The sequence below is a fragment of the Thermotoga caldifontis AZM44c09 genome (assembly GCF_000828655.1).
GTDB classification, from domain to species: domain Bacteria; phylum Thermotogota; class Thermotogae; order Thermotogales; family DSM-5069; genus Pseudothermotoga_A; species Pseudothermotoga_A caldifontis.
The window spans coordinates 1,211,104-1,326,446 of sequence record NZ_AP014509.1; the positions used below are offsets into that span (position 1 = coordinate 1,211,104).

General features: G+C 50.9%; 111 protein-coding genes and 1 riboswitch (2 of these 112 only partly in view). Of the genes, 58 read left to right on the plus strand and 53 right to left on the minus strand.

The genetic code is table 11. The features are described from left to right. The 4 genes in view from TSP01S_RS06070 to TSP01S_RS06085 are tightly spaced (at most 13 nt apart) and all read right to left on the minus strand, a layout consistent with a single transcriptional unit that may run on beyond the window. On the minus strand, positions 1-950 hold the 5' portion of the coding sequence (locus tag TSP01S_RS06070; RefSeq protein ID WP_041077240.1) for a glycosyltransferase. The gene continues 283 nt to the left of window position 1, outside the view; the window shows 950 of its 1,233 coding nt (coding positions 1-950); the start codon lies at positions 948-950; the stop codon falls past the left edge of the window. Between the two features lie 13 nt (positions 951-963). Then, complete coding sequence (locus tag TSP01S_RS06075) at positions 964-1,788, minus strand: carbohydrate ABC transporter permease (protein WP_041077241.1); 825 nt, start codon at positions 1,786-1,788, stop codon at positions 964-966. Then, complete coding sequence (locus TSP01S_RS06080; RefSeq protein ID WP_041077242.1) at positions 1,785-2,663, minus strand: carbohydrate ABC transporter permease; 879 nt, start codon at positions 2,661-2,663, stop codon at positions 1,785-1,787. Before TSP01S_RS06080 ends, TSP01S_RS06075 begins: the two co-directional genes overlap by 4 nt. 4 nt (positions 2,664-2,667) lie before the next feature. After that, positions 2,668-3,840 carry an ABC transporter substrate-binding protein gene (locus TSP01S_RS06085; protein WP_041077243.1) on the minus strand — a complete coding sequence of 391 codons (1,173 nt, stop codon included), beginning with the start codon at positions 3,838-3,840 and terminating at the stop codon, positions 2,668-2,670. A gap of 292 nt (positions 3,841-4,132) precedes the next feature. On the opposite strand from TSP01S_RS06085, the gene TSP01S_RS06090 reads away from it, so the two are divergent. Next, positions 4,133-5,377 carry a hypothetical protein gene (locus TSP01S_RS06090; protein ID WP_041077244.1) on the plus strand — a complete coding sequence of 415 codons (1,245 nt, stop codon included), beginning with the start codon at positions 4,133-4,135 and terminating at the stop codon, positions 5,375-5,377. 29 nt (positions 5,378-5,406) lie between these two features. Here the strand turns inward: TSP01S_RS06090 and TSP01S_RS06095 are convergent, their stop codons facing one another. The 7 genes from TSP01S_RS06095 to TSP01S_RS06125 form a co-directional block, all read right to left on the minus strand. Next, positions 5,407-5,844, minus strand: a complete 438-nt coding sequence (locus TSP01S_RS06095; protein ID WP_041077245.1) for an OsmC family protein — start codon at positions 5,842-5,844, stop codon at positions 5,407-5,409. A 206-nt stretch (positions 5,845-6,050) separates the two neighbouring features. Further along, a complete protein-coding gene (locus TSP01S_RS06100; RefSeq protein ID WP_041077246.1) occupies positions 6,051-6,983 on the minus strand; it encodes a hypothetical protein in 933 nt (310 codons plus the stop codon). A gap of 82 nt (positions 6,984-7,065) precedes the next feature. Then, positions 7,066-9,000, minus strand: a complete 1,935-nt coding sequence (locus tag TSP01S_RS06105) for a TRAP transporter permease (RefSeq protein WP_041077247.1) — start codon at positions 8,998-9,000, stop codon at positions 7,066-7,068. Next, entirely contained in the window at positions 8,997-9,461 is a 465-nt protein-coding gene (locus tag TSP01S_RS10085) for a DUF1850 domain-containing protein (protein ID WP_082021660.1), read from the minus strand. Before TSP01S_RS10085 ends, TSP01S_RS06105 begins: the two co-directional genes overlap by 4 nt. Before the next feature lie 3 nt (positions 9,462-9,464). Further along, a complete protein-coding gene (locus TSP01S_RS06115; protein ID WP_041077248.1) occupies positions 9,465-10,391 on the minus strand; it encodes a TAXI family TRAP transporter solute-binding subunit in 927 nt (308 codons plus the stop codon). A 302-nt stretch (positions 10,392-10,693) separates the two neighbouring features. Beyond that, positions 10,694-10,972, minus strand: coding sequence for a hypothetical protein (locus TSP01S_RS06120; protein WP_041078527.1), 279 nt, complete (start codon positions 10,970-10,972; stop codon positions 10,694-10,696). A gap of 38 nt (positions 10,973-11,010) precedes the next feature. Beyond that, positions 11,011-11,844, minus strand: coding sequence for a DegV family protein (locus TSP01S_RS06125; RefSeq protein WP_041077249.1), 834 nt, complete (start codon positions 11,842-11,844; stop codon positions 11,011-11,013). Between the two features lie 334 nt (positions 11,845-12,178). Between TSP01S_RS06125 and TSP01S_RS06130 the strand changes: the two genes are divergently transcribed. The 5 genes from TSP01S_RS06130 to TSP01S_RS06150 all read left to right on the plus strand — a co-directional run bounded on the left by TSP01S_RS06130 (position 12,179) and on the right by TSP01S_RS06150 (position 17,337). Next, the gene (locus tag TSP01S_RS06130) at positions 12,179-13,348 is read left to right on the plus strand and encodes an ROK family transcriptional regulator (RefSeq protein WP_041077250.1); all 1,170 of its coding nucleotides are present in this window, start codon (positions 12,179-12,181) and stop codon (positions 13,346-13,348) included. 31 nt (positions 13,349-13,379) lie between these two features. Further along, positions 13,380-14,609, plus strand: coding sequence for an ABC transporter substrate-binding protein (locus tag TSP01S_RS06135; protein WP_041077251.1), 1,230 nt, complete (start codon positions 13,380-13,382; stop codon positions 14,607-14,609). A gap of 54 nt (positions 14,610-14,663) precedes the next feature. Beyond that, positions 14,664-15,551 carry a carbohydrate ABC transporter permease gene (locus TSP01S_RS06140; protein WP_041077252.1) on the plus strand — a complete coding sequence of 296 codons (888 nt, stop codon included), beginning with the start codon at positions 14,664-14,666 and terminating at the stop codon, positions 15,549-15,551. Further along, positions 15,548-16,390, plus strand: a complete 843-nt coding sequence (locus tag TSP01S_RS06145; RefSeq protein WP_041077253.1) for a carbohydrate ABC transporter permease — start codon at positions 15,548-15,550, stop codon at positions 16,388-16,390. The genes TSP01S_RS06140 and TSP01S_RS06145 overlap by 4 nt, the downstream gene beginning before the upstream one ends. Before the next feature lie 173 nt (positions 16,391-16,563). Further along, positions 16,564-17,337, plus strand: coding sequence for an SDR family oxidoreductase (locus TSP01S_RS06150; protein WP_041077254.1), 774 nt, complete (start codon positions 16,564-16,566; stop codon positions 17,335-17,337). On the opposite strand, the gene ispD is transcribed toward TSP01S_RS06150, so the two are convergent. After that, on the minus strand, positions 17,329-18,030 hold the full coding sequence (gene ispD / locus TSP01S_RS06155; RefSeq protein ID WP_041077255.1) for a 2-C-methyl-D-erythritol 4-phosphate cytidylyltransferase: 702 nt from the start codon (positions 18,028-18,030) through the stop codon (positions 17,329-17,331). The genes TSP01S_RS06150 and ispD overlap by 9 nt on opposite strands. A gap of 101 nt (positions 18,031-18,131) precedes the next feature. Here ispD and TSP01S_RS06160 point away from each other — a divergent pair, with 101 nt between their 5' ends. Next, complete coding sequence (locus TSP01S_RS06160; RefSeq protein ID WP_041077256.1) at positions 18,132-19,076, plus strand: inorganic phosphate transporter; 945 nt, start codon at positions 18,132-18,134, stop codon at positions 19,074-19,076. Here the strand turns inward: TSP01S_RS06160 and TSP01S_RS06165 are convergent. The 3 genes from TSP01S_RS06165 to TSP01S_RS06175 are packed head-to-tail and all read right to left on the minus strand — an operon-like array spanning position 19,071 to position 22,996. Further along, positions 19,071-19,817 carry a pseudouridine synthase gene (locus TSP01S_RS06165; RefSeq protein WP_070098358.1) on the minus strand — a complete coding sequence of 249 codons (747 nt, stop codon included), beginning with the start codon at positions 19,815-19,817 and terminating at the stop codon, positions 19,071-19,073. The two genes, TSP01S_RS06160 and TSP01S_RS06165, sit on opposite strands and share 6 nt — an antisense overlap. Next, entirely contained in the window at positions 19,804-21,603 is a 1,800-nt protein-coding gene (locus tag TSP01S_RS06170; protein ID WP_052463524.1) for an LTA synthase family protein, read from the minus strand. Before TSP01S_RS06170 ends, TSP01S_RS06165 begins: the two co-directional genes overlap by 14 nt. A gap of 28 nt (positions 21,604-21,631) precedes the next feature. Further along, positions 21,632-22,996 (minus strand): MATE family efflux transporter, encoded by a 1,365-nt coding sequence (locus TSP01S_RS06175; RefSeq protein ID WP_041078533.1) that lies wholly within the window; start codon positions 22,994-22,996, stop codon positions 21,632-21,634. A gap of 146 nt (positions 22,997-23,142) precedes the next feature. On the opposite strand from TSP01S_RS06175, the gene TSP01S_RS10335 reads away from it, so the two are divergent. Genes TSP01S_RS10335 through TSP01S_RS06190 form a run of 3 tightly spaced genes read left to right on the plus strand, consistent with a single transcriptional unit; the run spans position 23,143 to position 24,931 of the window. Beyond that, on the plus strand, positions 23,143-24,108 hold the full coding sequence (locus TSP01S_RS10335) for a cytochrome b5-like heme/steroid binding domain-containing protein (RefSeq protein WP_070098359.1): 966 nt from the start codon (positions 23,143-23,145) through the stop codon (positions 24,106-24,108). Next, positions 24,105-24,467 (plus strand): hypothetical protein, encoded by a 363-nt coding sequence (locus TSP01S_RS06185; RefSeq protein WP_041077257.1) that lies wholly within the window; start codon positions 24,105-24,107, stop codon positions 24,465-24,467. The genes TSP01S_RS10335 and TSP01S_RS06185 overlap by 4 nt, the downstream gene beginning before the upstream one ends. A gap of 11 nt (positions 24,468-24,478) precedes the next feature. Further along, positions 24,479-24,931, plus strand: a complete 453-nt coding sequence (locus tag TSP01S_RS06190) for a peroxiredoxin (RefSeq protein WP_171816807.1) — start codon at positions 24,479-24,481, stop codon at positions 24,929-24,931. Between the two features lie 57 nt (positions 24,932-24,988). Here TSP01S_RS06190 and phoU read toward each other — a convergent pair whose 3' ends face one another. From phoU to TSP01S_RS06215, 5 genes are read right to left on the minus strand one after another with little or no spacing between them, the layout of a single operon-like run. Further along, positions 24,989-25,672 (minus strand): phosphate signaling complex protein PhoU, encoded by a 684-nt coding sequence (gene phoU, locus TSP01S_RS06195; protein ID WP_041077258.1) that lies wholly within the window; start codon positions 25,670-25,672, stop codon positions 24,989-24,991. Positions 25,673-25,684: 12 nt separating this feature from the next. Further along, the gene (gene pstB / locus TSP01S_RS06200; protein WP_041077259.1) at positions 25,685-26,440 is read right to left on the minus strand and encodes a phosphate ABC transporter ATP-binding protein PstB; all 756 of its coding nucleotides are present in this window, start codon (positions 26,438-26,440) and stop codon (positions 25,685-25,687) included. After that, positions 26,433-27,236 (minus strand): PstA family ABC transporter permease, encoded by an 804-nt coding sequence (locus TSP01S_RS06205; protein WP_052463525.1) that lies wholly within the window; start codon positions 27,234-27,236, stop codon positions 26,433-26,435. Before TSP01S_RS06205 ends, pstB begins: the two co-directional genes overlap by 8 nt. 5 nt (positions 27,237-27,241) lie before the next feature. Then, the gene (locus TSP01S_RS06210; protein ID WP_052463526.1) at positions 27,242-28,114 is read right to left on the minus strand and encodes a PstC family ABC transporter permease; all 873 of its coding nucleotides are present in this window, start codon (positions 28,112-28,114) and stop codon (positions 27,242-27,244) included. Continuing rightward, entirely contained in the window at positions 28,111-28,947 is an 837-nt protein-coding gene (locus tag TSP01S_RS06215) for a phosphate ABC transporter substrate-binding protein PstS family protein (protein ID WP_041077261.1), read from the minus strand. Before TSP01S_RS06215 ends, TSP01S_RS06210 begins: the two co-directional genes overlap by 4 nt. A gap of 123 nt (positions 28,948-29,070) precedes the next feature. On the opposite strand from TSP01S_RS06215, the gene TSP01S_RS06220 reads away from it, so the two are divergent. The 4 genes from TSP01S_RS06220 (at position 29,071) to TSP01S_RS06235 (ending at position 31,898) form a co-directional block, all read left to right on the plus strand. Beyond that, positions 29,071-29,721: a response regulator transcription factor gene (locus TSP01S_RS06220; RefSeq protein ID WP_041077262.1), complete on the plus strand. Its 651-nt coding sequence runs from the start codon at positions 29,071-29,073 to the stop codon at positions 29,719-29,721. Then, entirely contained in the window at positions 29,699-30,478 is a 780-nt protein-coding gene (locus tag TSP01S_RS06225; protein WP_052463527.1) for a sensor histidine kinase, read from the plus strand. The genes TSP01S_RS06220 and TSP01S_RS06225 overlap by 23 nt, the downstream gene beginning before the upstream one ends. A 297-nt stretch (positions 30,479-30,775) precedes the next feature. Next, positions 30,776-30,976 carry a hypothetical protein gene (locus TSP01S_RS06230; protein WP_041077263.1) on the plus strand — a complete coding sequence of 67 codons (201 nt, stop codon included), beginning with the start codon at positions 30,776-30,778 and terminating at the stop codon, positions 30,974-30,976. 559 nt (positions 30,977-31,535) lie between these two features. Continuing rightward, positions 31,536-31,898 (plus strand): GNAT family N-acetyltransferase, encoded by a 363-nt coding sequence (locus TSP01S_RS06235; RefSeq protein ID WP_171816808.1) that lies wholly within the window; start codon positions 31,536-31,538, stop codon positions 31,896-31,898. A gap of 1,866 nt (positions 31,899-33,764) precedes the next feature. On the opposite strand, the gene TSP01S_RS10090 is transcribed toward TSP01S_RS06235, so the two are convergent. Further along, positions 33,765-34,289 (minus strand): GNAT family N-acetyltransferase, encoded by a 525-nt coding sequence (locus TSP01S_RS10090; RefSeq protein ID WP_144380643.1) that lies wholly within the window; start codon positions 34,287-34,289, stop codon positions 33,765-33,767. A 110-nt stretch (positions 34,290-34,399) separates the two neighbouring features. Between TSP01S_RS10090 and TSP01S_RS06245 the strand changes: the two genes are divergently transcribed. The 6 genes from TSP01S_RS06245 (at position 34,400) to TSP01S_RS06270 (ending at position 40,677) form a co-directional block, all read left to right on the plus strand. Then, positions 34,400-34,963, plus strand: coding sequence for a YkgJ family cysteine cluster protein (locus tag TSP01S_RS06245; RefSeq protein ID WP_070098360.1), 564 nt, complete (start codon positions 34,400-34,402; stop codon positions 34,961-34,963). 84 nt (positions 34,964-35,047) lie between these two features. Beyond that, positions 35,048-36,412, plus strand: coding sequence for an MATE family efflux transporter (locus tag TSP01S_RS06250; protein WP_041077264.1), 1,365 nt, complete (start codon positions 35,048-35,050; stop codon positions 36,410-36,412). Positions 36,413-36,457: 45 nt separating this feature from the next. Next, positions 36,458-37,108, plus strand: a complete 651-nt coding sequence (locus TSP01S_RS06255; protein ID WP_041077265.1) for a DUF6062 family protein — start codon at positions 36,458-36,460, stop codon at positions 37,106-37,108. Then, positions 37,105-38,046, plus strand: coding sequence for an AAA family ATPase (locus tag TSP01S_RS06260; protein WP_041077266.1), 942 nt, complete (start codon positions 37,105-37,107; stop codon positions 38,044-38,046). Before TSP01S_RS06255 ends, TSP01S_RS06260 begins: the two co-directional genes overlap by 4 nt. Continuing rightward, complete coding sequence (locus TSP01S_RS06265) at positions 38,043-39,323, plus strand: DUF58 domain-containing protein (protein ID WP_041077267.1); 1,281 nt, start codon at positions 38,043-38,045, stop codon at positions 39,321-39,323. The genes TSP01S_RS06260 and TSP01S_RS06265 overlap by 4 nt, the downstream gene beginning before the upstream one ends. After that, the gene (locus TSP01S_RS06270) at positions 39,301-40,677 is read left to right on the plus strand and encodes a DUF4129 domain-containing protein (RefSeq protein WP_041077268.1); all 1,377 of its coding nucleotides are present in this window, start codon (positions 39,301-39,303) and stop codon (positions 40,675-40,677) included. The genes TSP01S_RS06265 and TSP01S_RS06270 overlap by 23 nt, the downstream gene beginning before the upstream one ends. On the opposite strand, the gene TSP01S_RS06275 is transcribed toward TSP01S_RS06270, so the two are convergent. The 5 genes from TSP01S_RS06275 to TSP01S_RS06295 are packed head-to-tail and all read right to left on the minus strand — an operon-like array spanning position 40,672 to position 45,876. Continuing rightward, positions 40,672-41,661 (minus strand): Gfo/Idh/MocA family protein, encoded by a 990-nt coding sequence (locus tag TSP01S_RS06275; RefSeq protein ID WP_041077269.1) that lies wholly within the window; start codon positions 41,659-41,661, stop codon positions 40,672-40,674. The two genes, TSP01S_RS06270 and TSP01S_RS06275, sit on opposite strands and share 6 nt — an antisense overlap. After that, positions 41,651-42,859, minus strand: coding sequence for a Gfo/Idh/MocA family protein (locus tag TSP01S_RS06280; protein WP_041077270.1), 1,209 nt, complete (start codon positions 42,857-42,859; stop codon positions 41,651-41,653). The genes TSP01S_RS06275 and TSP01S_RS06280 overlap by 11 nt, the downstream gene beginning before the upstream one ends. Positions 42,860-42,861: 2 nt before the next feature. After that, complete coding sequence (locus tag TSP01S_RS06285) at positions 42,862-43,674, minus strand: carbohydrate ABC transporter permease (protein ID WP_041077271.1); 813 nt, start codon at positions 43,672-43,674, stop codon at positions 42,862-42,864. A gap of 16 nt (positions 43,675-43,690) precedes the next feature. Continuing rightward, on the minus strand, positions 43,691-44,542 hold the full coding sequence (locus tag TSP01S_RS06290) for a carbohydrate ABC transporter permease (protein ID WP_041077272.1): 852 nt from the start codon (positions 44,540-44,542) through the stop codon (positions 43,691-43,693). A gap of 59 nt (positions 44,543-44,601) precedes the next feature. After that, positions 44,602-45,876, minus strand: coding sequence for an ABC transporter substrate-binding protein (locus TSP01S_RS06295; protein ID WP_041077273.1), 1,275 nt, complete (start codon positions 45,874-45,876; stop codon positions 44,602-44,604). 195 nt (positions 45,877-46,071) lie between these two features. On the opposite strand from TSP01S_RS06295, the gene TSP01S_RS06300 reads away from it, so the two are divergent. Together TSP01S_RS06300 and TSP01S_RS06305 are read left to right on the plus strand one after the other, a co-directional pair. Continuing rightward, a complete protein-coding gene (locus tag TSP01S_RS06300; RefSeq protein WP_041077274.1) occupies positions 46,072-46,830 on the plus strand; it encodes an alpha/beta hydrolase in 759 nt (252 codons plus the stop codon). A 12-nt stretch (positions 46,831-46,842) separates the two neighbouring features. Then, a complete protein-coding gene (locus TSP01S_RS06305; protein ID WP_070098361.1) occupies positions 46,843-48,000 on the plus strand; it encodes an EamA family transporter in 1,158 nt (385 codons plus the stop codon). 6 nt (positions 48,001-48,006) lie between these two features. Here TSP01S_RS06305 and TSP01S_RS06310 read toward each other — a convergent pair whose 3' ends face one another. The 4 genes from TSP01S_RS06310 to TSP01S_RS10095 all read right to left on the minus strand — a co-directional run bounded on the left by TSP01S_RS06310 (position 48,007) and on the right by TSP01S_RS10095 (position 51,792). Further along, positions 48,007-48,375, minus strand: a complete 369-nt coding sequence (locus tag TSP01S_RS06310) for a hypothetical protein (RefSeq protein ID WP_041077275.1) — start codon at positions 48,373-48,375, stop codon at positions 48,007-48,009. Positions 48,376-48,481: 106 nt separating this feature from the next. After that, positions 48,482-50,017 carry a glutathione ABC transporter substrate-binding protein gene (locus TSP01S_RS06315; protein WP_052463531.1) on the minus strand — a complete coding sequence of 512 codons (1,536 nt, stop codon included), beginning with the start codon at positions 50,015-50,017 and terminating at the stop codon, positions 48,482-48,484. A 106-nt stretch (positions 50,018-50,123) separates the two neighbouring features. Continuing rightward, a complete protein-coding gene (gene folP, locus TSP01S_RS06320) occupies positions 50,124-51,311 on the minus strand; it encodes a dihydropteroate synthase (protein WP_082021664.1) in 1,188 nt (395 codons plus the stop codon). Continuing rightward, positions 51,274-51,792, minus strand: coding sequence for an NUDIX hydrolase (locus TSP01S_RS10095; protein ID WP_231848626.1), 519 nt, complete (start codon positions 51,790-51,792; stop codon positions 51,274-51,276). The genes folP and TSP01S_RS10095 overlap by 38 nt, the downstream gene beginning before the upstream one ends. A 144-nt stretch (positions 51,793-51,936) precedes the next feature. Between TSP01S_RS10095 and TSP01S_RS06330 the strand changes: the two genes are divergently transcribed. The 9 genes from TSP01S_RS06330 (at position 51,937) to TSP01S_RS06370 (ending at position 61,057) form a co-directional block, all read left to right on the plus strand. Then, on the plus strand, positions 51,937-53,019 hold the full coding sequence (locus TSP01S_RS06330; RefSeq protein WP_041077276.1) for an NAD/NADP-dependent octopine/nopaline dehydrogenase family protein: 1,083 nt from the start codon (positions 51,937-51,939) through the stop codon (positions 53,017-53,019). After that, positions 53,016-54,671 carry a cobalamin-dependent protein gene (locus tag TSP01S_RS06335; RefSeq protein ID WP_041077277.1) on the plus strand — a complete coding sequence of 552 codons (1,656 nt, stop codon included), beginning with the start codon at positions 53,016-53,018 and terminating at the stop codon, positions 54,669-54,671. Before TSP01S_RS06330 ends, TSP01S_RS06335 begins: the two co-directional genes overlap by 4 nt. Next, positions 54,649-55,563, plus strand: coding sequence for a D-alanine--D-alanine ligase family protein (locus TSP01S_RS06340; protein ID WP_041077278.1), 915 nt, complete (start codon positions 54,649-54,651; stop codon positions 55,561-55,563). Before TSP01S_RS06335 ends, TSP01S_RS06340 begins: the two co-directional genes overlap by 23 nt. Positions 55,564-55,789: 226 nt before the next feature. Then, complete coding sequence (locus TSP01S_RS06345) at positions 55,790-56,470, plus strand: ribonuclease HII (protein ID WP_041077279.1); 681 nt, start codon at positions 55,790-55,792, stop codon at positions 56,468-56,470. Positions 56,471-56,542: 72 nt separating this feature from the next. Further along, positions 56,543-57,862 carry a type I glutamate--ammonia ligase gene (gene glnA, locus TSP01S_RS06350; RefSeq protein ID WP_041077280.1) on the plus strand — a complete coding sequence of 440 codons (1,320 nt, stop codon included), beginning with the start codon at positions 56,543-56,545 and terminating at the stop codon, positions 57,860-57,862. A 31-nt stretch (positions 57,863-57,893) separates the two neighbouring features. Next, positions 57,894-58,505, plus strand: coding sequence for a response regulator (locus TSP01S_RS06355; protein WP_041077281.1), 612 nt, complete (start codon positions 57,894-57,896; stop codon positions 58,503-58,505). Then, complete coding sequence (locus TSP01S_RS06360) at positions 58,492-58,917, plus strand: potassium channel family protein (protein ID WP_041077282.1); 426 nt, start codon at positions 58,492-58,494, stop codon at positions 58,915-58,917. Before TSP01S_RS06355 ends, TSP01S_RS06360 begins: the two co-directional genes overlap by 14 nt. Then, entirely contained in the window at positions 58,914-59,573 is a 660-nt protein-coding gene (locus TSP01S_RS06365) for an NAD-binding protein (RefSeq protein WP_041077283.1), read from the plus strand. Before TSP01S_RS06360 ends, TSP01S_RS06365 begins: the two co-directional genes overlap by 4 nt. A gap of 2 nt (positions 59,574-59,575) precedes the next feature. Then, positions 59,576-61,057 carry a TrkH family potassium uptake protein gene (locus tag TSP01S_RS06370; RefSeq protein ID WP_041077284.1) on the plus strand — a complete coding sequence of 494 codons (1,482 nt, stop codon included), beginning with the start codon at positions 59,576-59,578 and terminating at the stop codon, positions 61,055-61,057. On the opposite strand, the gene TSP01S_RS06375 is transcribed toward TSP01S_RS06370, so the two are convergent. Together TSP01S_RS06375 and TSP01S_RS06380 are read right to left on the minus strand one after the other, a co-directional pair. Beyond that, the gene (locus tag TSP01S_RS06375) at positions 61,037-62,971 is read right to left on the minus strand and encodes an outer membrane protein assembly factor BamB family protein (protein WP_041077285.1); all 1,935 of its coding nucleotides are present in this window, start codon (positions 62,969-62,971) and stop codon (positions 61,037-61,039) included. The two genes, TSP01S_RS06370 and TSP01S_RS06375, sit on opposite strands and share 21 nt — an antisense overlap. An 18-nt stretch (positions 62,972-62,989) precedes the next feature. After that, positions 62,990-64,141 carry an MFS transporter gene (locus tag TSP01S_RS06380; protein WP_082021665.1) on the minus strand — a complete coding sequence of 384 codons (1,152 nt, stop codon included), beginning with the start codon at positions 64,139-64,141 and terminating at the stop codon, positions 62,990-62,992. 142 nt (positions 64,142-64,283) lie between these two features. Here TSP01S_RS06380 and TSP01S_RS06385 point away from each other — a divergent pair, with 142 nt between their 5' ends. From TSP01S_RS06385 to TSP01S_RS06430, 10 genes are all read left to right on the plus strand, one after another. Further along, positions 64,284-65,357 carry a GntR family transcriptional regulator gene (locus TSP01S_RS06385; RefSeq protein ID WP_082021666.1) on the plus strand — a complete coding sequence of 358 codons (1,074 nt, stop codon included), beginning with the start codon at positions 64,284-64,286 and terminating at the stop codon, positions 65,355-65,357. Positions 65,358-65,642: 285 nt separating this feature from the next. Beyond that, positions 65,643-65,951 carry an ATP-binding cassette domain-containing protein gene (locus TSP01S_RS10305; protein WP_041078554.1) on the plus strand — a complete coding sequence of 103 codons (309 nt, stop codon included), beginning with the start codon at positions 65,643-65,645 and terminating at the stop codon, positions 65,949-65,951. A 102-nt stretch (positions 65,952-66,053) separates the two neighbouring features. Next, positions 66,054-67,922 (plus strand): glycoside hydrolase family 127 protein, encoded by a 1,869-nt coding sequence (locus TSP01S_RS06395; protein ID WP_041077287.1) that lies wholly within the window; start codon positions 66,054-66,056, stop codon positions 67,920-67,922. Positions 67,923-68,199: 277 nt separating this feature from the next. After that, the gene (locus tag TSP01S_RS06400) at positions 68,200-69,513 is read left to right on the plus strand and encodes an ABC transporter substrate-binding protein (protein ID WP_041077288.1); all 1,314 of its coding nucleotides are present in this window, start codon (positions 68,200-68,202) and stop codon (positions 69,511-69,513) included. Positions 69,514-69,550: 37 nt separating this feature from the next. Beyond that, positions 69,551-70,438 (plus strand): carbohydrate ABC transporter permease, encoded by an 888-nt coding sequence (locus tag TSP01S_RS06405; protein WP_041077289.1) that lies wholly within the window; start codon positions 69,551-69,553, stop codon positions 70,436-70,438. Next, complete coding sequence (locus TSP01S_RS06410; protein ID WP_041077290.1) at positions 70,435-71,286, plus strand: carbohydrate ABC transporter permease; 852 nt, start codon at positions 70,435-70,437, stop codon at positions 71,284-71,286. The genes TSP01S_RS06405 and TSP01S_RS06410 overlap by 4 nt, the downstream gene beginning before the upstream one ends. 25 nt (positions 71,287-71,311) lie before the next feature. Beyond that, positions 71,312-72,763 (plus strand): alpha-N-arabinofuranosidase, encoded by a 1,452-nt coding sequence (locus TSP01S_RS06415; protein ID WP_041078556.1) that lies wholly within the window; start codon positions 71,312-71,314, stop codon positions 72,761-72,763. Between the two features lie 17 nt (positions 72,764-72,780). After that, positions 72,781-73,419, plus strand: coding sequence for an L-ribulose-5-phosphate 4-epimerase (locus tag TSP01S_RS06420; protein ID WP_041077291.1), 639 nt, complete (start codon positions 72,781-72,783; stop codon positions 73,417-73,419). A gap of 43 nt (positions 73,420-73,462) precedes the next feature. Next, a complete protein-coding gene (locus TSP01S_RS06425; RefSeq protein WP_041077292.1) occupies positions 73,463-74,896 on the plus strand; it encodes an L-fucose/L-arabinose isomerase family protein in 1,434 nt (477 codons plus the stop codon). 3 nt (positions 74,897-74,899) lie between these two features. Beyond that, positions 74,900-76,420, plus strand: coding sequence for an FGGY-family carbohydrate kinase (locus TSP01S_RS06430; RefSeq protein ID WP_041077293.1), 1,521 nt, complete (start codon positions 74,900-74,902; stop codon positions 76,418-76,420). Positions 76,421-76,450: 30 nt separating this feature from the next. On the opposite strand, the gene TSP01S_RS06435 is transcribed toward TSP01S_RS06430, so the two are convergent. Continuing rightward, a complete protein-coding gene (locus TSP01S_RS06435; RefSeq protein ID WP_041077294.1) occupies positions 76,451-77,107 on the minus strand; it encodes an endonuclease III domain-containing protein in 657 nt (218 codons plus the stop codon). A 51-nt stretch (positions 77,108-77,158) separates the two neighbouring features. On the opposite strand from TSP01S_RS06435, the gene TSP01S_RS06440 reads away from it, so the two are divergent. The 6 genes from TSP01S_RS06440 to TSP01S_RS06465 all read left to right on the plus strand — a co-directional run bounded on the left by TSP01S_RS06440 (position 77,159) and on the right by TSP01S_RS06465 (position 85,590). Then, complete coding sequence (locus TSP01S_RS06440; protein WP_041077295.1) at positions 77,159-78,046, plus strand: DUF4438 domain-containing protein; 888 nt, start codon at positions 77,159-77,161, stop codon at positions 78,044-78,046. Positions 78,047-78,201: 155 nt separating this feature from the next. Beyond that, positions 78,202-80,325 (plus strand): glycogen debranching protein GlgX, encoded by a 2,124-nt coding sequence (gene glgX / locus TSP01S_RS06445; protein ID WP_041077296.1) that lies wholly within the window; start codon positions 78,202-78,204, stop codon positions 80,323-80,325. A 25-nt stretch (positions 80,326-80,350) separates the two neighbouring features. Further along, complete coding sequence (locus tag TSP01S_RS06450) at positions 80,351-81,493, plus strand: 5-(carboxyamino)imidazole ribonucleotide synthase (protein ID WP_041077297.1); 1,143 nt, start codon at positions 80,351-80,353, stop codon at positions 81,491-81,493. Next, on the plus strand, positions 81,481-81,999 hold the full coding sequence (gene purE / locus TSP01S_RS06455; RefSeq protein WP_041077298.1) for a 5-(carboxyamino)imidazole ribonucleotide mutase: 519 nt from the start codon (positions 81,481-81,483) through the stop codon (positions 81,997-81,999). Before TSP01S_RS06450 ends, purE begins: the two co-directional genes overlap by 13 nt. A gap of 41 nt (positions 82,000-82,040) precedes the next feature. Continuing rightward, positions 82,041-83,804, plus strand: a complete 1,764-nt coding sequence (locus TSP01S_RS06460; protein WP_041077299.1) for a hypothetical protein — start codon at positions 82,041-82,043, stop codon at positions 83,802-83,804. Between the two features lie 88 nt (positions 83,805-83,892). Beyond that, positions 83,893-85,590 (plus strand): YgiQ family radical SAM protein, encoded by a 1,698-nt coding sequence (locus tag TSP01S_RS06465; protein ID WP_041077300.1) that lies wholly within the window; start codon positions 83,893-83,895, stop codon positions 85,588-85,590. Position 85,591: 1 nt separating this feature from the next. Here TSP01S_RS06465 and TSP01S_RS06470 read toward each other — a convergent pair whose 3' ends face one another. Continuing rightward, entirely contained in the window at positions 85,592-87,286 is a 1,695-nt protein-coding gene (locus TSP01S_RS06470; RefSeq protein WP_041077301.1) for an NAD+ synthase, read from the minus strand. Positions 87,287-87,375: 89 nt separating this feature from the next. On the opposite strand from TSP01S_RS06470, the gene TSP01S_RS06475 reads away from it, so the two are divergent. From TSP01S_RS06475 to TSP01S_RS06495, 5 genes are read left to right on the plus strand one after another with little or no spacing between them, the layout of a single operon-like run. Further along, on the plus strand, positions 87,376-88,059 hold the full coding sequence (locus tag TSP01S_RS06475; protein ID WP_041077302.1) for a metal-dependent hydrolase: 684 nt from the start codon (positions 87,376-87,378) through the stop codon (positions 88,057-88,059). Positions 88,060-88,070: 11 nt separating this feature from the next. After that, complete coding sequence (locus TSP01S_RS06480) at positions 88,071-88,826, plus strand: protease complex subunit PrcB family protein (RefSeq protein ID WP_144380644.1); 756 nt, start codon at positions 88,071-88,073, stop codon at positions 88,824-88,826. Between the two features lie 60 nt (positions 88,827-88,886). After that, on the plus strand, positions 88,887-89,864 hold the full coding sequence (locus tag TSP01S_RS06485) for a hypothetical protein (RefSeq protein ID WP_171816809.1): 978 nt from the start codon (positions 88,887-88,889) through the stop codon (positions 89,862-89,864). Next, positions 89,864-90,823, plus strand: coding sequence for a galactose-1-phosphate uridylyltransferase (gene galT, locus TSP01S_RS06490; protein WP_041077305.1), 960 nt, complete (start codon positions 89,864-89,866; stop codon positions 90,821-90,823). The genes TSP01S_RS06485 and galT overlap by 1 nt, the downstream gene beginning before the upstream one ends. A gap of 2 nt (positions 90,824-90,825) precedes the next feature. After that, positions 90,826-91,911, plus strand: a complete 1,086-nt coding sequence (locus TSP01S_RS06495; protein ID WP_052463637.1) for a galactokinase — start codon at positions 90,826-90,828, stop codon at positions 91,909-91,911. On the opposite strand, the gene TSP01S_RS06500 is transcribed toward TSP01S_RS06495, so the two are convergent. The 6 genes from TSP01S_RS06500 to TSP01S_RS06525 are packed head-to-tail and all read right to left on the minus strand — an operon-like array spanning position 91,880 to position 98,177. Continuing rightward, positions 91,880-92,806, minus strand: coding sequence for an ABC transporter permease (locus tag TSP01S_RS06500; RefSeq protein WP_041077306.1), 927 nt, complete (start codon positions 92,804-92,806; stop codon positions 91,880-91,882). The genes TSP01S_RS06495 and TSP01S_RS06500 overlap by 32 nt on opposite strands. Next, positions 92,799-93,848, minus strand: a complete 1,050-nt coding sequence (locus tag TSP01S_RS06505; RefSeq protein ID WP_041077307.1) for an ABC transporter permease — start codon at positions 93,846-93,848, stop codon at positions 92,799-92,801. Before TSP01S_RS06505 ends, TSP01S_RS06500 begins: the two co-directional genes overlap by 8 nt. Beyond that, positions 93,845-95,392: an ABC transporter ATP-binding protein gene (locus tag TSP01S_RS06510; protein WP_041077308.1), complete on the minus strand. Its 1,548-nt coding sequence runs from the start codon at positions 95,390-95,392 to the stop codon at positions 93,845-93,847. The genes TSP01S_RS06505 and TSP01S_RS06510 overlap by 4 nt, the downstream gene beginning before the upstream one ends. Before the next feature lie 45 nt (positions 95,393-95,437). Then, complete coding sequence (locus TSP01S_RS06515; RefSeq protein WP_041077309.1) at positions 95,438-96,502, minus strand: BMP family lipoprotein; 1,065 nt, start codon at positions 96,500-96,502, stop codon at positions 95,438-95,440. Then, positions 96,502-97,248, minus strand: coding sequence for a nucleoside phosphorylase (locus TSP01S_RS06520; protein WP_041078560.1), 747 nt, complete (start codon positions 97,246-97,248; stop codon positions 96,502-96,504). Before TSP01S_RS06520 ends, TSP01S_RS06515 begins: the two co-directional genes overlap by 1 nt. Before the next feature lie 2 nt (positions 97,249-97,250). After that, complete coding sequence (locus TSP01S_RS06525) at positions 97,251-98,177, minus strand: nucleoside hydrolase (protein ID WP_041077310.1); 927 nt, start codon at positions 98,175-98,177, stop codon at positions 97,251-97,253. Between the two features lie 104 nt (positions 98,178-98,281). Between TSP01S_RS06525 and TSP01S_RS06530 the strand changes: the two genes are divergently transcribed. Beyond that, on the plus strand, positions 98,282-99,985 hold the full coding sequence (locus TSP01S_RS06530; protein ID WP_041077311.1) for a M3 family oligoendopeptidase: 1,704 nt from the start codon (positions 98,282-98,284) through the stop codon (positions 99,983-99,985). Here the strand turns inward: TSP01S_RS06530 and TSP01S_RS06535 are convergent. Beyond that, positions 99,937-100,632: a YjjG family noncanonical pyrimidine nucleotidase gene (locus tag TSP01S_RS06535; RefSeq protein WP_041077312.1), complete on the minus strand. Its 696-nt coding sequence runs from the start codon at positions 100,630-100,632 to the stop codon at positions 99,937-99,939. The two genes, TSP01S_RS06530 and TSP01S_RS06535, sit on opposite strands and share 49 nt — an antisense overlap. Further along, entirely contained in the window at positions 100,629-101,537 is a 909-nt protein-coding gene (gene rbsK / locus TSP01S_RS06540; RefSeq protein WP_041078562.1) for a ribokinase, read from the minus strand. The genes TSP01S_RS06535 and rbsK overlap by 4 nt, the downstream gene beginning before the upstream one ends. A gap of 87 nt (positions 101,538-101,624) precedes the next feature. Here rbsK and TSP01S_RS06545 point away from each other — a divergent pair, with 87 nt between their 5' ends. Next, complete coding sequence (locus TSP01S_RS06545) at positions 101,625-102,329, plus strand: SPL family radical SAM protein (protein ID WP_231848529.1); 705 nt, start codon at positions 101,625-101,627, stop codon at positions 102,327-102,329. Further along, positions 102,326-102,466: a hypothetical protein gene (locus tag TSP01S_RS10310; protein ID WP_171816810.1), complete on the plus strand. Its 141-nt coding sequence runs from the start codon at positions 102,326-102,328 to the stop codon at positions 102,464-102,466. The genes TSP01S_RS06545 and TSP01S_RS10310 overlap by 4 nt, the downstream gene beginning before the upstream one ends. On the opposite strand, the gene purD is transcribed toward TSP01S_RS10310, so the two are convergent. From purD to purC, 9 genes are read right to left on the minus strand one after another with little or no spacing between them, the layout of a single operon-like run. Next, complete coding sequence (gene purD / locus TSP01S_RS06550; RefSeq protein WP_041077314.1) at positions 102,463-103,701, minus strand: phosphoribosylamine--glycine ligase; 1,239 nt, start codon at positions 103,699-103,701, stop codon at positions 102,463-102,465. The two genes, TSP01S_RS10310 and purD, sit on opposite strands and share 4 nt — an antisense overlap. 10 nt (positions 103,702-103,711) lie before the next feature. Continuing rightward, positions 103,712-105,223 (minus strand): bifunctional phosphoribosylaminoimidazolecarboxamide formyltransferase/IMP cyclohydrolase, encoded by a 1,512-nt coding sequence (purH, locus tag TSP01S_RS06555; protein WP_041077315.1) that lies wholly within the window; start codon positions 105,221-105,223, stop codon positions 103,712-103,714. Beyond that, complete coding sequence (gene purN / locus TSP01S_RS06560; protein ID WP_082021668.1) at positions 105,216-105,854, minus strand: phosphoribosylglycinamide formyltransferase; 639 nt, start codon at positions 105,852-105,854, stop codon at positions 105,216-105,218. The genes purH and purN overlap by 8 nt, the downstream gene beginning before the upstream one ends. Next, positions 105,851-106,861 carry a phosphoribosylformylglycinamidine cyclo-ligase gene (purM, locus tag TSP01S_RS06565; RefSeq protein WP_041077316.1) on the minus strand — a complete coding sequence of 337 codons (1,011 nt, stop codon included), beginning with the start codon at positions 106,859-106,861 and terminating at the stop codon, positions 105,851-105,853. Before purM ends, purN begins: the two co-directional genes overlap by 4 nt. Positions 106,862-106,866: 5 nt before the next feature. Continuing rightward, a complete protein-coding gene (purF, locus tag TSP01S_RS06570) occupies positions 106,867-108,252 on the minus strand; it encodes an amidophosphoribosyltransferase (RefSeq protein ID WP_041077317.1) in 1,386 nt (461 codons plus the stop codon). Next, positions 108,249-110,429: a phosphoribosylformylglycinamidine synthase subunit PurL gene (purL, locus tag TSP01S_RS06575; RefSeq protein WP_041077318.1), complete on the minus strand. Its 2,181-nt coding sequence runs from the start codon at positions 110,427-110,429 to the stop codon at positions 108,249-108,251. Before purL ends, purF begins: the two co-directional genes overlap by 4 nt. Further along, positions 110,416-111,120 (minus strand): phosphoribosylformylglycinamidine synthase I, encoded by a 705-nt coding sequence (gene purQ, locus TSP01S_RS06580; protein WP_041077319.1) that lies wholly within the window; start codon positions 111,118-111,120, stop codon positions 110,416-110,418. Before purQ ends, purL begins: the two co-directional genes overlap by 14 nt. Further along, positions 111,117-111,371 (minus strand): phosphoribosylformylglycinamidine synthase subunit PurS, encoded by a 255-nt coding sequence (gene purS, locus TSP01S_RS06585; RefSeq protein ID WP_041078566.1) that lies wholly within the window; start codon positions 111,369-111,371, stop codon positions 111,117-111,119. Before purS ends, purQ begins: the two co-directional genes overlap by 4 nt. 5 nt (positions 111,372-111,376) lie before the next feature. Continuing rightward, positions 111,377-112,081 carry a phosphoribosylaminoimidazolesuccinocarboxamide synthase gene (gene purC, locus TSP01S_RS06590; RefSeq protein WP_041077320.1) on the minus strand — a complete coding sequence of 235 codons (705 nt, stop codon included), beginning with the start codon at positions 112,079-112,081 and terminating at the stop codon, positions 111,377-111,379. A gap of 119 nt (positions 112,082-112,200) precedes the next feature. Further along, positions 112,201-112,303, minus strand: a riboswitch (purine riboswitch). Positions 112,304-112,501: 198 nt separating this feature from the next. Here purC and TSP01S_RS06595 point away from each other — a divergent pair. Next, positions 112,502-113,056, plus strand: a complete 555-nt coding sequence (locus tag TSP01S_RS06595) for a biotin transporter BioY (protein ID WP_052463534.1) — start codon at positions 112,502-112,504, stop codon at positions 113,054-113,056. A 15-nt stretch (positions 113,057-113,071) separates the two neighbouring features. On the opposite strand, the gene rd is transcribed toward TSP01S_RS06595, so the two are convergent. After that, positions 113,072-113,236 (minus strand): rubredoxin, encoded by a 165-nt coding sequence (gene rd, locus TSP01S_RS06600; protein ID WP_041077322.1) that lies wholly within the window; start codon positions 113,234-113,236, stop codon positions 113,072-113,074. Between the two features lie 318 nt (positions 113,237-113,554). Between rd and TSP01S_RS06605 the strand changes: the two genes are divergently transcribed. Together TSP01S_RS06605 and TSP01S_RS06610 are read left to right on the plus strand one after the other, a co-directional pair. Next, a complete protein-coding gene (locus TSP01S_RS06605) occupies positions 113,555-114,742 on the plus strand; it encodes an alkaline phosphatase family protein (protein ID WP_041078568.1) in 1,188 nt (395 codons plus the stop codon). 49 nt (positions 114,743-114,791) lie between these two features. Next, positions 114,792-115,196, plus strand: a complete 405-nt coding sequence (locus tag TSP01S_RS06610; RefSeq protein WP_231848530.1) for a ribonuclease H-like YkuK family protein — start codon at positions 114,792-114,794, stop codon at positions 115,194-115,196. A 1-nt stretch (position 115,197) separates the two neighbouring features. Here the strand turns inward: TSP01S_RS06610 and TSP01S_RS06615 are convergent, their stop codons facing one another. Continuing rightward, positions 115,198-115,343, minus strand: partial view of a threonine ammonia-lyase gene (locus TSP01S_RS06615; RefSeq protein WP_041077324.1) — the 3' end only. Its footprint extends 823 nt past the window's final position; the window shows 146 of its 969 coding nt (coding positions 824-969); the start codon falls outside the window, past its right edge; its stop codon occupies positions 115,198-115,200.

Sequence of the window (115,343 nt, forward strand, 5' to 3'; positions counted from 1 at the left end):
GCGGTGTGAAGGGCCACCGTGCTGGCGCGCTGTATCACGTTCACTTCCTTGCTTCCAACACCTCTCAGGTTGGTGCAGAACTTTATATCCTCGTCCATCCCCGCGTACCGCAAGACCTTTTCGAAAAATATCCAGCCCTCCGGATCGTCCAGCGCCATGGCGGAGACGATCGCGAGCTGGATCGATCCAAGCTCCCGCTTGATGATCCTGTAGACGTCGATTGCGGAGAAGAGGTCTTTCCAAGGATCGAACCTGGCGACTACAGTTACCAAAGGTTTCTCCATATCGATACCGAGTTTCTTTAAAGTCTCCGCGATGAAGCTCGGTTCCAGTTCGACGTTCTTCTCGCTCAACGGATCGATGCTGGGTGGGAACGCCGTACATTTCCCTCTCAAGCCTTTGTCCTTCGGAAAGTATTCTTCCAGATGGAAGATCATCCTGTCGTAGTTCGAAACGTACTGAGAAAATCTGCTCCAAACGTTTTCGTTCGGTGTCGACAGGTCTACGTGGCACCTCCAGATCCATTTCGTGTCGCTCCTGGCTCTGGCAAAGTTGCGTATCGCGGCTGGCTGTGGATCGTGTATCACAACGATGTCTTCGTCTCCTTCGATGAGTTCGGCATTCTTTTTGCAGATTTCCTCGTAGAACTTCCACTCTTCTTCCGTTATCTCAATGCCTGCCCCCTGCAGGGTGTTGTGAAACTTCTTCGTGATGTTGAAAAACTCCACAGGTGCTTCTATCACACGCCATTCAGCATCTAAACCGATCGATCTCATCAACGGAACGAGCGTCTGCAGTATCTCAGCCACACCACCACCGTAAGGAGTCGCGTTGATGTGAACCACCTTCAACCCCTGCAAAGGCTTCGCGAGTTCCTTGATCTGTTCAACCTGTTCGCCGACCAGGTTCCTGTACTCTTCGACGGACTTCTCTTGAAGTTTCACCCTCATAGGTTTCCTCCTTTCACTTGAGCGACCAGCCGATCATGCCTTTGATGTAGTAGCGTTGCAGCAGCAGATAGACTGAAATCGGAACCACCATCACCATGATCGCCGCCGATGAGAGCAGACCCCAATCGACGTGATAAACACCTCTCATGAGCGGTATACGCTGAGTCGCGAGCAGTTTGTTGGGTGAATACACCAATATCAATGCCAGGAAGAAATCGCTCCAAACCCAGGTGAACTGCAGCGCGAAAGCCGAACCCACTGCCGGCATGGCGAGTGGAAACGCTACCTTGAAGAATATCGTTATATCGCTGGCACCATCTATCCTCGCAGCTTCTTCCATCGATTTCGGAATCGTCGTGAAGAAGTTCCTCATGAAGAACGTGATCCACGGTATACCCCACGCGGTGTGAACGATGATCAGTCCGAGGTACGTGTCCACGAGGTTCAACGCGTTCATCATCTGAAAGATCGGAACGGCGATCGTCTGCTGAGGTAGTGCGAGTGCCACGACTATCAGTGCGAGTAGAGGCGTTCTCAGTTTGAATCGGTACCTCGAAAGGCCGTAACCTGCCATCGTGGCAAGAAAAAGGGGGAGAAACGTTGCGGGAACTGCGACCATGAGAGAATTCAGCATGCCTTTTGAAAGCGACGCCGTTGGATGGTTCCATGCACCCACGAAGTTGTTCAGGGTCGGCCGAAACGTCGAAAAGTTCCACCATCCTTTCAGCAGTTCATCGAGTGGTCTTATTGCCGTCATGAAAACGCCCACGAACGGTAGGATCCAGATCAGTGCCAGAAGCCAGCCAACGAGAGAGACCAAGAGCGTTTTCGTTTTCATGTCTGGTCCTCCTTCAGGGTTCTGAGCAGCGGAAGGCTCACCAGCAAAGTTGAAACCGTCATCAGAACGGCGACAACAGCCGACCTGTTGAAGTCCATGGCCCGGAACGCGTACAGGTACATCTGCAACGCCAGCACGTTCGACGCGCCACCTGGTCCACCCATCGTCGCCACATACACGATGTCGAAAACTTTCAGTTCCCAGAGCAACGTCATGGTGATGACGACGATCGTGATGGGTCTAAGCATGGGAACGGTTATCTTCGTGAAAATTTTGAACGGTGACGCCCCATCGAGTTGTGCTGCCTCATAGAGATCCTTCGGAATGGTCTCGAGACCGGCCGAGTAAAGGACAGTGGAAAAACCTGTCCAGAGCCACACAGAACCGGAGATCAAAGAAAGCAGGGCCGTGTCGGGATGGGCAGTCCACGTTTTAGGTTGTACACCAAACAGCTTGATGAACGCGTTGAAGATGCCGAGATTCCGATCGAAGATGAAGTTGATCATGACGCCACCAACGATCATCGGCATGACCATTCCAAGAAAGATGATCGATTTGATTATGGAACCTCCACGTACGTTTTTCAGAAGAACGGCCAGCAGAAGCCCCAGTGAAAGCGTCACAGGAAGGTGGATCGCGATCCACAAGAGGTTATGAACGAGGGCTCCGAGGGGAAAGCCCCTCCGGAAGCCCTCAACGTTGATGATTTCCCTGCTCGACAGTACCCTGACATAGTTGGCAAAGCCGACGAATTTGCCGCTTTCGTTGAAGAAGCTCAGCGTGACGGTCCTTGCGACCGGATAAACGACGAACACAGCTATCAGCGTGAAAGCCGGTAGCAGAAAGAACGCAACGTACTTTGTCCTGGCTTTCATCCGATCACTTCTTTGGTGCCTTCTCCTGCAACGCTTTGATAACTTCACTCAACCTGTCCGGAGCTACCCAGAGCAATTTGAGCTGATCCCAGAACGCAGGCTGGAACTCTCCACCGATCGAATCGTCCAGATCTGGCAGCACGGTCACACCCTGCACGATCTTCGCAACCTCTCTGTCGACCGGTGGATACACCGACAGATCGATGCCGACGGCAGTGGCGATGTGCCCACCTTGTTTCACCTGCATTGCCTGTCCTTCCGGACCGCAGAGCCAGGCGATCAGCTTCTTCGCTTCCTCAGGATACTGCGTGTACTTCGGAACGAACGCGTAATCCGCTCCAAACACCACGCCGGCCGCTCCCGGTAGGGCGAACACACCGAGGTCGTTCGGATCGTCGACCATACCCGTGATCCAGCTTCCCATGAAGTAAAGTGCGTAATCACCGTTCCACCACTGTTTCAATACGAGTGTCCATTCTGTAGGCTCACCGAAGTATTTGTTCTTGAGGAGCGTGACAAGCCTGCTCATACCCTTCATGACCAGGTTGCTGTCCCAGCGCACTTTACCCTCGATGAGATCGAGCTGCAGTTCGGGACCACCGAACGTGATCAAGAAATGTTCCGTGACGTCCGACAGAGGCCAGCCAACACCGTCACCACTCGCAATGGGTGCTTTGATGTTCGGAATCCTCTTGATCTTTTCGAGCAGCTCCACAAACTCATCCCACGTTCTCGGTGGTGTCAGGTTGTACTTTTCGAAGAAGGATTTTCTGTACCAAAAACCTGGCTTGACCTTTCCAGTGTACGCAGCTCCGTAGAGCTGGTTGCCAACCTTCACCGCATCCAGTGCACCGGGCAGATACTTGGATTCATCGATGACACCGTTGAGCGGGAGGATGTGACCTCTCTGACCATATTCCCTTATGAAGCTGGCCCACATGAATATGACATCTCCTGGCGCTTTCTTCGCGGCGAATTGAGCTGGTAACAGATTCGCCAGATCTTCCGCCCTGTAGATCTTGTACTCGATCTTTATACCCGTTTGTTTCTCGAACTCCTGAAGCACGGGCATGAACTTTTCCATTTCTGGACCGGCCCATGGACCTATGACGGTGAGTGTTTTGGCACTCAGGATAACGGCGAAGAGTAGGATTGATACGATCAACAGCCTTTTCATACCAGCACCCCCTCCAGTTTGGGTATTTTCTTCGTAACATGAATTAAGTCTACAGAAATAATACCACCTTACCTGTAACATGTCAAGCCAGTGGGTACTCACACGAATCTGACCATGGCTTTTCTCGTGCATCAATCCAAATCTTTGCTGAACGAAGATGAAAATTGTCTTCGATTCTGGAATCTTCACAGCCATCGTTTTCTACTTAGGAAACTGGATTCCGCAAGGGAACAAAAGTCACCTTAGCTTGAGGAGATGTAAAATACTATGGAATCGCCTGGGGGATGAAAGTATGAACCGAAGGGGATGGCTCATCAATCTTTTTCTCATAGCGGGAATACTGGTGGTGTTCATCGCGTCTGGTTCGCTTCGAGAGCGTGAAGATGAAATTGTCTGGTCACGTTTCGTTGGGACGATGAACAGGGATATAGCCTATGATCTCGCCCTGCTGGACGACGGCATCGTGATGGTCGGTTGGACATCCACGAGGGACACGAGCGATCAAAATATCATGATCGTGAAGTTCTCGAAAGATGGAAAACTTTCCTGGAACAGAGTGGTAGGTTCAACGGGCACCGAAGGTGGTAACTGTGTTGAGAAGACCAGCGATGGTGGATTCATCGTGGGTGCGATCAGTAACTCTCACGATGGTGAAACCCCCGCGCAATTTGGCGCTCAGGATGTATGGCTCATGAAGTACGATTCACAGGGAAATTTGCTGTGGAAACGTTGTTACGGAACGCAGGCTTACGAATCGGTCTTCGATGTGCTGGAAGATGATGGTTACGTTTTCGTTGGATACACCACCTCTGCAGGCGATGAAGATGTCTGGGTGGTGAGAGTGAGCAGAGATGGAGAATTTCTGTGGCAGAGAACTTTTGACGGCGGCGGCTGGGACTGCGCATTCGCCATCGATAAGGCGCAAGATGCTTACTACGTTGCTGGCCTCACGAAATCGAGCGAAACCAGCGTTGACACTGCCAGTACCTCCGCCGACATGTGGATCCTGAAGCTGTCAAAAGACGGTGAATTGCTCTGGCAGAGAAAGCTTGGTGGTACAGATTGGGATCAGGCAAGCGATCTTCTGGTCACTGAAGATGGCAAAGTTGTGGTGCTCGGAATGAGCTGGTCGAAAGAAATCGCACAGCATGGTCGAGCAGATTTCGTGATCTTCGTGCTCGATCCTGACGGTGAGGTGATATTGCAAAAGAGCTACGGTGGCAGCCAGGATGATATAGCACAAAAGATCGCCAGGCTCGATGACGGATATCTTCTGGTTGGAACGACGTGGTCCGATGACGTGTACGGTGCGAAAAGGAACGGCGGAAGTGATTATTTGGTGATGAAAATAGACAAAAGCGGCGAACTCATCTGGTCGAAATGCTTTGGATCGACCATGGACGAAATCGGTTACGCCGTCGCTGTTGACAAGACAAACTACTACGTTGCCGGCGTTTCTTATTCGTACTTTTTTGGATTGCGGTTGCGCTCACACGGTGGTGGAGATGCGCTGCTTTTGAAGCTCAGATTGAAGTGAAAAAGGGCCCGCAGATCTGGGCCCTTCTTTCAAGCTCTGGTAACGTTGAATTTTACAGGCGTTGGATTCGCTATGTTGTCTGAAACTGGACATCTGCTCTCAACGATCTGCAACCACTTCTTGAGAACATCCTCCGAAGCGTTCGTTTTTGCTTTGATCGTGACGTTTATCTCTTTGTAGCCAGCTCTTTCTGCGTTCGGCTTCCCCTGAAACTTTGCGGGATTGAGAACGCCTTCGATCTCTATCGCGAGGCCATCCAATTTCATGTTGAGCTCTTTGGCCACCATGTGCCCTACAACGTTCAAACAACCCGCAAGCGCCGCAAGCAAGTATTCAACGGGGTTGGCTCCCTTGTCTTCTCCTCCAAGCTGTGGTGGCTCGTCGACGTACATCGTGAAATTCCTTGTTTTCACCTGTACCCTGGTGGGAGTTTCAGAAACCGCACTCACGGAAAACTTGAGATCCATAGGTTCACCTCCAATTTTCATGGTACCATGTAAATATTCCGATTAATTGACTCAAGTATTGCATCTTGTGTTTTTCTCCCACTCGATACCTTGTGACGGCAGATGGGTAGAGAAAGACTTCGTGTTGGAAAGTAGAGGCAAACACGACAAAACTAGGGGTCTATTACCGGAGTGATTGGCCCCGGAAGAGGTTCTGGCGAGTGAGTTCAAATCTTGAGATCCAGTTGGTGAACGGTTCCGATGCGCCCGTCCTCTGTTAAATAGATACCAGTAGAGTTGATTTTTCCGACAATTTCAGCGCCATCGTAAAAGCTGAATGGAGTTCTCACAAAGCCGAGGAATATGGCTCCAACGTTCGCTTCCAAAAGAGGTACGAGCCTCACGTTGCTGGCATCAGCTATCAACAGTTTCAACTTGGCGAAAACAACGTCGTTTTCATCGATCCAATTGTTTCTGTCTGCATCGTATCCGGCGAGCTCCAAAAATCCTTGCCCAGTCGACGGTCCGAACAACTCGTGGGCATCGTCCAGCTTACCATTTTCATTCAGATCGAGCACCAACAGTGCGGCATTCCTCGGGAGCCTTATCTCGTCCACAGCACCGTCGAAATTGATATCCAGCGTCAGTTTCCTGTTAAAGAGTTCCAGCGGTGCATCGTCTAACTTCAGCACTAAAGGATCCTGTAGATTCCCGACCACGAGCCGCACGAACTCGCTTCGTTCGAAGCTTCTGCTCAGATGGAAATTGATTTCGAACTCTATTCTTCTTCCGTCTTTTGTTTCAACATAACCGTGTGTGGAGAAGCTGGCAGTCTCAGACTCTCTTTCGTAATCGCTCCGCTCGTACACCACTCCAACCTGAACGCTACCGCTGTCTGTTCGCTCAACACTTTCGTGTGATTCGCTGATCTCGAGCAGCAGCAACTTCACTTTGCGTCCCGTGAGCTTTTCGAGGATCGCCTTGATCAGCTTCAACTTGGCTTTGTCTTTTTCACTCATTTTGATCTCGAATTTCGCTTGCTGTACTCTCACCGGTTCGAAGACCGGCGTCCGAGTAATCTGGATCCGTTCCTGCGTTCGTTTCACGTGTTCTCTGCTGTAACTTGACACCATCGCCACGTGATAGTTCTCTATCTTCACCGTATCAACTCCGAATCTCTTATCGGCAAAGAGGCAAAAAAATTTGGCGGCAGCGCCGCCAGGCTATAGAACCGTCTCAGAATCAGCTTTTCTTGACCAACCGAGTTCTTGCAAACTGCAGCAGGAAAGCGATCGCGATCAGGCCAAAGCCGATCAAGTCCGTAACACCTCTTGGCTCGATGAGCAGGATTCCACCGAGCCCGTACAAAAATCTTTCCCACAGGGAAAGGTTGCCCATGAGGTAACCTGCAAGCCCTCCAGAGAGCACGAACAATCCTGCAACGCACGTGAACAGCGGCCAGAGGACCTGCAAAGGATTGGTCACATTGACCAGGAGCAACTGTGGCGAAAGCACGAACGCGTACGGAACGAGGAACGCGGCAATCGCGAGTCTCGACGCGGTCAGACCCGTTCTCATCGGGTTTGCCCTCGCTATTCCGGCACCGGCCATGGCCGCAAGGGCGACCGGGGGTGTGACGTCCGCGATGATGCCGAAGTAGAATGCGAACATGTGCGCAGCCAAAACTGGTACACCCAGCCTGAGCAAGGCCGGGGCTGCGATCGTCGAGGTGATCACGTAGTTGGCGGTCGTCGGCACTCCCATGCCGAGCACCAGAGAAGTGAGCATGGTGAAGAAGAGAGTGATCAAAAGATTCCCGCGCGCCAGATCGACTAAAGCTGTGCCGAGCTTCAACCCTATGCCTGTCAACGTCACCACACCGATGATGATTCCAGCACACGCCGTAGCAGCGACAACGCTCAGAGCGCCTCGCGCTCCCGCTTCGAGTGCTGCCGGAATGTCAGAAAGCTTTATCCTTGTGCTCTTCCTTATGAGAGACGAAGCCACAGAAAAGACAATCGCGTACAGTGCAGCTTTCATGGGTGTGAAACCTGTGACGAGCAGGTATATGATGGCAACCAGAGGAAACAGAAGATGACCGCGCTCCAGAAGGATCTTCTTCATCTTCGGAAGCTCTTCTTTCGAAAGGCCCCTGAGTCCGAGTTTCTTCGCCTCCCAGTGCACGCCCATCCAGACGCCAAAATAATACAGTGCAGCAGGTATGGCGGCGGAGATTATTATCTTCGAATATGCGATTCCGGTGAACTCGGCCATCAGAAAAGCTGCGGCACCCATTATAGGTGGCATCAGTTGCCCACCTGTGGATGCCGTGGCCTCTACCGCACCTGCGAACTCCGGTTTGTAACCGAGCTTCTTCATCATGGGTATCGTGAACGTCCCGGTACCAACAACGTTGGCGACGCTGCTACCACTTATCATGCCCATCAAGCCACTTGAAAACACCGCGACTTTCGCTGGCCCACCGGTGGCCCACCCGGCGAGGGCGTTGGCGATGTCGATGAACAGCTGTCCGAGTCCCGTTCTCTCAAGAAAGGCGCCGAGGAGTATGAACAGGAAAACGAACGTAGAAGAAACACCGAGAGGAATACCGAAAATGCCTTCGGTCGTGTAGAAAAGATGCCCAACGAGTCTTCGCAACGAAACTCCTCGATGGGCCATTATGCCCGGAATGTACCTTCCATAGAGTGCGTACAGGATGAAACATATCGCCACGATGGTGATGGGTAAACCGACGATCCTGCGCGCCGCCTCCAGGACCAAGACGATGCCCAGAATTCCAACGATGAGATCCATCCTCGTGACGGTACCCGCGCGCAGGACCAATTCTTTGTAGTTCGCAACGATGTAAATGGTGGTGAACGGTGCCAGAATGGCGAGCAGAAGGTCAAACCAGTGAATTCTGTCTCTTGGCCATCTTTTACTGGCCGGATAGAGTAGGAAGATCAAACAAGAACCGAACGCCAGGTGGACAGAACGCTGTATCATCGCGTCCAGCACGCCGAAAGCGGCCGTGTAAAGCTGAAAAACCGAAAACGTTATCGCTATTGCGGTAACGATCCTGGCAAAAAATCCCTTGAAAGTTCTGTAGCGTGCCTCCCTGTCGTACTTTTCAAGAACCTCCTGAGCCTGACTGGCAACGTTCCTGTCGCTGCTCACGGTGATTCCTCCTCGAAAGATTTTTCTTCGAAAGAACGTTGTCTTTTCACATAGATCGTCAATGGGTCGTTGACGTTCGCTATGTCCTTGAACCAGATCGTCCCATCACTGAACACGATGCCGTGTCCATCGATATGAGAAACGCGGAGGGTGATCCGCTCGAACTTTCTTTCAAGTTTCAGTACGAATCTTCCATTTTCGAGAGCGAATCCTCCCTCCGCGTCCGAAGGCAACCCTGCCCCGTAAGAGCTGTACCGTGTTTCGTACAGAACCATGGAACCGTCTGGCTCGACTCTGAAACACTCTTCAACGAGCGTTTTTTCCACCGAATGAACGAACACAATTCTGAACTTGTCGTCCTGCAAGACTTTTTTGAAGATCACCTGGCCTTGCTTTTCAACGACGATTACGTAACGGAACACCAACGGGTTCAGCAAGAAGCATAGCAAAAGTAATTTCACAGTTCAGAGTCCCATCTCCTTGAAGAATTTTTCCGCACCAGGATGCAGCGGTATGGACATACCTTCTTTACCTGTCTCTGGGATGATGAGCTCACCTTTTGCGTGAGCTTCGATCAACCTCTTCTGGTTCGCGTACATGGTCTTGAGCAGTTGATAGGCCAGATCTTCTGGCATTTCTTCTCTGACCGCAAGCATCGCTTTCACAGCCACGGTGACAACGTCCGTGTCAACACCCTTGTAGGTCCCGGCCGGAACGACGATCTTAACGTAGAACGGATAGTCTTTCTGCAGAGCCTTGATGATCTCTTCTGCAATCGGAACAAGAACGATCTTTCTCACAGCCGCGAGATCAACGATGGCCGCCGTGGGGTGACCTGCCGTGACGAACGCAGCGTCGATGTTTCCGTCCTTCAAATTGTTCGCAGCCTCTGCGAAGCTCAGGTACTGCACCGTGATGTCCTTGTACGTGATGCCAGCAGCTGCCAGGATCTGTCTCGCGTTGACCTCGGTTCCACTTCCCGCAGCACCGACCGCGACCCTCTTGCCTTTCAGATCGTACACACTGTTGATACCTCTGTCTGCGAGTGCGACGATCTGTACCGTCTCAGGATACAGCGTTGCGAGACCTCTGAGCTGCAGGAAGGGTTCTTTGAAGAGTTCTACTCCGTTGTAAGCGTAGTAAGCTACGTCGTTCTGAACAAATATGACGTCCACTTCCTTGCTCTTCAACAGGTTGATGTTCGCGACGGATGCACCCGTTGACTGAACCATGGCGTTCATACCCTTGATGTTCTTGTTCCAGATATCGGCCATAGCGGCACCCAGTGGGTAGTACGTTCCAGCAGTGCCTCCTGTGCCGATGGTTAAGAACGTCGCAGCCTGCATTGTCACGAACAAAGTCATGAGTGCGACAACCAGCAACCTTTTCATGCACACACCCCCTCTCGAGATGGTAACGCTAAATCTATTCTAACATGATCGTCAAAAATATTCACACTCACTTCACCCCCGAGATTCGCGATACCACGATGGATCGCGTGAAAAATAGACCAACCCCCAAAGCTGAAACACATCGTGGCTGGAGGATCGTTTCATTTCAAACTGCTTCGAGAACACGCTGCAATGAACTGGCTGTAAACGAAACTTGCGCAACGAGCAAACAACACACAACTTTCCCTGTGTGGATTAGGGACAAAATAGGCCGGGAAAAGTGACGATCGGAACTGTTCAACTCATTCTTTGTCGAACGAAAGCTCCATGTAGTTCGCTTTCACACCTGGAAGTTTGTTGAGCTTGTCGCACAGCTCTTTGTGCTGTTCGGGACTTCCCACAAGTTCGAGCACTATCAAACCAACGTCGGAACAATTGTTGAGAACACCGTCATGAAGTCCGAGTCTCGTCTTGATCAGACATCCCCAGGCTGTGAGGATTTTCTGAACCTTCTCTGCCGTTTCTTTTCTGTTTTCCACAAGGATAGCCATGATGGTCTTCACAGGAATTTTTTCGGCCACAAAATCACCCCCGCTTTTCAGCCGATCTTTGAATTCCTTCAAAAGCCTTCACCTACAAGGACTCCGATCACTTCTGGGCCCGTGTGCGCGAGGATCGTTGCACCCACCCTTGCGAGACCGTCACACTTTGGAAAATTCGAAAGTACCTGTTCGAGCGTCCCTTTCACACGAACTGAGCCGTAACCGCCGTACAGCAGATAGTTAGAAAATTTCTCTGCGGAAGACTTAACCAGAGCGATCAACTTAGCAATGGCATCGTGCTGGTTCATTCCAACGGCTGCTTTTGCAACTTCACCTTCTCTATTTATCTTCAGCACTGGTCTGACATGCAAAAGCTTTCCCAGCAAAAGCGATAACTTTCCGATCCTTCCACCTTTCTTCAAATAATCCAGAGAACCCAGCAGGAAAAACATCTCACAGTGTTTCCCATACTCGGCCACACTCTGCTGGGAAATTCTCCTCCCTTCCATTGCATCTTTCATCAGTCTTGAGAGAATGTAGAAGATCTTGCCGCTGACAGCCTTAGAATCGAGCAGGAGGAAGTTCTTTAAACCCAAGTTTTCAATGACCATCCTCACCGCGTTGAAGGTTCCGCTCAACTTTTGCGATACTGTGAGCACGAAGATCTGTTCGTATTTGTCCTTGATTTCTTTGAACAACCTGATTATGTCCTCCATGCTCGGTAGAGACGTCGAAACGCTGTGACCCTGGCTCATGAGTTCACACAATCTGTCTGAATCTATGTCTATTCCGTCACGGTACTCTTTACCGTTGACGATCAACCGCAGCGGCAGTTTGTAGAGATCGAGCGGGGGTTTCCAGCCTATAGGAAAGTCCGCTGTGGAATCCACGATGAAAGCCACCGAGTCCACGAGTTGAATTCCCTCCCAGAATTCGCTTTCTAAACTGATTCTATCATGTTCCGTTCACTCAAAAAGGATACTCGTACCGCGAAAGTGAGTTCAAAACTTCGAAAGTACGAGTTCAAAGGAGCAAACAGGCAAGACAGTGAGTTACAGGGAGTTAGAGTTCGAAAAAATGAAAACAGGATCTCAAAACTGCCAAAATCCAGCGTTTGGAGTTGGCATTCAGTTTCCAGACAACTTGCAAGTGTATGTCGATTAGTTTTAAAATAATTCCTGGAAATATCTTCGAAAGAAAGATCAGCTTTTACTGACCTCACTCCAAGTTTGCGAGGCGTTCCTCATGAAGACTGTAAAGAAGGTTGATCCAAAGCTCATGAAGAAAATGAACAAGCAACTGATCCTTCGCTATCTGATCGAGCATGGCCCAACCAGCAGAACAGAGTTGGTGTCAAAAACCGGTCTTGCCAGCAGCGCTGTCTGGCGTATGGTAGATGAGCTTGTGGAAGAGGGATTCGTAGAACAGAAGGAGTATTTCGCGAGAACCAACACCAAGAAAGCTGCTGTTTATGGCATTGCGAGGAACTTCGTAACGTCACTGCTGATGGATGTTCAGGTACTCCAAACTACAGTGGCTCTGGGTTTTCTCGACGGTAGTTGCAAAATCCTGGAAACTTTTCCAACAGGAAGTTTCGACGATTTTTCGAAGAGAATAAGGAGCTTTTTGAGCGAGAAGACCCTGAACGAATTGTTTGGCAAAGGGGAAAACATAAGGGTAATTTTCTCTCTTCCAGGCATTGTAGACACAATTAAACGTGTGCTGCTGTACGCGCCGAATTTGAATTGGCACGATATAGATTTCAAAGAGGCGTTCGCCAGAAAAAGTAACGTTGAAGTAATAGTCGAGAACGATTCGAACCTTTCCTTGCTTGCAGAGTCATTCTATGCGAGAGATATTAAGAATTCTTCGAATGCCTTTTTCCTCTACCTTGGAGAAGGTGTGGGTGGGGCGATCTTCATAAACGGCAGGATAGTCATAGGTTCGAGTTTCGCGGCTGGCGAGATCGGTCACACACTAATTCAGTTGAACGGAACACTGACCGAGGTGGAAAAATTGTTGTCCATATCGAAATTGGTTGATGAGTTCGAGAGCAGGAAGAATCTGGAAAGGGTCGGTACTTTGAGAGAAAGGTTCGTCCGGTTGCAGAGGGCGTGGCTTTCGTCCGACGAGGTTGCAAAAGAACTCATACAGGAATTCATCAAGAATCTTGCGATCGTTATCAGGAATGTAGGTTACACACTCAATCCGGAGATAATCGTTTTCGGTGGTTCTGTGAGCAATCTGTGGGAAACTTTTGGTGCTTCGTTGCAGAGGGAGATAATCAGACTCGATGAGTACGGTTTTCTCAAAAATACACTTTTCAGAGACACACTGTTCAAAGAAACTTCGGCTTCCTTGCTCGGTTGCAATGTACTGGCAATAAACAAGTTTCTGGAAGATATGATGTGTTGAAAACCTTCTATTCTGAGGGGGAGGTGTGATTATGTGGCGCAAGCTTGCTCTGATCATCGCTGTGGTTTCAGCCGTGGTAGCCTTCGCGTCAAAGATCGAGATATTCAGCTGGTGGACAGCCGGTGGTGAGGCTGAAGGGCTCCAGGAACTCTTCAACATCTACAGCAAACTCTATCCAGGTGTCGAGATCATCAACGCAACCGTTGCTGGCGGTGCTGGTGCGCAGGCCAAGGCTGTGCTCAAAACCAGAATGCTTGGAGGAGATCCACCCGACACGTTCCAGGTGCACGCCGGTCACGAACTCATCGACACGTGGGTCAAGACAGGCTTCATGGAACCGATCACGTTCCTGTACAAAGAAGAGGGCTGGGACAAGGTGATGCCAAAAGGAATTCTTGACATCGTTTCTTACAACGGAGAGTACTGGTCTGTGCCAGTCAACATCCACAGGGCGAACGTGCTTTGGTACAACAAAAAGATTTTCGAAAAATACGGTTTGAAGCCACCCAAGACGTTTGAGGAATTCTTCCAGGTTGCCGAGATTCTGAAATCCCACGGAATCATCCCGCTCGCCCTCGGAACCAAGGATGGTTGGGAAGCGGCCCATGCCTTTGAGACCGTGCTCATCGGGAAACTCGGTGCGGAGGGTTACAAGGGTCTGTGGAACGGTAAGACGAAGTGGTCAGATCCGAGAGTCACCGACGCTCTCGAAACATTTGCGAAGATGCTACAGTACGTGAACTCTGACCATGCAGCGCGAACCTGGGACGAGGCGTGCGCGCTGATCGTTGAAGGTAAGGCTGCGATGAACATCATGGGCGACTGGGCCGTTGGTTACTTCTACGCTAAGAACTTCTACGATTTCGGCTGGGTCCTGGCGCCGGGCAACGAAGGAATATTCGACGCCCTGTCTGACAGCTTCGGTTTGCCGAAAGGTGCGAAGAACAGAGAGAACGTCATCAACTTCCTGAGAGTGCTCGGTTCGAAAGAAGGACAGCTCGCGTTCAACATCAAGAAAGGCTCCATACCGGCCAGGACGGACATCGACAGAAACCTGTTCCCCGAATACCAGAGGTCTGCCATGGAAGACTGGCTCAGGCACGAGATCGTTCCGAGCGTCATGCACGGAGCGGCTGCATCTGAAAGCTGGGTGACCGAGTTCAAAGACGTCATTTCACTGTTCGTTGCCCGTCCTGACGTCAAGACAACGCAGAGGGCCCTCGTGAATATAGCCATAGCGCAGGGCGTTCCACAGCAGTGATGTTGAGGGGTGGGGTGTTCCCCCACCCCTCGTTCCCTGGAGGGTTGATGAACTGTGAAAACAGACAGGATCTTGTCGATCCTTTTTATTCTTCCATCGTTGATCCTTGTGGGCATTTTCATCTACGGATTCATCGGCTGGACCGGCTGGGTTTCGATGGTGAACTGGCGCGACGTGTTTCCCGATTTCACCTTCGTCGGTCTGCGGAACTATGCCAGGCTCTTTCAGCATTTCAGGTTCGTTATATCCATGAAGAACACGCTGGTCTTTACGGTGCTTTTCCTTCTCTTCAGCATAAGCATAGGTTTGTTGCTCGCGATCCTGCTCGACAGAAAGGTTCGATTTGAGGGTTTCTTCAGAACCGTTTATCTTTTCCCCATGGCGGTGTCGTTCGTGGTCACTGGTGTTGCCTGGCGTTGGATTCTGAACCCCGGAACCGGTGGGGAGAGTGTGGGATTGAACTGGTTGCTGGAAAGAATGGGACTGGGTTTTTTGAAGAGCGGCTGGTACACCGATCCCAACATCGGTATCAAAGCGGTCGTGATCGCAGCCGTATGGCAGATGTCCGGTTACGTGATGGCGCTCTACCTTGCTGGGATAAGGTCCATTCCCAACGAGCTGTACGAAGCCGCTCAACTTGATGGTGCAAACGTTTTTCAACTGTACAGGCACATCGTGCTTCCTCTCCTCAGGCCCGTCACTCTGAGCGCGGTCATCATACTGGGACACATTTCCCTGAAGATATTCGATCTGGTCTTCGCCATGACCGGCAGTGGGATCGGTTTTTCGTGTGACGTACCCGCACTCTTCATGTACGATACGACCTTCAGGGGTAACTACTTTTCTCAGGGTGCGGCGATAGCGATGATACTGCTCATGTGCGTGGCCGCGTTGATAGTCCCGTATCTGACGTACAGCATAAGAACGGAGGTTAGAAGATGAGGCTGGGCAGATTTTTCCTGTACCTGGTGCTCATTATCTTCGTACTCTTTTACCTCATGCCGGTTTATGTCCTCGTTGTGACCAGCCTGAAGAGCTTTAAGGAAATCAGTTTGAGGACGATGTGGATCCCGCCGAAGGAGATCGGTTTTTCCAGTTTTGTAAGAGCCTGGTATGGTGATAAGTCCAGAGGTTTGAGGGGACTCTCAGGGAACTTCATGAACAGCGTTTATCTGACTGTCCCCGCCACTCTGATCTCCTCAGTGCTCGGCTCGATGAACGGTTATGTTCTCACGAAGTGGAAGTTCAAGAGGGCAAACCTCGTTTTCGCCTTGCTCCTTTTTGGCATGTTCATTCCTTACCAGAGCATCTTGATACCCCTCGTGCAGGTTCTGCAAAAGACGAAGCTTTACGGAAGCATACCGGGCCTGATACTGGTTCACTGCGTCTATGGGATTCCCATCACGACCCTGATTTTCAGAAACTACTACTCGACCATTCCTTCAGACATCGTCGAGGCTGCGAAGATAGACGGCGCTGGATTTGTGAAAATATTCGCCAAGGTGATACTGCCCCTCTCAGGCCCGGCGTTCGCCGTCACTGCAATCTGGCAGTTCACTTCCATCTGGAACGACTTCCTCTTCGGCCTCGTCGTTACGCCCAATCCATCGGTACAGCCAATAACCGTGGCGCTCAACAACCTGGCAGGAAGTTACTTCGTCGAGTGGAACGTGCAGATGGCCGGAGCCTTGATAACGGCGCTTCCAACGCTCATCGTTTATATCTTCCTCGGAAAGTTATTCATGAGAGGCCTGCTCTCGGGAAGCCTGTCTGGAATGTGATTCAATCTGCGAGCTTAAATGGGAAAATAGTCGTGAACTTCGAGGGGCGTTCGGAAAGCCCATTCCATACTTTTATTGCATCTCACGGCAGATTGTACAATAACATTGGAAAACCAACGGAGCCTTCTCCACAAAAGTTCGTGAATTTTTCTACGCAACAGGGAGGTGAACCCATGGATCTGAAACTGTCTGACAAGAGAGTGCTCGTTTGTGGTGGTACGCGCGGCATCGGTCGGGCGATCGCAGAAGAGTTCGCGAAGGAAGGTGCCACAGTTTTCATAGTCGCGAGGCACCAGTCCAAGGAGATCGCCAAACAGATAGCTGCCCAGTATTCTGGAAAGGTTTTCGGATTCGATGCGGACCTGTCGAAGGCTGAAGACGTAGACCAGATCAAAAAAGCGGTGGGACAGGTGGACGTGCTGATCATCAACTCGGGTGGGCCGAAGACCGGCGACTTTCTTGAACTGAGAGACGAAGATTGGTATCTGTCCTTCGATTTGCTCGTGATGAGCACGGTGAGGTTGATCAGACATTTCCTGCCCGAAATGATCGAAAGGAAATGGGGAAGGGTGATCGCTGTAACCTCGACTTCAGTGTACGAGCCTTTACCGAGGCTTTTGCTCTCCAATTCGCTCAGAATGAGTGTCGTTGGACTCATGAGATCGCTCTCGAAAGAATACGCGAGGTACAACATCACCTTCAACTGTGTTGCACCGGGTCACACCATGACCGAACGTCTGGAGCAGTTGATCCGTGAAGCATCAACGAGAATGCAGAAAAGCCAGGAAGAGGTCATGAGACAGATGGCTGAAGAAAACGACATGAAGCGTTTCGCGAAACCCGAAGAGATCGCGGCCGCAGTTGTGTTCCTTGCCAGCGAGCGGGCTTCGTACATAACCGGTGTGACGCTGAGGGTGGATGGAGGTTTCGTGCGCTCATCACTTTGAAAGAAGCTCAGCGATCGTTTCTGCTATGGTGAGATCGAATTCTGTGGTCACCTTGACGTTCGTGGGATCACCTTCGACGATCGCCACCGGTTGACCGTTCAGGATGAAAACTCCTGTTGCATCCGTCAAGCTCGCTCTCTGATCTTCCGCCAGCCGTTCGTAGAGTTCCAGAAATGCCTTTATTTTGAAAGTTTGCGGGGTTTGAACTATGAAAGTACGGCTTCGATCGGTCAAACTGACCAGTTTCTCGCCGTCCGAAACACCAACGGTGTCGGTTGCGGGCAGTGCGAGTGTTGCAGCCCACGATTTTTCACACAGCTCAATGCTGCGTACGATGTGGTCCTTTCTGACGAATGGGCGAGCCGCATCGTGCGTGACAGCCATGTCCTCGTCTTTCAAACCGTAACTTTCCTGCACGAAGTGTAGCGCTCTCAGCAGAGATTCTGTCCTCGTGGCACCACCACTGACGAACTGCAGCTTATCGGTTCTAACGTTCGACAGCACCAGGTGTTTTCCGAATTCGAACCATTCTTCTGGAAGCACGATCACGATCTTCGCGATTTCAGCGACTTCCAGGAAGGTCGAGACGCTCCAGAGAAGAAGGGCCTTCTTCCCAACCTGCACGAACTGCTTTGGAAGAGTTTTTCCAAATCTCTTCGATGTTCCACCAGCTAAGATGACGGCGTAGATCAAGCGTGACCCCCTCCTGAGACATTATAGAACCGTCCACGTGTTGCTGAGAAGAACCTTTTCGTGTAAAATCTTCTCACCAGGCACACCGGGAGTGTCGGTACATGTGGTGGTACGTTTTGCCGTCCTTGTTCCTGGGCTGGTCACTGGGTGCAAACGATGCGGCGAACGTTTTTGGCCCGACTGTGGCTTCCGGTTTGATCCCACACAGAAGAGCCATGATCGTGGGTTCTTTGTTCGTCATGATCGGCGCTCTGGTGGGAGGTTCACACGGCCTTCTGAACGTTTCCACCATCACCACCGGTATCGCTCTCGACAGCGCCATCGCGGTCCTATCGGCGGCCGTAACGGTGACCGTGATGACGTTTTTCAAATTTCCTGTGTCGACGTCCCAGGCCGTCTTTGGAGGCATCCTCGGTACGAACGTGTTCAGGTTCGGCTTCGAGAACATCAACTGGTCCCCGATGGCGAAGTTCGTCATCGTTTGGTTGCTGACGCCCACTGGTGCGGCGCTGATAGGTTTTCTATTGTACAAAGTTTTAGCCGTGTTTTTCAGACGAATTCGATCCGTCCAGTATCAGGACAGATTCATAAAGATCGGTTCTTGGCTGGTTGGTTTGTACGGTTGTTACGCACTCGGTGCGAACAACGTTGCGAACGTGACGGGTGCTCTGGTTGGAAACCTTATGAGCGTCGAAGAAGCCGCGTTGCTTGGAAGTCTGAGCATCGCACTTGGAATGGTTAGTTTCAGCAAAGGCGTGATAATGACGGTGGGAAAAGGCATAGTAGCACTGGATCACTTCTCCGGCATGATCGCGGTGCTGGCACATTCGATCACGCTGTGGATCTACAGTCTCGTTGGAATACCGGTATCTTCTTCGCAGGCGATCGTTGGTTCGGTCATTGGGCTGGGATACGCCAGAGGTGCGAAACTTGCCAATACGAGACTCGTTATGAATATCGTACTTGTCTGGATCATGACGCCCTTCACGGCAGCGGTGGTTTCTTACCTTCTCACAGCGATGGTGAAGTTCTTTTTCAGTTCATGAATCGGAGAGATCGCGTTCATTGGTTCGGCTCGAACGAGATTCGGTGCGTCTTTTCTTAGCGATCTCAACGATGAGTTTGATTTCCTCTTGGGTCAAGTTTCTGTACTGGCCAGGTGAGAGGTTTTCGATTGTGATGTTTTCGAACCTGGTTCGCACGATCTTCTTGTAATTCAAGCCTATCGCCCTCAGTATCTTCTTGATCTCGTGGTACTTTCCTTCCGTCAGGACGATCCTCACAAGTCCATCGGCCACCTCTTCGATCTTCGCGGGTGCAAACTTTTCCTCACCCAGTTTTATCCCGGCCGCCACGAGGTGTTTCATCTCATCCGTGAGCTTCCCATCCGTGTAGATCAGATACTCTCTTTCCAGACGCGATTTCGGATCTATCAACAGGTGTGTGAACCAGCCATCACTCGTGAGTATGACCACACCTTCGACATCTCTATCCAACCGACCGGCCACGTGGAGCCTGTGCACCCACGGTTCGTTCAGCAGGTCAAAAACGTTCGCGTCATCGACCCTGTCGCATACGTACCCGGCGGGTTTGTGCACAACGACGTACACGTGTCTGAACGGTTCGACCCGCTGGCCTGAGCATTCAACCACATCGTTCTCTGAAACGTTGAACGCCGGATCCTTCACGACCTGGTGGTTCACTCTCACCTGGCCGTCCCTTATAAGCCTTCTAACTTCCGTTCTGGTTCCGACACCGGAATTTGAGAGGTACCTATCGAGTCTCAACTCTCTCAGTCACCCTACCTCTGAGACTTTCGAGGAAATGCCTCGAAACCTCGATCTGCTTCATCGCACGTTTGTAGCCGTCCAGAAATTCGTAATAAGGCAAGGATTCTTTCGTGTTCGCATCAAAACCTGTACTGTTCGCGATCCTTCCATCTTCCGAGACCGTGAAAAATCTCGAACCATCCAAGAAAGAACCGTCCGGGAGGTGGTACCTGAACGCGACAAAATCATCGCCGTTGCAGAGATCTTTCCCGACACAGACTTTGAGATCGCATTTCAAGCCCAGGACGTTGAGCAACGTGGGTGTGAAGTCCACCTGTCCTCCCACGGTTGTGATCTCGTAACTTTTGCCGAGACCAGGTACGTGGATTATGAGCGGTACGTTGAGGGCCGTGAGATAGCTGTACTCCTCCTTCAGCCATTCGCTCATCAATTGTTTGCTTTCTTTGTTGAACGGATAGAGCCCGGCATGGTCGCCGTACACAACCACGATGGAATTCTCGTAAAGTCCTGCGGCTTTCAGAAGTTGGAGAAAGTAACCGAAAGCGCGATCGGCATAATTGATGGCTTGAAGATAGTTTCCAAACAATGTGTTTTCATGCCTGGCATCCAGTTGCAGTGTTTTCAGATTTTCCGGCAGGATGAAAGGTGTGTGACTCGACAGCGTAACCACGAAGGCGAAGAAGGGACGAGGCAACTTCTTCAGGATTTCCACAGCCTGTCTGTAAAGGGAAAAGTCGCTCAGTCCCATGCCAACGATGTCGTCAGGATTGAGATCTTCCAGACCGAAGAATTCGTCGAAACCCAGAGAAACGTAGGCCCTATCTCTGTTCCAGAAACTCTTCGTGTTGCCGTGGATCGCGACAGTGTGGTACCGTGCTCTTTTGAGCGCTCGAACCAGCCCATCCAGTTCGATGTCTCCATAAATTTCGTAGGCAGGGCGATCGCCTGGGGCGTGCAAGGAGGTCAAACTCACGAATTCAGCGTCCGCGGTGTTCCCTGCTCCTGTTTGTTGAAAATAGTTGCTGAAGTAGATCGAATTTTTCTCGAGCAGAGCGTTCAGGTTCGGTGTGACTGGCTGGCCGTTGTAAGTTCTGCGCAGAAGTACGTTCTGCAAGGCTTCGAACTGAACAACGATCACGTTTCTGTTCTGGGCGATTCCGAAGAATTTTTTCCCAGTTTCGCGCTGAGTTTGAACAACGGGAGGATTCGGAGCAGTGGCAGTGTGCTTTTCGAATGATAGAAGGTATACGGGATCGTAAATGTGGTATGCAACCAGTCCGTACTTGTTGAAGAACTGCATTGGTTTCAAGCCTTCTGTGAAGGCTGGGAAAAACGCGAAACCTGCGCAGAGGACCATGAGAAGCGGCGGAAATTTTTCTGCTCGCTTTTCTCGCTGCGACAGTCCCTTGAGGAATCTTCTATCGAAGAAGACCACCAGCGGTATGTCCGCGACGAACGACAGCGACACGGGATTGAGGAAGTACTTTATGCTCGAACCAACCTTCGGCAGTTGCGGTAAGAGGAGCAGATGTTTGATCGATGGTAAAGACCCGAAGTTCTGAAAGTAGAGATAGTCCACGATGAACATGCCAGACAGGACGCAGTAAAGCAGAAATTGCTGTTTTTCGAGAAACGTTGCGAACAAAACAACGAGAAGCGAGCACCAGAGAAAACTGCTGAGCATGCTCTGAATCTTGATGATGCCCACCGTGAAGAGATAGAACAAAAAGAGCTTCACACAGATGAGGACATAGAGCAAGAGGGTGTACCTTTTCTTCTTCAACTCGTTCACCCAACCTATTATAGTGGGTTCAAATCGCAGGAATTTGTTTCAGTTTTCGAATCACGCTTTTACCCCAGCCGAACGCGACCACCGCGTTGGTCAGATTGCCGATCACGATGCCCAACCAGACACCCTGAAGCCCGATCCTCGCGACGCTCACGAAGAGCCAGCAGAAGAAGACCTGAAGCAGAAGAGTCCTGAAGATTGTGACGATCAAGCTCTTCATACCATGGCCTATACCCTGGAACATGGCGGAGGTGAACATGCCGAAGGGAGTACCCGGCAGGAAGAGACTGAGCACTCTCAAGGCGTTCACTATGTCGTCGAATATGACGCTGCCCTGCTCGGAGTAAGAGAAGAGAAAAGCTATCTGCTTTGAAAGTATCTGCACAAACAACATCACAGCGATGCCTATTAGTAATCCCAATCTGACGGCGTAGAGATAGGCGTTCTCGAGTTTTTCAATGTCTTTCGCACCGTAAGTTGCTCCCACAACGGTTGTCACTGCCGCTGCGATACCCAGCATGGGAATGGTACCGAAGTTGATGATCCTCCAGGCGCTCGTGAAGACCGCTATGCCGTTCGCACCCGCAGCGATCGATGCGAACCTGTTCAGAATGAAGATCGCTACGGACATGGAAAGCTGCGCCAGAGATGCAGGAATTCCTATAGAAAGTATCCTCCACAGATGAGAGAAGTCGAGCCGATTTTTCCTGAAGCTGAGGTCTAAGTATGAGACTTTTCGTATGAAGAACCAGTAGGCGCTCAAAAGTAAACCGACTGTCGCAGAAATCACAGTCGCGTAAGCCGCCCCGGCGACGTTCAGCCTGAACCAGTAGATGAAGATGGGATCCAGCGCTATGTTCAGAACCGATCCGGTTGTTATCACGATCATCGCGCGTCTGGCATCGCCTTCAGCACGGAAGATCGCGTTCGCAACGTTGGTGAGCATGAAGACGATCGTGAACGGGAGAACGATGTAGGAATATTGCAAACAGAGTTCGAGCGCTTCGCCGGACTGACCCATAAGGACCAGGGCAGGTTTGATCAGTACCAGTGAAACGATGGTTATCGCAATGGCCATGATCGTCACGAGTAGCAGGGCCACTTTCGCCGCATTCTCAGCTCCACTTTTGTCTCTTGCACCTATTCGCTGTGAGACCACCGCGTTCGTGCCTATGCCGAGTCCCGTCGCGAGCGAAAGGATGATCATGAAGATCGGGAAGAATCCACCCACTGCAGCGAGTGCGCCGGGTCCGAGTCCCGCGACCCATATCGCGTCGACCAGATTGTAAAGCGTTTGAACGAGCATGGCGAGCATCATTGGACCAGAGAGTTTTCTTATGGCTTTTTTCGGATCTCCCAGTAACGTGGACACACTTCTGTGAGTCATTTCCAGACCAAACACCTCCAATCGCTGCAGTACGTTCGCTAACAGAACCATTCTATCACGACCACCACGGTGAAACTCATCTTGTATCACTTACAAGTTTTCAAGACTAAAAAGATTGTGCTATTATTTGATCAGGAGGTGAAGGCGTGAGAAAAGTATTCATCGCTGTGATCGTTGTGGTCGCGGTTGCACTTTTCGCACTCGATTTGAGACAGTTCAGCATCAAAGATTTCAAGGGTGAATATCCTCTGGTCAGTTTGAAAAGGTTTCTCGAAACGGAAGAGTTCGTATCCGTCGAAGGTGTTGTCTACAACGTGAAGGCAGACAAGAAATTTCTCACTGTGGAAGAAGCGAGCACGCTCAATTTGAGCGAAGACAGACTCGTGGGAATACTCGCGATCGATATCGATGAACTTTCCGGCTTCGATGGGAAGAACAAACCTGCTCTGGTGGCGGTGAACGGCATCATCTACGATGTTTCGAACTCTAACCTCTGGCGCGGTGGCGTGCACCGTGGACGACACAGCGCCGGCGAAGAGTTGACCTACGATATCGTGAAAGATTCTCCTCACGGGATTCGAAAGCTTCAGGGTTTCAGAACTTACGGTGTACTCGTTTTCACACTCGAACAGCTCTCGAAGTTCGCCCAGGACACGAAAGCGAAACCTTACGTGGCGTTCTCAGGGGTCGTGTACGATGTGAAGGATAGCCCTGCGTACAACGGCAGGAACAGAACGTTCCATTCTTTTCCGGTGGGTCAGGAGTTGACCTACGAGCTGAGCAGAGTCGAAAACGTTCAGGCCAGTCTGTCTAAGAGTTTTCCCGTTGGTCTTCTGATTTTCGATGCGCAGACGCTTTCCAGGTTCGACGGCACACAAGTGAGAGTGTTCAATGAAGAAACGTACAAATCTTTCATCATGGTCGCGGGGATCGTTTACGATGTGACCAATGTCCCAGATTGGCGTGCGGAGCTGAAGTTGGAAGACGATGCCCAGGCGGGAAAAGACTACACGGGTCAGTTCGAGTGTGAACTTGAAGGATCCTGCGAGCACGAACATGCAGATCCAATGGTCTTGAGAGAGTTTCTCCGCGTGGGATTTGGTACGCTGTGAGCTACAAGATCTTTGCCTGGATCAGCGTAGCGTTGCTGTTCTACAATTTTTCTCTCTTCCCGCTGAGGAGAATACTCAAGAGGTTCGAACGCGCCCGCTCTTTCTTGAAGATCGGATCCAGAATTCACAGATTCAGCGGTTTCGCGTTGCTCGTCACCGGTGCGATACATGGCTATCTGGCGCTTGGACGGATCCAGCTTCACACCGGAACACTTCTGTGGCTCGGCGTGGTCCTGCTCTTCATCTACTATTTGCTGAGAAGGCCTTTGAAAAAGCGCTGGCTGGTTCTTCACAGATTCACGGATTTCATCGTGATCGCCTGGTTTTTCGTTCACTTCTTCTTTCCGTGGTTGATATAGGAGGTGAAGGTATGCTGTCGATCGGATCTGTGGCACCCGATTTCAGTTTGAAAGATCAACACGGAAACACGGTACAACTTTCGAATTTGAAGGGCAAAAAGGTGCTTCTGTCTTTTCACCCACTCGCGTGGACGAGTGTGTGCTCGGAGCAGATGAAATCGCTCGAAGCGGCATACGATCAGTTCGAAGCTCTGAACGTTCTGCCGTTGGGTGTGAGCGTCGATCCCGTTCCCAGCAAGAAGGCCTGGGCCGAGGCGCTGGGACTGAAGAAGTTGCTCATACTCTCAGACTTCTGGCCCCACGGGGAAGTAGCCAAAGCCTTCGGTATATTCAGAGAACGGGACGGTTTTTCCGAGAGGGCGAACGTACTCATCGACGAACAGGGTAAGGTTGTCTGGGTCAAGGTGTATCCAATCAAGCAGTTACCCGATACCCACGAGATCTTGGATTTTCTGAAAGCCTGATCGCAATTGTCAGTAGTTGATCACTGGTGGTTATGGTCTTGATCGTGCGGTCCAGGGTCATTTTCTGGACCGCATGATTTTTTTCAACTGCTCTCCGGTCTGCATGAAGTAAAGCTTTTCGCAGATGTTCGTCAGATGGTCCGCGATCCTCTCGAGGTGTCTTATCAGGAAAGCTTCTTCGAGGTAGATCCTCATCATCCTCGGGTTCGTTTCACGACACGCCAATTCGATGAGATTCTCGTGGCCTTCGTTGTGCAGTCTGTCGACATCGTCATCTTTCTGCCAGGCCTTGATCGCGAGTTCGAGATCTCTATTCTTCACGGCTTCAACCGTCTGCTGCAACATCGTGTTTATGATCCTGACCATGTCGTTGAGAGTTTCCCAACTTGTGAAACTTTCCAGGCTCCTTTGGACGTGTCTGCTGAGCTGGGCAATGTTGACACACTCGTCCGCGATCCTTTCCAGATCTATCGAAAGACCTATCATCGCGACGACAAACCTGAGGTCTTCTGCCAGTGGCTGGTATTTTGCGATCACGTCGAACGCGGTGGACTGGATGGTCAGATCGAGTTCGTCGAAGTAATCGTCCATCTCCTCTATTTCTCTTATGGTCTTCTCGTCGCTGGACTGAACCGCGTACAGAGTTTTCTCGAAAAGTTCCTCCACTCCGTTCACGAATTCCATCAACTTCGCGTTCAGGAAGTTCATCTCTCTTTCGTAGTGCAGGGTTCTTTCCGTCATGACACTTCCTCCTCAACCTATTTTACCTGTCAGGAACTGTCTGGTCACCTCGTGTTTCGGTGTTTTGGCGATGACGGATGTGTCGCCATATTCTATCAGCTTTCCTTCGTAGAGGAACACGACTTCGTCGCTGATCCTCAAAGCCTGTCCCATACTGTGCGTGACTATGACCACAGTGTACTGTTCGGCGAGCTCTTCAAGCAGTCTTTCGATCTTCGTAGTGGCGATCGGATCGAGTGCGCTCGTGGGCTCGTCAAGGAGCAACACTTCAGGTTCAACCGCCAGAGCCCTCGCGATGCACAGTCTTTGCTGCTGGCCTCCGGAAAGTTGTACCGCAGGCTTTTTGAGCTTGTCCTTCACTTCGTCCCACAGCGCGGCCTTTCTCAGCGCTTCTTCAACCTTCTCTCTCAGCACACTCTTCTTCGTGATTCCGTGTATTCTGAGCCCGTACGCGACGTTGTCGAAGATGGACATCGGGAAAGGGTTGGGTTTTTGAAAGACCATGGTCACCCTTCTTCTGTATTCTGTCAGATCGGAGATGCGGTATATGTCCTGTCCCCGAAACAGGATCTGTCCCTTCAGGGAGAAATCGGGAATCAGATCGTTGAGTCTGTTCAGGCATCTGAGCAGTGTGCTTTTACCACAGCCGGACGGTCCCATGATCGCGGTTATTCGTTTAGATCTTATCTTCAGGTTTATGTCGTTCAAAACGCAATGATCTCCGTAGTAAGCGTAAAGGTTCTTGATCTCAAAAACGACGTCACTCACGTTGATTCCTCCTCATCAGCTGAACGAGGAAATACACACCGATCGTGATCAGCACCATCAAACTCGCCATACCTTTCGCCATCCACTGAGACTCCTCTCCAAGGTTCATGACGATCGCGTAGATGCTTGTGGGAAGCGTCATGACCGGATCTGTTAATCTAACAGGAAGCTTCGTCGTGTAGAAGACAGCCCCGGTGACCAAGATGGGTGCAGTCTCACTGAAGGCTCTACCGAGTGTGAGGATCAAACTCGTCAGCACACCGTTTCTGCTCGCCCGGAGAACCATCAGGGTGGCTTGGAGTTTACTTGCACCGAGCGCTATCACGCCTTCTCTCAGTTCCTTCGGTACTGCCCTGAGAAATTCCACCGCGCTGTTCATGAAGAAAGGTATCGACATGGTTGAAAGTGTCAGCGATGCGGAGATCAGAGAAGTACCCATCGAGAGTCTCACGCAGAAGAAAGAAAGCCCAAAGACACCGTAGACGATCGAGGGAACGCTGTTCATCGTGGCCGCAAGGGATTGAAGAACCATGGACAGCTTCCTGGGTGCTATCTCGCTCAAGAATATGGTTCCAATCAATCCGACGGGGATCGAAACCGCGAACACAAGCGCCATGAGCATGAGCGAACCGATCAACATCGGAAAGATTCCGCCTTCGCTCATCGCGCGTCTGGGCCACTCTGTGAAGAAACCGGGTCTGAAAAAGTGCGGAAGACCCGACACAACTATGATCGCGAGTGTGAGTACCATGATCGCGAAAACGGCGTAGGTGATGATCCTGAGAGTCCATCGCAAGGCTATCACCCCTTGACCCATCGTTCGAGCCTTCTACAGATCACGTTGGTGAGAATGTTGAGAATTAGACAACCCGAGAGCACCAACAGTGCGATGAAGAACAGAGCGCTGTAGTGAAGACTTCCCACGGCAACTTCGCCGATCTCGCTACCCAAGGTCGCGGTGAGCGGTCTTATTGGATCGAAAAACGATCTCACCAACACGTTGGCGCCGCCTGCAACCATGAGCACTATCATCGTCTCACCGAAAATTCTGTTGAAAACACTCAGCATCGCGTTCACTATGCCTGGTGCGGCGTATTTGAGTTCGACCAGCAGTACGTGGATATCTTTCGCACCGAGTGCCACCGCTCCATCCACGATGTGGCTCGGAACCTTCTCGATCGATTGGAACGTCAGGCTCGTCATGAAGGGTAACGTCAGAATTGACAGTACGATCGAAGCGTTCAAAAAATTCTGCGCGGTCCATGCCCCAGCCCTTAAGAAGAGATCGCCCAGAATCAGAACACCGAAGAGTCCGAACACTACGGACGGAACGCCACTCACATATTCCAAGATTCTGAGTACGACCTGTTTCTCTCTGTCGCGCGCGTATTTGTGCAGATAAAGTGCCACAGCCAAACCAACGATCCATACCCAGACGCTCGTCCAGACAGTCAAGATCAGCGAGTTCAGCAACATCGTCCTGACACCAAACTCCGGTTCAAGTTCCCAGACCGGATACCAGTTGGGCGAAAACAGCCCCCACCCAACCTCTCTGATGGCCCTGAGCGATTCTGAGAATATGAAGAATACTATCGCAAAAAGAGCCGCCGCTACGAGAACGGCAGCCACACTGGTGAAAAGAACGAACATGAACGATGCGACTCTTTTCATCATTCACCCGTTCCGTACGCCGGAACGAACCCAGCCTGTCTGACTATGCTCTGACCTTTCGGTGAGACGATGAACCTTAAGTAATCGCTCACGATGCCTTCCATCGGCCAGCTGTTGTTGAATCGGCTCAGATCGATGAACACGAACAGAGGCCTGCTGATCGGATAGGTCCCTTTGATGACGTTCTGAATGCTCGGTTCGACACCGTTCACTTTGAGTGCTTTCACTTTGTCCGTCACGTAACCCATACCTGTGTAAGCTATGGCGTACGGATTCTTTGCGACGCTCTCGATTTCCGCCTGGCTCGATTCGAGCATCTGCACCCTTGGACTGAGCTTGGCACCGTGGAGAACCTTTTCTACCCAGGTTTCGAAGGTTCCACTCGCGGTGTTTCTCGAATAGACGACGATCGTTCTTTTGGGAAGTTTTGGATCGACCTGGTTCCATTCCGTGATCTCGCCGGTGTAGATCTTCTTCAGCGTTTCGATGGATATGTCGTCGATCGGCAGACTTGGATGCACGATCACGGACAGCGCGTCGTAGGCAACGAGTATGGGAACGAAGTATCTACCGGCTTTGTGCATTTCCTCGATCTCGGACGGTTTGAGGAACCTGCTGGAGTTCGCGATGTCTGTCGTTTCGTTGAAGAGCGCCTTGATACCCGTGGTGGAACCGGCACCCTCGAGCGTGACGGTCAGATTGGGATACATCTTCTGAAACTCCTCGACCCAAAGCTGTGCGATGGGATAAACCGTGTTCGAACCCTTGATCACGAGGGTTTGTCCGTACACCACCAGTGCGGTGAAGACCAACACAAGCAAGAAGACTTTCTTCACACTGCCACCTCCTCGAACGGTTTTTCGATCTTATCTGACAGGAAAAACTTTTAGAGAGTGTGTGACAGCATAAAGGTTTTTTAAAACAACCGTGGCATTATCTGAACAGGAGGGATCAACCGCGTGGCGCGCGTGCTGGTTGTGGAAGATGAGGAAGACATACTGGACGTGGTGAGTAAGTATCTGATGATGGATTCGCACGAAGTTCGAACGGCGAAAACTCTTCAGGAGATGTACGAAGAAATAGAAAAAGGTTGCTTCGATGTGATCGTGCTCGATCTACTTTTACCGGACGGAGACGCGATGGACGAAATCCCCTCGATCAAGTTGGTCTGCCCGGAAACGTTCATAATCGTGCTGACGGCGCTACGCGAAGACAGAAACAAGATACTCGGCCTGGAGCTGGGTGCAGATGATTACATGACGAAGCCGTTCAACCCGAGAGAACTCGTGGCCAGAGTCAGGGCGGTTCTGCGGCGTCGCGGCAGCTACGAGAAAGTACTCGCTCACAAGGACATGAAGCTGATCTTGCATGAAAGGACTCTGTTGGTGAACGATGAGGTCGTAGAGCTTTCTGGCAAAGAATTCGATATAATGCTCCTTTTCTTTGAAAATCCGAAGAAGGTGTTCACAAGGTCGGAGATACTGGACAGAGTCTGGCGCGGTTCTGAACGGAACGAACGCATAGTCGATGTTTACATCAGTACACTCAGAAAGAAGATCGGGAAAGAAAGGCTGGTGACCGTAAGGGGTGTCGGTTACAAACTGGGATGAACTGGTTCAGAGATACAGGCCCGTTCTCCTCATCACACCCAGAAGTTTGATCTTCTACCCTTCCTCAGGCGATCCCTCCAGTGAAAAGCAGGTGCTCTCAGATTCAAAGGTATTCTTCGTGAACGCGGTTGCCCACGAGCTGTTTTCACCGCTCAGCGCAGCTATAGGGCTTTTGGAGCTCGCCAAAGAGGGGGAAATGGTGCAGGAGCATTTGCTCAAAATAGAAAAACATTTGCTGAGAATGCACCGCATCCTCGAGCAGCTCATATTGCTCTCGAAGATCGAGCAAGACAATTACGAGCCATTCTTGAGAAAGATCGATCTGGAAGGAATTTTGAGGGAGATAGTCCACGAGTACGAACAGAGAGCGGCACAGAAAAGAGTCGCCATTTCGATGGAAGGAACGAACGTGAGGGTTGAAGCCGATGAGGAAGCGTTGAAAATAGTGTTGAGGAACCTGGTTTCCAACGCGGTGAAGTATTCAAAAGAGGGAGGTATCGTTAAGATCACGAGATCGAACCGATTGCTCGTGATTCAGGATGAGGGACTCGGCATACCCGAACAGGAATTGAAGAACGTCACGGCTCGTTTCTACAGGGCAAAGAACGTCAGGGGAGTTTCCGGAGCCGGTCTTGGTCTCGCGATTGTCAAGCATATTCTCAGAAGATTGAACGTCACGTGGGCCATACATTCGCGCCTAAACGTTGGAACTACCGTTTTCCTGGAACTGGTTGGCGTGGAAGAAGACAACCTGTGAACTTTTGCGATCTTTGTGAATGTTGAAAGAGTCTGCTGCGCAGAGCTTTGTGTAGTTTCGCAGTAATGGGGCTTTAGTTACCAGCAGGAAAGGTCTGAGGATCGGTGGCGGTCCCATCTTTGACTGTGTGGGCCTGTTGGTATGGGACTTTTTATCTTTCGTGACCTTGTTGATCGTACAGAATTGTTTATGCCCTTCGCGATTCGAGCGTGATAAAATGGACAGTAAAGATCTCTGTTGGATTGCATAGTGCCTGATCGTCCTGTGGTCCACCGCGTTGCCGAGGGGGGTGAGTGAATGAAGCGGCACTGGTTACTTTTCACCATCTTTGTGGTTCTCGGCGTCTGGACGTTGATACCTGCCAAAGCGAGCAAGCCGTGCCTCATTGGATACTACGCACACTGCAGTTTCACTCCCATGAGTTCGATCATGTGTTTCGCACTCGCGGTGCTCTTCTACTGGCTCGGTAGAAGGAAAGCTAAAGGTATGCAAAAATGAAGGCTGATGTGACGAACACGGACCGCTGAATTTGAACTTGAAGGTGTTCGAAACACGCATGTCTCTGCTTGATTTTCGCACCGCACCCATCGATTCATGTAGAGATTGAAGACAGCTTTTATGGATTTCATGCTCATTTTCGATTCAGCGTAGATTGAACCACGAATGTTTGCAGAATTTCTTTTTGTGCTCTGGCGACGCTCAGATAGAAAGGTGACTGAAGACAAAGAACAAACTTGCATATGACAATCTTCTCGCCCACGATGCAGGCATATTTGATGGCTCACAAAAGTCGGCGCGGTGCGTTCGTCGCTGTTTACCATGAGTGCGTGCCGGATTCCGGAATTTTTGATTTCCCAATGTGGAAGTGTGGTGCACGAGAGTTGTTGAACTGAACCAAGGAAGACCGGAGAGACCTCAAACTGCACTTTAGATGGACCAGCGACAGGTTCTACAGAGTCGACATCAGAGAAACAAAAGACGGATGGACCGTTGAGTTTAGAGTCGAAAGAAGTGACAAACCGATCGTAAAAGATTACCAGAAACCACTCTGGGAACAGTGGATGGAGGAGAGCAACGGTGGTGTTCAGATATTTCAGTTGAGGTTGACGGTAAATTTGTTGGCTGGATGACGCTGGGCATGGAGGGCTGGAACGACAGGCTCAGGATTCATGAACTTCTGGTGCTTGAGCAATATCGTAGAAAGGGTGTGGGCCAGTTGCTCTTGGATAAAGCCAAGCAGGTTGCCAAGCAAAAGGGTTGTCGCGCAATCGTGCTGGAGATGAACAACTTTGGTGCGATCCAATTCTACAAAAAGCAAGGATTCAAGCTCAACGGATGTGACACGACAGCTCATCGCAACGATGATGCAGAACAAAACGAGGTCAGAATTGACATGGTTTACAGGCTAGAAGATGAATAGTGATGGATCGTGAGAAGATTCGCTGAGATCGGCGCATAAACGTGAACGAGGGTTTTCTCGTCGCGAAAGTGTTGGGAAGTTGGCGATGGCATGAAGGTGTCTCTGGATCATGAAAGATTGACGAGCTTGGGAAGCAAAGATAAGCAACTGCGCAGCGAGAAAGTAGAAGATCGCAAACTTTCATTTTGGCCAGTATAACGCGGTATTATGGTTCACGTCAACTGTCTGCGTTTGCTGAAATTCGTCAAAGAATAGATGGAAGGGAAACGAAAGGCACCAAACTGTGAGGGTGCGTGACCCGCTCAGCTTCTCACATTGAATTGATCCAACATGGCATTGCTCAACTTTAGCGAGAGATGCATCGACGAGCATGATCTTTTGTAGTTTCAAGAAGTGTGTTCTTGTGGTTACGCTTGAGAAATTGACCCGAAATATTTCCTTCATCGCAGCTTGCCATGCTGTGCTTCGAAATGCTTGGCACAGGAAATGAGATCACCCGCGCGGGAGTTGATGTGTCGACTTCTGCCTCCAGAGACACACCCACGAAAGATTGTCGGTCGGTGGAACTGTATTCTCTGAATACTGCCGTTCACTCGGTACGCTGGTATCGTTCGCTTCCGCAATCCATCTGAGGTGTCGATATTTTCGTTTTCCATCGAGCGCGTGCGTTCTGCCGATGGTTATCGATGGTCCTTCAGAAATCGCACTGTGCTGAGTCTCTCAAGAGATTGAGCCTACGGTGCAGACATTTACCGCGCTTAGCGATCTCAGCTCATAAAAATGCGAGAGTCGGACGAGCTGCCTCGTTTGCAGAGCACGTTCCACCAGCCCGACTGTGTAGGTGTGCGAATGCTCGGCATGGCAACGGCGACAGCTACGTTAGAGTGACAAGAAATACTTAGTATCGAGCGATCGAACCGTGTTCACTCTATTCAGTAGAACGACGTGAAAGCTTTAAAGCAACCACAAGTCGTCTTGGACGAGTGAAATGGCGTGCATCGAGCGGTGCCGGTGTGAATAACGAAGGTGTGCCGTCATGCTTGAGAGTTTTACCGGAGTAGGTCTCAAACTTGTGTGAGGAAAAGATATTTTTAAGTACAAATAAGCTAACACATATGTGATGCACACCGCATTGTACGTAACAATGATATTTGTAAGGATCCACTTGAAACATGACGCAAACAATAGAATGTGAATCGCTGTTTCGGCTTAAAACATCATATTGAGTTTATATAAGCCCAACAAATGTACGGCACCTGGACGCAGAACGATTCGTGGTCACGGTGAACTCGTAAGTGGTGAGCGTGTCTGAATGTGTCGACGCAGTCGGTTCAGAACGAGGGAAACGACGATGCTTGTGATGCAAAGAAAGGTTGAAGCGTGGCTCACAGGGAGAGGGTCCAATGGGTGCAATATAAGGTACATTATATTGCATTCATCGAACCTGATAACAGAACACAACTGCATCACCACCCGTGGGGGAGAGCCCGCGTTCGCTCTCTCATATTCTCCACGGTGTGTAAGTCGTATGCTCTGCCGATTAAAGCCAGCAGGTCCTGGACTGTAGCTGTACTTGTAATTTGTCAATCCGCGTGCAGGTGGCGTTTCACTCAACCGCTGTTTGGCACGTTGCCAGCCTATCGTGGAATCATCCTCGCTTGAGCCCTGGAATGCACAGAACGATCTGGTTGGCAAAAGATTCCCTCCCGCACATAGGCAGGGTATACTAGTAGTTAATGCAGACTAGTAAAAACATATGGACATCTTTGTCAGGCACCACAACATCATAGGATTAATGCATTGCTATACGTATTGAATTTACGACTGACTCAAAGACGAGCATTAGAAGATGACATTAGGGCATATTCATTCTAATGTATACACCAGATCGATCCTGACCTCGTTCCTGGACACGTCGTCGTTGTGGTACTGGGTCAGGTCGAATCCGTTCAGCGAGAATCCGTGTTTTCGGTAGAATTCGATCGCAGCGTAGTTGCTGTTGTGCGTGTCAAGAACGATCGCTCGCACCTTCCTCTCCTTCGCCAGCTCTTTGGCTTTGTTAATCAACATGGATCCGGCTCCCTTTCCTCTGTATTCTTCGAGCACGTACAGTTCGAAGATCCTCAACCTGTTGCACCAGCGTTCGTACCCAACACTCATCCAGGCTATTATCTTTCCATCAACCTGAACGCCATAGAGTTCGCACTCTTCCATCCACGGCCTGTAGAGATACTCAGAGAAGGACTTGACGATCTTTTCGTTGTTGCTTGACCTTTTCACTTTTACTGTCCAGCCGTCCTCGTCTTCGAAGACCTCGACTTTGTAGAAATAGAACGTTTCCCAGCGATACTTCAGTTCGAAGCTTTTCCAGTCCTCTTTCTTCAGCCGCACGACCTCCACGCACGTTTCACCTCACTCTTGAAAGATGACTGAAACACATCTTCGCTTCCGAATAACGTTCATGTCAAAAGCCTTTGCTAAACAAAGTATCGGTGTGTGAGATGCTTCAGCGGTTGGTATCTATCGCATCGCATGTTTTGAGCATCTACGAAGAACTCGAACTTCTGCATGAAAAACTTCAGGTCAACTGTAACGGTTGCAGGCGCTGTTGCGAGACGGAAGCGTACAACATCGAAGCCACGATTCTGGAATTCATACCACTCGCATTGCATCTGATCGAAACGAACCAGTTCGACTTCTGGTTCGAAAAGGCCCAGCACTTGACGCCAGCCGACAGGTGTGCACTGCTGGTGGACGAATCCATCAAGGCTGAAGGTGGCTGTCTTTTCCACAGCTACAGGCCCCTCGTGTGCCGCCTCTTTTCAGCGAGTTATCTCAAAAGGAAGAATATAGAGATACTTTCCTGCAGTTTTCTGAAAGAAAGTTTATCGCAAAAGCTCGATCAGCTTGTGGACGCACAGCACTATTTCGACAGACTCTACGACATAGACTTCTACCTCGCGACGACGAAATACGACATCAACACTGCCTTCAGGAAAGCCCTCGAGTACGTTGGTATGAGGGCGTTACCGACGGGATATCCTTCCATCCCGCTCGCGAGTTGATCTTCACCATCTCACATTTTCCAATTATAATTATTAAGATCAATGCAGTGCACGTGGCCACCGTGCCGAAAGGGGCTTTCCTGTATGTCGCGGGATCTGACCGAAGGTAGTCTGCGCAAGAATCTACTCTACATGGCACTGCCCACCATGGGAGGATTCGCAGTTCAGGTCCTTTACGACTTCGTCGATATGTTCTGGGTTGGGAAGATCTCATCACAAGCAATCGCAGGTGTGGCTCTGTTTTCCTCCATCTTCTGGCTGGTCTCCGTACTCAACGAGATCATAGGTACCGGCTCGGTATCGATGATCTCTCAGGCCTACGGTGCCAAAGCCTACGAGCGTGTGAACCGCACCATAGAGCAAACTATAGTCTTCAAGATCTTCGTTGCGATAATCGCTTCTGCCATGCTGTTCGTTTTTCTAAAACCATTGATAGCTTTTTTCAGCAAGGACGAAGGAGTCATCGTCGCGGCTCTCGATTACGGTTACTGGAGAATTTTCTTCATGCCCGTCTTTTTTGCGACTTACTCCGTGTACGCGGCTTTCAGGACCACCGGCGAGTCCAGGCTTCCGAACCTCATGATGGCGGTTGGCGCTGTTCTGAACATGATCCTCGATCCAGTGTTCATGTTCGAGCGAGTACCCGGAATCAACGTGAGAGGTTTCAATCTCGGTGTGGAAGGTGCGGCGATCGCGACCGTACTCTCTTCATCCGTGGTCTTCGTGTGGGGTTTGGTGGTCCTTTTTCGAGGCCACGGAGTTGTCAGGATAAGCCTTCCTGGCCTGTTCAGGCTGGATTGGAGTATAGACAGGAAGCTTTTGACGATAGGAATTCCCAGCGCCATCGAGATGCTGTTGAGGAGTCTTTCGGGCATGGTCATGATGAAACTTTTCGGCATGTATGGTTCCGCTGTATTGGCAACCATAGGTATCATGGACCGCGTTGGAGGACTCGCCTACGTGCCGCTCATGGGTTTTTCGATGGGAGCGAGCGCGATAGTCGGCCAGTGCCTTGGTGCCAACAAAACTGACAGGGCGGAAAGAACCGTTCTGCTGGCCGCGATCTACAGCGGAATCTTCGTCTCTGTTTTCGTTGTTCTTGCGAATGTTTCTCCAAGGATTGTGATCGAACTGTTCACGAAAGATCCAGCCGTTGTTCGTGAGGGACTCTTCGCGATGAGAATTGTTTCGTGGGCAGTTCTGATTGCGGGATTTTCCATTTCCCTGATGAGTGCATTCTTCGGAGCCGGTTACACGAAAGCGGCGATGTATTCCGGTATCGTCGGAAGGTGGCTCGTTCAGGTTCCGTACGCGATCCTCGTTGCGGTCGTTATGAGGTTGCCAACCAGTTTCCTGTGGTTCTCTTCCCTTGTCGCCGAACTGGCAGAGCTTTCTTACGCCACTGTTGTCTTCTTCAAGGGCAAATGGAAGCAGCAGCGGGTGATCTGATATAATTCGTCTGGCAAACTATGAGAGTCTTTCCAGGTGGAATGAATGGGATTAGTTGAGATCAGTTTGAAGGATGCGATCGTTGAGTCTCGTTTCTCATGCCCCATATGTTCCCTCGTCGATAGAGCGTTGGATTCCTGCGTCGACAATCTTCTGTACGAACTGGTGAACGACGTTGCTGTTCGATCGCAGCTCCGCTCTGAGGGTTTGTGCCGGCGACACGTTGAAAGGATCGAGTCGTACTTGAGCAGACATCTGGAGCTCGGGTCCATGGGTCTGGCCATCATATACGCAGACATGCTGGATCATCTGATTGAGTCGATGGCGCACAACTTTAAAGTCGAACGCGAGTGGGGTTGTTTTCTCTGTGAGAAAGAGAAGTCGTTCGAAGCGATGTACCTGAAGGCCTTTGTGAGGAACATAGACCAGCTGCTGGAGCCATACAGACTGTCCGAAGCCCTACTCTGCTTCGATCATTACGCTTTCATCGCCGCGAAGGTCAAAGACCCTTCCGTAACCGTTCTGAAAGAAACACAGCTTTCCAAGTTCAAACGTGTGGCTGGACTGCTGAACTCGTTCGTGAGCAAGCACGATTACAGAAACACAGAAGGTTTCACACCAGAGGAAATTCAGGCGCGAAAGGCGGCCGGAATTCTCATGGCCAAGAACTTTCATCATTGGAGGCGTTCACGATGAACCAGGTTGCGAGCTTTGCTGAACGCGTGCTCAAAAACGTTTCACGCGTGATCGTGGGTAAAGACGACATCATCAAGAAAATGCTGGCGACGTTTTTGAGTTCCGCCCACGTGCTCATCAACGACGTGCCTGGAGTTGGAAAGACCATGTTAGCGAGAGCGTTCGCGATAACGCTCGGTTTGAATTTCACCAGAATACAGTGCACCCCGGACCTGACACCTTCCGATGTGACGGGCTTCAACGTGCTCGATCCCAGAACCGCACAGTTCAGTTTCAAGAAGGGCCCCATCTTCACGGATATCCTTCTCGTGGATGAGATAAACAGGGCTACACCCAGAACGCAGTCTGCCCTGCTTCAGGCCATGGCAGAGAAACAGGTCAGCTTAGACGGTGTGACGTACCAGCTGAGCGAGCACTTCTTCGTTGTGGCGACGCAGAATCCCGTTGAATTCGAAGGCACGTTTCCTCTGCCTGAGGCGCAGCTCGACAGGTTCGCGATCTGTGTCAGCCTTGGATACGTCACAAAAGAGCAGGAAATCGAACTGCTGAAGAGGTTGCAGAGATCGCACCCGATAGAATCACTCGAACCGGTCTGCGATCCAAAAGAACTGAGCACCATGAAGGAACTCGTCAAAGACGTGTACGTGGACGATTCCATCATGGATTACGTTGTCAGGATCGTGATGAGGACGAGGAGCCATCCCGATGTGGCGCTTGGAGCCAGCCCGAGGGCGAGCATCGCGCTCGTTCACCTCTCCAGGACCCTGGCGGCCATGGAGGGCAGAGACTTCGTGCTCCCGGACGATGTCAAAAACATCGCGATCGATGTGCTCGCGCACAGGCTCATACTCAAGCCGGAAGCCAGGTTGATGCGCAAAACGAAATTTGACATCATCCAGGAGATCCTGAACACCGAGGAGGCACCGATCAAGGCGTGAAACTCGAGCTCAGGTCGATCAACTTCGACGTTCAACCGCTCATCGTTCTTTCTGTGTCGGCACTGATCTGGCTAATTTTCAGCGCGAGCGTGTTCAGCGTGACGTTCGTTGTACTCTGTGGCTTTTTATGGTTGCACTTTCTGGATACGAAAAGGGCACTTTCACAGCTTGAGGTTGAAAGGCACCTTTCAACGCAGAGGGTCTTCACCAACGAGGAAGTCTGGTTTCAACACGCCGTCGTGTCTCCATCGAAGCGTTTGAAGACCACGTTGCTGGGACAGATCGAAGTGGGAAGGTCGCTGACGTACAACCTGTTCGAGAGGGAAACCCACGTTGGTCCTGAACCGTTTCGAATAGACGTGAGGACTTCTTTTCCAACCAGGGGGAGGAAAATCCTGAAAGATCTTTTGTGTTATTACGAACATCCCCTGGGCTTGTTCAAGATCTGGGCGCAGTTCAACAGTCCTCAGGAAGTGCTCGTGTTGCCGAGATTGATGTATCTGGAGTTCTTTCCAGCCCGTTTGAGAGAACCTCTGCCCGGCAGACGATCCGACTTCGAACTCTTTGAGGATCCGTTGCGGATTCGGGGTCTCAGGGGGTATTCGAACGATCCAATAAAAAAGGTGCACTGGAAGGCATCCGCGAAGTTCGGAAAATTGCTTGTCAAAGAATACGAGCACACGGCCACGAGTAGAACCTTTGTCTTTCTGGATCTGAACATGGCTAAGGAAATCTTTGCAAAGAACGTCTGGGCACAGTTCCGAACCAGTTACGAAGAAGAAGCCGTGCATGCAGCCACGGCCATCCTGTACTGGCTCTCTCAGGGAAACGATGTGATAAAAATGACCGTTGTGGGAAAAGAAGTGCTCGAGATGGACTGGGCTTCACAGGATGGATGGGTGCGCGCCGTGGAGTTGCTCGCACTGTCTGAAGGCACCGACGATGGCCCCCAACTTTCGGACGTGCTGTACTCGCAGATACCCAAACTGACGCTCACCTCGACCGTGGTGATCCTTTCGATGTATCTGACTGATTCGATCCTGCCCGTGATACTCGAGGCGAGGGCGCGATGCGCAAGGGTTTTGGTGTTTCTGTTGCCTTACGGCTACAGAGATCCACGCTACAGGCCCACGAGAACGTACGAGATGTACCCATTGGACATGATCAGACTCAGAGAGAAGGCCAAATTGCTGGAGCAAGAACAGGTGATCGTGAGGATCATCAAACCGAGTCAGACCCTGCAGGAGGTTTTCTATGAAATCGACGAAGTTCACTGACTGGCTCGTCAGTTTCATCGCCTCGATGCTATCACTGCTGCTCATCGGCCAGGGAAGACCCTCTTGGCTGTACGTGCTTCTGCCAGGCGTGGTGTTGTTTCTCAGTTTGCTGTTGAGCTACAGACCGGGCTGCTCGATTCAGTTGCTGTCCGTGCCGTTCTTCTTCGCGAGCTGGATTTTGCTCTATGTGGTCACGAACAATGTGCTACAGGCTTTTCTCACCAGCCTCTGTATCGTTGCCGTGTTGAACGTGTTGAGATCGCAGGGCATGTCGAGCTGGTTGTGGCTCGTCGTGCTTGGTGTCTCGCTGAACTTTTCTTCGCACGTTGGAAGGTTGCAGGCTGCATTTCTGTTCGTTTTCACCTTGCTTGTCGTTCTCTGGTTGAGGGTTCGCATTGAAAAGAAGATGTTGATGGCTTTCGTGGCTGTCTCCTTGCTGTGTGCGATCGTTTTGTCGAACTTCAACTTCTCGATCGTCGCCTGGGCGCTGAAACGATTACCAGCAAAGGAATCGGAAGAAAAGCAACAGATCGTTCAGCTGAAGCCTCTGGGAAGCATGGCGCCAGAAAGCTCACAGAAAGCTGAAAGATCTTCTCGAAGCTTCGAGCTGGTCTTAGAAAAGGTGTTCTTTCCGATCGTACTGTTGCTCTTTGGAGTGTTTCTGTTGACGCTGAGCTTGAAGCTGTTCAAGTTGAAAGGAACGATCTTGCTCTTCCTGATGGGCGTACTGATCTTCGGTCTGACCCTGTCAGTTCTGTCTTTCATATTCTCACTCGTGAAGCCGAAGTTCGAACTGGTGCAGACGAGCCCGGAGACCACTGCAACAGAGACAGAAATGGGTCAAGCGAGGTTCGAATTCGTCGAATCTGCACCCGCAACCGTGACCGAAACGAGGAGCAATGTGCGTGGATTGATCGATTTTTTGAACTGGTCCTCGCTGATCCTGCTGATCCTCGCTTCGGCATTTCTGGTGTACATGACGGTCTACGTTTCAAAGCAATCGGCGGTACCGATCAAACTCGGCGAACCGGGCAAGACGGCGACGGAACAGGATGTTAAAAGCGAAGAACCTTTCCAGTTCGATCGTTCACAGCGCTCGGTCATTGAGGCTTACTGGTGGTTGAGGAACAAATTCTTTGCCAGGCTGAACCACTTAACACCCTACGAAGTTTTGAGACTTGCGGGTGACTTCGAACCTTTCGGCGAGCTCACGCGCATGTACGTGATGCTGCGTTACGGCAACAGGAACCTGACCGATGCGCAGATTGAGGAATTCTACGAACACTTTCTCGCAACTTCTCGCTGGCTCGAGGAGAAGAGATCTTCGCATCGAGAAGGCGACGTTCCCTCATAAAGTAACGATCCTGTGCTCGTCTGCGGCTTCTCTCGCCTTCAACGCCACGTACGTTGCGTAGATGGATTGTTCCGCCGTGACCATGCATCGTCCCCTGCCGAGCACGTGGTTCAGGAAATCTTTGAATATGTAACCTTGTTCCTGATTCTGCACGATACGGGTGCCATCTTCATCGGTGAGTAACACACTTCGATCTCTCACTTCCAGAATTCCTTTGGTTCCGACTATCCTGAGTCTGTCATCGTCGTGGGTTTCGGCACCAAGAGGACGGAGGTAGTCCACCGTCAGTGTAGCGATGACCTCCTGTTCGAGCTCAAACAGGCACGCACCACTGACTTCGAGATCACCGTGGTTTCTGTTGGCTTTACGGGAATGAAGGCCGTACACACTCACGAACCGTTTGTTGGACATCCAGTGAATCCAGTCTATCGCGTGTATTCCGACCCATGCCAGGGTTCCACCGAACGTTTCACGCTTCTTGAAAAATTCCGGCCTTTCGCCAAGCTTGTACGACTTCTGAGCATGGATCAGCCTTATTTCTCCCACAGCGTTGGAATCGACCAAACTCTTGGCGGTCAAAAACCACGGCTTGTACCTGAGGCCAAACATCGCTGCGAAGAAAACCTCATGCTTCACTTCTGAATAGATCTTCTCTATCTGGTGAAGATCTTCAAGGTTTGTGGCTATCGGCTTTTCCACGAAGGCGTGTATTCCCATCTGTAACGCCTGCAGAAGGATCTTTCCGTTCGTGTAGAAGTGTGTGTTTATCACCACCACGTCTGGTCTTTCAGATTTCAGCATCTGTCTGTAATCTTCGTACAGACGGGGTTCTATACGGGCCTGCCTGAGCTTCGAAAGAAGCGGTGTGAGATTTTCTCCAACAACTCCAGGCGAGACCGCAACGATCTCGAACTCTTCACTCAGAGATTCCAGCACGTAGCCGTAGTGCCCGCTACCACCTACGATACAAACTCTAAGTTTCAAGCTCGAACACCTCGCACTCAACCTGCGTAACTCTCTTTGCCTCCGTGGCCCAGGAGAAACCCAGTTCACTGGGAAGCTTTTCAGAATCGAAGCACTCTTTCAATCGTTCTTCGAGACCATCCACCCAGATCAGAACTGGCTCGCCTTCGGATTTCTTCAAATTCTGTGGAAAATCGCGGATGGCCGAAGACAGATGCGCACAATTGATCGTAGCAGTCAGGCTCAATGCGGACTCGAGCGTGCAGTAAATTCTCTCTTCACCCTTCAGGATCGAGACAACGTCCCAGAGCTTTTTCATGCTTGAATGGTCCACAGCTCCATACGGCTCGTATAGACCTGTCCCACGAACGAGGACAAATCTGTTCGCGCTCTCTGGAAAGCGCGGATGGTTGAAGACCAATCGTGCCTTTTCAAACTGTAGTTCGAAGATAGGACCTATCCTGTTCTTAACGGCATGAGATGCGAAGAAGAGGATTTCGGTGCCTTTCGCCTCGATTCTCATCGCGCAGGTATCGAAGCTCTCGATCTCGTTCGCCCTGTACAGCTCAGCTTGAACTGCTTCCGGAAACGCACTCTCCAGCATGTTCGAACCGAGCAGGAACATCATGAAATGTAGAAAATGTGCCGTTGCGTTTGATGCGACGCTGTCGAGCACCCACTTGCCATCGAGCTTGATCTTTCCGGCCCAGGAGGATCTTCTGTAGTATGCGGTGTCTCTGGGCCATAAAACCAGGCTTTTGAACTTCACAGCCCTTCCGAACTTGCCTGAGAGGACGTCTTCTTTGAGTTTCTGAACCGTCTCATCGTGGCACCACTGAAAACCGATCGCCACCACGCGTCTGAATTCGTCTCGAAATTCGATCATCTTCCTGATTTCGTGAACCGTCGCCGCCGCAGGCTTTTCACACAGCACGTGACTACCGTGTTGGAGTGCTTCGCAGGTTTGCTCGCAGTGTAGATGGATCGGTGTGGAGATCACAACGAGATCAGCAAAGGAGTCAGAATAAAACTGGGCCAGGTCATCAAAAATGGCGATCTTCTGGCTCACCAGTTCCTGGTAGATTTCACTCTTCTGGACGAAGGGATCTATGACCGCGATCAGTTCGGTTCCGTGTCCTTTTCCGTACGCGAGCAGATGCTCGGCGTATTTCTTTCCATAACCACCCGCGCCCACGAGTGCGACTCTGATCGGTTCCATGTTCAGTACTTCAAGCCTCCCGCGGTGATACCACGCATGAAGAATCTCTGGAACAGTAAGAATATGATCAGTGTCGGGATGATGGTCATCGTTGAGAAAGCGAGAATCGTGTTCCAAGGTACTCCACCGTATTCTCCCTGGATCACGGCGAGTGCGAGCTGGAGGGTGTAAAGACTCCTTCTGTTAACCACCAGCAAAGGAAGCACGAAGTCGTTCCATCTCCAAGTGAAAGAGAAAATCGCCAGCGCTGCGACGAGTGGTTTGGAGAGCGGAAACACGATCTTCCAGAATATGGTCCATTCGCTGGCGCCGTCGATCTTCGCGCTTTCGAGAAACTCGTCCGGTATATCCTTCATGTACTGAATCGCCGTGAACATACCCGTGGGTGTGTACACGGCTGGCAGGATCAAACCCCAGAGGTTGTTGATCAACCCCAACCTCCTGATGATGACAAACAGCGGCACCATGATGACCTGAGCCGTCACGAAGAGTGTCAAAACCACGAGCCTGTTGAGGGCGAGTTTGCCGATGAACGTACCTTTCGCCAGTCCGTAGCCACCCATGACACAGATCAAAACGGTTATGACCGTTGCGATCGATGCGACAAACAGTGTGTTCCTCAGGTATGTGATCATATCCTGTTTTTGAAGCGCTTCCCTGTAACCTTGAAGCGTCGGATTTTTCGGGAAGATGGTCGGTGGGTACGAATATATCTCTTTCAGACTCTTGAACGAAGAGGCGATCGAATAGTAAACCGGAAGCATGTAGAGAAAGAGCATGACGATCAGAAACAACCACTTTATGTACTTGGCCATCGTTTTCCCTCCCGGCTCAGCGCTCACGTGCACGAAGCGTGAAGACTGCGATCACGAAGGAAATCAACAGGAACACGACAGACATGGCGTAGGCGTAGCCTATTCGCCACTGGGTGAACGCCGTGCTGTAAATATACAGTGGCGTGACCATCGTCGAGTAACCGGGTCCTCCACCCGTCAAGACGTAGACACCAGCGAAATCTCTGAAGACGTGGGCGATGGCTGTCGTCAAAACCAACAGGTTCGTGTTCTTCAGAAGTGGGAACGTTACGTACCAAAACGTCTGCCATCTGTTCGCGCCGTCGACTCTCGCAGCTTCGTGAAACTCTTCAGGCACTGACTGCAGTCCTGTGATGAACATCATCATCAAAAGGCCCGTCATACCCCAGGTTCGCAGCAGCGAGATCGCAAACAGTGCCGGGGTTGGCTTGAGTAACCAAGCAACGGGACTGAATCCGAGGGATTTCAGGATGTAGTTGAGCAAGCCAAGATCGTACGACAGGAGCCATTTGAACATCGTCGTACCTGCGACTGCTGGCATCATGTAGGGCCAATAGAAAAACGCTCTCAAAATCTTAGAAGAAGTGGTCTCCCTGTACAGACACACCGCCAGCGCGAGGGGAATGAAGAAGCACAGCGGAACCGTCATGATCAAGAGTTTTATTGAAACCCATATGGAATTCCAGAACCATTTGTCTTCGAGCAATCTGGCGAAGTTTGACCAGCCTGCGAACTTCGGCGGGTTGAGCAAGTCCCAGCTGAAAAAGCTCATCACGAAGATGCTGAAAATCGGAAGCAGGACGAATATGAACAGAAAGACTAAAGCAGGTATCGCAAAAATGAATCGACTGTTGATCAGTCTTTTCATGCCATTCCTCCCCGATTTTCACAGTATCGAAGGGGGTGCCAGACGGCACCCCCGAAACTTCATTTCTTGCCACCCAGCTCGGCGACGAGCTTATCGTACTCTTTCCTGAGATTCTTTATGGCTTCGTCGAGACTGATCTGTCCAGCTATGACGGCCGAGATCTGGTTCACGATCGGTGTCTGTAGTCTCGAATAGATCGTGGAGTTGCGTACCGTGACAACCCAGTTGGGCGTCACCTCTGCGAGTCTTCCACAAACAGCCTGGACTTGTTTCATGATCTCCCTATCGTAGTCCACTTCGTGTTCTTCGTATGCAGACATGTGGTAAGTCTTCTTCAGATAGATATCGTAACCGAGGTTTTTCCAGCCAACCCAGAGCGCGAACTTGGCGGCGGCTTCCTCTCTGTCTTTCTTACCCGTCTTGAAGGCGCCGAAGAAGCGGCCACCCTCACAGCTCAGCCACTCAACATCCTTCGGCAGGTATGCAGGTACGAAATTCTTTTCAGCCTTGAGCAGATCGAGCGTGCTCCAGCTTCCGGCCCAGAGCACCGCAGTCAAGCCACCCGTGAAGGCCATGTTGGGATCCTGTGCGGCGATCCATTCTGCGGGAACCATGAGGTTTTCTTTGAACAAGTTCACGAATTCTTCGAGCACCTTTTTGGCTCTTGGATCTTTGTCCAGTGTGAAATCCAAATTCTCGTCGAGGATTTTCACACCTCTGATTCCGAGGTAGTTGAACAACCTTTCGGCAGTTCTCTGCATGGACATGGCGTAAGGTAGATTGTTCGCTTGCTTCACTTTTCTCAGCACCTCGACGAACTCTTCCCAGGTCCACGGATCAGATCTGCCACCGAAGGGCGGGAAAGGAACCTGCGCTTTCTTGAAATAGTCCGCATTCACCCAGAGACACTGCATCGTGAAGTGCAACGGCACGTACCTGATCTCACCGTTGGTATCGACGATTCTCACAGCAGCAACATCGTACATTGCGTCCAGGTACTTCTCCGGTGTGATTCCGAGATACTTCTGGATATAAGGTCTGAGGTCGATCATGTACTGCATGTAACCAGGAGCGTACGGATAGGTTATGGTGACGAGATCCGGCAGATCACCGCTCATGATACCGAGTCTCACCTTTTGCTCGTACTGCGCGTACGGAACATCGACAAGCTCGAAGTCTACGTCTGGATTTTGCTTCTTGTATTCCGCGATGGCTGCTTCAAGGCCTTCCCTCTCTGTACCGCCTCCGCACCACACGACCAGCTTGATCTTGCTGGCCATCACGCTGATGCTCAACAGCATGGCGAGCAGAAGGACCCACTTAACCCACTTCACTTCGCACCCCTCCTCTTGGTAAAAGATCCGTAAAAATTTTATCAAAGCCCCCACGACGTTTCAAGTCACTTTCACAACATTTAACAGATAGTGAGCCTCACCTTGGAACAAGGCATCTCATCGTTCAACAAAAAATTTTTATTGCTTGTGTTCATCAACAGCGTTGAAGTAAAATCCTGTGACGGGGGTGAAGAGATGAGATTCGTTGATTGTAAGACTGTCGGCAGTTCGTTACCCATCTTCCTCAAGGGTGGAGAAGTGGGGGTGCTGTTCGTTCACGGCTTTACAGGTTCTCCGCACGACTTTACCTACGTGGCTGAGAAAGTTCACGAAGCGGGCTTCACCGTGTCTGTGCCGCGCTTACCCGGGCACGGCACGTGCGGGGAAGATTTTTTGACCAGTGACGCACGCGATTGGCTCCGTAGAGCGTTCGACGCGTACTACGATCTGAAAGCGATCTGCAGGGAGGTACACATCGCAGGTTTGTCGATGGGTGGTGTGATAGCGATCATTTTAGCCTCTGTGCTGAAGCCAAGGAAACTGATCACGCTGGCTGCAGCGACCCACACGCGCAGTAACCGGATAAAACTCGCGTGGCTCGTTGGATTGTTCAAAGACAGAATTCCAAAACAGAACGTGCAACCACTCGAAGATCCAGATATGGAATTTCTCAACAGAGAATACTGGTCCTACGAATGGCCAAAACAGGCTGCGGAGCTGTACAAACTCATCAGGATGTCAAGAAAAGCAGTGAAGCAGATCGTTTCCGATACGCTCGTGATCGCTGCACGTAACGACGAGCTCGTACCTCTCGAAGCCGCGCAGTTCATATACAACAACGTGCAGTCTGAGAGGAGGAAGCTTTTGATCTTCGAAAAATCTGGCCACGTTCTCACGAACGACGTTGAAAAAGAAGCAGTGGCAGAAGCAATCGTGAACTGGTTGATATCCTGAGGGAGTGATCCTGTGAGCTGGAAGGTGGTCCTGGCGGGCGTCTGCGTCTCGCTCATCTTCGGATTTTCCTTTCTCTTCACAAAGAACGCGCTCGATTACGTGAAACCCCTGACCTTCCTTTCTTACCGTTTCTTCGTCGCGAGCCTCTTTTTTCTTTTTCTTCTGCTTTCCAGAGCGATAAGGCTTGGGAAAAAGCCATACTGGAAACTGTGGAAATTGATCGTCTTCCAGCCCATCCTGTATTTCCTTTTCGAAACGATAGGCCTTCAAAGGATCAACGCGTCCGAGGCGGGTATGATCGTTGCCCTGATACCGATTCTTGTGAACGTGCTTGCCATCTTTCTGCTGAAAGAAAAAGGTGATCGGTACCACTACGTGTTGCTACTGAGCAGTTTTATAGGAAGCGTGTTGATAGTGGGTTTCAATCTCACGAAAGAAGCTCTCCTTGGCAAGGTCTCGATGTTGATTGCGATGGTTTCCGCAGCCCTTTACACGATCCTCGCGAGGAAACTGTCGAGAGAGTTCGAACCGCACGAGATCAGTTTTTCGATGATGATCTCAGGATTTGTCTTCTTCACCATTGTGAGCAAACTGAGCGGTGAGTTCAGACTCGTTCTCAACGTTCACACCATCTCGGCGGCGCTGTATCTCGGCGTACTCTCTTCCGCCGTGGCGTTTTTTCTGCACACCTACATGGTGAAACAGGCACCATCGATCCTTGTGAGCCTTTTTTCGAACCTGACGACGGTCGTCGCCTGTCTGGCGGGTGTGCTGTTTCGGAACGAAAGACTAGGCCTGCAGCAAATCCTCGGTGTAGTGATAGTTCTGGTCTCTCTGCTCGTGATGGCTTACAGAAACCGTGAAAAGAAAGTCGATGCTATGCAGGAAGATGCTGAAAAAACTTTGGAAGAAGATATCAACAGTGCTATTCACGTTGCGTTGCTGAGAAAAGATCTGTTGCTCACCCCGCACGCGTACGAAAGGATGATCGAACGAAACGTGAGCTTTGAAGAGTTGAAAGAACTGCTCGAATCGAAGAGTTCGCGTGCGTTCATGCAGAAGAACGGAAGGATCAAAATAAGCAATGGATCGATCGAAGCCGTGCTTCAACCTTCAGGGAAGGTACTGTATCTTGTGACTGTGATGAGAAAAAGACGAGAATGGCTCTGATGCGCCTCATTCCTGCACTGGTTGAAGCCCGATGGTTACCACGTTTTCCCCCGGAACGAGCTCAGTGGTGGTGACCCCGATGAATTTTCCCTGGGATGAATCGACGATCACGGTGATGGTGTAAGTTCCAGGGCTTATGTAGAGCTTGATTTGTTCAGGCAATCGTTCAAAAGTATTCTCGTAAACCTGTTCGCTTCCTTTACTCAGCGCTACGGTCACCTGAGTGATCTCATCTCCACCGGGCAACGCCTTGGCTTCAACCAGTTTCAATACGATCTCAACTGGATAAATGGGTGGTTCGGACGTTTGCATGCAACCGGTGAGCAGAATCAAAAGTGTCGTCACACTCAGAAAAGCTGAAACGAAAATTTTCACATACATTCCTCCCAGTGTCGATTTTACTACCGTCTGGGCAGTGGTTGTGTATTTTCAGCACACTGGATTTTTCAAAAAAAGGTGCGGCCACACGCCGCACCTTATTTCATTCGAACCAGGCGTACTTGAGGATGACGAACTCTGTTGGCAGGAGCCAGACGTTTTTCAGTTCTTTCCTGTGGGCAACGATGTTCGTCATGTTGTAGAGGAAGATCCACGGTGCATCCTGTACGATCATTTTCTGCACTTCCGCGTAGTACTGCAGGAGCTTCTCTTTGTTCTGTTCTTGGGCGATCCTGTCTATGAGTTCATCGACCTTCGGATTACTGTAGAAGGTGTTGTTATCGCCCGTACCGTTAGGATTGATGTTGTCCGAATGGAACAGCGGGTACAGGACCCAGTGCCCTTCACCCGTTGAAGGCGCCCAACCAAGTAGGAACAGTTCGTAATCCCAGTCCGCTGGGTTGCTTGAGAACAGCTTGTTTATGTAGCTTGCCCACTCCATCGGTTTCACATCGACCGTTACGCCGACCTCTTTCAGCATACCCTGAACTGCCACGGCGACTTCGTAATCGTTCAGATACCTTCCTTTGGGCGTCAACAGTTCCAGCTTGAGGTTCTCGTAACCCGCTTCTTTCAGTAACTGTTTCGCCTTCGCCGGGTCGTACGGATAACCTCCCGTCGAATAGTAACCAAAAGTATATTTTGCGAGCGGTGAATCGGAAGGAATCGCGAGGTTTCTCATGATTGTGGCGCAGAGCTTTTGCTTATCGATCGCGTAGTTGAGCGCCTGTCTGACCCTGACATCGTTCAAAGGTGGTTTTCTCAGATTGAAACCTATGTAGATCACCCTCAAACTCGGTTCAACCCTCACAACAAGCCTTTCATCCTTCTGCAGCACCGGAACGAGTGCTGGTGGGGGGTTGAACATGACGTCCGCATCACCGGCCCTCAGCTGCGTGACCCTCGTTACGTCTTCCGGAACGATCGTGAACACGATGCCATCGAGATACGGCTGGCCTTCCCTCCAGTAGTTCGGGTTCTTGACGAGTTCTATCCTCTCTCCGATCTTCCATTCCTTGAGCATGAACGGGCCGGTTCCGACCGGGTTCCTGCCGAGTTTCGCAGGATCGCTACCGTAAGCGTCGATGGCCTTCGGAGAGACTATCAGGGCTGCTTCGTGTGCGAGCCTGTTCAGGAAGGGCGAATAAGGTTTCTCGAGGATGAATTTGACAGTGTAATCATCGACAACGACGATTTCCTTGACGATGCCTTTGAACAGGCCAGTCCTTCTGAGGGAATTGTTCAGCACGTAATCGTAATACTTCTTCACTGCCTGCGCGTTGAAATCAGCTCCGTCGTGGAACTTGACACCTTTCCGCAGATAGAACGTGTACTCTAAGCCATCTTCCGAAATCTCCCATTTCTCAGCCAGGGCGGGGGTGATGTTCAGCTTCTCATCGAATTCCACAAGACCATCGAAGATGTGGCGGCACACGGTTCCGCTGATGTTGTCTGTCTGGTTGGCCGGAAGCAACGATACTGCATCGGCTCCCATGACGTAGCGAGCTATTCCACCGTACTTTGCACAGAACGACAGTGCAGAGACCAGAAGAACGAGAACGAGCAGAAGTTTCTTCACGATATGCACCTCCCACGCGAGTTTGGCATTATTTTACCACCACAGCCTCATCTGAGCAGGTTTCATGTTGTTAATCTGTCTAAGGCTGACTTTGAACTTTGCCGTTTCACTGGCCAGCTCGTCGAATCGCTTCGATCAACCTCACAACGTGCGCGTTTTCTTTGACGTCGTGTACTCTGACTATATCGGCACCGTTCAGAACACAGTAGGCCGTCACGGCGAGTGTGCCGTACAACCTTTCTTCGGGAGGTGCGTTGTCCAGGACCTGGCCAATGAAAGATTTCCTTGAAGCCCCCACCAGAAGGGGTTTTTTCAGACTCTTGAACTCAGAGAGGCGTTTTATTATCTCGAGGTTGTCCACAAGCCTTTTCCCAAACCCTATGCCAGGATCGATGATGACCCTGTCCTGTAGTCCAATCTCTCTGACCTTCTCGATCCTCTCTTTGAGGAAGTAGAGAATCTCTCTCACGACATCTTCGTAATACGGATTCTCCTGCATGGTCTTGGGTTCACCTTTCATGTGCATCAAAACGATGCCAGGTTTGTATTGCTTGAGGACTTCGATCATCATGGGATCGAACCTCAGCGCGCTCACATCGTTGACGATTTCCGCGCCTGCTTTGATCGCTTCCTCGGCAACCTTCGCCTTGTACGTGTCCACAGAAACGATGACGTCGAAATTCTTCTTGACGAGCTCGACAGCCGGAACAACCCTGTTGAGTTCCTCTTCCAATCTGACCCTTTCCGAACCGGGCCTGGTCGACTCACCACCGATGTCGATGATGTCGGCACCTTCTTCCACCATTCTCGCGACTCGGTCGAGCAATCTGTCTTTCTCGACCCGGCTCGCTGCATAGAAAGAGTCGGGAGTGACGTTCACGATACCCATGATCAGCGGTCTTTCAAAACTCATCTTCCGACCGGATGGCAGCTCTATCTGGCGTGTTCCCTCCTCGAAAAGACAGTACTCTATGTCTCGAGCTATCTCGTCCAGTTTCCAGTAATGCATCATGGAGAGTTTTTCGACAAGTTTTCTGTGCTGTGCGAGGGTTCCCATCGTTAGAACGTTGGTCGAGTCCACTTTCTGCGTGATCGAATGTCTGTGGACCGCGGCATCTCCTCCCGCGGCGAGCATCTCCTGCTTGATCACGTTCGCGCTGATCACCGGAACGTCGTAGATCAACAGGCTGACGAATTCGCCCTTGTTCTGGAAGATGGGTATCGAGGCCGGATCGACCCCAACTCTCGAAAGGTGTTCAATCGGGTTCGTCACTCTCGTCACCAGAAAACTCATTCCTGCAACCCTCCAATAGCCGTTCTATTTTTCTCAGCGAATCTTTCACGATCCTCGCCGTGGCACCCCATATGACCAGATCATCGATCACGAACCTGCACGTCTTTCGACCATCCGGGAAGGTCACTTCTTCGCATCCGGTTTCTTTGAGCTGAGACAGTGCGACGAAGTAAAGATCCTGGACTTCGAACGTGTTCAGCTTGAAGTGTGGGCTTTCTATCACAACTAAAAACGCTTGCACGAAAAGGTTCGATTTACCTGTGACGGTTGAAGACAGCTCACCTAAGAACTTGCAGCTGTTTCTCGATACACCTATCTCTTCTTCGAGTTCACGAAACATGGCTTCGGTCAGCGTTTCTTCGTTTTCGACTATGCCTCCAGGAAAAGCGATCTGGTTCGCGTGCCTGCTCAGTCTGCGCGATCTGCGTATGAAGACAAGGTACGGTTCTTCATCGATGAAAACGATTGGAACGGCAACCACTGACGTCAATCTGTCTCACCGCATTGATTATAGCAAGGTTTCCGTTATTATCCTCTAATTATGTTCAATTTATCGGATTAAGAACTTGACGCGGGTGGTTTTTGGTGTTAAGATTGTAATGAATTTGACACGGAGGTGACGTGCATGAAGATCTGTGTGATCGGCGCAGGTAATGGCGGACAAGCACTCGCAGGTTACCTTGCATTAAAAGGCTTCGATGTTTCCCTGTTCAACAGGTCTGAGAGAAGGATCTTACCCATCATGAAAACGAGGAAGATCAAGCTCGAAGGGGAGGTCAATGCCACAGCTCAGGTTTCTTTCGCCACTACAAACCTCGCGGAAGCGGTCAAAGGAAGAAAGCTTCTCATGGTTGTTGTTCCGGCCAACGCGCACAGAGAAATAGCCGAGAAGCTGGCTCCGTTGCTTGAGGATGGACAGATCGTCGTGTTGAATCCCGGCAGGACTGCGGGAGCCCTGGAGTTCGTCAACGTTCTTAAAGAGAAAGGTGTGAAAAAAGACGTGGTGGTCGCGGAGGCTCAGACGTTCGTCTTCGCTTCACGCATGTCCAACCCCGGAGTGGTGCGCATCTTCAGGATCAAAAACGCCGTACCCGTGGCAGCTTTGCCCGCGTCGAGAAATAAGGATCTTGAGGAGACACTTCTGAAAGTGATGCCAGAATTCGAGATCGCCCCGAGTACGCTCCACACGAGTTTCAACAACATTGGAGCCGTTTTTCATCCGGCAACGATCATCTTGAACGCGGGCTGGGTAGAAACCACGTTTGGAAAGTTCGAATTCTACTTCGAAGGCATAAGTCCGTCGGTGGCGAAAGTTCTTGAAACCATCGATGAAGAGAGGTGTACGGTCGCGAGAAGATTTGGGATCGAACCGATGACGGCAGTACAATGGCTCTCTTACGCGTACGATGTGAAAGGTAGAGATCTTTACGAAGCCATTCACAACAACGAAGGTTACAGGGGCATTCAGGCACCCACAAGCTTGGAAAACAGGTACATCCTGGAGGACGTTCCGACCAGTCTCGTTCCGATCTCGGCCTTCGGCAGGTTGGTCAACGTTGAAACGCCCACGATAGATTCCATCGTGAGACTGGCATCCATCATGATGGGTATCGACTTCTTCAAAGAGGGTAGAAACTTCGAAAGACTTCACCTTGATGGCAAGAGCGTTGACGAAGTTAAACGTGTCATGGAGGAGGGATGGCAATGAAAATGATCGGTGCTTCAATTGGTAGTTGCGTTCACAACGTCGGTTTGCTCAACTTTCTCAATCTGGCGAAGCAGAACGGTTATGAAACATTGTACTTAGGTTCTGCCATCCCGGTGGAGAAGCTCGTGGAAGAGATCGAAAAACACCAACCGGACGTGGTGGCGATGAGTTACAGGTTGGGTGCGGAGGCACTGCGGAATCTGCTCGAAACGCTGGAAGACTCGTTAAAAGTGCGAGGCCTGCTGGATAAAACTTACATATTCGGTGGAACGGTGGAAACAGCTGAAGTGGCAAGAAAATTCAGTTTCATAAAGAAAGCTTTCGACGGGAGTGAGGAACTGGACGAAATTGTTATGTTCTTGAGGGGTGAAGCGAGAAAGCTGCAGAAGCAGGAAGTGTTCCCACAGAGACTGGGTGAGAGGATCAAGTTCAAAAGTCCTTTTCCCCTGATACGGCATCACATTGGTTTGCAAACGCTCGAAGGGACCATCGAGGAGATAAAGAAAATGGCAGAATCGCAGCTCCTCGATGTGATATCGATCGCACCGGATCAGAACTGTCAGCAATTCTTTTTTGAACCAGAGAAGATGGATCCAAAGCAAGATGGCGCCGGAGGGGCGCCAATAAGAACGAGGGAAGATTTTGTGAGACTGTACGAGGCCAGCAGGAGGGGAAACTATCCGCTTGTCAGGTGCTACGCAGGCACAACGCACATGGTCGAGTTCTCGAAACTCTTGAAAGAAACCATCAACAACTCGTGGGCTGCAATACCGATCATGTGGTACAGCGATCTCGACAGGCGCTCGAACAGGCCACTGTTAGAAGCCATAAAAGAGAACATGGAGGCGATTCGTTGGAACGCTGAAAACGATGTCCCTGTCGAAGTCACGGATTCCCATCAGTGGGCTCTGAGGCTGGCGCACGACGCAGTCGAGGTTGCCACAGCGTATCTTGCCACATTCGTTGCAAAACGGCTTGGGGTGAGAGAGTACGTGCAACAGTTCATGCTGGAGACACCTTCTGGGATTTCACCGAGGGCCGATCTGGCGAAGATGATCGCGAAGAGAGAACTGGTAGAAAGTCTTGCCGACGACAACTTCAAAGTTTACCGGATGATAAGAACGGGACTGATGTCGATGCCCGCAGATCACAACGCGGCGATGGGGCAAATCGGTATATCCATGTTCTACGGCATGGCGCTCGAACCGCACATCGTTCACGTGGTAGCGTACTGCGAATCCACGAAGAGGGCCACAGCGAAGGAGATCATAGAGAGCGCGAGGATAGCAAGGAGGGCCATAAACGTGGCGCTAAGAGGATGCGTTGATCCTCTGGCAGATCCGTGGGTGAGGGGTGAGAAGGAAAGAATCGAAGAGGAGGCATTGCAGATAATCGAAGCGATCAAATCCCTCGGTAATGGTGAGGATGAAGATCTGCTCAGGCCAGAAATTCTCTTCGAGGCGGTTAGAACTGGAATCTTGGACGCTCCAGCTCTGAAAGGTTTCTCAGTGGCTAAGGGCGGTGTGAAGACAGCTCTGATCGATGGACAGTGCAGGTGTGTCGACGAAAAAGGAAACTTGGTCAGCGAAAGAGACAGGCTGAAAAAGTTGCTCGAGGAGGTTTGCGAAGATGAGAGTGGCTGTCGTTTATGATCTCGATAACCTTGACGATGAGCGAAAAAGAATGATAGAGGCTGTGTGTGAAGCTCTGTCAAGGGTGCACGATGTTGAGAAAATCCCCTTCGCTGATGATTTTGTCGAGCGCGTCAGGTCCTTCGAAGCGGTGTTCAACCTCTCCACATCGCACCTTCAAATGCACGTTCCAGCGATACTCGATGTTTTGAAGATACCATACACCGGATCTTCTGCCCTGGTGCACGCCCTCTGCACGGACAAGGTGATCACCAAGATCGTTCTACAACATCACGGCATACCCACACCAAAGTTTGCAATCTTTCAGCCAGGAGAGGAGCCGGCATCGATCGATTTCTTTCCTGCCATAGTCAAACCGACCAGGCAGGGTAGCGCGAGAGGAATCGATGCAGACTCTGTCGTTACAGACGAACAGGCACTCAGAAAGGCTGTGAAACGGGTGCATGCGCTCTTCAGGGAACCAGCCCTCGTGGAAGAGTTCATAGATGGTAGGGAATTCAGCGTGGGTATTCTCGCGAATCGTGTGTTACCGATACTGGAGATCGACTTTTCAACTCTACCAGAGGGCGTTGAACGGTTCTACTCTTACAGGGTTAAGCACTTCTTCGGCGAACAGACGCGGTACGTTTGCCCTGCAGAGATGGATGAGGATCTGAAAATGAAAATCGAACGGTACGCGATGAAAGCCTTCCGTGCCCTGAACCTCAGAAACTATGCCCGCATGGATCTGAGGGTCAGAGGAAACGAGCCTTATTTTCTCGAGGTGAATTCCCTTCCCATGTTGACGCCAAATTACTCGGACATAGTGAAGATGGCGCAGGCTGAAGGTTTGAGCTACGAAGAATTGATCCTCGAAATATTCAACGATGCCGTGAAATCAGCTGGCAAATGAACGAGATCCACGAAGCACGCGATACCCATCACTCACGAGTGCCACTCGCGGAGTGTTTTTACGGTGCGTTCGCTTCGTGGAAGCGCTTCCATTATGTAAATACGGTCGTTTGGTCCGTGTGAAGGTAACGTCTTTCGAAAGGGAATGTTACTTTCTGGGTGAAACCCCCACTCTCTGGTCCTCACCAGGCGCAACGATGACGTGATTGTAGTAATATAGACTTTCGATGAGGAAAGAACTGTTCCTTTTCGACGATTTCTACAGATCGAATTTTGGTACCATCATAGGCGTTGACGAAGCTGGAAGAGGTTGCATAGCGGGACCTGTTGTTGCCGCTGCGGTGATCCTTCTGGAACCCCTGGACGTGTACGATTCAAAACAGCTAACACCATCTCAAAGAGAGGCTCTTTTCGAGCAAATACAGAAATGTGCACGGATCGGTATCGGTGTTGCGACGGAGGAAGAAATAGACACACACAACATCCTGAACGCAACCAGAATTGCCATGAACCGCGCTCTCGAGAAACTAGATTGCCCAGAAGCCTTCGTCCTGGTGGATGGCAAATCTTTGAAGCTTTTACAGCAGGGGGCGTGCATCGTCAAGGGCGATAGAAAAAGTGCCTCTATCGCTGCCGCATCCATAGTTGCGAAAGTAACGCGAGATCGCATGATGGAAAAGTTTCATGAGCAGTATCCCGAATACGATTTTCGTGTGCACAAAGGTTACGCAACGAAAGAACACCTCGAAAAACTCCACCGGTATGGTCCCACAAGTTTTCACAGACTCACTTTCAGGCCTGTCCTGGAACTGCTGAACGAAGAATTACTCACAAAGCTCGTTCGAAAGGATTCAGACCGTTTCATCGCGGTTTTGCGAAAACTGCATCGACTTGTTTCCTCTACTTAGCTCCCATTAACCCGCGTGTAAACGAACCTGAATTAGAATTCTGGCATATGAAAGTTGCAGGGGGGTAATCTCATGCGAGTGGAGGACATTTTGAAGATCGTTCAGGAGGAACGCATCCAGTTCGTACGGTTGCAGTTCTCAGATATCAACGGGAACATCAAGAATGTGGAAATACCGTCTCAGGAACTGCCCAGAGCGTTTGAAAGGGGTATCATGTTCGACGGATCATCCATCGAAGGCTTCGTGAGAATCGAGGAATCGGATATGTACCTAAGGCCAGATCCAGACACCTTCGCTATCCTGCCCTGGACGAATGACGGTATCAGGAGTGCGCGGTTGATCTGTGATGTGTACAAGCCAGATGGTACACCTTTTGAGGGAGATCCCCGTTACAGATTGAAGCTAGTTGTGGAAAAGGCCAGAAAAATGGGTTTTGAACCTTACGCCGGTCCCGAGATGGAGTTCTTTGTGCTGCCCAGAGATCTCAAGGGATTTCCGGTGGCAGAAATTCTCGATCAGGGAAGTTACTTCGACCTACTACCACTCAATCAAGTCGAATCGCTGAGGAGTGAAGTGGCCGTCGCCTTGCGAACAATGGGTATAGAAGTGGAAGCATCACACCACGAGGTTGCACCTTCCCAGCACGAAGTAGATTTCCGCTACGGAGAGGTGTTGAAGACCGCAGACAACGCGCAAACCGTGAAGCTGGTTTTAAAAACGATCGCTATAAAGTACAACCTGCATGTGACGTTCATGCCAAAACCTTTCTTTGGAATCAACGGTTCCGGTATGCATACACACCTGAGTTTGTTCAGAAATGGCGAAAATGCGTTTTACGATCCAAACGCCCCGGACGGTCTATCAAAGACTCTGTACTACTTCGTAGGCGGGTTGCTCAAGCATGCCAAACAGATCACAGCAGTCACGAATCCAACAGTGAACAGTTACAAGAGGCTGGTGCCGGGTTACGAAGCACCAGTGAACATAGCGTGGTCGAAATCGAACAGGAGTGCGCTCATTAGGGTTCCAGCCGCAAGGGGTAAATCCACTAGGATCGAGTACAGGGCACCGGATCCGAGCTGTAACGCATATCTCGCGTTCGCAGTCATAGTTGCTGCTGGACTGGATGGTATAGAAAAGAAAATAGAACCTCCTACGCCGATTGAAGAAAACATCTATGCCATGAGTGAAGAGAGGAAAGCACAAAGTAGGATAGAATCTTTACCAGGATCGCTGAGAGACGCTCTGGATGAGATGAAAGAATCTTCCCTGGTCAGGGAGGTCCTGGGAGAGCACATATTCAAAAAGTTCTTGGAGCTCAAGAGGAGGGAGTGGAGAGACTTCAGCATCGCTGTGACAGACTGGGAGATCAGAAGGTACCTTCAGGTGTAAAAAGTGCTAAACTATTACGTTGTGGGTGAATATGGCGAACATACTGGTGGTGGACGACGAGAGGAATGTGAGAAACCTCATCAGGAAAATTCTTGAAGAGAACGGGCACACTGTCACCACGATCGCCACGGGTGAGGAAGCGCTCGTGGAAGTGCGAAGATCGAAGTTCGATCTGCTCATCCTCGATTTAAAGCTACCTGGCATGTCTGGTACTGAACTACTGAAGCGAATGAGACAGGAAGGTATGGAGCTGCCGACACTCATAGTTTCCGCCATCACCACCGCAGCTCCCGTAGTCGAAGCGATGAAACAGGGCGCCAGCGATTATCTTTCGAAACCCTTCTCGGCGCAGGACCTTCTGAGAAAAGTCGGAGAACTTCTGAGTGCGGAACAGCTCAGCTTCGAAAGGCTCGCTCGTTTGATCGAAGAAAAGCTCGAACAGGGTAAACTCGTCGTGGCTGAAAAACTCGCGCGTGAACTGTTCATGATAAGACCCGATGCGGAAGCTAATTTCATTTACGCGACCGTGATGGAAAGACTGGGCAACAAGGAACTTGCCTACAAACACCTCAAGGCTGCGCTGGCGCTCGATCCAGAGCACAGGAGGGCGCTGAAGGAGATCGCGAAATATGAGGAAAGCTGAGTCACTCTACATTGTGATCGTGGGTTGTGGACGTATCGGTTCGATTGTCGCAACGAAGCTCTCGGTCTCCGGCAGCAACGTGGTCGTCATAGATTCGGACGAAACGGCCCTTGAGAGCTTGCCTGAGGAGTTCACGGGATTCAAGATCATCGGAGACGTGACTGAGATCTCGGTGCTGAGAGACGCAAAGCTCGATAAGGCGGACGTACTCCTGGCGCTCACAGGGGACGATAACACAAACTTCATGGTCGCGAGCGTTGCCAAGAGGTTTTTCGGCGTGAAGAGGGTCATCGCGCGTGTGAACGAACCGGCGAACGAAGACATCTTCAAAGAATTCGATATCGAGATCGTATCGCCAACGCGGCTTGCAGCGATGAAAGTCTTGTCCGAATTAGGGGTGCACGAAACTTGAAGGTAGTCATCATAGGTGGCCACAAGATCGCGTACTATCTCGCTCGGATGATGATATCAAAGGGTTACCACGTCTACATAGTGAACAAAGATCCCCGTGCTTGCGAGCAGCTCGCGAAGAGTCTTTCTGCAGTTGTGATCCTCGGTGATGGGAGCAAGAAGAATGTGCTCGAGCAGCTCAGGCTCAGCAGCGAAGATCTTGTGGTCATACTGACGAACACCGACCGTGACAACCTCATAATCTCGCAGATGGTTCGCCATTACTATGGGGTGGAACGAATAGTCACGCTCGTGAATGATCCCGAAGATATAGAGATCTTTCACCGGCTGGGTGTGAAAGCGGCCGTGAGTCCAACTAACATCTTGCTCCAGACAATCCAGGGTCTATTGCTCGTCGACGAAATCGAAGAGTTCTCCATGGTTGAGGAAGGAAGGCTCGTTTTCCTTCGACTCGAGATACCTGAAACTTCTCCATCCGCTCACAAAAAGTTGAAGGAGATCCCTCTTCCAAACAGCTGTGTGATCGGTGCCATCATCAGGAACAACACGGTGGTCATACCCCGTGGAGAAGTCGAACTTCTTCCCGAAGATAGAGTGATGGTCCTGTGCGAGCCAAGCGTTCAATCTCAAGTGATACATTTACTTGTCGGTGAGTGATTATGAGATTGACGCTGCAGGAATACCGCGTTGTTTTCAGTACACTGAGTAAACTTTTGAGGTTTTTCTCTCTGATACTTCTTCTTCCTCTGGTGTGGATTTTTTCTGAACCCAGTTTCTTCCAGTGCATTCTGTCATTTTCGATACCTTCCGCTGTCGCGTTCATCCTCGGTTTTGTCTTGCAACGTTTCTCACACACTACGGAGTTTGATGTCATAACCGTCAAAGAAGGAGCAGTGATCGTGCTCTTCTCCTGGACGACGGTCATAGTCCTCTCCGCTTTGCCTTACATGCTTTGTGGGTTGCTCAATTTCTCGCAAGCCATTTTTGAAGCTACGAGCGGCTGGACAACGACGGGCTTAACGATGTTTCCTGTGGTTGAGGCTCTTCCCAAGCCGGTGCTCTTCTGGAGGAGCTTAACCCAATATCTGGGGGGCGCAGGCTTCGCCGTCATAGTGATGAGTATGATCATAGGTCCTACGGGCCTTGGTTTTTACCAGGCAGAAGGACGCGTTGACAACATCGCACCAAACATAAGGCATTCAACAAGATTGATCGTCACCTACTATCTTCTGTACGCGGTCGCCGGAACGATCGCGTTGATGATCAGCGGGCTCAATCTCTTCGATGCGCTGAACCATTCTTTTACGGCACTCGCCACAGGTGGATTTTCGACGAAGAACAAAAGCGTCGCAGCTTTCGATAACCTATCAACAGAGTTGATTCTGATGTTTCTCATGTTTCTCGGGTCTATCGGTTTCGGTATTCACCATGCATTCTGGAGTAGAGACTGGCATGCGCTCAGAAAGAACAGTGAACCCAAGCAGATGATCGTGTTGATCCTGTTAGGTACTGTGTGTGTTTCTCTGGCGGGTGTTGGCAAAGTGTTTCCAACATTTTCAGACAGCTTGCGTCACAGCATTTTCCAAGTTGTCTCTGCCCTCACCGGGACAGGTTTTTCCACAGTAGATCTAAAGTCGTGGCTCGGTTTTCCAACAGGTCTCTTCGTTCTTGTGGTTCTCATGCTGCTCGGAGGTTGTATGGATTCAACCTCGGGCGGTATAAAACAGTACAGGCTCACCGTGCTCTTCAAAACGTTCGGAATGTCACTCAGAAAATTTCTGCTCCCAAAGACTTCCGTTGTGTATGTAGAGATATGGAAAGGGTCCGCCAGAAGGTATCTCGATCCTCAACTCATCAAAGAAGCTTTCATCACGAGTGCCGCGTACATTTTGTCCTATGCCCTGGGTGTACTGATGTTGACGTTCTACGGTTACAGTTTGGAACAGGCAATGTTTGAATTTGCCTCGGCTCTCGCGGGGGTAGGGCTTTCGTGCGGAGTCACATCACCGAGCATGCCACTCGGCGCGATGTGGACACTGATCGTCGGAATGTTCATGGGAAGGCTCGAGTTCCTCGTAGTCGTGTACGCACTGGCAAAGATCTTTTCAGATGCGCTCAGGTCATTTCCTAAGCAGGCTTGAATTTCTCCAGTCCTTCAGATACATGGGCCATCCTTGCGAAGGTGAACTGTTGACTTCGTACAGCAACAAACTGTTGTCAGTTTTCAGTACGAGCAAACCTGAATCAGACATCTTCATCTTGCCAGACACTCGAGCAGAAAGAGGCTCCTGAAGGATCTTCGAACCGTCTCTGGTAGACAGCAAGTACAGAACATCACCGGCGGCGAGCAGACCGCTCTGTGTCAGCAGAATCGTTCTCGCAGAGAGGTTCTCACTCGCCCACAGAACGTTACCAGAAAGATCGAGTGCGTAGACGCTACCAGAATCGTCACACACATAAAGCGTCTTACCGTCACTTACTCCCTGAACCAGACTCGCACCAAAAGTTTTCGACCATGCGATCTTACCATCTTTGATCCGAACGCACCACACGGTTTTCTCACCTATCACGAAAACAAGTTCATCTGTGAGAACGATTTCAGCCGATTTACACGTTTCAGTCATGGTCCACCAAACCTCTTTTCCAGAGAAATCCACAAGGTGTAGGATCCCAAGCCAATCGAGCGCGAATATTCCGTAACCTTCATGCACTGCCGGCGGACATACGAGCCAGCCTGTCAGACGAACTCTGTTCACACTATCGCCTGTGATTGATTCGAATATGTACATCGTTCCATCGTCGTCGACAGCGACGAATGCCTGAGGAGTTCTCGCCGCAGCGATAGAGACATTCGATTCAAGTGGGATCTTTTTTGTCCTGTCGGAGAGTACGTAAATGCTCTTGTCCCAGGAGCCCAGGACGATCGAACCATCATCAAGAAGCACCGGATCTGCGGTGAGTATGAGTGCCACCTTGTTCGACTGCACTCTGAAACTGCTAAGGTCCACTATGAGCAAACTACCATCGAGGCATGACAGATACAGCTCCTTGCCGATCGCCGGGCTCGTGCTGACCTTCTGCGGGAGTTTCACTTCCCCAAGGAAATTCAGAGGCCTTGTTCTGGTCTTTTCCTGAACCGTGCTCACAGGCGAAGCAGTTTGTTGCTGAACCTGCATCGAACCTGTCAACTTCATCAGATCTATGCCATGCACAGTAGCATATTTCACGTTGTTCGCAACAGTCTGGAACAATTTGATAGAACTGGGTAACACGTTTGCCGCGGTCAGTCCACCTTTGCTTGTAACGATGTAGAGATAGTCTCCGTGATTGGTGACGGAGACTGCCGATACGTTCACTTTATCGAGCAGCGACATGTCGGCTCTGGAAAGCAGGAGCAGGGCCCCATCGGTTGATAAGACAACGAGATTGTTCCGCACGAGAAAGATCTGTTTGAAATCCAGAATGAATTTGTGCTTTGATTCGAGTACCGGAACCTTTTCAGAGATGTTCATGATGTAGAATTCCTTTTTCGTGGAGAACATCAAGCTACTACCAACGATCTGAAAGTTGTTTATAGGATCCGGCGCCGCTACTTCCCAGATCCTTTTGAAATTCGCATCGAAAGCCACGATCTTACCGCCGGTCAGCGTGATGAGCATGTCGGAATAGACAGCGACTGCCGAAATCTTCTCGTTCAGAGTGTAAGAAGCTTTGAAGTTCAAATTCTCATCGAAGACCGTGATCGAGTAATCGTGTACAACGTAAAGATCCCGTATGAGAACAGCATCAAGGGCCTTACGGTTCAGCTCGACAGTTTTCACGGAACGTAAGTTTTCGTCCAGGATTTCGAGGCTCGCAGACCGTAAAATGTACAAATACCTGGAACCAGGCAACACCTTGAGCACTCCAGGCATGTTCACACTGGCAATCTTCACCGGGAGCAGTGGAACAGAGACATCGTAGAGCTCTACGGTTTCGTCTTTGACGACGTACAGAGTTGCACCGTACATCAGACTCGAGACGATGAGCAAGCCGACGAACAAGGCCCTTCCCATTCGACAGCACCTCAAAGTTTATGATACCAGCTTTTCAAGACGACTCTTGAACCACCAGGTGAGTAGCGCGTTGAGAGCGTAAAAGAGGGAACTGATCAAAAGCAACTTCGTGTAGTCTGCGGGTCCTTCGACGATCCAGCCGTACAGATAGGCGGCAAAAGCTCTGGAGGAGTTGTTGAGAAGATTGCCAAGACCGTTCGCCGACATGATCATGCTGTCAGGAAGATTGTTGAAAACCAGTACAGTGAAAGAAGGGTTCACCATGTTCATCAGCATGAACCTCACGACGTAGAGTATAGAGAAGGTAACAGGATCCCTGATGAACGATATCGACAGCATCAATGGAACGACCGAGGTGTAACAGATCAAGAGCATTCTCAGTGCTCCGAACCTTTTCTGCAAAAAGCCACTACTCAAGCTCCCTGCCGCTGTCATCAACTGTGCAAGGGCCATGATCAAACCGACGTAGGTCAGCGAGAAACCAAAAAGATCGTGAAACATCAAATTGCTGAAGTTGAGGAACAATCCTGCCCCGAATCCCACCAGAACGTTCGAAAGAACATAGTACGAAAGGACTCGCTTTTGAACCGCGTCGAGGGAAAGCCTTCTCAGAAATTGAGAGTCACCACCCACATGTTGAACTTTGCTGACCAGTGAAGCAGCAACAAGCTGCAAGCCCGCAGCCAGCAACAGTGTGAAAGTATAACCAAGTCGGTCCGCCATCGTCCCACCCAGCACGTTCCCCAGAACGTTGGCAAGCATGGAAAGTGAAAATTGTGAGCCGAAGACGGAGTATCTTTCTTTGATCCCTGTACCACCAAGCAGTACCGTTGTGAAGACGATACCCGATAAGCTCGATATGGCGCCTGAAACGAGGGCAAGAAAAATCTGCGCAGGAAAGTTGTACACGATGGCCCTCAAGACCATGATAACCCCGACCGTCAAGCTGGAAAAGAGGAGTAACTTCCTCCTGTCACACTTACTCAAAATCAGTGCGAGGACCAAACCGAATATGGCACTTCCCCACAAATTAGCCGAGACAATGGCACTGATCTGCTCGTTGGTGAAGTGCCGTTTGCGCATGTGCAGATTGAAGGTTATCCCGTACGCCTGTGCGGCAAAGCCGCTCAGTAACGTAAACGCGTAAAGAATGCGTCTCGATCTGCTCACAGAAGTGAATTATAAGCCTGTGCTCGTGAACTACTACTCACATGGCCGTTAACAGAATCGTGTGTATCGTCTGTTATCTCTGTGTTTGCTTGACTGGAGAGAAGTCGGAGCGTACAATAAGAGCAGAAACAAACGTACGTACATGGGGAGGGATCGCGCCATAACTCCGAAGTACAGAGTCATCGAACAGTTCCTGATGTCACAGATAAAATCTGGAATATACAAACCCGGAGCGAAGTTACCCACAGAACTGGAGTTGATGGAGAAATTTGGGGCAAGCAGAGAAACTGTTCGTAAGGCTCTGGACCGGCTCGTGGTGCGAGGAATAATAGTCAGAAAGCCTGGCGTTGGCTCTTTCGTCAATTCCAGTATTGGCAGCAACGTCGTTGGTATCATCGTTCAGCAGATAACCAGTTACATATTCCCTTACGTCGTCTTTGGTGCAGAAGAATACCTGTTCAGTAACGGATACAAGATGCTCCTTGGGAATGCTTCGGAAGATCCCTCACGTGAGAAACAGATCATCCAAGAGTGGGTGGAGTCCGGAGTCACGGGGCTCATTGTGGATCCAGTTTACAGTGCGACGAGACGCTCTAACAGGGACTACATCAAATCGCTGGTGAAACAGGGTATCAGGGTCGTCATCGTGCACACGGATTGGAACATAGAAGGTGCTGGCTGTGTCGTGCTGGATGACGCGTACGGCGGAACGAAGGCGGCCGAGATATTCCATCAGTACGGCCACAGGAGAGTGGCAGTCCTTTACAAATCGATACATTTGCCGAGCCTCATCAGGGCGATGAGTTTCATTCAGCGAGGACGAGAACTTGGTTTCGAAAAGATCTACGAAAAATCCTTCAACGTGTCTGAATTCACGGGAGTACCGATGCAACTGGCATACGAACTACTCACTATGCCCAAGCAAATGCGGCCCACGGCGGTTTTTTGCTACAACGACGCGACAGCCTTACAGTTGAGGCTTGTAGCGAAGAGATTAGGCATGAGCATTCCTGAAGACCTGTCAGTGATCGGTTTTGACGATGCACCAATAGGCGATTTCAGGGATGTTCTGAGCACCTTCGCACATCCAAAAGAAGAAGTGGGAAGGAAGGCAGCCGGCATCTTGTTGAAGATGCTCCAAGGTGGCGAAGCAGAAAAGTGTGTGCTGCAGCCAGAGTTTGTTGAAAGGAGTTCTGTGGCAGGCCCGGTGATGTAAGAAGAGAAAAAAGTAGTGTACGGAAGGCCAATAACTGAGGATAATTCTCTTGATTCAGGAACGCGATTGTATATGCTGGTGTGTGGGAAGAGAACGAGAAGGAATTTCCCCCAAACAACCGCATTCGGTTTCATTCCGCATCTGATTATTATGTCTGGGTTAATTTCCGTAAAGATGGTCTCGACAATGTGTGAACTGAGAAGTATAATTTCGGATGGTCAGAATGTACGTACCTATATAACACGAGAAACTCAGCAGTTATTTGCCGATCAAGGGGTGGCCGGTTTGGGTGAATTTCTGAAGCTGGATAATGTGTGTAAGATCTTCAAAGTGGGGACGCTACTCTCAAGGGTTGTAATACCAGCTGTCTGGCGTATTTCCTTATCGTTGCCTGATACGCCTTTTGTCTTTTCGTTGGTAGGGGAAAGTGGTAGTGGAAAGACTACACTCGCAAACATCATCCTGAGGATTCTAAAACCAACATCAGGCAAGATCTATCTTCATGGCAGGAACCTTGATGAATATCCAAAAAAGGAGTTCCTGAAAAGGGTACAACCGATTTTTCAGAACCCGTTCGAGACATTCAATCCATAAGATGAACGAACAGAACTCTTGCACAACCTCAGATAGCGTTGTCCCTCAACAAGTGCGTATACTGTGTCCGTTTACACTAAGAAGGGAAAAGGGGTAATTTCGATGAGCAGAATTATCGATGTTTCGAAAAGTCCTTTCGCGAAGTTGAAAACAGTGCCAGTTGGTGCTGTGAGAATAAAGGGATTCATGGGCGGATACTTCGAAACTCTCGTCAGTGCGACACTACAAAGTCAGTACGATCTTCTGGAGAGCACAGGAAGGCTGGACAATTTCAGAATAGTTTCAGGAAAGATGGAGGGTTCTTATAAAACCTATTTTCCGTTCGACGATACAGACGTTTACAAATGGTCTGAAGCCGTCTCCTTCGCGCTGGCGAACAGAAATCTTCCGGAACTCGGAAAGATCCTTGAGAGCGTCATCGAAGAAGTGAAGGCGGCTCAGGATGAAGATGGTTACGTCGGCACTTATTTGTCCGGCGACAGAAAAAGAGAACGCTGGATGAATCTCGCGTGGAACCACGAACTTTACAACGCTGGTCACTTGATTCAAGCTGGCGTAGCACACAAAAGGGTTACGGGGGAAACAACGCTCTTTGAGGTCGCCAGGAGGTTCGCAGATCACATCTGCAGCGTGTTCGGTCCGGGAAAGAGGGAAGGAGCGCCGGGGCATCCCGAAGTGGAGATGGCGCTCGTTGAACTCTACAGAGAGACAGGAGACAGTAAGTATCTGGATCTTGCAAAGTATTTCATACGTGCACGGGGAAGAGGCCTTGCCAGCGTTCCAAGGAATCCAGGCCCGCAGTACTTCGTCGATCATAAACCGTTCACGGAACTTGAGGAAATCACGGGACACGCCGTGAGGGCGCTGTATCTCTGCTGTGGTGCAACTGATCTTTACCTCGAGACAGGCGACGAGAGTGTTTGGAGAACCCTCAACAGGCTTTGGGAAGACTTCGTGACGAAGAAGATGTACGTAACGGGCGGGGCCGGTTCGAGGCACGATTGGGAGTCATTTGGAGAAGAGTACGAACTACCGAACAGGAGATCCTACGCCGAGTCTTGTGCTTCGATCGCGAACTTCATGTGGAATTTCAGAATGCTACTTGCCACGGGGCATGGCAAGTTCGCAGATGTGATGGAGCAGGTTCTCTACAATGGGCTTCTGTCTGGGATATCCCTCGACGGAAAACATTACTTCTATTTCAATCCGCTGGAGGATTACGGAGGCACAAGGAGACAACGGTGGTTTGATTGTGCTTGCTGCCCACCGAACCTTGCGAGGTTTATAGCCTCCTTCCCGGGCTACATTTACACCACATCCAGCGATGGTGTGCAGGTACACTTGTACGAAAGAAGTTCAGCCGAACTGGAATTTGGAGGAATGTTTCTCAGAATAGAACAGGAAACTGACTATCCGTGGGATGGAAAAGTGCTAATCACAGTTGAAACTGAACTTGAAAAACCCTTCTCCCTTTATCTGCGTATACCAAACTGGGCGGACGATTTTTCCTTAAGACTGGATGCAAAAACATTTCATGTCGAACCGCGGGATGGTTATGCGCAGTTGACTATGAATTGGAAAGGTAGACACACCGTTGAGCTTTCGCTCCCCATGGAAGTGGATTTCATCGAGGCTCATCCATTCGCAAGGGACAATCTGGGAAAAGTGGCCGTCAGAAGGGGACCTGTTGTCTATTGCGCTGAGCAAGAGGATAATCCCAACTTCCACGTCTGGACACTTAAAATTGAAACGAAGCGTCTGGAAGAGAAGAAAGAAAAGATCCTCGATAGAGACGCCGTGTTTCTCCAGGGAACAGGAAAAGCGGTTAAACTCTCAGAATGGCAGGGGAAGCTTTACAGAAAAGCGTCAAAACCGCTCGAAGAGAAGGTCAGATTCACTCTTATCCCGTATCACATGTGGGCAAACAGAAATCTCGGCGCCATGGTAGTATGGCTGCAATCTCAAGTGTAACGTTCTTTGCAGTGGGGCGACAACCTGCACGCTCCTGAGCAGAAAAATGCTGACCGTGAGAGGTCTTCTTTGTTGTTCGGCAGCGGGAGAGTGGGAACGTACGTACAAATTGGGTCTGTAGTCAATGATCAGAGTTGAGTCCAAAGGTTGTGATCACCCCGCAACTTGACATAGTGAAGAAATGGGTTTATAATGATATTGTAAAGATTTGACCGTACATAAGTGAAATTGAATGGCCGTGGAGGGGCTTCAACTCTAAAGAAAGGAGGGGTTCACTGTGAGAAGGTTGTTGGTGCTGGTGTTTGTCGCGCTCGTTGTCATGGCGTTCTCTGCGGTCAAAATCTCAGTGCTCTGCTCTCCGGACAACGCGGATGCGCTCAAGTGGCTCGCAGGTGAGTTCATGAAACAGAATCCGGACATCCAGGTGGAGATCGTACCTCTGTCGTGGGAACTTCTCTATCCTAAGCTGTTGCAGGATCTTCGCTCACAGGCTGGTTCGTTCGAAGCTTTCACTTACGACGTCATGACGACTGGGGCCGTTTCCTTTGGCTTGGAAGACCTTGGAGCGTTCATGAAGAAGTATCCGGAACTGCTGCCGCCGGACTACGATTTGAACGACTTCATCCCTCAGGTTCTTGAAGAATCGGGCATGTGGCAGGGTAAGTTGATAGGTTTACCTTTCTACAACAACACGATGCTGTTCTACTACCGCAAGGATCTGTTCGAAGATCCGAAATTGAAACAGGCATTCAAGGAAAAGTACGGTAGAGAATTGACTCTGCCGACAACCTGGGAAGAGGTCAAAGAGATAGCTGAATTCTTCACGAAGAAGTTCAACAGGAATTCGCCAACCGAATACGGCATCGCGCTGATGTTCCCGAGGACACACACTCTGTTCTACATGTACCTGCTGTTCTTCGGTGAGTACAGATGCGCGCCGCTCGGAATCATGAGGCACGGAGCGGCGGACCTCGAGTACGGCGAATACTTCACGGCGGATCACAAACCGGCGTTCAACAGCGAAGAAGGCCTGAAAGCCCTTGAGATGATGAAGAAGCTCATGCCCTACAGTCCGGACCCACTTGGATCAGATTACGGTGAAACGATCGAATACTTCAACCAGGGCCTGGTTGCCATGGTACCTCAGTGGACGGGACCGTATCTCATCTTCAAATCAACTGTTGGAGCTGACAAGGTTGGCGTCATCCCCATGCCTGGCAGATCTGTGAGCGGTCAGTGGGCACTCGCAATAAACAAGTTCATACCTGAAGAAAAGAAGGTCGCCGCGTTCAGGTTCATAACCTTCGCTACCACCAAATGGGCCGACAAGAACAAATTCCTCAGGTTCGCCGTCGCGCCTGCCAGGATGTCGACTCTGAAAGATCCGGAGGTTAGGGCCGCAGACCCGAGAGTGCCCGCACTCGAGGTCACCTATGTTAGCCAGACTCACAGGCCCAGGATTCCTGAAGAACCACGCTTGGAAGACATAACGGTCGAAACGTTCTCGAAGATACTTGCAGGAACCTTGCCGCTGTCTATGGACACTCTGAACGATCTGGCCAAGAAGTGGCAGGAAGTACTCGGAAAGTGAGGGGGTGAAGAGGGGGCGCCGAGCCCCCTCATTCATAATGAAGAACAGGCTGATCCCCTGGTTGATGGTTCTACCCGTACTGGTACTTTTTCTTTCTATGACGATTTATCCTTTTGCCTTCATGATCTGGTCTTCTTTCAGACAGTACGACCTGTCTAAAGGTGCAGAGACACGATTCATAGGTCTTTCCAACTACTTTCAGATATTCTCTGACACCACCGCCATTGAATCTTTCAAATTCACCGCGAAGCTTCTGGCCATCGCAGTGCCGGTCGAACTGTTGCTCGGAATAGGTGTTGCTTTTTTGATCAGAGGTGTTCGCGGTGAAAAAATCATAAGATCTTCTCTGTTGATACCCATGATGGTACCGGCGGCTGTGTCCGGCGTCGCCTGGAAAATGCTTTACAACTACGCTTTCGGTCCTGTGAACTGGTTCCTTTCGCTCTTTAATGTTTCCAAAATTTCCTGGCTCGGTGACATGAACTACGCGCAACTGGGAATCATTCTCATTGACGTGTGGCAGTGGACACCGTTCGTTTTCCTGATGATCTATGCGGGTTTACAGTCCGTGCCGCAGGACCTGATCGACGCCGCAAGGGTTGATGGTGCTGACTGGGGCAAAGTTTTTCTGCACGTGGAGTTTCCATTGCTGAGGCCCCTGATCCTTGTGGCTCTGGTTTTGAGGATCATAGACTGTCTCAAAACCTTCGATATCGTGTTCATGACCACGTGGGGAGGACCGGGCGCCGCGACACACACCTACAGTTTCTACATATACAAAGTCGGAGTATCGTTCGGCTGGAACATCGGTTATGCCTCCGCGCTGAGTGTTTTGCTTTTGCTGGTGAGCATGTTGCTCGTGAACATCGTCTTCAGGTTGGTGAGGATGAGGCAGCAGCTCGGTTTCGGGGGTGAAGGCGAATGAGAACGATTCTGAGAGTTCTCAGATACATTTTGATCGCCATCTGTCTTGTGTTCTTCCTTTTTCCCGTTTACTGGCTGGTGATAACGGCATTCAAACCGGCGAAAGAATGGTTCACGTGGCCTCCCACGTTTTGGCCGACTCAGTTCACTTTCTCGAACTTCTTCGGTGCGAAAGAAACTGAAGTTTTCGGTGGCACCACCGGTTCCATAGAAAACATCTTTCCGTATCTCAGGAACAGTATCGTGGTTGGTGTTTCTGTCTCGTTGATCGCGACAATGATCAGTGCTCTGGCAGCGTACGCGATCGCGAGGTACAAAGTTGGAGGGGCTTTTCTGGCAGAATGGATCATCTCCATAAGGATGCTTCCCCCCATCGTTTCGGCTGTTCCTCTGTACGTCATTTTCTCGCGCCTGAGGCTCATCAACACCTGGTGGGCTCTCATACTATCGCACCTCGTCGTCGTGGTGCCACTCGGTGTGTGGTTGCTGATAAGTTTCTTCAGAGAGATTCCAAGAGAGATCGATGAAGCTGCCTACGTAGATGGAGCGAGCGTTTTTCAGACATTCTTCTACGTGATTTTCCCACTGAGCGCTCCTGGACTCGCGGCGGTGGCCGTGCTGTCGTTGATACAGAGCTGGGGAGAGTTCCTTCTTGCGCTGGTGCTGACCAACGACGCGCGGGCTCAAACGCTGCCCATATTCCTCGGTAGGTACATCACCGGCTGGCGCGTCGCGTGGGGACCGCTCTCGGCTGCGGGCATCGTGACGATGCTGCCTGTCGTCGTGTTCGCGATCATCGCACAACGTTACCTGATAAGAGGCTTGACGTTTGGAGCCGTAAAAGGGTGAGTGATGTGAAGGAGGCACAATGGCTATGTACAGTGTGAAGGTGGATCCAGGCAAAATCGTTAAACCTGTGAGCAGGTACATCTACGGTCATTTCATAGAACACCTTGGAAGGTGTATCTACGGTGGTGTATACGAGGAAGGTTCCCCCTTGTCCGATCATCGAGGATTTCGGAAGGACGTTTTGGACGCTGTAAAGAGATTGAAAGTTCCGCTCTTGAGATGGCCCGGCGGTAACTTTGCATCGAACTACCACTGGAAAGATGGAATAGGTCCCAAGGATGAAAGACCCGCAAGGTTCGATCTCGCATGGCAACAGATCGAAACCAACAGGTTCGGTACCGACGAATTCCTGGAGTACTGCAGGGAGATAGGGGCCGAACCTTACATATGTGTGAACCTTGGCACCGGCACTCTGGATGAGGCGTTGCACTGGCTCGAATATTGTAACGGTAAAGGGAACACGTACTATGCGAACCTCAGAAGGAAGTATGGTCACGTTGAACCGTACGGCGTGAAATTCTGGGGCATCGGCAACGAGATGTACGGTGAATGGCAAGTGGGTCACATGACGGCTGAGGAGTACGCAAAGACCGCAAAAGAATATGCGAAATGGATGAAGGTCATGGATCCTTCCATAAAGACTGTAGCGGTGGGATGCGATGATCCAGAGTGGAATCTGAAGGTTTTGAACGTGGCAGGACCGTACATAGATTACATCTCTTACCACTTCTACACGGGCAGTGAAGATTATTACGAAACTGTCTCAACGGTCTACTTGCTCAGAGAAAGGCTGATAGGTTTGAAGAAACTGATCGACATGTCGCAAAAGCCGAAAGATAGAGAGGTAAAGATTGCACTGGATGAATGGAACGTCTGGTACAGAGCCACGAGCGATGGACTCGAAGAGCCCTACGAACTAAAGGATGGTTTGTTCGCGTGCGGAGTTTTGATCATGCTCCAGAAGATGAGCGACACAGTACCCATCGCGAATCTGGCACAGCTGGTGAACGCGCTCGGTGCGATCCACACGGAGAAAAACGGACTCTACCTGACACCGGTTTACAAAGCGTTCGAACTGCTCGCGAACCATTCTGGTGATAATCTCGTTGAGACGCACGTTGAGACTGAGACTTATGCCATAGAAGGCAAGATGTTCTTCACGAAGATACCGTTCCGGATCGATAACGTGCCCTACATCGATGCGTCGGCAACGATTTCTGCGGACGGTAAGAAGTTGTATCTGGCCGTGTTGAATTACAGGAAAGAGGACGCAGTGAAGGTTTCTATCACCATCAAGGGTGTGGCGGAAAAAACGGCGCGGGCCTACGTACTCACAGGTCCTGATGTGAACGCAAAGAATACGATTGAACAACCCAGCGTTGTGGATATCGCCGTCGAGCAGATCAGGGTCGGTCCAGAGTTCAGCTGTTTGTTCAAACCTTTCTCCTGCACGGTGATCGAAATCGATCGAGACTGAGAAAGAGGTGGGTAGTAATGTACGAGGAGATAAAGAAAGAACTTCACGAAGCTCACATGATTTTGGAAAAGTACGGCCTGGTGGCTTACACGAGTGGTAACGTGAGCGTGAGAGTGAACGAACACGTGATCATTAAGCCTTCAGGAGTACCTTATTCCACCCTGAAGCCTGAAGATTACGTGGTTGTGGATCTGGAAGGCGAGGTGGTTGAGGGAAGCAAGAAACCGTCCATCGACACCGCAACGCATCTGTATCTTTACAGGAACATAGATTGGGCCAGATCGATCATACACACGCATTCCACTTTCTCCACAGTCTGGGCCGTTGTAGAAAAACCCATACCGGTTCTCTGCACTGCTCACGCCGACGTTTTTGGCGAGGAGATTCCGCTGACAGAGTACGCACCGGTGGGTTCTGAAGCGATCGGTAAAGCAGTGCTGAAGGTGATCGGAAGGTCGGGTGCAGTGCTCCTTCGAAAACACGGCGTCATGGTGGTCGGTGACAGCCTGGAGGATGCGATCAAAAAAGCGATTTTTCTGGAGGAAGTGGCCAGGATCGCCTATTTCGCGCATTTGATGACCACGCCTGCTCCCCTCGCCAAGGATGAGGTCGAAAGGCTTTATCTGCAGTACCACACAAAATACGGGCAAAGATGAGGGTAAAATTAATGGTAATCACGAGCGAATGGAGGTGTGAAAGATGAGTGAGAGGATGACGCTGGGTCTGATCGTTGGCAACAGAGGTTTCTTCCCCGACTGGCTCGTTGAAGAGGGCAGGAAGAGAGTGCTCAAGGTCCTGAACGAGATGAACGTGAACGTGGTGACACTCTCGAGTGAAGATACAAAATACGGGGCTGTCGAGAACATGCAGGATGCTGAAAAATGTGCCAAACTTTTCAAACAGCACGCAGATGAAATCGATGGAATCATCGTCACGTTACCAAACTTTGGCGATGAAGGTTCAGCAGCCATGGCGATCCGGCTGTCCGGTCTGAAGGTGCCGGTTCTGGTACACGCCTTCCCGGATGAACTTGGAAAAATGGATATCAGACACAGACGTGATTCGTTCTGTGGAAAAATTTCTTTGTGCAACAACCTTGTGCAGTTCGGGATCGCCTTCACCGACACAACATTGCACGTGGAGTCTCCGGAAAGTGAAGAATTCAGGAAGGATCTTGAAAAGTTCCTCGCCGTATGCCGTATCGTGAAGGGATTGAAGAATCTGAGAATAGGTTTGATAGGTGCCAGACCCGCTGCGTTCAATACCGTGCGTTTCAGCGAAAAGATACTGGAAAGGTACGGAATCAGCGTGGTAACGGTTGACCTTTCAGAGATCATCGCGCGCGCCAGGGGCTTCGATTCGAAGTCTGACAGGGTCGTTCACGAGTTGGACAAACTCACGAAAACGTTCAACGTGAAGAAAGTCCCATCCGAAGCTCTCGAAAGAATGGCGCGCCTGGGCGCCGCCATCAACGAATGGATCGAGGAGAACAAGGTACTGGCGACGGCGCTGCAATGCTGGACGGCTTTGGAAGTACTCTATGGTGTCGTACCGTGTGCTGTGATGAGCCTGCTTTCAGAATCGCTCTTGCCCAGTGCTTGCGAGACTGACGTCATGGGTGCGCTATCGATGTACATACTGCAGCTCGCTTCCGGAAGACCATCCGCCCTGCTGGACTGGAACAACAACTACGGTGACGATCCAGAAAAGGCCGTGATGTTCCACTGCAGTAACCTGCCCGTGTCGTTCTTCAAGAGTTGTGAGATGTCTTACCAAGAAATCATTGCGGGTACTGTCGGGAAAGAGAACGCGTACGGAACGTGTGTCGGAAGGATCTCTCCCGGTCCTGCGACCTTCCTGAGGCTTTCGAGCTTCGATAACGAAGGCACCATAGCCGGCTTCGTTGCGGAGGGAGAATTCACGGATGATCCCATCGACACGTTCGGCGGATACGGTGTGGTGAAGATAGAAAATCTCAGGTCTCTGCTGAGATTGATCACGAAGTACGGTTTCGAACACCACGTTGCTGCGAACAGGAGCCGGGTGAAGGAGGCTGTTGTAGAAGCTCTGGACAATTATCTCGGTTGGGAAATCTTCACGGTGGACGGGTGTGACTGCCACAGGGAGGAATGAAATATGTACCTGCTCGGTACAGACATCGGAACACAGGGGACCAAGACGGTACTCGTGGACGAAAAGGGAAACGTTCTGGCGGAGGCTTCGAGAGAGTACGATGTGATCACGCCGAAACCAAACTGGGCCGAGCAGTGGCCCGATGTCTGGGTCAAGGCGGTTTTCGAAACTGTGAAAGAGGTCGTCGAAAAGTCCAGCGTTCCGAGAAATAAAATCGCAGGTATCGCGATAAGTGGTCTCTACGGTGGCTCTGGAATACCCGTGGACAAAGATATGAAGCCTCTCAGACCCTGCCTGATATGGATGGACAGGCGGGCCGTGAAAGAGACAGAATGGGTCAAACAGAACGTTCCGAAGGAGAAGATCTTCTCCATAACCGGCAATTACGTTGACTCGTACTTCGGTTTCACGAAGATGATGTGGATCAGGAACAACGAACCGGACGTATGGAAGAAGATCTACAAGTTCATCACGCCAAAGGATTACGTCATATACGAAATGACGGGAGAGCTCGTCATAGACTATTCTTCCGCTGGAAACCTGGGCGGAGTCTTCGACATCAGAAAGCTCACCTGGTCCAAAGAGATGTGCGATATCCTGCAGATTCCCATCGAATACTTACCAGAGAGAATCGTGAAATCTTCTGACATCGTAGGAAAGGTCAAAAAGCAAGCGGCTGAGCTGTGCGGACTGCTGGAAGGTACTCCCGTCGTTGCGGGTGGGATCGACGCACCAGTGGCACAGCTTTCTGCGGGTGCGCTGGAAGAAGGCGAGCATGTCGCCATGGTGGGAACTTCCACCTGTTGGGGAACTGTGCACGATGGGAGCAAACTCGCGTTTGGGCTGGTGAGTTATCCCTACGTGGTCTACGATACCGAGCGAATCTACACGTTCGGTGGGTCCGCCACGACGGGAGCACTGGCAAGGTGGTTCAAGGAAGAATTCGGAGAGTCAGAAACGATCGTGGGTGAAAGGACAGGTATTTCACCGTACCAGCTGCTCGATCGGGAAGTGAAGAACGTACCCGCCGGAAGCGATGGCATCATCGTTCTGCCGTACTTCATGGGTGAAAGGTCTCCGATCTGGGATCCGAGTGCGCGTGGCGTCATCTTCGGTGTGACACTGTACCACAAGAGAGCTCACATCTACAAGGCGTTCATGGAGGCGGGTGCGTACGCTTTGAGACACAACATAGAGGCCGGATTGAACGCGGGTCTGAAACTGAACGACGAATGCTGGATCGTCGGAGGAGTTGCCAGATCTTCCGTCTGGGTGCAGATCTTTGCGGACGTCACAGGATTCAAGATGAGGCAGGTCGCGAGTCTTGTTGAGGCACCGTTTGGAGACGCTTTCTTGGCTGGCCTCGGAACCGGTGTGATAGACAAGCCTGAGCGCATCAAAGAATGGGTGAAGTACAAAGAACCCGTAGATCCGAATCCCGAGAACAAGAAGATCTACGACAGGTATTATCAGATCTATCTGCAGTTGTACGAGAAAACAAAGGATCTGATGCAAATGTTATGAAGACCCCCGTCCGCCTTGGACGGGGTTTTTTCAACCCGTGCCCGGGTGGAACCTTCTCGACGCGGCGCAGAGATCCTGCAGGACACACGAACCACACCTGGGCTGATTCTTTTTGCACACTCTTTTGGCGTGTTCTACCAATAGGGCGTGGTACTCTTTCATCGTTTCTACGCCCTTGATTTGCTGGTGAAACATCGATTGAAGCTGTGAATAAGTCTCTCTGCCGTTTATCAGACCGATTCTGCCCAGTATACGCCTCGTGTAACTGTCTATCACGAACACGGGTTTTTCAAAGGCATAGAGCATGATGGAATCTGCTGTCTCGGGACCTATACCGTTCACAGAGAGTAGTTCGTCTCTCGTGAGGTGTTCTCTCAACCGGTAGAAATCGAAATCGTACCTGGAAAGTTCCTTGAGGAGATTCTTCAATCTCCTTGCTTTCAATTTCCAAAAACCAGCAGGCTTTATCAGCCTTTCGATCAGCTCGTTATCGGCTTCGAACATTCTCTTTGGATCGAGCATGTTCGCTTTCTTCAAATTCTCGATCGCTCTTTCTACATTCTTCCACGTCGTGTTCTGCGTGAGCACGGCTCCAACGACGACTTCGAACCAGGTTTCGGCTGGCCACCAACCCTGTGGGCCATAGGTTTCAAGCAACCTTCGGTAGATCTCCTTTAGAACGCTCAAGTTAGGTTCCTCCCAGCTTTTGAATGTTATCATAAACATGGAGGTGATCGAATGAGAACCAACAAAGATAGGCTCGTCATGATCTCGATCCAGGGGACGATCGTTAAACCGGAGCACACAGGAAGACATGCGGTCTCGCACGATGGAAAACCGTTCATGCTTCCAGGAACCGGGGGCATCACTTACAACGTGAAGGTGGGAGATCCCGTTTTTGGCTGGGCTGCCGACCACGTGGAACCTGGCGTTTCGACGATTCTCGATCAGGAAAAACGCGATTCCGGGCCCAACAGGGGCTACAACTTCTACGCGTGTATTGGGAACGAGGCTCGTGTCGTCACGGGTGACGCGAAGGGTGCCAGAGGAGTTGTGACGGGCCACCATGGAGGAGCGGAACACGTACTGATAGACTTTCCAGACGAGGTGCTGGAAAAACTCACACTCGATGACAAGATCCTCATAAAGGCCGTTGGTCAGGGATTCGAATTGTTGGATTATCCCGACGTACACGTGTACAACATCGATCCCAACTTGTTTGAAAAGCTGGGGATCGTGGAAAAGAACGGCAAACTGCTCGTACCTGTCGTTGCAGTCGTGCCGTCGTATTTGATGGGTTCCGGCATAGGTTCAACCAGCATGGGTACAGGTGATTACGACATCATGACGGCGGACCTGGAAGCATTGAGAGAGCACGGACTTCTGAACCTTCGCTTTGGTGACATCGTTTACATAAAGGACCACGACAACAGTTATGGCCGATGCTACAGAAAAGGCGCTGGGAGCGTCGGAGTCGTCATACACAGCGACTGTAAGTACGCCGGTCACGGTCCTGGTGTGACGATCTTCATGACCTCGCCGAAACCCATACTTGAGCCGGTGATCGATCCAGACGCGAACATCGGAAAGATCCTGGGGATCGGAAGGTTTAGAGAAAGAGCTTGACATCACCTTCTTAGAGTTGTTCCGGCGCGATGCGTTCCTGAGATGGCTGAGGGTCAGCTTGTGAGGTGATCAGTACATTTCATCACATTTGAGACTGTCCCGTCTACGGATTCGAGCTTACAATTTTGAGGCCAGTCTGAAGGGGGAACACTACAATGAACCCCGGAAGCGATGTACGCCTGCAAACCAAAAGGGGTTATCCAAAGTTGGGTGCGACACCGGATGAAACCGGTGTGAATTTCGCCATCTTCAGCAGACATGGAAGAAGAGTGATACTGGAACTGTATCAGAACTACTACGACGACAAACCATCGCACAGGTTCGTGCTGGATCCCATCAGAAACAGAACGGGAGACATCTGGCACATCTATGTCTACGGCGTAGGGCACGGTCAGTACTACGGATGGCGTATCGATGGTGAATACGATCCGGCAAACGGTAAAAGGTTCAACGTCAACAAGCTTCTCATCGATCCTTACGCGAAGGCCATATCATCTTCGATCGACTGGGAAGAAGACTACATCTACGGTTACGACAGGAACTCTCCCGAAAAGGATCTCTCTTTCTCGACACTGGATTCCGCCCAGAGTCCCGCAAAATCCATCGTCATAGACGATTCGAAGTACGACTGGGAAAACGATAGAAGACCAAAGATCCTGTGGAAAGATACTATCATTTACGAAATGCACGTTCGCTTTTTCACCATCAGCCCTACTTCCGGGGTGAAACATCCCGGTACGTATAGAGGATTGCTGGAGAAACTGGATCATCTCAAGGAACTTGGCGTGACGACCATAGAATTGATGCCAGTCTTCGAGTTTTCGGTGAACTCGAACACTAACATCAATCCGTTCACCGGCAAACGTCTGAAAGACATGTGGGGATACAATCCCCTCGGTTTCTTCGCAGTGACTGGCAACTATTCTACCGGTGTGAAGCTGGGAGAGCAGGTGTTCGAATTCAAAGACATGGTCAAGGAACTGCACAGGCACGGTTTCGAAGTCATACTGGACGTCGTTTACAACCACACGGGAGAAGGAAACGAGCTGGGTCCAACACTGTCTTTCAGGGGTATCGACAACGAGATCTACTACATGCTCGATCCAAAAAACAAGAGACGCTATTTGAACTATTCCGGATGTGGCAACACCCTGAACTGCAACCATCCGGTTGTCAAAGAGATGATCATAGACAGTCTGAGGTACTGGGCCACCGAGATGCACGTGGATGGTTTCAGATTCGATCTGGCGGCCATCTTAGGTAGAACACCGGATGGGAGATGGATCGGTGACTTCTCGCTGCTCAAAGACATCTCGGAGGATGCGATCCTGCACGATTTGAAGCTCATCGCAGAAGGCTGGGATGCGGCAGGAGGATACTTTCTTGGGCGATTTCCTGAGGGTTGGGCGGAATGGAACGGGAGGTACAGAGACACCGTGCGGCGCTTCGTCAGGGGTGACGAAGGTGTCGTGACGGAGCTCGCCACGCGGATCGCGGGCAGTGCGGACCTGTACGCCGGTAGATCACCCCACGCGAGTATAAACTTTGTCACCTGCCACGATGGTTTCACGCTGAGAGATCTGGTGACGTACCGCTACAAACACAACGAGGCGAATGGTGAGGGAAACAGGGACGGTGCAGACGAGAATTTCAGCTGTAACTACGGTGTGGAGGGCGAAACGGACGATCCGGAGATCAACAGGATCAGGAAACAGCAGGTGAAAAATTTCATCGTGATACTGATGGTTTCACACGGTACTCCGATGATTTTGATGGGTGATGAGATGTACAGGACGCAGAAAGGTAACAACAACGCCTACTGTCACGACGATGAGACGACTTGGCTTGACTGGACCTTGAAGGAAAAACACAAAGACATCTTCAGGTTCATGAAGAAGATGATCGAGTTCAGAAAATCCCATCCCGCATTGAGGAGAGAACATTTCTTTTCAGGTCAACCCACGAGCAGGGGCATTCCCGATCTCACGTGGCACGGGATCAAACCGTTCGAACCGGACTTTTCACATCATTCGCATTCGATCGCGTTCATGATCAGTGGTGATGTGGGAAACGGCGAGCAAGACGACGATATCTACGTCATTTTGAATCAGTGGAGAGAACCGCTCAGATTCGTACTTCCTTACCTGCACGGAAAGAGCTGGTACCGGGTGGTCGACACGTCCAGAGACTGTCCCGATGATTTTCTTGATGAACCTCAGCACGTTGGATACGTTTACACGGTTCAGCCGCACAGTTCTGTGATCCTCCTCGGAAAATGATGTCTCCACTGGAGGGTGATGGCACGTGAAGAAGATAGGCATCATCGGTGGAGGTCAGCTCGCCAGAATGATGTGCCTTGAAGCGAAGAAGATGGGATTCTACGTTGTGGTGCTGGACCCCACACCGAAAAGCCCCGCCGGTCAGATCGCGGACGAAGAGATCGTCGCAGATTTCTTCGATTCGAACAAGATAGAGGAATTGGTCAGGAAAGTAGACGTGACCACCGTCGATCTCGAAAACGTCGATGTGGAAACTTTGAAAAAACTCTGCTTGGAAGGCTGCGAGGTTCATCCTTCTCCGTTCGTTCTGGAAATCGTTCGAGACAAGTTCCTTCAGAAAGAATTCCTGAGGTCCAAAAACATACCTGTTGTTGAGTACAAACCCGTGCTGGATCTTCGAGAAGACGCAAAGAGTTTTGGCTTTCCGGTGGTTCAAAAACTGAGGCGGGGCGGTTACGACGGGAGGGGAGTGTTTGTCCTGAAATCTGAAAAAGATTTGGAGGAGGCGTTGAAAGGTGAAACTTACCTCGAAAAGTTCGCCAGGATCAAAAAAGAGCTCGCCGTGATGGTGGCGAGAAACAAAAAAGGTGACATAGCTTGCTATCCCGTGGTCGAAATGTATTTCGATGAGAAACGGAACATCTGCCAGATCGTCATCGCTCCCGCCAGGATCAACGAGAGGCTCTCAAAGCTCGCACAAGATATTGCTGTCAGTGTGGTTGAGGCCTTCGAAGGCGTCGGAATCTTTGGCATAGAGATGTTTCTCGATGAAGCGGACGAGCTGTTCGTGAACGAGGTGGCCCCGAGGCCACACAATTCTGGTCATTACACGATAGAAGCGTGTGTCACAAGCCAGTTCGAGCAGCACTTACGGGCCATCATGAACCTTCCGTTGGGCTCAACGAAGCTCCTCAGTCCCGCGGTCATGGTGAACATTCTCGGTGAGGAAGGCCACAGAGGAAAGCCTGTGGTGAAGGGCCTGGAGGAAGCGCTCGCCATAGAAGGTCTCTCGTTCCATTTCTACGGGAAGAAGGAAACCAGGCCTTACAGAAAGATGGGCCACATCACCGTTCTCGATGAAGATGTGGAAAAAGCTCTTCAGAAGGCCATGAAAGCGAAGGAGATCCTCAAAATACTCTCTGGGGAGGTTTCGACATGCCAAAGGTAGGCATAATCATGGGAAGCGATTCGGACCTTTCTGTGATGAAGTTGGCTGCCGAAGTGCTCGAAGAGTTCGGGATCGAGTACGAACTCACGATAGTTTCAGCACACAGAACTGTGGAACGCATGGTTGAGTATGCAAAGACTGCTCACGAGCGGGGCGTGGAGGTCATCATTGCGGGCGCGGGAGGTGCCGCACACCTGCCGGGGATGGTGGCGAGCATAACGCATCTGCCAGTCATAGGAGTTCCCATAAAGACGACGGCGCTGAATGGACTCGATTCTCTTCTGTCCATCGTGCAGATGCCCGCAGGGGTTCCCGTCGCTACGGTTGCCATTGACAACGCCAGGAACGCAGCAATACTCGCGGTGGCGATCCTGGGAATAAAATATCCCGAGATAGCGGAGAAGTTGAAAGCCTACAAGAATCGGATGCGCAGCGAAGTGCTGCAGAAAGCAGAAAGGTTGGAACAGATGGGCTACAGACGGTATCTTCAGGAAAGAGGTGTATAATGAGTTCACAGGTCTTTGCCAGACACCAAGGGGGGCTAACTATGAAGCGGTTCATCGTGCTTCTTCTGGTTCTGTTCGGCTTCACGGTTCTCGCAATGGTACCGATAACGGCAGATTTTGCTCTTCTCATCAACAATTTTTCCAGACTGAACGAATTTCTTCCCGAGAGTGTGGTGATCCGCGAGACACCGAACCGTTTTTTGTGCTTCTTTGGCAAGTTGACGCTGAACCTATCCTCATTGTTCGGGGTTATCGAATCGGAAGACGTCGGGGCGTTGAAAAACGTTGCCGAACTTGCCGTCGTGAGTGACGATGCCACCTGGGTGAAGACGCACCTGTCGCAAATCGTTCAGAATCATGAGGTGCTGGAAAGAAACGAACTTTATTACTTCGTGGGTCCATCGATGCTGGATGATGTGAAGGCGATGATCGACGGGAAACTACCCAGTTTGGAACTCGATACCGGTGCGACGATTTACGGTAGGATCCGTTCGATTCCGGTCCTTGGAATCGTGTTCCACCTGCTTGGTTTCAGCGAGGGAACTCCGCTGGAGGACGAACTCGCAGTGAACGTAGACGATGAGTCGGTGAGCATACTCATCAGATGCAGAAAAACGTGTAAGTCGGACTGGGAATTAGCTCAACTCGCAAGCAGGACAGCTCCAAAAGGGTTGAAGATGCTTTCCGGAGCCGAGGTGGGGATTCTTGTCCCTGTGTTCTTGCTGAGACAGCTTCCTGAGGAAATCATGGAAGAACTGGGACTCGGTTCCATGAAGGGAATGGACGTGATACTGAGCAAGGCAACGTTCCTCACGTTCAACGTTTCGCAGGCCGAGCAGAAGTTGCTGGTTTCGTTCGATCTGGAAAAAGACCAAGTGAAGGAAATTCTGGACGTGGTCAAAGAGGAAGCTCCGGAAATTCGCCAGGAAGAACAGTGTGCGGTCCTTCGATTCGATGAAATCACGCTGAAGTTGCCTTTGGAGGGTGGCGTTGCACTGCTGTTCTCCAACGTGAGCGAGCAAGAAATGGTCGATGTGGAACCCGGCACAGTGGCGAAATTCATACTCTTGCTGGACGGTTCGATCGTGGACGTTGCGTTTTTCAGAGATGGTTGTTCTCTGATCGTGAAAGCAAAGGTTCCCACTCCGCTGTTGAAAGAGTTTTTGTCCCAGGTTGTTTCAGAGTTCGCGCCGACTCCGGATGAACTGAAGATGCTTCAGAGCATTCTCGAAACCATCGACGATGCGTACTATTACGAAAACAGAAACCCGCCGGAGGATTTACAGGCCTTACGGGCTCTGCTCGGCGAGAAATTCGCACAGGTACCGGAAGAAATCCTCTATTCATGCAGGGAAGAGGACGGGACTCTGTTGATCGAGGTGGGGGTCAGGACACCGATCGCGCTGAGTATCAGCGAAGATGAGGTTCGAGACTTCATTGGCTACAGTGTGGATTCTGTGAAGATCGATAGAGAGAATCTAACCGTTTCGGTGATCATGAAATACGAAAAACTCGAGGTGCCTCCGGCTGAGAAGATCATACGGGACCTGGTTGAGGCTTTCAGGAATTACGCTGCGGACTTCGACGAGTTACCGCAGAACATCGAGGATGTCCTGTTGAATTATACGTGGCTTCCATTCTCCGTGATGGATACGATCAGCTATGAAATCGATCCAGAAACCGTGACGGTCACACTGAAGTTGATGAGCGACGAAGATGTGGGACAAGAATTGGTTGAAGAACTGTCTCTGGAGAGACTTTTCCGGGAAAATGGGAATATCGTCGCAGTTTTCAAACTGAAGTGAAGCTGTGTTCGAGGCCATCTCGGGGCAGTCCGCTGCCCCTTTTCTTCACTCCCATCTTGTGCTAATCTAACCAGAAGGGCGATCGCAGATGTTTCTGCCAACGACGAGAGAAGAGATGGAAAAGCTCGGCTGGAAAGAACTCGATGTGATACTCGTCACCGGGGATGCGTACGTTGATCATCCATCCTTCGGTGTCGCCCTCATTGGGCATTATCTGGTCTCAAAGGGTTACAGAGTCGGAATAATCGCACAACCCGACTGGCGTTCGGACAGAGACATAAAAAGACTTGGAAGGCCACGTCTGTTCTTCGGTGTGACCGCGGGGAACGTCGATTCCATGGTGGCCAACTACACAGCCTCCATGAAGAAGAGAAAGAACGATGATTATTCCCCCAATGGTGAGTCGGGAAGACGGCCGGACCGGGCCACTATAGTGTATGCGAACTTGATAAGAAGATACTTTCCAGATGTTCCCATCGTTCTTGGAGGACTGGAAGCCAGCTTGAGGAGGTTCGCCCACTACGACTGGTGGCAGGACAGAATCAGAAAATCTGTGCTGGTGGACGCAAAGGCGGACATTCTGGTCTACGGAATGGCTGAAAGAACTGTGCTCGAGATTGCGAGGATCCTCGAAGCTACAGGGAGCATCGAGAACTGTAAGAGTCTCAGAGGAGTGGCGTACTGGACGTCGAAAAAACCAAAGGACGCGATCGAGCTTCCAGATTTCGAAGAGATCTGTGTGGACAAAAAGAAGTACGCTGAAGCTGTCAAAATGCAGTTCCTATTCACAGATCCTTTCAGATCGGTCAAACTCTGTCAGAGACAGGACAGCAGGTACGTTGTTCAGAACCCACCGAACTTCCCGCTCGAGCAGAAGGAGCTCGACGAACTCTACCTTTTGCCGTTCGAAAGAAAGGTGCATCCATTCTACGAATCGATGGGACACGTGAGGGCAATCGATACCGTGCAGTTTTCGATCACCGCGGTGAGGGGATGCTACGGGAGCTGTTCTTTCTGTGCGTTGACGCACCATCAAACGACGCACGTGGTTTTTAGAAGCCAAGAATCGATAATCGAAGAGGTGAAACTGCTCACCAAACATCCAGATTTCAAAGGAGTCATCAATGACGTCGGAGGTCCAACGGCGAACCTGTACGGTTCACGGTGTGAAACGAGAGAAACCCACGGACAGTGCGCTCGATTCTGCGCGTTTCCAGAACCGTGCAAGAACGCGGTGCCGAATCATGAGGTCTATCTGGAACTGCTCCAGAAGATCAGATCGATTCCGAAGGTGAGGCACGTGTTCGTTGCTTCTGGGATCAGGCACGACCTTGTCCTTGCGGATCCTTTCGGTGAAGAATTCATCAAGCAGCTCGTTCACTTCACTCCGGGGCAGTTGAAACTCGCCCCAGAGCACGCGCACCCGAACGTTCTGAGGTTGATGAGAAAACCCCCTGTAGAGCTTTTCCTCGCGTTCAAGGAGAAATTCGAGACGTTCGCGAGGAAACAAGGGAAAGAAAGGTACGTTGTGGGGTACTTCATCGTGGCGCATCCTGGAGAATCAGAGAAAGAAAATGAGTATCTCAAGAAATTCATACGCACAAAGCTCGGTTACAGACCCCAGCAGGTTCAGATCTTCACCCCCACGCCGGGCACGCTGAGTACGGCGATGTACTATAGCGGGATAGACCCGCTCACTGGCGAAGAGGTATTCGTTGAAAGATCGCTGAGAAAGAGGAACATGATGAAAGAAAACATTGTTGCCAAAAAAGATTCCGAACGTTGAATCATGCTGGTTCTGTGAATCTGTTGGTGACAGGCATGTGCCAATCTTTCGAGAGCGTTCTCTTGGATATCTTGATTCCGATCGGAAGCTGTCTTCGCTTGTACTCGTTCGCGCGGATCATGTGCAACACCTTGATCACCGTGTCTGAATCGTAACCCCTTTCGACTATATCTCTCGCGTCCAGATTCTCTTCGATGTACAGTTTGAGAATTCCGTCGAGCACTTCGTACGGTGGAAGCTTTTCCTGATCCGTCTGGCCAGGTCTCAGCTCGGCCGTGGGAGGTTTCGTGAAGACCCTTTCGGGTATTATCTGCTTGCCCTTCCAGGAGTTGTACCAGCGAGCGATTCTGTAAACATCGGTCTTGTAGATGTCCGATATCACCGCGAATCCACCCGCGGTGTCTCCATAGAGGGTGCAGTAACCCGTGGCGACCTCACTCTTGTTACCGGTTGTCAGAACGAGCCAGCCGAACTTGTTGGAAAGTGCCATGAGGTAGTTCCCCCTGACGCGTGCCTGAATGTTCTCCTCGGTGGCGTCCCTCGCGGCGTTCGAAAAGACAGTTGCGAGCGCCTTCAGGTACTGTTCGTACACGTCCGTGATGGGTATCGTGAGGGTCTCGATACCGAGATTTTGTGCGAGCTGCAGGGCATCTTCAACACTTTCCTTCGACGTGTACATCGATGGCATCAAAACTCCTTTCACGTTCTCGGCACCGAGCGCTTCAACAGCGATGGTCGCAACCAGCGAGGAATCGATCCCGCCGCTCAGTCCCAGCACGACCTTTTTGAATCCGTTCTTCCTCACGTAGGCTCTCAACCCCGTGACGAGCGCTACGAACATTTCTTGTTCTTGCGTATAACTCGGTGAGATCGAACTTCGGACCTTTCCTTCTTTATTCCTGGTCTCGCCGCAATCGATCGTCTGAGCTCTGCGAGTGTGATTTCGAGAAACGAACGCGTCATCCTTCAGGTCTATGTCGACCGTGACGATTTCTTCTTCGAAGAGCCTGGCGCGGGCTAAGAGATTTCCACTCGCGTCGCACGCGAAGCTGGCACCGGCAAAGACGATCTCATCCTGCGCCCCAGCCATGTTGCACGAGGCGATCCCAAGCTCATGTTTGGAAGCCATCTTCAGGATGCGTTCTTCGTGTTCTTTCCATTCACCCAACACGTACGGTGAAGCGCGCACGTTCAGAATCACGCGGACGCCGTTCTTTAGCAGTTCCGTCAGAGTTCGATCAGAACGGAACAGATCTTCGTTGATAGTTAAACCGAGCTTCAGTGAACCAAGCCGAAGGATCGTGATCGAATGCCCCGTCTGGAAATATCTGCCCTCGAGGAAGTATTCGGACAGAGTGGTTTTCCTGTGCGCACCCAGAATCTCCCCGTTGCGTATCACGATCGCCGCGTTGTACGTATCCCCATCGTGCAGAGGTGAACCGAGAACACACACGACCTTCTTGTTTTTTGTGTACTGCACGATCTCATCGATCGCCTGTTTACAATCATTCAGGAAGGATTTTCTCAACAACAGATCCTGCGCCGGGTGTCCCGCCAGGAATAACTCCGGAAAGAGTACCAGATCGCTCTGCGTCTCTTCGGCGGCGTCGATCGCTTCTTTCGCTTTCAAAATGTTGTGCTTGAAATCTCCGAGCACAGGATCCAGCTGTGAAAGCGTGACCCTCAGCGTCACCATCAACACCACCTCGTAGCTATCATACAGCCGTGTTTTACAAATAATCTGGTCCACAGTGTTAAAATCAAAAAAAGGAGGAGGTGATTCGAATGAAAGTCAGGTATCTGGGACACGCGGCGGTGTTGATAATCCACAAGGATAAACGCATCATCATCGACCCGTTCATAACTAACAATCCGCAGTCACCCATCAAGCTGCAGGAGGTTCCCAAGATCGATTACATACTCGTCACGCACGGTCATGCCGATCACCTTGGTGATGCCGTGGCACTTGCGAAGCGTGATGGTTCCACTGTGATCGCGAACTTCGAACTGTGCAGTTACGTTTCAAGGCACGGTGTGAGCACACACCCGATGCACATAGGAGGAAAGTACGTTTTCGAATTCGGTAGCGTCAAACTGACACCCGCACTCCACGGTTCGAGCATCGTTGAAGCCGATCTGCCGGTGTATGCTGGGAATCCTTGCGGCTTTCTGATCGAAATCGAAGGAAGGAAAATCTACCACGCCGGAGACACCGGTTTGACGAAAGACATGGAGCTTTTGAGAAAAGAAAACATAGACTTGGCTTTCCTTCCGATAGGTGGAAACTTCGTCATGGATCTGTGGGACGCGGTGGAAGCGGTAAAGATGATACAGCCGAAGATTGTTGTCCCCATGCACTACGACACGTGGCCAGTGATCAGATCGAATCCTGAGAAATTCAAGCAAGAGGTCGAGAAACTGAACGTGAAGTGTGTCATCATGAAACCCGGTGACGAACTTGAACTGTGAGATGGTCCTTGATGCGTGCGATCGTAGTGCTCTTGTTGGTAACGGCGAGTGTGGTGTTTTCAATGGTTTATTCTACTTCGGTTGAAAAAACGCTTCCCGAAGACCTTTACCAGTGGATCGGTACGAAGTCTGCGAACTTTCAGTACCTGATTCTCTCGTACGAACCGGATCTGGTCGTGCTGGTGAAAGGCTGGATCTTTTCACCAGTTTCTCTCGGTAAACAAGAAGAGCGTGTCTTCAGTATTGTTGCTGAAGGCGATGACTTCAGGCACGAATTCAGCGTGAAAGGAAAGCGGAGTGGCATATACATCTACATGCCGCAGCATTTGTTGGTTTTACCATCGAACACGAGGTGCTTGAAACTGGGCGGTTTCACCGTCGAAATGCCAAGGCGTGTGAACTTTTCAACCAGACACGTTTCTCGTGGCGGCGTTGAAGCCGGGGTGTACACCGTTGATGAGTCGCTGAGACAGACCAACGTCTTCGAAACGGGGCAGAAAATTCTCATCAGGATCGATGCGGGTCAGAAGAACACAGGTGGATACTCAGTCAGAGTGGACGAGGTTCGACTGGCGGGCAAGAGGATGTTCGTCAAGGCGCACGTTGAATCGCCCGAGCCCGGTTCGATGGTGACGCAGGCCATCACTTATCCATCGGTCCTGATCGAGCTACAAGAGCGACTGGAGGCGGGAACCTACATCGTGGAATGCCTTCTGGTGGATAGGAACGTGGAGAAGCGTTTCGAAGCAGAATTTGAGGTGCGTTGAGATATGGAACTGCTCGGTAAAAAAGTGTCGGAATTTTTTCAGAAGGTTCCGCATTCAAACGTGACGGTCGAAAAGATCGATTTGAGAAACGGTTTCATTCTGAGGCTGAGCGCTTCCCACGTGGAAGGACACGTTGAGCTGCTGAGATACGATCCGGCGTCGGTCTGGTCTTTCACCTATGAACCTCTGAGGAACGTTTTTGTGGAAAACGACACGCTGGTTGGTCTGGCCGGATTCGAGGATGTCAGATTCGGGCAGGAAAAACAGCTCGTGGTGTCGGCAAAACCTTCTCAGGGATCATTCATCGTTGTGCTCCGCGGTTCGAACAGGTTAGGTCTGCTCATAGATTTCTACAGATCGTTGAATGTTCACGTCGGTTTTCGTTTCAGAGTTCCGAAGTCTTTGATAAACGCGGAAGAGCTCGACCAGAAATCCGATCAACAGACGTTCGTGCTGTTGAAAGATCCGGGTGAAAACACGCTCAGACATCTTCTAAAGAAGGAAATTCGTGTGGCGGTGAAGGTTGAAGATGAACGTGATTTGGAACACCTGTACAGAATCGGAGTTCGATGCTTTGTTCTGAAGGATTTCAGAGACGAACATCGCCAGCGTTACCCACAGGCCTGTTTCGTACTGGAAAAAGGAGGCCTGGCCACGGCGCTGGGAAGGGTTGACGGTTTGATGATGAACATCGGACCACTTTCACTCGAAGAGATCGTGCTCGCGAGTTTGACGAACCGTCTGCTGACTTTGTACACTGATGAAAAGTATTCAAAGCTACTCGACGTGCTGGGCTTCGGTGCGGTTGGCTGGCGGAGGAGGACGAACTTCGTCTTCACAACGATCCGGCAGGAGCAGGAGGGTGTGTACGAAATACGTTACGTGAACGAATTCAACGAACCTGCTCGTGTGCGTGTTGACACCATGACTGGTGTTACCGACTGGTTTGACGGCTCGAAGGTGTTACGCCTGGAAAAGAAAACGCTGAAAAGAGAAGATGGTAGATACTTTCATTTCTATACGGAAGGTGGATGTTGATGCTCGAGCTCAGATACAACCCGCTCACGGATGAATGGATCATCGTTTCTGCCGAGACACAGAAAAGACCTGTGCAGCCTTCACAGCAGAGCTGTCCCATATGCGTCGGTGGTGTTGAATTGCCAGAGGAGTACGATCTCGTGACCTTTGAAAACAGATTTCCTGCGTTGAAGAGGAATCCGCCCGAGGTTTTCGCGGAGTCTGAGATTTTTCAGAAAAAGCCTTCATTCGGTGTTTGTGAAGTGGTCGTGTACACTTCCAACCACGACGTGGCCCTTCCAGGAATGCCTTTGAAACAAATAGAGAAACTCATAGAGATGTGGGTGGACAGAACGATCGAGCTGTTCTCTCACGACTTCGTGGAGTACGTGTTCATATTCGAGAACAGGGGAAAGGAAGTCGGAGCGAGCTTGTCTCACCCGCACGGACAGATCTACGCGTTCCCGTTCCTGCCGAAGAGGATCGAAGCCAAGATCGAAGCGTTCTCAAAATGGCACAGCACGAGAGGTTCGTGCCCTATCTGCGATGTCGTTCGTCAAGAGATAGAACTCAGAGAGCGTGTCGTGTTCGAAACTGACAGTTTCGTATCGCTCGTACCGTTTTATGCGCGCTTTCCCTTCGAGGTGCACGTCTACCCGAAGAGGCACGTTACGGGTTTGCCCGAATTGACCGTTGAAGAAAGAAAAGAGCTGGCGAAGCATCTCAAAATCATCACCGCGAAGTACGATGCCCTGTATCAGCAGGAATTTCCATACATGATGATGTTCTTCCAGGCACCTTTGAAGAGGCTGGATGCGGACTTGTTCCATCTGCACGTGGAGTTCAATCCGCCCAAGAGGGACAGGGACAAGATCAAGTGGATGGCCAGTGTCGAGACCGGTACATGGGCGTTCATAAATCCCATGATCCCGGAGCAAGCTGCGGAGATGCTCAGACGGGCAGAGGTGAGCGAACTGTGACGGTGAGGGTGAAGGCACCGGGGCGTGTGAACATCATAGGAGAACACACCGATTACAACGATGGGTTCGTGCTCCCGTTCGCGATCGACAGGTACGTCGAGGTTGAAGTGAGAGCTTCGAAAGATTTTTCACTCACTTCGAAGCTGTTTGGACAAACCATAAAAGTCGAAAAGAACGAAAAGCGTGGAGACTGGACGGATTACGTCATGGGAGTCGTGTGGGCACTGGAGGAAGCCGGATACAAGGTTGAACCGTTCGAGATGACGATAGACTCAACCTTACCCACGGGAGCGGGCCTTTCCAGTTCTGCCGCGCTGGAAGTCGCCAGTGCGGTTGCGATAATGAAGCTGATGAATCACTCCATAGACCCAAGAGAATTGGTGCAGATCTGTGTCAGGGCGGAAAGGGAATTCGTTGGCGTCCGTTGCGGTATCATGGACCAGTTCACAGCAGTGTTCGCAAAGAAAGATCACGCGATTCTGCTCGACACGATGACGATGAATTACGAGTACGTGCCGCTGAACTTGAACAACTGCGAATTCGTTCTCATCGATTCGAATGTGAAACACGAACTCTCGTCGTCTGAATACAACAGAAGAAGGATGGAATGTGAAACGATCCTGAAGAAGCTCAACAAGCGCTCTTTCAGGGAAATATCTGAAAAAGACATCTCTGTACTCGAACCGACGCTGCGGAAACGTGCAAAGCATGTGCTCGGCGAGAACCAGAGAGTTCTGAAGATGGTGGAAGCGCTGCGGAAGAACAATCTCTTCCTTGCGGGATGCTTCCTCTACGAATCGCACGCGAGCCTCAGAGATCTTTACGAAGTTTCGTGCGATGAGATAGATTTCATCGTGGGCTTTTTGAAAGGCAGGACAGGCGTGCTTGGCGCCAGGATCGTGGGAGGAGGCTTTGGAGGAAGCGTGCTCGCCCTCGTGAGGAAGAACATCTCACAGTTGAACTTCGAGGAACTGGACAGAGAATACAGAAAGCTCTACGGCAGGAGCATCAGAGTTCTACATGTGAACAGCGACGACGGGGTTCTGTTCTCCCAGCTCATATCTCCTGTATCCTCGAGTGGGATTTGACACGTGTTCTGGCGTAGATGACCAGCACGATCAGAGTCAGAATGAACGGAATCATGTTCGTGATCTCGGATGGTATCCTGAGCGATTGCAGGGTGAAGCCTGTGGCTTCAGCGATTCCGAAAAGCAGTGCTCCGAGCGCGCCGAGGATCGCAGATTTACCTCCCAGAGCCTGAGCCGCGAGGGCTATGAAACCCCTTCCATTGGTCATATCCCTCGCGAACCACGATACGTAACCCATCGACAGGAAAACCCCAGCCAGGCCCGCGAACAGACCGCTGAGAACGAGAGAAAGGTATCTTATGCGCAACACGGAGACTCCTACGGACGTTGCCGCATCGGGATTTTCACCCACCGCCCTCATGCGCATGCCCAGGGGGGTTTTTCTGATCAGATAATCCACAACGAAGACCGAGATCAGAGCGATGTAAGTCAGCGCGTTATGATTGTTCAGAACCTTTCCCAAAAAAGGTACGTTTCTCAGAAGGGGTATGTCGAGCCTCGGGATGGGCTGAGCGCCCAGGGACGCAGAAGTACCTTTCTCCCCTGTTAGTGCAAAGAGCATGAACACGGTGAAACCCGAGGCGAACAGGTTCAACGCGACTCCCGCGATCACCAGATTCACCCTGAGTTTCAGATGAGAGAACGCCAGCAACAATGCCATCGCCACGGCACTCGCAACTCCGGCGAGCAAACCCACCCAGGGATTCTTCGCGAACGCTCCGATCACGTTGCCCCAGAAGGCTGCCATGAGCATCATGCCTTCGATGCCTATGTTTATTGAACCGGCCACAGAACTGACCAGCGCAGCCATGACCGCGAAGAGCAAAGGAGTTGAAACTCTGAGAACGCTGTACCAGAACGCGGGATCGGCGAAGTTGAGGGCAAAATTACTCATTCTTCATCGCCTCTCTCTCGATCAGTTTCTTCTTGAATCTGTCGAGTAGAGCCTCGGCAGTTATGAGCAAGATCATGACACTCTGTATCACCACGACAACTTCAGGTGCGAGTCCCGTCATCCTGCTCATGATGTTCGCTCCGACTCTCAGATAGGCTATGAACAGTGCGCTCGGTATGACCAGAAAAGGATTGTTCCTCGCCAGAATGGCCACGATTATCCCATCGAAACCGTAACCTGGCAAAGACTGCCAGACGAACCTTCGATACATGGCGGCGAGCTCTACACCGCCCGCGAGCCCTGCCAGCGCACCTGCGAGCAACTGCACCCAGAACACCGTAAGACCCACGTTGATACCGCTGTAAAAACCGAACTTCTTGTTTGCGCCGACCACGCGTACCTGATAGCCGTACTTGGTGAAGTACAGCAGAAAGCCTATCAGAATGGCTGCAGAAACGGCTATGAAGAACCCGCTGTTCAGTCTGTAACGCGTCAGCGTGGCGAGCCACGCGGTTTGGGGGAAGCGGTACGAAACCAGGGCACCCGCTGCCTTATCCCTGAAATAGTTGTTGACCAGGAACAGAACGAGCAAATAGGCGATGTAGTTCATCATCAACGAAGAAACGAGTTCGCTCGCCTTCCATCTGACCTTCAGGAACGCCGGGACGAAAGCCCAGGCGGCACCGAACACCGCCGCTGCAAAGAGTGTGACGATCAAATGCACCAACTGGATCTGGGGAAACTTCAACGCTACGAGCATCGCACCGAAACCACCGAAGAACAGACATCCTTCCGCACCGATGTTGAAAACCTGGGCCTGGAAAACGAGAGAGAGCGCCAGACCCGTCAGCATGATGGGAACCGAGCTGTTCAGGAACTCCACAAACCTTCTCTGGTTGGACAATGGCCCGTAGAGAAACCATTTGAGCGCCTCAGACACGTTCTTGGTGCTGAAGAGGAGGAAGATGTAACCTATCAAAAGAGCAATGAGGATCGTTATGATCATTCTCGATATCTCCAGAAATGCGAGGGATTTCTTCATACGTTCAGCAACTCCTTCAGTTCCTCATCACTCTGGCGTTTCGTTCCGAGCATGTAGAATCCCAGCTCGGTTTCATTGAGGTTCTCGTTTCGCAGATGGGCAACGATCTCGCCCTTGTACAAAACCAGTATCCTGTCTGAAATCTGTAGAACTTCCTGAAGATCTGTTGAAATCAGAAGAACTCCTTTTCCACTGTCCCTCATCTGCAACAGTTTCTTCCTGATGAACTCGCTCGAAGCGACGTCTATTCCGTGTGTAGGTTGATTGGCTATAACTATCCTTGGTGCGTTCGTCAGCTCCCTGGCCACGACAACTTTCTGCATGTTTCCACCAGAAAGCATTCTCATGAGTGTTGTGGGGGATCTCACCTTCACCGAGTATTCCGCGATGAGCTTCTGTGCGAATTCGATGACATTCTTTTTCCTGTAAACGATCCTGCCGCTGAACGGCGGCCGATCGTATCTATCTGACACCATATTTTCTGCCACACTCATGCTCAGCGCACTCCCCACTTCTATTCGGTCCTCCGGGATGTGCGAAATCCCGAGTCTTCGGAGTTCCCACGGCCTGAGCCCGAGTACGTTCTTACCATCGACGAGTACCTCACCCGAAGCCCTCTCGCGCAGTCCTGTGAGGATCTCTACCAGTTCCTTCTGACCGTTCCCTTCGAGTCCAGCGATCGCCAAGATCTCACCGGCCCTGAGAACGAAGGAAACGTTTTTCAACACGTGTGCCCTGTCTTCCCTGAAGTAATTGAGATTTCTCACCACCAGGAGGGGTTCTCCCACCACGTGTTCCGATTTGCTGATATCGTATTCGAACTTCCTACCGATCATCAACTCGACGATCTGAGACTCTGTCAGTTCTTCATTTTTGAACGTGCCCACGACGCGTCCTTCCCGCATGATCGTTATCCTGTCCGCGATCTGCTTGACCTCGTTCAACTTGTGGGTGATGAAGATGATGGTGATACCTTGTTTCGAGAGATTTCTCAACACGGCGAAGAGTTCGTTCACTTCCTGTGGTGTCAGCACCGAGGATGGCTCGTCCAGAATGAGTATCTTGGCGCCACGTATCAGCGCTTTCATGATTTCTACTCTCTGTTTCACACCCACAGGAAGGTCCATGACCTTCTCCCAGATGGGAAGTTCGAAGTTCATCTTCTTGGCGTACTCAGTTATGGTCTGTTCCATTCGTTTGAAATCGAGTGAAAAAAGTCCTTTCCTCGGTTCGATGCCGAGCATGATGTTTTCTGCGACCGTGAAGGAAGGAACGAGCATGAAATGTTGATGCACCATCCCAACACCGAGCGCGATCGCATCGTGTGGGGAGTTGAGCTGAACGGGTTTCCCGAAGATCCTGATCTCTCCGCTCGTCGGTTTCTCCATACCGAAGAGTATCTTCATGAGAGTTGTCTTTCCCGCACCGTTCTCACCAACGACCGCATGTATTTCGCCAACTTCGACGGAGAAATTCACATTCCTGTTCGCAACCACGCCGTTTGGATAAACCTTCGTCACGTTGATCGTCTCAACTGCTTTCATGTGTATACCTCCAGAAAGTGGGAGCCTCGACGGCTCCCACCTGGATCACGGCCTCACACTCGCTCTCAGTTTGTTGAGCTCTTCCTGAGACATTCCGAACACTGTACTGACCTTGATCTCACCCTTGAGGATCTTCTGCTCGATCTCTTTTATCTTCGCACGTATCTGTTCGGGCACCAGCTCCCTGTAGTACTTGTTGTCAGCAACTCCTACACCGCCCTCCGCGATCCCGAGTGCTTCAGCCTGACCGTATTTGAGTTTGCCTTCCAGGTGCAGTTTCAAACCGCGGAAGATGGATATGTCCACGTTCTTCATCATGGAAGTGACGATTCTTTTCGCGATCTCTATGTCTATGTCTTCGTAGATGAGCGCCTGGTCGGAATCGACACCTATGGCCCATCTGTCCGCTTCCTTCGCGGCTTCGAGCAGACCAACTCCGGTGTTGCCAGCCACGTTGAAGATGATGTCGGCGCCCTGCCTGTACATAGCAAGGCTCAGTTCTTTACCTTTCGCTGGATCGTTGAAGCTGCCGACGTAGGAAATGAGAACCTTGATGTTCGGATTGATGTACTTCGCACCTTCGATGTAACCAACCAGGAAGTCGTTGATGACGGGAATGTCCATTCCTCCGAGGAAGCCGATGATCGGTTCTGGGTTGGTTTTCGGCATTCCGGACGTGGTGATCAGCGCCGCGAGGGCTCCAACGAGGAACGAGCCTTCATTCTGCTTGTAGAGTATAGAGTAGACGTTCTTGAGTCCTGGCTTGCTGTAATCGACGCTCGTGTCGAAGATGAAGTACTTTTTCTCAGGATGCATGGGAGCGATTTCTTCAAGTATTTCTTGCATCTGCCAGGTACCGACGATGATTATGTCGTAATCCTGATCCGACAGATCTTCCAGATACGGTCTCCAGCGTTCCTGTTGATAGCCACATTCGATTATCTTTGCGTCGATTCCGAGTTCTTTGATCGCCATCTGGATACCTCTACCCGCAGAGTCGAAGAAAGACTTGTCACCCAGTGTACCGTTGATGAGGAGCGCAACCTTCAACGGTTTGGCGAAGCTCAACGCGACAGCGGCCACCAGAAGGATCACCAGAAACCTCTTCATCAAACAACACCTCCCTCTATAAGGATTTCAATGGCTTTCACAGCGATCTGGATCGATTTCTCTAAGCCTTCTTCGAACTTCGGACCTGCCTGGATGTAACCATCTTCCGACAGTTCTTCCCTCACCGTGAGTACGGCCCCCGTCTTCAATCCCTTTATCCTGCCCACCACGTAGAGCGCTCCGATCTCCATCTCGACCGCCAAGACTCCGGCCTTAGCCAGAAGTTTTTCCATGTGGGAGTGTCTTTCGGGATCGAAATTCCTGCCGTAATAAGAATCGGTCGAAGCCACGATGCCCACGTGGTAGCGGTTCTTCACCTGCTCGGCCGCTCGAACCAGAGCGTTGATCACCTGATAGTCCGCGATCGCAGGATACTCTGGCATGATGTACTGCGCCGTGGTGCCGTCGAGTCGAACCGCCCCAGTGACGATGACGCTGTCACCGAGCTTGAGATCTTTCTGAAAAGCTCCGGTCGTACCGACGCGTATCACCACCTTCGCGTTGGTCGTGGCCAGCTCTTCTATTCCTATCGCCATGGCGGGTGCACCCATACCTGTGGACATCACGCTCACTTTTTTACCCTTCAGATAACCCGTGTAGGTGAGATACTCTCTGTTCTCACCAACTTTCCGTGCATCTTCGAAGTACTTCGCAACGCGTTCGACCCTTCCTCTGTCTCCCACGACGATCACGTATTCTCCAACATCTTCAGGATTCACCCTTATGTGGTACCTCGGATCGACCACACTCACCTACCTCCTTCCAGCGAACGTAGTTGCTCGAAAAAGATCTGGAAGAATTTCTCTCTATCAACCTTCAACAACACCTTTGCATTCGCACGTTTTCCCGTCGTTCGCCACACGTCCACCACAGTCTGTCCGTAAGTGAGTTCGCCTTTCGTCTCTACATCCACGTAGTAATCTCGCGACTCGAAGATCTCAGGATGCAACAGGTACATGATCGTGCACGGATCGTGCAGGATCGCACCATCGATGTTGAACACCCTTTTGTAGGTAGACTTGAAGAACATCAAAAGATCGGCCATGATCTGAAACCTTTCTCCAAGACCTCGCAGCGCATCGGCCTCTCTTTCGGTCGCGATCACCTGATGGGTCAGATCGAGCGGAACCATCACTATGGGAACGCCGGAACTGAAAACGATCCTTGCGGCCTCAGGATCGGCAAAGATGTTGAACTCCGCCACGGGCGTGACGTTCCCAAACGCGATGCCCCCTCCCATCAGCACGATGAGAGATATCCTGCTTCTGAGCTCCGGGTATCTCAACATGAAGAGGGCGATGTTGGTGAGTGGACCTGTTGGGACCAGTACGACGTCTTCGTACTTCTGGAGCGTCTGTGCAATGAAATCGACGGCGTGGATCTTTTCAATTTTCCTCTTGGGCGGAGGCAACGTGGCACCGTCGAGGCCAGATTTGCCATGTATCTGCGGTGCAATGACAACGTCTCTGAGCAGTGGCCTTGCACAACCGGGAAAAACGGGTACGTCCAGATCGAAAAGGTCCATCACCTTTCTGGCGTTGATCGTCGTATTTTCGAGGTAGGAGTTTCCCACAACCGTGGTGACTCCGAGCAGTTCGATTCGCTTCGAAGCCGCCGCGAGCAATATCGCGAACGCATCGTCGTGTCCTGGATCACAGTCGAGGATGACTCTCAATTTTTTTCACCCCTTCTTTGATTGACGATGTGCCACAGAATCGCTATCAAAATGTTACCATAGAAGGTGTACATGACAAAAGATGTCTCCGTGGAGGGGTGCAGATGAAATTTTCCCAGTTTCCCTACGTGAGGCCAAATGTGGAGACTTTGAGGAACCAGTTTGAACAATCACTCACATCACTCAAGGAGGCTGAAAATGTACCAGGAGCGATCGAGGCAATAAAAGAAATAAACAGCCTGCGAAACAGTTTTCACACGGCTATGTCCATCGCGTACATTCGTTACTGCATGAACACGCGGGACGAATTCTACGCGCAGGAAAGAAGTTTCTACGATTCGGTGTTGCCACACGTCGAGGCGTTACAGGTTCGTTTTTACGAGGCATTGTTGGGATCGAGATTCAAAGAGGATCTGGTAAAAGTCTTCGGTGAGCAACTCTTCAGAATCGCCGAGATGACCTTGAAGACGTTCAAACCCGAGATCCTGCAAGATCTCGAGCAGGAAAACAAGCTGTCTACGAGCTACGCGAGCTTGGTGTCCTCGGCCCAGATCGACTTCGATGGTCGAAAATTGACACTCTCGCAGCTGAGGGCCTACGAACTCTCACCGGACAGGAATACCAGAAAACGCGCCAGTGAGGCCAGATACCAATTCTTCGCGCAGCATCAAAAAGAACTCGACGAGTTGTATGACCAGCTTGTGAAGGTTAGACACGAGATCGCGAGGAAGCTCGGTTTTCGATCTTTCGTGCCGGTGGCTTATTTGAGGATGAAGAGATCGGATTACACACCCCAGGATGTGGAACGATTGAGAAAAGCCGTGCAGACGAAGGTCGTGCCGTTGATCCAGAAACTCAGGGAAAAGCAGAGGACGATGCTCGCAGTAGACAGACTCAAATATTACGACAGACCGATACTTTTGAAGGAAGGCAATCCTCGTCCCAATGGAGATCGAAAAGAATTGGTCGAGGCGGCGAGAACGATGTACGAGCAGATGTCGAACGAAACGGGGGAATTCTTCAACTTCATGTTGGAGAACGAACTCATGGATCTGGACAGCAGGGAAGGGAAATATCCTGGAGGCTTCTGCGATTTCATACCCGACCACAGATCGCCTTTCATCTTCGCGAACTTCAACGGGACTTCCCACGATGTGGAGGTGCTCACACACGAAGCTGGTCACGCCTTCCAGGTGTACAGGAGCCGGAACTTCGAGGTACCGGAATACTACTGGCCAACTGCGGAAGCTTGCGAAATCCATTCCATGGGTATGGAATTCCTCGCCTGGCCGTGGCTGGAACTTTTCTACAGAGACGAATCTGAACGCGCAAAATTGGTCCACGCCTGGTCCGCTCTGAACTTCATAGCGTACGGTGTGAGCATTGACGAATTCCAGCACGTGGTTTACGAGCGTCCGGAACTCAGCGCTGAAGAGAGGAGAAAAATCTGGAGGCAGATAGAGAGAAAATACATGCCGGAGATAGATTACGATGGAAACGCGTATCTGGAGAACGGCGGTTTCTGGCAGCAGCAGATGCACGTGTACGAGAGCCCATTCTATTACATCGATTACGTGATCGCCCAGTTCTGTGCGATCCAGTTCTTGCAGAAGAGTCTTGAAGACCGAAACAAAGCTCTACAGAGTTACATCAAGCTCTGCGACCTTGGAGGAAGTCTGTCGTTCCAGTCCCTGCTGAAAACCGTGGGTCTGGGTTCACCCTTCGAAGAGCGAGTTGTCGAATCCACAGCAATGTGGCTCTACGAGTTCGTGGAAGGACAGATCAACAGATTGAACAGTTCTTCGTAAGAAGTCGCTCTCTTGTCCTGAAAGTTCTGATGAGTCGAACTCAGATCGATCAGTATGAAATCCGTTCCGGCGTTCTTCGCCGCGAGGTAATCGACCACTGGATCATCACCCACGTACACAGACTTATTCAGCGCCACACCACTCCTGCTCGCGGCCAGGTGAAACATCGCCGGATCGGGCTTTGGTTTGCCACAAGATTCAGAGGTTATCATGAACTCGATGAATCGGTCAAGTTTCAGAATGCTCGCCCTTCTTTCCTGAACCATCTGAACACCGTTGGTGAGCACAGCCATCCTCGTGCCGGTCGCCTTCAACCTTTCCAGAAACTGTTCTGCACCGGGCATGAAGTAGGCACACTTGGACAGTTGCTGCAAGTAACGTTCTGCTATTTCGTTCGCTTCGATTCCTGCACAGCCCAGATGTGATAAAAATTCCTCGAATCTGGCGATCACGATCCTTTCTTTTGGCGCTTTTCCTTCCGAAAAGAATCGCCACCACTTTTGGTTGATTTCAATGTAAGCTTGTATCTGTTCATCGTTCAGGATCACGCCGTATTCTGCAAAAACAGTGCTCAGAGCTTCCCTCTCAGCCCTCGCGAAATCCAGCAACGTGCCATCGAGATCGAAGTAGACCATTTCGTACCTCATACGCGGAATCCCTCGACCTGTCTTTCCTCCAGAAAGTTCAGAACTTCCTCGAGCGATGGGATGGAACTCTGTGCACCCATCCTGGTGACGCTTATTGCCGCCGCAGCGCTGGCAAAAATCAAAGATTTATGCACATCTTTGCTCCTTTCAAACCAGACAGCGAAGGCCGCGTTGAAGACATCCCCGGCAGCGGTACTGTCGACCGCGTTGACTCTGAAGGCTTCAAGCTCGAATCTGCCAAGCTTTCCGGCGAAGAGACAGCCCTTTTCGCCACGCTTGAGCAAGACGTTGGCGCAGCCTTTCTCCATCAGTTTATGAACGGCCGTTTCACCGTACTCTCCGGTGAGCTGGTGAGCCTCTTCTTCGTTCGGTGTGATGATGTCGACGTAAGGATAGATCTTCTCTTCAACACCCATGGCCGGTGCGGGATCGAAGATGACAAGCTTTCCGGCCTCCTTGAACTGCTTCGCCACTTCGAAGTTGACTTCGAAAGGTATTTCGTTCTGAAGCAGGACCATGTCTGCCTTCAACAGTCCGTCGAGGTGACGTTTCACCAGCTCAACGCTCATCGTTCCGTTAGCTCCTGGAAAGATGATGATCCTGTTCTGACCGTCACGGGTGACCTCGATCATGGCAAAACCGTTCGGTTCTTCAACACGCACGAGGCCATCTTTCAATCCGGCCTTCGTCAAACTCGAATACGAAAATTCACCGTTGCCGTCGCTGCCGATGCAGGTGAGAAAGTACACCTCGGCCCTGAGTTTTTTGCACGCTACGGCCTGGTTTGCCCCCTTCCCTCCCGGGAAACGTTCGTAAGAGAGACACTTCTGAGTTTCCCCGGGGCGTGTGAAGTGATCAACCAACAGCACAAGGTCCACGTTGTTGCTTCCCACGACCGCGATCATGACCTTCATCCCTCCCGAAGAGGTCTTTTGGTTACAATTCCTTCTTTCTGTAGTTTAATTGTACCGGGTATGGTGCACGAAATTCTGGTGCGGAAATTGATAAGCCAGACGAAAATCCCCATAGCGAGGTACGTTGTCAACCCCTACATCGGTTGTGGACACGGTTGCAAATACTGCTACGCACAGTTCATAGGCCCGTTCAAAAACATGAACGGGATCTGGGGAAGGGACGTTTACGTGAAACTCAACGCGGTCGAAGTGTTCGAAAGAGAACTTTACCGGGCCAGGGGAACGATACTCTTTTCGAGCGTGTGCGATCCGTACCAGCCCGTCGAAAGAAAGTACCAGATCACGCGAAAGTTGCTCGAGATCGCGCTGAACCATTACAGAACCGTCCACGTTCTGACCAAATCCAGCCTCGTTCTGAGAGACCTTGACATTCTCAAGAACAAGGCTGTTAGTGTCACGATCACGATAACGACGGACGACGATCGTGTGAGGAAGGTTCTTGAACCGGGTGCTTCGTCGATAGAGGAAAGGATCGAGACCGTGAAGAAGCTGAAGGAAGCCGGTGTTGATGTCTCCGTCTTCGCTGGACCCATCTTGCCGATGAACCCGGAAAAGCTGGCCGGCAAACTGGCGAAGTTCGTCGACAAAATCTCCTTCGACAGGATGAATTATCCCTGGTTCGTGGAACAGATATACCGCAAATACGGCTGGAGTGAGTGGCTGATTGAGGATAAAGTCAGCGAAGTCGTGGAAGTTTTCAGAAAGTTTTTCGACGTGGAATGATCCGATCATATCGCCGATCTGGTCAGTACGTTTTCGATGAGGCCGCCGTCATGGGAGTTCTGCCGTCCGTTGTGGCGTTCCTGATCGGGCAGAGGTATCTAATAAAAGGCATTACGCTGACGGGTTTGAAGGCCTAAACCAGCCCGATGTCCTTTCGAAAGTGCATACCATCGAAATGGATCTTCTCGATCTGTGAATAAACTTTTCTTCTCGCTTCCTCGTACGTTTTGCCAGTCGCACAGACGTTGAGAACTCTACCACCGCTGGTGACGAACTTGCCATCCTGTTTCTTCGTTCCTGCATGGAAGATCAGCACACCTTGTGTTGAATCCAGACCGTCTATGGCGAAACCGATTCTGTATTCGCCAGGATAACCACCGCTCGCGAGTACTACGCAGACGCTTTTCTCATCGTGCCATGAAAGGGATAATTTCGATAGACTTCCTTCGATGGCGGCGAGGCATACTTCGGTGAGGTTGGTTCGCATCAGCGGCAGAACCGCCTGAGTTTCTGGATCACCGAATCTGCAGTTGAACTCCAGCACTCTTGGACCGTCTCTCGTGATCATCAGTCCCAGATAGAGAACGCCTTTGTAAACTATACTTTCCTTTTCGAAAGCTACGAGAAGTTTGTCCAGCATCTCCTTCTTAACGATCCGCCACAGCTCTTCACTGTAGTGTGGTGCCGGGGCGATCGATCCCATTCCGCCCGTGTTCGGTCCCCTATCACCGTCGTGGGCTTTCTTGTAGTCCATGGCGCTCAGCAAAGGAACAAACGTTCGACCATCACTGAGAACCATCAAACTCATTTCCTTGCCCTCGAGGAACTCTTCGATCACGATCTTCTCGCCCGACTGGCCAAAGATCTTCTTCCTCATCAAAAGATCGATGACTGCAAAGCCGTCTTCGCGGTCCTTAACAACGTAGCTACCCTTACCCTGGGCCAGACCATCGGCTTTTATCACCACTGGAAATTCACAGCGTTCGAGGTATCTCTCCGCATGGTTGGGATCGTCGAACCATCTGAACCGTGCCGTGGGTATGTCGTATCTGTCCATGAGCATTTTGGCAAAGACCTTGCTGCTCTCCAGTCGTGCCGCCACTGCGTTCGGTCCGAAGATTTTCAAACCGCGAGCTTCAAACGCATCGACGATTCCCTGAGCCAGGTACGCTTCCGGCCCAACGATGGTCAGATCGATTCTCCGTTCCGACGCGAATTCGACCAGCTCATCGATTGTGTGTGCATTGTAACACACGGCGTCTTCGCTTATGCCACCGTTGCCAGGTGCGCAGTAAACTTCAATCTTCTCCTGCTCAAGTTTCCACACCAGGGCGTGTTCACGACCACCAGAACCGACAACGAGCGTTCTCATTTCGACCACCTCAATGCCGGAAGTGACGTACACCTGTGAAGATCATGGCCATGTTGTATCTCTTTGCGGTCTCGATCACTTCCTGGTCTCTCACGGATCCTCCAGGTTGGATTATCGCTGTGACGCCGGCTTTTCCTGCAAGCTCGACGGCATCAGGAAATGGAAAGAAGGCGTCGGAAGCTAACACTGCACCTTTCGCTTTCTCGCCAGCTTGTCTGATGCAATGCTCTGTTGGCCACAGCCTGTTGGGCTGACCTGCTCCGATGGCGAGTGTCGCAGAATCTTTCGCCAGTACGATCGCGTTGGATTTGACATGCTTCACCACTTTCCAAGCGAAGATCAGATCCTTCAGTTCCGCTTCACTGGGTTGACGTTCGCTCACGACTTTAAGCTCCTCGAATTCGATGACGTCGGGCGTTTGAACGAGCAGGCCACCGGAGATCTTTCTCAGGTCCCACGCTCCTGCCGTTCGATTCAGATCGATTTGTAGCAAGCGCAAGTTCTTCTTTTTTCTCAATATTTCCAGCGCCTCATCGCTGAACGCCGGTGCCAGGATAATTTCAAGGAATATTTCAGACAGTTTTCGAGCAGTTTGGCCGTCAACCGGACGGTTGAATCCGACGATGCCTCCGAAGATGGAGATTGGATCGGCATCGCGAGCTTTTTCGAACGCTTCAATAACCGATTGCGCACAGGCAACCGCACATGGGTTGGTGTGCTTCACCACGACGCAGCAGGGTTCTTCGAACTCTTTCAGGATCGAAAGGGCCGCCTCCGCATCGAGGTAATTGTTGAAGGAAAGTTCTTTACCGTGTAACTGCCTCGCTTCGACTATGCCTCGTGGGACCAACTCTCTGTAGAGCGCAGCGTGCTGGTGAGGATTCTCACCGTAACGCAGTTCACAAACCCTTTCATAGGAGAGGACGAAGTACTTCGGGAAAAGTTCGCCAACAATTCGTGAAAAGTACTGAGCGATCACGGCATCGTACCAGGCACTGTACTGAAACGCCTTCGCCGCGAGCCTGATCCTGTCATTGATCGAGAGAGAGTGCGTTTTGATTTTTTGAACGACCCATTCGTAATCAGACACGTCACAGAGTGCGACGACGTGCTTGAAATTCTTTGCCGCGGCACGCAGCATGGCTGGTCCCCCGATGTCGATGAATTCGACGAGTTCATCGATATCTTTCTCACTGTGGATCGCATTAGCGAAGGGATAAAAGTTCACGATCACCACATCGATCGGCTCGATACCGAGTTCTGCAAGTTCTTTCATCTGCATTGGATCATCGCGGTTTGCGAGGATCGCCGCGTGGATGTACGGGTGCAGACTCTTCACCCTGCCACCCAGCAACCGATCGAAGGATGTTACCGTCGATGTGGGTACAACTTCCACACCGTTTCTGGAAAGAAATTCGGCGGTTCCCCCTGTGCTCATCAACGTGTAGCCTGCTTTTGAAAGTTCACGAGCGACATCCAAGACGCCGGTCTTGTCCCACACAGAAATCAGAGCCTTAGGCATGATCTTCCCTCCTGACGATCACTCTCCTGCCGACTATCTGCAACCTATCTTCGATGATCAATCTGATCGCTTCGGCCAACAGCTCGTGTTCAATGGTCCTGACTCTCTCCGCCAACGTTTCGGGTGTGTCGTCGTCTCTGACCTCGATCGCTTTCTGCAGTATGATCGGCCCCCCATCGACGCTCTCATCGACGAAGTGAACCGTGGCCCCGGTAACCTTGACACCGTAGCGAAGGACGGATTCGTGAACCTTCATCCCGTAATAGCCCGGTCCGCAGAAAGAAGGAATCAAAGAAGGATGGACGTTTATGATTCTCCACCTGAACACACTCACGAAGTGCGGCGACAGGATGTTCAAAAAGCCAGCGAGAACCACGAGATCGACCCCGTGGGCTTTGAGGATCTCGATCATCTTCTCCTCGTACTCGATCTGGTTTCCATAATCTTTTCTCCTGACGATGTAGGTGGGTATCCCGTAAGCCCTCGCTTTCTCTATGGCCGGTGCCTTTTCCCTGCTGCTTATCACGACTGAAACGGAGGCGGGCAACGTTCCGTTCAAACACTTCTCGGCGATCGAAGCCATGTTTGTGCCCGTACCGGAGACCAGGATACCCAGCGCGGCCTTCCTCAAAGCACGATCCTCCTCTCACCTTTCCTGATTTCACCCAAGATCCAAGCCTTTTCGCCGTTGCTGGTCAGACTGGTCACGATTCTGTCCACCGCGTCCTTCGCCACGACCAGCACAAAACCGATGCCCATGTTGAAGGTGCGAAACATCTCCTCATCGTCGATGCCTCCAAGTCTCTGGATCAATTTGAATATCGATGGAACCTGCCATGCGTTCCTGTCGATACGAGCTTCCAGACCTTCAGGCAGTACCCTCGGGAGGTTTCCGAGAAGACCTCCGCCGGTGATGTGTGCCATCGCGTGGATCGAATCATCGAGAATCTTCAGCACACTCTTCACGTAAATTCTCGTTGGAGTGAGCATCTCCTCACCGAGAGTTTTTCCCAGCTCGTCCACGTAAGCATCTATCGCGTAATGGTTGAGCAGGATCTTTCGAGCCAGGGAAAAACCGTTGCTGTGCAGGCCACTGGATGCGAGCCCGATTACGACGTCGCCTTCTTCGACCCTTGACCCATCCACGATTCGGTCTCTATCGACTATGCCCACGGCGAAACCGGCCAGATCGTACTCGTTTTCCGCGTAAAAATCTGGCATCTGCGCCGTTTCACCACCGATGAGCGCGCAACCTGCTTCCAGACAACCTTTCACGATCCCTCTGATGATCTGCTCCACGCGCTCGGGATCCAGCTTACCCACTGCCAGATAGTCGAGGAAGAAGAGAGGCCTTGCACCGTGCACCAGAAGATCGTTGACGCACATCGCCACACAATCTATCCCCACCGTATCGTGTTTGTCCATCATGAACGCGATCTTCAACTTGGTTCCCACACCGTCAGCACCCGACACGAGTACGGGTTTGGAATAGCTCGATGGAACTTCGAAGAATCCTGCGAACAGGCCTATCTCGCTCAGAACGTTCGGTGTGTACGTGAGCCTGGCCAGGCGCTTTATTCCCTCAACGCTCTTGTCGGCTGCTTCCAGGTCGACACCGGCTTCTTTGTACGATTTCACGGTTTTCACCCCTTTTCGAACAGATACTTCGTGCAGTAACTCGGAACCTCCACGGGATAATCTCCGTTGAAACACGCGAGGCAGAGCCGTTCAGCGGGAAGATCGACGGCCTTCAGCAAACCTTCCAGGCTGAGATATCCCAAGGAATCCGCGCCGATCAATTCTTCGATCTGTTTCTCTCCGAGGAAGGCGGCAATCAGCTCTCTCCGGTCGGACGTATCCACACCGAAGTAGCAACCGAACCTTATTGGGGGTGATGCGACGCGCACGTGAACCGATCTTGCCCCCGCGGACTTCAACATTTTCACGATCTGTCCCATCGTCGTACCCCTCACGATAGAATCGTCCACGAGTACCACGCGTTTATCTCTGACGAGCTCTTTCAACGCGTTCAGCTTCAACCTGACTCCGAGATTCCTCAGCTTCTGCGAGGGTTCTATGAAGGTCCTACCGATGTATTTGTTTTTGATCAGCCCCATACCGTAGGGTATTCCCGACTGGTTCGAGTAACCTATCGCGGCGACCGTCCCGGAATCGGGCACACCAACAACCACGTCTGCATCCACAGCGTGCTCGATCGCTAAAATCCTGCCAGCCCTCTCACGAGCTTTGTAAACGCTGACGCCTTCCAGAACGCTGTCTGGCCTTGCAAAATAGACGAACTCGAAGATGCAGAAAGCATTCTTTTCTGAGTTCATCGTAAAACTTTCCACACCGTGTTCGCTCACGATGAGAACTTCTCCGGGTTTCACGTCCCTGACGTATTCAGCCCCGACCGCATCGAGCGCGACCGTTTCGGAAGCGATAACGACGCAGTCGTCGAGTTTACCTATGGAGAGTGGGCGAAAACCAAAAGGGTCTCTGACAACGACGAGCTTCGTTCTGTCCATGATGAGCAAGCAGAAAGCACCTTTGAGAACTTCCATCAAGCTACAACATGCCCGGGCGAGGTCCGAGCTGTTTTTCAACAGGAGTTGTGCGATGATCTCGCTGTCCGTGGTTGAACGGAAAGTAAAACCTTTCTCTTCGAGATTTTTCCTGATCTCCTTGGTATTCACGATGTTGCCGTTGTGTGCAACGGCCAGTGTCCGATCTTCATCGGTAACTACCACGGGCTGAGCGTTGTCCAGCGTGTTCGAGCCCGTTGTGGAGTACCTCACATGGCCGATCGCTATGCAACCGTTGAGCTCACTCAGTACCTCTTCGTTGAAGACATCGTTCACGAGTCCCAAGCCCTTGTGGTATTTGATCCGCTTACCATCGCTGACAGCTATGCCTGCACTTTCCTGGCCTCTGTGCTGGAGTGCGATCAGACCGTAATAAACGGTTTTGCCAATGCCTGGATCGAGTCTCGGCGAAAACATGCCGAACAGACCGCACGCTTCTCTCATAGGCTCAGCAACCTTTCCAGTGAACCTTCATAAATTTCCCTCAACTTCCTCACTGGCTGATCGATGATCTTTCTTCCGTTAACCTTGATTGTTAGTTCTCTTCCTCCCACTCTCCCAAGAACCGTGAAGGGAACGTTCTCAGCCTCTGCAAGTTCTGCCAGCTTTTCCAAGTTTTCTTGTGGAAGGCTGACGAGTATGCGCGATTGTTCCTCACCAAAGAGTAGAAAATCTGTGCGAGTCGATGCTTGAATTTCACACTCGGCACCCATGTTTCCAAGGATGCAGGATTCGGCCAGAGCGATCGCTAAACCACCCTCAGAGACATCGTGTGCCGAACTGAGCAAGCCTTTTTTTATAGCAGTCAGGCAACAGCGCTGAACTCTTTTTTCAAGATCCAGATCGATCGTCGGTGCGGGAAGGTCCTCGAGTTTGTGGATCGTTCTGGTGTACTCGCACAGGTGAATGCCCGCTTCGATCGGTCCAAGCAGCACGATGACATCACCCGGTTTTTTGAAACTCGCCGAACATACCTTCGACACGTCCTCGATGAGTCCCACCATTCCGATCACGGGTGTGGGGTGAACCCTGCTGTTTTCGGTTTCGTTGTAAAAACTCACATTCCCACTCACCACGGGTATGTTCAACGACAGCGAGGCGTCACGTATGCCTTCGATGGCGGCTTCGAACTGGTATGCAACCTCTGGTTTTTCAGGATCACCGAAGTTGAGGCAGTCCGTCAGACCCAGAGGTTCGGCGCCTGTAACGATCAAGTTTCTTGCGGCCTCACACACAGCGATTTCGGCACCGACATGGGGATCTGCGAAACAGTAAAACGGGTTGCAGTCCGTGGTCACGGCGATGGCCTTGCTGCTGTCTTTTATTCTCAACACGGCCGCATCGTGTCCGGGCCTCATCACGGTGTCCGTCCCAACCATGTGATCGTACTGCTCGAATACGCAACGTTTGCTGCAGATGTTTGGACTCGCGAGCAATTCGAGAAACACTCGTTCAACATCGCTTGGCACTAACAGATCGAACTGGGTTCGGTAGACTCGTCTGTTTGTGGCAGGTTCGAGTGGGATCGTGGGTACTTCTGTGAGTAGCTTCGCTGGTATTCTGGCGACGACAACCCCATCGTGGACAGCCGTGAACCAACCATCGTCAGTTATTTCGCCAATCTTAGAAATCCTCAAGCCCCACTTTTTGAAGATCTTTTCGACACCGTCTTCTTTCCCTTTCTCGACAATCAGAAGCATTCTTTCCTGAGACTCAGAAAGCAGTATCTCGGCCGCAGACATTCCCTTCTCTCTCACCGGTACGCGGGAAAGGTCTATGAAGATTCCGTTGCCTGACTTCGATGCGATCTCCGAACAGGCAGAAGTCAGACCGGCCGCCCCGAGATCCTGTATCGCCAGCACGGCATCGAGTTTTGCAGCTTCAACGCAAGCTTCTATCAGCAGTTTTTCCATGAAAGGATCGGCTATCTGGACGCATGGTCTTTTGTTTTCACTGTCCTTCGATATCGTTTCCGATGCGAAACTCGCACCACCTATGCCATCGCGGCCGGTGAGCGAACCGGCCAGTAAGACGGACGCACCAGGTCTGACGGACTTCGAAAACTTCAGATGTCTTCGCTCTGCCAGGCCAACGCACATCACATTCACGAGGGGATTCTGTTCGTAACAGGGATGAAAATAGACTTCTCCTCCGACAGTTGGCACACCTATACAGTTGCCGTAAAACGAGATGCCGGAAACAACACCGTTGAAAAGGTACTTCACCCGAGGTTTGCTCGCATCGCCAAATCTCAGTGAGTCGAGCAAAGCGATGGGGCGAGCGCCCATGGCGAGTACGTCTCTCACGATGCCACCAACGCCGGTCGCGGCCCCGTGGAACGGTTCGATCGCCGATGGATGGTTGTGGCTTTCCATCTTGAAGACGACGGCCAGTCCATCACCTATGTCCACAACACCCGCGTTTTCTCCTGGCCCCTGGATCACCCTCGGCCCGCTGGTCGGTAGTCGGCGCAGGGAGTTTTTGGAGTGTTTATAGCTGCAGTGTTCTGACCACATCACGGATATCATGGCCAGCTCCACATCGTTGGGTTCGCGCGACAGTCTTTCTAAAATGGACCAGTACTCTCGTTGAGTCAAACCGGTGTTTTCAATCCGCAACATGCTCTTTCCTCCAAGAAAAATAAGCAATCAGCGATTCGAAGATCTTTCTTCCGTCCGTGTTTCCAAGGATCTCCTCACAGCATCTCTCAGGGTGAGGCATCATGCCGAGGACGTTCCCACGTTCGTTGATTATTCCGGCAACGTTCAGTATCGATCCGTTCGGATTGGCCTCATCGGTCACGTTGCCGTGTTCGTCACAGTACTGGAAAACGATCTGTTCAACTTTCAGTTGATCCCATGGAACGAAATAGCGACCTTCACCGTGCGCGATGGGTAGGCGCAGCACTTCACCGAGTTGAAGTGAGCACGTGAAGGCTGTACGGTTGTTGGTGACCCTCACGTAGACGTCCCTGCAGATGAACTTCAAATTCCTGTTCCTGAGCAGGGCTCCGGGTAAAAGACCGCTCTCGGTGAGTATCTGAAAGCCGTTGCATATACCAAGGACGAACTTTCCAAGTTCCGCTGCACGTCGAACGCTCTCCATGACGGGTGAAAAACGCGCGATCGCACCGGCTCTCAAGTAATCTCCGAAGGAGAAACCCCCTGGAAGGACTATCAAGTCGAATTCGTCCGGGGAAAAAGATTCTTCGTGAAAAACGTAATGGGAATCGAGGCAGAAGACATTCTTCAGAACATGGTACGCGTCACGATCGCAGTTCGAACCAGGAAAAACCACAACCGCACACCTCATGGAACTTCCTCCACATCGAGCAGCTGATAAGTCTCAACGATGGGATTCGCCAGTAACCTGTCACACATCGCACTGACCAAGCTTCTCACGTGGCTCTCATCCTCCGCTTCCATCAGGATCTCGATGAGCTTCCCGAGTCGTACTTCTTTCACGCCGTCGAAACCGAGTTTTTCCAGCGCACCCCTCACCGTGTAACCCTGTGGATCGAACACGCCTTCTTTTGGAAGTATCTGCACTCTCACCCTGTACATCTTTCTCACCCGCAAACGCGCCTGTAGACTTCCCAGTAAGCCTCTTCAACCTTACCGAGGTCGCGTCTGAACCTGTCTTTGTCGAGCTTTTCCAGTGTGCTCGCATCCCAGAAGCGACACGTGTCCGGGGAAATCTCATCGGCGAGTAGAATTTCTCCGTCTCTTCTTCCGAATTCGAGCTTGAAGTCAACCAGGATGAGACTCTTCTCAGCCAGAAAGGATTTGAGAATTTCGTTGATCTTCAGAGCGGTTTCCTCGATGAAGGAAAGTTCATCCTTCGTTGCCAGCCCCAGCGCCAGTGCGTGGTAATGGTTGATCATGGGATCGTGAAGTTCGTCGTTCTTGTAACAGAGTTCGACGATGGGAAGTTTGAGCAAGGTACCTTCCTGAAAGTTGAGTCGTTTACACAAACTACCCGCAGCAACGTTCCTGACGATTACTTCGAGGGGAATTATGCTGACGCGTTTGACGAGCATTTCTCTGTCGTTGAGGATTCGAACGAAGTGGGTTCTGATTCCTTGTTTCTCGAGCAACTCGAAGAAGGCGGCAGACACCTTGTTGTTCACGATACCTTTACCCGGAATGACTCCTTTTTTCTGTCCGTCGAACGCGGTGGCCGTGTCTTTGAACTCGATGATGAGTAAATCTTCGTCCGTGGTCTTGTAAACGCGCTTCGCCTTGCCTTCGTAGATCAAATCAAGTTTTTCCACGCACTTCACTCCTCTTTTTGAAGTTTCAAAGGTTCTCAAAAGATGAATTTCTCGCATCTCTGTGGATGATCTTTGACTACCTCCAAAAAACAAAAATCCGGTAGGCTTGGTCTCTACCGGAAAAAGAAATGAGCCCTTGTAGCCAGGACAGTTTACGGCTGTCCGGTAGAGACCCCCGAGCCATATTCCCGGGGTTATACAAGGGCCTTCCCCTGTGGAAGGGAGTATTCACTTTCCTGTTTTCATTTTACCATCGCACCGAGGAGTTGTGAACGCGACAGATTTTGAAAACGTGTTACGACAATTTGAACTACACCGCCACGTGAACCTTAAGCAACCGCCATTTCGAACAACGCGTAACCTCGATTTCAAACGATCTACCCATTCCCACTCTTATGATTGTTCGTAGGAGGTGGTGGAGTGTTCGAGAAAGTTCTGCAACAGAAAGGTGTACTCGTAAAGGTGCTGGTCGCGCTCAGCTTTTCTGTTCTGACGGGCCTGGCGGCACAGATCAGAATACCTCTCTTTTTCACACCAGTTCCAATCACTGCGCAAACTTTCGTCGTGCTCATCGCGCCGTTCCTCATTGGTCCCTGGGCTGTGCTCAGTCAAGTGATGTACCTGCTTTTGGGTGTCGCTGGCCTTCCTTGGTTCAGCGGTTGGAGAGCGGGTATGAGTGTTCTGCTGGGACCAACAGGTGGCTATTTGATAGGATTCATCATCGCGTCGATGTTCCTCGCAAAGCACAGATCAAAGACTTACTCAGGAAAACTTGTAGCATTGTTGTTGGCGAACTTCTTGATCATACACGGTCTGGGATTGGCCCAGCTGGCACTGTGGTTCTACAGCAAGGGTTCGAGTCCGGACGTCTGGAAACTGCTCACGATGTCTCTGTTCCCGTTCGTTCCGGGAGATCTTTCCAAGATACTCGCAGTTTCTGCGCTCCTTGTCAAGCCGAAGATGAAGAAAGAGTGAACCCCCTTGCGGGGTTCACTCTTCGATGGGTTCAAAGTCTTCCTTTGGAGCTCCACAGACAGGGCATACCCAATCTTCAGGAACATCTTCGAACGGCGTCCCCGGTGCGATATCGCTGTCAGGATCACCCTCCGCAGGATCGTAAACATAACCGCAGATGATACATCTGTACTTCTGCATGACGAAACCTCCCTCAAATGTTGTTCTGCCAATTCACACACTCAAACCTTCCATTTGACTTTCAGCGTCTTGAAATATTCTACCATGCCAGTTTCGAATCGTGTTCACGCTCTCACTCCGTGATGCTGAACGTGACAGCCAGTGCGTGTCAGAGAACGCTCGCTACAGAACCACACCTTGCCAGGATAGACATTTGATGACGTTTTTTCGATGAAGACAGAGTGCGTTTGTTTCTTCGAGTCGATTGTACAATAGCATCTGGAAGATCGACGCCACGTGGGAGCGAACCTGAGTTTCACAGGGAGGATTGTGAGCGGGATGCTGCTCGAGAAAATTGACGATGGATTGTTCAAACCGCATTATGAACGATTTTCTCTGGTGAACCTGGCCAACTTCGTGTTGAAGCATTTCAACGCCCAGCCGATCCATGACCCTTACCCACTCGAACATTTCATCTCTGGCATTTCGGAAGGAATTGAGAAAATCGTCTTCTTTCTCATAGACGCCCTCGGCATGTCGAGCCTTGAAAGGCTCATGAACAGAGAGCGCGTTTTCCACGAGTACGTTGTGATAGAAGCGACGTCTGTGTTCCCGACCACCACTTCCGCAGCCATAACTTCGTTGTTGACGGGTGCAACTCCTGTTGAGCACGGCGTTCTTGGCTACATCCTCTACATACGACAGCTCGGAACGCTTCTGAACATGATAGAGCTTTCTTCTCCCATCGTGGGCAAGGTTACGTCGACGTTGAGCAACAGGGAATTGATGTTCGAAAAGACGATCTTCGAGAGGCTCCTCGAAGTAGGTGTGAAGAGTTTCGTTCTCACTTCGAAAACGATCAGGGGTTCAGGCCTTTCGAATCTCGTGAACGTGGGTGCCTCGGTCAGATCTTACCAGAGTTTTGGAGACATGTTCTCCAAGTTCCGCGAAATCCTGCAGGAAAATGGCCCGTTTTTCGGTTTCGTCTACTGGGGTCTGCTCGATTCGATCGGTCACAAGCTGGGTGTGGATTCAGACGCATTCGAGAGCGAGCTGTACTGGCTGTTGAAGATGCTGATGAGAGAAATTCTACCCGTACTGCCGCACAACACCCTGCTCATCGTACTGGGTGATCACGGTCAGATCTTCACACCGTGGGAGAAAGAAACCTGGTGGTCCTGGAAAGATGAGGTTTCGACTTTCTTCTCGGTCCCACCCGGAGGCGAGATGAGAATGATGCACATTTACACAAACCAGCCGGATGCGGTGGTACAATATTTGAATGAAAAATACAGAGACAGAGCGCTGGTTCTGACCAAAGAGCAAGCGCTGAACGAGAAGCTCTTCGGTGAAGCGGTAGTGGTACCTGGGGCGAGCGTTGAAAGAATCGGCGACGTTGTCCTGATAGCGAGAGAGAATTACTCCTTCTATTTCAAATACACGGGAAAAGAAGAGAGTTTGAAGTCGAAACATGGAAGTTTGACTCAGGAAGAGTTGCTCGTACCGTTGATGATTTTCCGGAGGTGATAGGTTCTTACTCAGAAGCCCAACCCATGGGGAACTGAACATCGATCAGGTGAAGTACCACGTCGAAAGGTTTCTGAACAACGGTTCGTTCAGACTCTTCATAGGCTCCGACAGCGATGAGAGGGACGGCATCGTTACTTTTGCAACGGTTTTCATAGTATACAAACCTGGTGTTGGCGCGATTTATTTCTACACCACCAAGCGTGAGAGACGCTACTACGATATATACTCGAGGCTCTTCGAGGAGGCACACCTGAGTATAGAGATGGCCAATTTCCTGAAGCAGAACTTGAATCTTGACAGCGCCGAAATACACATCGACGCAGGTTATGATGGTCTGAGCAAGCAGATCATACCATCCATAGTCGGCTACGTGAAGGGTATGGGATACAGCTACCGCTTGAAACCCTGGGCCTTCGCGGCCACGAAAGTGGCGCACAGGCACACCAAGTGAGTCACGCTTCGACCATTTTGAAGATCTCAACGAGCCTTTGTTTGTCGACGTTTCCTCCCGACAAGATCGTCACGACTTTTCTGTTGTCGGCCGGAACCTTTCCGAACATAACCGCGGCGACGGTGACCGCGCCTGAAGGTTCGACGA

Coding starts and splice junctions, on each gene's coding strand:
- rd (WP_041077322.1), bottom strand. CDS start 113,236: ATGCAGAAGTACAGATGTATCATCTGCGGTTATGTTTACGATCCTGCG.
- TSP01S_RS06135 (WP_041077251.1), top strand. CDS start 13,380: ATGTGGCGCAAGCTTGCTCTGATCATCGCTGTGGTTTCAGCCGTGGTA.
- TSP01S_RS06385 (WP_082021666.1), top strand. CDS start 64,284: ATGGGGAGGGATCGCGCCATAACTCCGAAGTACAGAGTCATCGAACAG.
- phoU (WP_041077258.1), bottom strand. CDS start 25,672: ATGACGGAAAGAACCCTGCACTACGAAAGAGAGATGAACTTCCTGAAC.
- purF (WP_041077317.1), bottom strand. CDS start 108,252: ATGAGAGAAGCGTGCGGTCTGTTCGGCATGTTTTCGCCGAGACTCGAT.
- TSP01S_RS10310 (WP_171816810.1), top strand. CDS start 102,326: ATGATCCGATCATATCGCCGATCTGGTCAGTACGTTTTCGATGAGGCC.
- TSP01S_RS06080 (WP_041077242.1), bottom strand. CDS start 2,663: ATGAAAGCCAGGACAAAGTACGTTGCGTTCTTTCTGCTACCGGCTTTC.
- TSP01S_RS06395 (WP_041077287.1), top strand. CDS start 66,054: ATGAGCAGAATTATCGATGTTTCGAAAAGTCCTTTCGCGAAGTTGAAA.
- TSP01S_RS06530 (WP_041077311.1), top strand. CDS start 98,282: ATGAAATTTTCCCAGTTTCCCTACGTGAGGCCAAATGTGGAGACTTTG.
- glnA (WP_041077280.1), top strand. CDS start 56,543: ATGCGAGTGGAGGACATTTTGAAGATCGTTCAGGAGGAACGCATCCAG.
- TSP01S_RS06270 (WP_041077268.1), top strand. CDS start 39,301: ATGAAATCGACGAAGTTCACTGACTGGCTCGTCAGTTTCATCGCCTCG.
- TSP01S_RS06405 (WP_041077289.1), top strand. CDS start 69,551: ATGAAGAACAGGCTGATCCCCTGGTTGATGGTTCTACCCGTACTGGTA.
- TSP01S_RS06285 (WP_041077271.1), bottom strand. CDS start 43,674: ATGGCCAAGTACATAAAGTGGTTGTTTCTGATCGTCATGCTCTTTCTC.
- TSP01S_RS06360 (WP_041077282.1), top strand. CDS start 58,492: ATGAGGAAAGCTGAGTCACTCTACATTGTGATCGTGGGTTGTGGACGT.
- purL (WP_041077318.1), bottom strand. CDS start 110,429: ATGTTGCGGATTGAAAACACCGGTTTGACTCAACGAGAGTACTGGTCC.
- TSP01S_RS06500 (WP_041077306.1), bottom strand. CDS start 92,806: ATGAGTAATTTTGCCCTCAACTTCGCCGATCCCGCGTTCTGGTACAGC.
- glgX (WP_041077296.1), top strand. CDS start 78,202: ATGAACCCCGGAAGCGATGTACGCCTGCAAACCAAAAGGGGTTATCCA.
- TSP01S_RS06300 (WP_041077274.1), top strand. CDS start 46,072: ATGAGATTCGTTGATTGTAAGACTGTCGGCAGTTCGTTACCCATCTTC.
- TSP01S_RS06515 (WP_041077309.1), bottom strand. CDS start 96,502: ATGAAGAGGTTTCTGGTGATCCTTCTGGTGGCCGCTGTCGCGTTGAGC.
- TSP01S_RS06425 (WP_041077292.1), top strand. CDS start 73,463: ATGAGTGAGAGGATGACGCTGGGTCTGATCGTTGGCAACAGAGGTTTC.
- rbsK (WP_041078562.1), bottom strand. CDS start 101,537: ATGATCGCGGTCGTGGGAAGCAACAACGTGGACCTTGTGCTGTTGGTT.
- purS (WP_041078566.1), bottom strand. CDS start 111,371: ATGTACAGGGTGAGAGTGCAGATACTTCCAAAAGAAGGCGTGTTCGAT.
- TSP01S_RS06090 (WP_041077244.1), top strand. CDS start 4,133: ATGAACCGAAGGGGATGGCTCATCAATCTTTTTCTCATAGCGGGAATA.
- TSP01S_RS06280 (WP_041077270.1), bottom strand. CDS start 42,859: ATGGAACCGATCAGAGTCGCACTCGTGGGCGCGGGTGGTTATGGAAAG.
- TSP01S_RS06260 (WP_041077266.1), top strand. CDS start 37,105: ATGAACCAGGTTGCGAGCTTTGCTGAACGCGTGCTCAAAAACGTTTCA.
- TSP01S_RS06250 (WP_041077264.1), top strand. CDS start 35,048: ATGTCGCGGGATCTGACCGAAGGTAGTCTGCGCAAGAATCTACTCTAC.
- purQ (WP_041077319.1), bottom strand. CDS start 111,120: ATGAGGTGTGCGGTTGTGGTTTTTCCTGGTTCGAACTGCGATCGTGAC.
- TSP01S_RS06420 (WP_041077291.1), top strand. CDS start 72,781: ATGTACGAGGAGATAAAGAAAGAACTTCACGAAGCTCACATGATTTTG.
- TSP01S_RS06460 (WP_041077299.1), top strand. CDS start 82,041: ATGAAGCGGTTCATCGTGCTTCTTCTGGTTCTGTTCGGCTTCACGGTT.
- TSP01S_RS06230 (WP_041077263.1), top strand. CDS start 30,776: ATGAAGCGGCACTGGTTACTTTTCACCATCTTTGTGGTTCTCGGCGTC.
- TSP01S_RS06510 (WP_041077308.1), bottom strand. CDS start 95,392: ATGAAAGCAGTTGAGACGATCAACGTGACGAAGGTTTATCCAAACGGC.
- TSP01S_RS06335 (WP_041077277.1), top strand. CDS start 53,016: ATGAAAATGATCGGTGCTTCAATTGGTAGTTGCGTTCACAACGTCGGT.
- purD (WP_041077314.1), bottom strand. CDS start 103,701: ATGAGAACGCTCGTTGTCGGTTCTGGTGGTCGTGAACACGCCCTGGTG.
- TSP01S_RS06115 (WP_041077248.1), bottom strand. CDS start 10,391: ATGAAAAGGTTGCTGGTTGTCGCACTCATGACTTTGTTCGTGACAATG.
- TSP01S_RS06480 (WP_144380644.1), top strand. CDS start 88,071: ATGCGTGCGATCGTAGTGCTCTTGTTGGTAACGGCGAGTGTGGTGTTT.
- TSP01S_RS06175 (WP_041078533.1), bottom strand. CDS start 22,996: ATGACTCACAGAAGTGTGTCCACGTTACTGGGAGATCCGAAAAAAGCC.
- TSP01S_RS06255 (WP_041077265.1), top strand. CDS start 36,458: ATGGGATTAGTTGAGATCAGTTTGAAGGATGCGATCGTTGAGTCTCGT.
- TSP01S_RS06535 (WP_041077312.1), bottom strand. CDS start 100,632: ATGAGGTACGAAATGGTCTACTTCGATCTCGATGGCACGTTGCTGGAT.
- galT (WP_041077305.1), top strand. CDS start 89,864: ATGCTCGAGCTCAGATACAACCCGCTCACGGATGAATGGATCATCGTT.
- TSP01S_RS06145 (WP_041077253.1), top strand. CDS start 15,548: ATGAGGCTGGGCAGATTTTTCCTGTACCTGGTGCTCATTATCTTCGTA.
- TSP01S_RS06465 (WP_041077300.1), top strand. CDS start 83,893: ATGTTTCTGCCAACGACGAGAGAAGAGATGGAAAAGCTCGGCTGGAAA.
- TSP01S_RS06290 (WP_041077272.1), bottom strand. CDS start 44,542: ATGAAAAGACTGATCAACAGTCGATTCATTTTTGCGATACCTGCTTTA.
- TSP01S_RS06340 (WP_041077278.1), top strand. CDS start 54,649: ATGAGAGTGGCTGTCGTTTATGATCTCGATAACCTTGACGATGAGCGA.
- TSP01S_RS06150 (WP_041077254.1), top strand. CDS start 16,564: ATGGATCTGAAACTGTCTGACAAGAGAGTGCTCGTTTGTGGTGGTACG.
- TSP01S_RS06475 (WP_041077302.1), top strand. CDS start 87,376: ATGAAAGTCAGGTATCTGGGACACGCGGCGGTGTTGATAATCCACAAG.
- TSP01S_RS06190 (WP_171816807.1), top strand. CDS start 24,479: ATGCTGTCGATCGGATCTGTGGCACCCGATTTCAGTTTGAAAGATCAA.
- TSP01S_RS06370 (WP_041077284.1), top strand. CDS start 59,576: ATGAGATTGACGCTGCAGGAATACCGCGTTGTTTTCAGTACACTGAGT.
- purE (WP_041077298.1), top strand. CDS start 81,481: ATGCCAAAGGTAGGCATAATCATGGGAAGCGATTCGGACCTTTCTGTG.
- TSP01S_RS06375 (WP_041077285.1), bottom strand. CDS start 62,971: ATGGGAAGGGCCTTGTTCGTCGGCTTGCTCATCGTCTCGAGTCTGATG.
- TSP01S_RS06130 (WP_041077250.1), top strand. CDS start 12,179: ATGAAGACTGTAAAGAAGGTTGATCCAAAGCTCATGAAGAAAATGAAC.
- TSP01S_RS06505 (WP_041077307.1), bottom strand. CDS start 93,848: ATGAAGAAATCCCTCGCATTTCTGGAGATATCGAGAATGATCATAACG.
- TSP01S_RS06075 (WP_041077241.1), bottom strand. CDS start 1,788: ATGAAAACGAAAACGCTCTTGGTCTCTCTCGTTGGCTGGCTTCTGGCA.
- TSP01S_RS06415 (WP_041078556.1), top strand. CDS start 71,312: ATGTACAGTGTGAAGGTGGATCCAGGCAAAATCGTTAAACCTGTGAGC.
- TSP01S_RS06345 (WP_041077279.1), top strand. CDS start 55,790: ATGAGGAAAGAACTGTTCCTTTTCGACGATTTCTACAGATCGAATTTT.
- folP (WP_082021664.1), bottom strand. CDS start 51,311: ATGAGTTTTCTGGTGACGAGAGTGACGAACCCGATTGAACACCTTTCG.
- TSP01S_RS06210 (WP_052463526.1), bottom strand. CDS start 28,114: ATGATGAAAAGAGTCGCATCGTTCATGTTCGTTCTTTTCACCAGTGTG.
- TSP01S_RS06160 (WP_041077256.1), top strand. CDS start 18,132: ATGTGGTGGTACGTTTTGCCGTCCTTGTTCCTGGGCTGGTCACTGGGT.
- TSP01S_RS06440 (WP_041077295.1), top strand. CDS start 77,159: ATGAGAACCAACAAAGATAGGCTCGTCATGATCTCGATCCAGGGGACG.
- TSP01S_RS06605 (WP_041078568.1), top strand. CDS start 113,555: ATGCTGCTCGAGAAAATTGACGATGGATTGTTCAAACCGCATTATGAA.
- purH (WP_041077315.1), bottom strand. CDS start 105,223: ATGCCTAAGGCTCTGATTTCTGTGTGGGACAAGACCGGCGTCTTGGAT.
- TSP01S_RS06470 (WP_041077301.1), bottom strand. CDS start 87,286: ATGGTGACGCTGAGGGTCACGCTTTCACAGCTGGATCCTGTGCTCGGA.
- TSP01S_RS06430 (WP_041077293.1), top strand. CDS start 74,900: ATGTACCTGCTCGGTACAGACATCGGAACACAGGGGACCAAGACGGTA.
- TSP01S_RS06245 (WP_070098360.1), top strand. CDS start 34,400: ATGCTTCAGCGGTTGGTATCTATCGCATCGCATGTTTTGAGCATCTAC.
- TSP01S_RS06095 (WP_041077245.1), bottom strand. CDS start 5,844: ATGGATCTCAAGTTTTCCGTGAGTGCGGTTTCTGAAACTCCCACCAGG.
- TSP01S_RS06355 (WP_041077281.1), top strand. CDS start 57,894: ATGGCGAACATACTGGTGGTGGACGACGAGAGGAATGTGAGAAACCTC.
- TSP01S_RS06085 (WP_041077243.1), bottom strand. CDS start 3,840: ATGAAAAGGCTGTTGATCGTATCAATCCTACTCTTCGCCGTTATCCTG.
- TSP01S_RS06330 (WP_041077276.1), top strand. CDS start 51,937: ATGAAGATCTGTGTGATCGGCGCAGGTAATGGCGGACAAGCACTCGCA.
- TSP01S_RS06410 (WP_041077290.1), top strand. CDS start 70,435: ATGAGAACGATTCTGAGAGTTCTCAGATACATTTTGATCGCCATCTGT.